The sequence below is a fragment of the Pantoea sp. USHLN298 genome (genome assembly GCF_037149395.1).
Lineage (GTDB): Bacteria > Pseudomonadota > Gammaproteobacteria > Enterobacterales > Enterobacteriaceae > Pantoea > Pantoea astica.
In genome coordinates, this window is sequence record NZ_JBBCRO010000006.1 from 1 (window position 1) to 115,343 (window position 115,343).

100 protein-coding genes and 7 tRNA genes (1 of these 107 running past the window's edge) are annotated in these 115,343 nt (G+C 56.4%); 24 read left to right on the forward strand and 83 right to left on the reverse strand.

Going from position 1 to position 115,343, the window contains the following annotated elements; all coding sequences use genetic code 11:
* Positions 1-29: 29 nt before the first annotated feature.
* From WFK59_RS15725 to tam, 10 genes are all read right to left on the reverse strand, one after another.
* Positions 30-106 (reverse strand) — tRNA-Arg (locus WFK59_RS15725).
* Positions 107-164: 58 nt separating this feature from the next.
* Positions 165-241 (reverse strand) — tRNA-Arg (locus WFK59_RS15730).
* A 219-nt stretch (positions 242-460) separates the two neighbouring features.
* Positions 461-537 (reverse strand) — tRNA-Arg (locus tag WFK59_RS15735).
* Between the two features lie 8 nt (positions 538-545).
* Positions 546-638, reverse strand: a tRNA-Ser gene (locus tag WFK59_RS15740).
* A 284-nt stretch (positions 639-922) separates the two neighbouring features.
* Positions 923-1,108 carry a carbon storage regulator CsrA gene (gene csrA, locus WFK59_RS15745; protein WP_008927091.1) on the reverse strand — a complete coding sequence of 62 codons (186 nt, stop codon included), beginning with the start codon at positions 1,106-1,108 and terminating at the stop codon, positions 923-925.
* A 250-nt stretch (positions 1,109-1,358) separates the two neighbouring features.
* Complete coding sequence (gene alaS / locus WFK59_RS15750; protein WP_336756359.1) at positions 1,359-3,986, reverse strand: alanine--tRNA ligase; 2,628 nt, start codon at positions 3,984-3,986, stop codon at positions 1,359-1,361.
* Between the two features lie 133 nt (positions 3,987-4,119).
* Positions 4,120-4,638, reverse strand: coding sequence for a regulatory protein RecX (locus WFK59_RS15755; protein WP_233987301.1), 519 nt, complete (start codon positions 4,636-4,638; stop codon positions 4,120-4,122).
* A gap of 127 nt (positions 4,639-4,765) precedes the next feature.
* On the reverse strand, positions 4,766-5,836 hold the full coding sequence (gene recA / locus WFK59_RS15760; protein WP_094121087.1) for a recombinase RecA: 1,071 nt from the start codon (positions 5,834-5,836) through the stop codon (positions 4,766-4,768).
* A 96-nt stretch (positions 5,837-5,932) separates the two neighbouring features.
* Entirely contained in the window at positions 5,933-6,427 is a 495-nt protein-coding gene (pncC, locus tag WFK59_RS15765; protein ID WP_233987300.1) for a nicotinamide-nucleotide amidase, read from the reverse strand.
* A 105-nt stretch (positions 6,428-6,532) separates the two neighbouring features.
* Complete coding sequence (gene tam / locus WFK59_RS15770; RefSeq protein ID WP_336756363.1) at positions 6,533-7,309, reverse strand: trans-aconitate 2-methyltransferase; 777 nt, start codon at positions 7,307-7,309, stop codon at positions 6,533-6,535.
* 166 nt (positions 7,310-7,475) lie between these two features.
* Between tam and WFK59_RS15775 the strand changes: the two genes are divergently transcribed.
* The gene (locus tag WFK59_RS15775) at positions 7,476-8,363 is read left to right on the forward strand and encodes a dihydrodipicolinate synthase family protein (protein ID WP_233987298.1); all 888 of its coding nucleotides are present in this window, start codon (positions 7,476-7,478) and stop codon (positions 8,361-8,363) included.
* Positions 8,364-8,397: 34 nt separating this feature from the next.
* On the opposite strand, the gene WFK59_RS15780 is transcribed toward WFK59_RS15775, so the two are convergent.
* The 7 genes from WFK59_RS15780 to WFK59_RS15810 form a co-directional block, all read right to left on the reverse strand.
* Positions 8,398-8,733: a zinc ribbon domain-containing protein YjdM gene (locus tag WFK59_RS15780; protein ID WP_233987297.1), complete on the reverse strand. Its 336-nt coding sequence runs from the start codon at positions 8,731-8,733 to the stop codon at positions 8,398-8,400.
* An 80-nt stretch (positions 8,734-8,813) separates the two neighbouring features.
* Positions 8,814-9,896 carry a lytic murein transglycosylase B gene (gene mltB / locus WFK59_RS15785; RefSeq protein ID WP_336756364.1) on the reverse strand — a complete coding sequence of 361 codons (1,083 nt, stop codon included), beginning with the start codon at positions 9,894-9,896 and terminating at the stop codon, positions 8,814-8,816.
* Positions 9,897-10,043: 147 nt separating this feature from the next.
* Positions 10,044-10,721, reverse strand: a complete 678-nt coding sequence (narI, locus tag WFK59_RS15790) for a respiratory nitrate reductase subunit gamma (RefSeq protein WP_233987295.1) — start codon at positions 10,719-10,721, stop codon at positions 10,044-10,046.
* Complete coding sequence (gene narJ, locus WFK59_RS15795; RefSeq protein WP_336756366.1) at positions 10,718-11,446, reverse strand: nitrate reductase molybdenum cofactor assembly chaperone; 729 nt, start codon at positions 11,444-11,446, stop codon at positions 10,718-10,720. The genes narI and narJ overlap by 4 nt, the downstream gene beginning before the upstream one ends.
* Entirely contained in the window at positions 11,443-12,987 is a 1,545-nt protein-coding gene (gene narH, locus WFK59_RS15800; protein ID WP_336756367.1) for a nitrate reductase subunit beta, read from the reverse strand. The genes narJ and narH overlap by 4 nt, the downstream gene beginning before the upstream one ends.
* On the reverse strand, positions 12,984-16,745 hold the full coding sequence (locus WFK59_RS15805) for a nitrate reductase subunit alpha (protein ID WP_336756369.1): 3,762 nt from the start codon (positions 16,743-16,745) through the stop codon (positions 12,984-12,986). The genes narH and WFK59_RS15805 overlap by 4 nt, the downstream gene beginning before the upstream one ends.
* A gap of 101 nt (positions 16,746-16,846) precedes the next feature.
* Positions 16,847-18,238: a NarK family nitrate/nitrite MFS transporter gene (locus WFK59_RS15810; RefSeq protein ID WP_233987291.1), complete on the reverse strand. Its 1,392-nt coding sequence runs from the start codon at positions 18,236-18,238 to the stop codon at positions 16,847-16,849.
* A 315-nt stretch (positions 18,239-18,553) separates the two neighbouring features.
* Here WFK59_RS15810 and narL point away from each other — a divergent pair, with 315 nt between their 5' ends.
* Both narL and mutS read left to right on the forward strand, forming a co-directional pair.
* Positions 18,554-19,201 (forward strand): two-component system response regulator NarL, encoded by a 648-nt coding sequence (gene narL, locus WFK59_RS15815; protein WP_262287757.1) that lies wholly within the window; start codon positions 18,554-18,556, stop codon positions 19,199-19,201.
* A gap of 291 nt (positions 19,202-19,492) precedes the next feature.
* On the forward strand, positions 19,493-22,054 hold the full coding sequence (gene mutS / locus WFK59_RS15820) for a DNA mismatch repair protein MutS (RefSeq protein ID WP_233987290.1): 2,562 nt from the start codon (positions 19,493-19,495) through the stop codon (positions 22,052-22,054).
* Positions 22,055-22,226: 172 nt separating this feature from the next.
* Here mutS and rpoS read toward each other — a convergent pair whose 3' ends face one another.
* The 13 genes from rpoS to cysG form a co-directional block, all read right to left on the reverse strand.
* Positions 22,227-23,219 carry an RNA polymerase sigma factor RpoS gene (gene rpoS, locus WFK59_RS15825; protein WP_031374757.1) on the reverse strand — a complete coding sequence of 331 codons (993 nt, stop codon included), beginning with the start codon at positions 23,217-23,219 and terminating at the stop codon, positions 22,227-22,229.
* Between the two features lie 57 nt (positions 23,220-23,276).
* Entirely contained in the window at positions 23,277-24,377 is a 1,101-nt protein-coding gene (gene nlpD, locus WFK59_RS15830; protein WP_233987289.1) for a murein hydrolase activator NlpD, read from the reverse strand.
* Positions 24,378-24,539: 162 nt separating this feature from the next.
* Entirely contained in the window at positions 24,540-25,166 is a 627-nt protein-coding gene (locus tag WFK59_RS15835; protein ID WP_031374755.1) for a protein-L-isoaspartate(D-aspartate) O-methyltransferase, read from the reverse strand.
* The gene (gene surE, locus WFK59_RS15840; protein WP_233987288.1) at positions 25,160-25,921 is read right to left on the reverse strand and encodes a 5'/3'-nucleotidase SurE; all 762 of its coding nucleotides are present in this window, start codon (positions 25,919-25,921) and stop codon (positions 25,160-25,162) included. The genes WFK59_RS15835 and surE overlap by 7 nt, the downstream gene beginning before the upstream one ends.
* Before the next feature lie 190 nt (positions 25,922-26,111).
* Positions 26,112-27,152, reverse strand: coding sequence for a tRNA pseudouridine(13) synthase TruD (gene truD / locus WFK59_RS15845; protein ID WP_336756374.1), 1,041 nt, complete (start codon positions 27,150-27,152; stop codon positions 26,112-26,114).
* Entirely contained in the window at positions 27,149-27,631 is a 483-nt protein-coding gene (gene ispF / locus WFK59_RS15850; RefSeq protein WP_094120862.1) for a 2-C-methyl-D-erythritol 2,4-cyclodiphosphate synthase, read from the reverse strand. Before ispF ends, truD begins: the two co-directional genes overlap by 4 nt.
* Positions 27,631-28,347 carry a 2-C-methyl-D-erythritol 4-phosphate cytidylyltransferase gene (ispD, locus tag WFK59_RS15855; protein ID WP_336756377.1) on the reverse strand — a complete coding sequence of 239 codons (717 nt, stop codon included), beginning with the start codon at positions 28,345-28,347 and terminating at the stop codon, positions 27,631-27,633. Before ispD ends, ispF begins: the two co-directional genes overlap by 1 nt.
* 3 nt (positions 28,348-28,350) lie before the next feature.
* Positions 28,351-28,668 (reverse strand): cell division protein FtsB, encoded by a 318-nt coding sequence (ftsB, locus tag WFK59_RS15860; protein WP_013358867.1) that lies wholly within the window; start codon positions 28,666-28,668, stop codon positions 28,351-28,353.
* 178 nt (positions 28,669-28,846) lie between these two features.
* On the reverse strand, positions 28,847-29,167 hold the full coding sequence (locus WFK59_RS15865) for a DUF3561 family protein (protein ID WP_094120860.1): 321 nt from the start codon (positions 29,165-29,167) through the stop codon (positions 28,847-28,849).
* A gap of 54 nt (positions 29,168-29,221) precedes the next feature.
* Positions 29,222-29,827 (reverse strand): adenylyl-sulfate kinase, encoded by a 606-nt coding sequence (gene cysC, locus WFK59_RS15870; protein WP_336756379.1) that lies wholly within the window; start codon positions 29,825-29,827, stop codon positions 29,222-29,224.
* A complete protein-coding gene (gene cysN / locus WFK59_RS15875; RefSeq protein WP_336756381.1) occupies positions 29,827-31,254 on the reverse strand; it encodes a sulfate adenylyltransferase subunit CysN in 1,428 nt (475 codons plus the stop codon). The genes cysC and cysN overlap by 1 nt, the downstream gene beginning before the upstream one ends.
* 11 nt (positions 31,255-31,265) lie before the next feature.
* Entirely contained in the window at positions 31,266-32,174 is a 909-nt protein-coding gene (cysD, locus tag WFK59_RS15880; protein WP_233987283.1) for a sulfate adenylyltransferase subunit CysD, read from the reverse strand.
* Between the two features lie 9 nt (positions 32,175-32,183).
* Positions 32,184-33,599: a siroheme synthase CysG gene (gene cysG / locus WFK59_RS15885; protein ID WP_336756383.1), complete on the reverse strand. Its 1,416-nt coding sequence runs from the start codon at positions 33,597-33,599 to the stop codon at positions 32,184-32,186.
* A 376-nt stretch (positions 33,600-33,975) separates the two neighbouring features.
* On the opposite strand from cysG, the gene WFK59_RS15890 reads away from it, so the two are divergent.
* Both WFK59_RS15890 and WFK59_RS15895 read left to right on the forward strand, forming a co-directional pair.
* Positions 33,976-34,989 (forward strand): aminopeptidase, encoded by a 1,014-nt coding sequence (locus WFK59_RS15890; protein ID WP_233987281.1) that lies wholly within the window; start codon positions 33,976-33,978, stop codon positions 34,987-34,989.
* Between the two features lie 9 nt (positions 34,990-34,998).
* Positions 34,999-35,283 carry a YciI family protein gene (locus WFK59_RS15895; RefSeq protein ID WP_233987280.1) on the forward strand — a complete coding sequence of 95 codons (285 nt, stop codon included), beginning with the start codon at positions 34,999-35,001 and terminating at the stop codon, positions 35,281-35,283.
* A gap of 47 nt (positions 35,284-35,330) precedes the next feature.
* On the opposite strand, the gene WFK59_RS15900 is transcribed toward WFK59_RS15895, so the two are convergent.
* From WFK59_RS15900 to cysJ, 3 genes are read right to left on the reverse strand one after another with little or no spacing between them, the layout of a single operon-like run.
* Positions 35,331-36,065, reverse strand: coding sequence for a phosphoadenylyl-sulfate reductase (locus WFK59_RS15900; RefSeq protein ID WP_233987279.1), 735 nt, complete (start codon positions 36,063-36,065; stop codon positions 35,331-35,333).
* Positions 36,062-37,783: an assimilatory sulfite reductase (NADPH) hemoprotein subunit gene (gene cysI, locus WFK59_RS15905; protein WP_233987278.1), complete on the reverse strand. Its 1,722-nt coding sequence runs from the start codon at positions 37,781-37,783 to the stop codon at positions 36,062-36,064. The genes WFK59_RS15900 and cysI overlap by 4 nt, the downstream gene beginning before the upstream one ends.
* A complete protein-coding gene (gene cysJ / locus WFK59_RS15910; RefSeq protein ID WP_233987277.1) occupies positions 37,783-39,600 on the reverse strand; it encodes an NADPH-dependent assimilatory sulfite reductase flavoprotein subunit in 1,818 nt (605 codons plus the stop codon). The genes cysI and cysJ overlap by 1 nt, the downstream gene beginning before the upstream one ends.
* Before the next feature lie 299 nt (positions 39,601-39,899).
* On the opposite strand from cysJ, the gene queD reads away from it, so the two are divergent.
* Positions 39,900-40,259 (forward strand): 6-carboxytetrahydropterin synthase QueD, encoded by a 360-nt coding sequence (gene queD / locus WFK59_RS15915; protein ID WP_233987276.1) that lies wholly within the window; start codon positions 39,900-39,902, stop codon positions 40,257-40,259.
* A 98-nt stretch (positions 40,260-40,357) separates the two neighbouring features.
* On the opposite strand, the gene queE is transcribed toward queD, so the two are convergent.
* From queE to rlmD, 6 genes are all read right to left on the reverse strand, one after another.
* A complete protein-coding gene (gene queE, locus WFK59_RS15920; protein WP_233987275.1) occupies positions 40,358-41,029 on the reverse strand; it encodes a 7-carboxy-7-deazaguanine synthase QueE in 672 nt (223 codons plus the stop codon).
* 404 nt (positions 41,030-41,433) lie between these two features.
* Positions 41,434-42,729: a phosphopyruvate hydratase gene (gene eno / locus WFK59_RS15925; RefSeq protein ID WP_094120850.1), complete on the reverse strand. Its 1,296-nt coding sequence runs from the start codon at positions 42,727-42,729 to the stop codon at positions 41,434-41,436.
* A gap of 76 nt (positions 42,730-42,805) precedes the next feature.
* Complete coding sequence (gene pyrG / locus WFK59_RS15930) at positions 42,806-44,443, reverse strand: glutamine hydrolyzing CTP synthase (protein ID WP_233987274.1); 1,638 nt, start codon at positions 44,441-44,443, stop codon at positions 42,806-42,808.
* A gap of 229 nt (positions 44,444-44,672) precedes the next feature.
* Positions 44,673-45,461: a nucleoside triphosphate pyrophosphohydrolase gene (mazG, locus tag WFK59_RS15935; protein WP_233987273.1), complete on the reverse strand. Its 789-nt coding sequence runs from the start codon at positions 45,459-45,461 to the stop codon at positions 44,673-44,675.
* A gap of 114 nt (positions 45,462-45,575) precedes the next feature.
* Positions 45,576-47,807, reverse strand: a complete 2,232-nt coding sequence (gene relA / locus WFK59_RS15940) for a GTP diphosphokinase (RefSeq protein WP_233987272.1) — start codon at positions 47,805-47,807, stop codon at positions 45,576-45,578.
* A gap of 32 nt (positions 47,808-47,839) precedes the next feature.
* Positions 47,840-49,156 carry a 23S rRNA (uracil(1939)-C(5))-methyltransferase RlmD gene (gene rlmD / locus WFK59_RS15945; protein WP_336756387.1) on the reverse strand — a complete coding sequence of 439 codons (1,317 nt, stop codon included), beginning with the start codon at positions 49,154-49,156 and terminating at the stop codon, positions 47,840-47,842.
* Between the two features lie 92 nt (positions 49,157-49,248).
* On the opposite strand from rlmD, the gene barA reads away from it, so the two are divergent.
* Complete coding sequence (gene barA, locus WFK59_RS15950; RefSeq protein WP_336756389.1) at positions 49,249-51,975, forward strand: two-component sensor histidine kinase BarA; 2,727 nt, start codon at positions 49,249-49,251, stop codon at positions 51,973-51,975.
* Positions 51,976-52,126: 151 nt separating this feature from the next.
* Here the strand turns inward: barA and WFK59_RS15955 are convergent, their stop codons facing one another.
* The 6 genes from WFK59_RS15955 to WFK59_RS15980 form a co-directional block, all read right to left on the reverse strand.
* Positions 52,127-53,266: a glycerate kinase gene (locus WFK59_RS15955; RefSeq protein WP_336756391.1), complete on the reverse strand. Its 1,140-nt coding sequence runs from the start codon at positions 53,264-53,266 to the stop codon at positions 52,127-52,129.
* Between the two features lie 75 nt (positions 53,267-53,341).
* On the reverse strand, positions 53,342-54,226 hold the full coding sequence (garR, locus tag WFK59_RS15960) for a 2-hydroxy-3-oxopropionate reductase (RefSeq protein WP_233987268.1): 885 nt from the start codon (positions 54,224-54,226) through the stop codon (positions 53,342-53,344).
* A 19-nt stretch (positions 54,227-54,245) separates the two neighbouring features.
* Positions 54,246-55,016: a 2-dehydro-3-deoxyglucarate aldolase gene (gene garL, locus WFK59_RS15965; RefSeq protein WP_336756393.1), complete on the reverse strand. Its 771-nt coding sequence runs from the start codon at positions 55,014-55,016 to the stop codon at positions 54,246-54,248.
* A gap of 44 nt (positions 55,017-55,060) precedes the next feature.
* On the reverse strand, positions 55,061-56,392 hold the full coding sequence (gudD, locus tag WFK59_RS15970; RefSeq protein WP_293002288.1) for a glucarate dehydratase: 1,332 nt from the start codon (positions 56,390-56,392) through the stop codon (positions 55,061-55,063).
* Positions 56,393-56,402: 10 nt separating this feature from the next.
* Entirely contained in the window at positions 56,403-57,749 is a 1,347-nt protein-coding gene (locus tag WFK59_RS15975) for an enolase C-terminal domain-like protein (protein ID WP_336756395.1), read from the reverse strand.
* The gene (locus tag WFK59_RS15980; RefSeq protein ID WP_233987264.1) at positions 57,746-59,107 is read right to left on the reverse strand and encodes an MFS transporter; all 1,362 of its coding nucleotides are present in this window, start codon (positions 59,105-59,107) and stop codon (positions 57,746-57,748) included. The genes WFK59_RS15975 and WFK59_RS15980 overlap by 4 nt, the downstream gene beginning before the upstream one ends.
* A gap of 590 nt (positions 59,108-59,697) precedes the next feature.
* On the opposite strand from WFK59_RS15980, the gene garD reads away from it, so the two are divergent.
* Positions 59,698-61,257 (forward strand): galactarate dehydratase, encoded by a 1,560-nt coding sequence (gene garD, locus WFK59_RS15985; protein WP_233987263.1) that lies wholly within the window; start codon positions 59,698-59,700, stop codon positions 61,255-61,257.
* 88 nt (positions 61,258-61,345) lie between these two features.
* Here garD and WFK59_RS15990 read toward each other — a convergent pair whose 3' ends face one another.
* From WFK59_RS15990 to syd, 4 genes are all read right to left on the reverse strand, one after another.
* On the reverse strand, positions 61,346-61,792 hold the full coding sequence (locus tag WFK59_RS15990) for a flavodoxin (protein WP_094120838.1): 447 nt from the start codon (positions 61,790-61,792) through the stop codon (positions 61,346-61,348).
* Between the two features lie 12 nt (positions 61,793-61,804).
* Positions 61,805-62,584 (reverse strand): tRNA pseudouridine(65) synthase TruC, encoded by a 780-nt coding sequence (truC, locus tag WFK59_RS15995; protein WP_233987262.1) that lies wholly within the window; start codon positions 62,582-62,584, stop codon positions 61,805-61,807.
* A complete protein-coding gene (locus WFK59_RS16000) occupies positions 62,584-62,913 on the reverse strand; it encodes a YqcC family protein (protein WP_233987261.1) in 330 nt (109 codons plus the stop codon). The genes truC and WFK59_RS16000 overlap by 1 nt, the downstream gene beginning before the upstream one ends.
* Positions 62,914-63,504: 591 nt before the next feature.
* The gene (syd, locus tag WFK59_RS16005; RefSeq protein ID WP_336756398.1) at positions 63,505-64,053 is read right to left on the reverse strand and encodes a SecY-interacting protein; all 549 of its coding nucleotides are present in this window, start codon (positions 64,051-64,053) and stop codon (positions 63,505-63,507) included.
* 62 nt (positions 64,054-64,115) lie between these two features.
* Between syd and queF the strand changes: the two genes are divergently transcribed.
* The 3 genes from queF (at position 64,116) to xni (ending at position 67,285) form a co-directional block, all read left to right on the forward strand.
* Positions 64,116-64,961, forward strand: coding sequence for an NADPH-dependent 7-cyano-7-deazaguanine reductase QueF (gene queF / locus WFK59_RS16010; RefSeq protein WP_233987259.1), 846 nt, complete (start codon positions 64,116-64,118; stop codon positions 64,959-64,961).
* 169 nt (positions 64,962-65,130) lie between these two features.
* Positions 65,131-66,495, forward strand: a complete 1,365-nt coding sequence (ppnN, locus tag WFK59_RS16015; protein ID WP_233987258.1) for a nucleotide 5'-monophosphate nucleosidase PpnN — start codon at positions 65,131-65,133, stop codon at positions 66,493-66,495.
* A 34-nt stretch (positions 66,496-66,529) separates the two neighbouring features.
* A complete protein-coding gene (xni, locus tag WFK59_RS16020; protein WP_233987257.1) occupies positions 66,530-67,285 on the forward strand; it encodes a flap endonuclease Xni in 756 nt (251 codons plus the stop codon).
* A gap of 38 nt (positions 67,286-67,323) precedes the next feature.
* Here the strand turns inward: xni and rlmM are convergent, their stop codons facing one another.
* From rlmM to WFK59_RS16040, 4 genes are all read right to left on the reverse strand, one after another.
* Positions 67,324-68,424 (reverse strand): 23S rRNA (cytidine(2498)-2'-O)-methyltransferase RlmM, encoded by a 1,101-nt coding sequence (rlmM, locus tag WFK59_RS16025; protein ID WP_336756400.1) that lies wholly within the window; start codon positions 68,422-68,424, stop codon positions 67,324-67,326.
* Positions 68,417-68,812 (reverse strand): DUF423 domain-containing protein, encoded by a 396-nt coding sequence (locus WFK59_RS16030; protein WP_031374718.1) that lies wholly within the window; start codon positions 68,810-68,812, stop codon positions 68,417-68,419. Before WFK59_RS16030 ends, rlmM begins: the two co-directional genes overlap by 8 nt.
* A gap of 50 nt (positions 68,813-68,862) precedes the next feature.
* A complete protein-coding gene (locus tag WFK59_RS16035; RefSeq protein WP_233987255.1) occupies positions 68,863-69,780 on the reverse strand; it encodes a transcriptional regulator GcvA in 918 nt (305 codons plus the stop codon).
* A gap of 335 nt (positions 69,781-70,115) precedes the next feature.
* The gene (locus tag WFK59_RS16040; protein WP_233987254.1) at positions 70,116-70,340 is read right to left on the reverse strand and encodes a YgdI/YgdR family lipoprotein; all 225 of its coding nucleotides are present in this window, start codon (positions 70,338-70,340) and stop codon (positions 70,116-70,118) included.
* Positions 70,341-70,549: 209 nt separating this feature from the next.
* Here WFK59_RS16040 and csdA point away from each other — a divergent pair, with 209 nt between their 5' ends.
* Together csdA and csdE are read left to right on the forward strand one after the other, a co-directional pair.
* Positions 70,550-71,758 carry a cysteine desulfurase CsdA gene (gene csdA, locus WFK59_RS16045; protein WP_336756402.1) on the forward strand — a complete coding sequence of 403 codons (1,209 nt, stop codon included), beginning with the start codon at positions 70,550-70,552 and terminating at the stop codon, positions 71,756-71,758.
* Position 71,759: 1 nt separating this feature from the next.
* The gene (gene csdE, locus WFK59_RS16050; protein WP_336756404.1) at positions 71,760-72,215 is read left to right on the forward strand and encodes a cysteine desulfurase sulfur acceptor subunit CsdE; all 456 of its coding nucleotides are present in this window, start codon (positions 71,760-71,762) and stop codon (positions 72,213-72,215) included.
* On the opposite strand, the gene tcdA is transcribed toward csdE, so the two are convergent.
* Complete coding sequence (gene tcdA, locus WFK59_RS16055) at positions 72,194-73,006, reverse strand: tRNA cyclic N6-threonylcarbamoyladenosine(37) synthase TcdA (RefSeq protein ID WP_336756406.1); 813 nt, start codon at positions 73,004-73,006, stop codon at positions 72,194-72,196. The genes csdE and tcdA overlap by 22 nt on opposite strands.
* Before the next feature lie 48 nt (positions 73,007-73,054).
* Positions 73,055-74,203, reverse strand: a complete 1,149-nt coding sequence (mltA, locus tag WFK59_RS16060; protein WP_094120825.1) for a murein transglycosylase A — start codon at positions 74,201-74,203, stop codon at positions 73,055-73,057.
* A gap of 203 nt (positions 74,204-74,406) precedes the next feature.
* On the opposite strand from mltA, the gene WFK59_RS16065 reads away from it, so the two are divergent.
* From WFK59_RS16065 to WFK59_RS16075, 3 genes are all read left to right on the forward strand, one after another.
* A tRNA-Met gene (locus tag WFK59_RS16065) sits at positions 74,407-74,483 on the forward strand.
* A gap of 67 nt (positions 74,484-74,550) precedes the next feature.
* Positions 74,551-74,627, forward strand: a tRNA-Met gene (locus tag WFK59_RS16070).
* Positions 74,628-74,693: 66 nt separating this feature from the next.
* Positions 74,694-74,770: transfer RNA gene (locus WFK59_RS16075), tRNA-Met, on the forward strand.
* A 118-nt stretch (positions 74,771-74,888) separates the two neighbouring features.
* Here WFK59_RS16075 and amiC read toward each other — a convergent pair.
* Entirely contained in the window at positions 74,889-76,133 is a 1,245-nt protein-coding gene (gene amiC, locus WFK59_RS16080; protein ID WP_233987250.1) for an N-acetylmuramoyl-L-alanine amidase AmiC, read from the reverse strand.
* 232 nt (positions 76,134-76,365) lie between these two features.
* Here amiC and argA point away from each other — a divergent pair, with 232 nt between their 5' ends.
* The gene (gene argA / locus WFK59_RS16085; protein ID WP_336756409.1) at positions 76,366-77,706 is read left to right on the forward strand and encodes an amino-acid N-acetyltransferase; all 1,341 of its coding nucleotides are present in this window, start codon (positions 76,366-76,368) and stop codon (positions 77,704-77,706) included.
* Between the two features lie 50 nt (positions 77,707-77,756).
* On the opposite strand, the gene recD is transcribed toward argA, so the two are convergent.
* From recD to rppH, 12 genes are all read right to left on the reverse strand, one after another.
* Positions 77,757-79,598: an exodeoxyribonuclease V subunit alpha gene (gene recD, locus WFK59_RS16090; protein ID WP_336756411.1), complete on the reverse strand. Its 1,842-nt coding sequence runs from the start codon at positions 79,596-79,598 to the stop codon at positions 77,757-77,759.
* On the reverse strand, positions 79,595-83,134 hold the full coding sequence (gene recB, locus WFK59_RS16095; RefSeq protein ID WP_336756412.1) for an exodeoxyribonuclease V subunit beta: 3,540 nt from the start codon (positions 83,132-83,134) through the stop codon (positions 79,595-79,597). The genes recD and recB overlap by 4 nt, the downstream gene beginning before the upstream one ends.
* Positions 83,131-86,022 (reverse strand): pitrilysin, encoded by a 2,892-nt coding sequence (ptrA, locus tag WFK59_RS16100; RefSeq protein WP_336756413.1) that lies wholly within the window; start codon positions 86,020-86,022, stop codon positions 83,131-83,133. Before ptrA ends, recB begins: the two co-directional genes overlap by 4 nt.
* 108 nt (positions 86,023-86,130) lie before the next feature.
* Positions 86,131-89,508, reverse strand: a complete 3,378-nt coding sequence (recC, locus tag WFK59_RS16105; RefSeq protein WP_336756415.1) for an exodeoxyribonuclease V subunit gamma — start codon at positions 89,506-89,508, stop codon at positions 86,131-86,133.
* A 104-nt stretch (positions 89,509-89,612) separates the two neighbouring features.
* Positions 89,613-89,939: a prepilin-type N-terminal cleavage/methylation domain-containing protein gene (locus WFK59_RS16110; protein ID WP_233987244.1), complete on the reverse strand. Its 327-nt coding sequence runs from the start codon at positions 89,937-89,939 to the stop codon at positions 89,613-89,615.
* A complete protein-coding gene (locus WFK59_RS16115; RefSeq protein ID WP_233987243.1) occupies positions 89,899-90,303 on the reverse strand; it encodes a DUF2509 family protein in 405 nt (134 codons plus the stop codon). Before WFK59_RS16115 ends, WFK59_RS16110 begins: the two co-directional genes overlap by 41 nt.
* Positions 90,300-90,827, reverse strand: a complete 528-nt coding sequence (locus WFK59_RS16120) for a prepilin peptidase-dependent protein (RefSeq protein ID WP_233988129.1) — start codon at positions 90,825-90,827, stop codon at positions 90,300-90,302. The genes WFK59_RS16115 and WFK59_RS16120 overlap by 4 nt, the downstream gene beginning before the upstream one ends.
* A complete protein-coding gene (locus WFK59_RS16125) occupies positions 90,824-91,294 on the reverse strand; it encodes a prepilin-type N-terminal cleavage/methylation domain-containing protein (protein ID WP_233987242.1) in 471 nt (156 codons plus the stop codon). The genes WFK59_RS16120 and WFK59_RS16125 overlap by 4 nt, the downstream gene beginning before the upstream one ends.
* A gap of 192 nt (positions 91,295-91,486) precedes the next feature.
* Positions 91,487-92,281, reverse strand: a complete 795-nt coding sequence (thyA, locus tag WFK59_RS16130) for a thymidylate synthase (RefSeq protein WP_233987241.1) — start codon at positions 92,279-92,281, stop codon at positions 91,487-91,489.
* Positions 92,278-93,159: a prolipoprotein diacylglyceryl transferase gene (gene lgt, locus WFK59_RS16135; protein ID WP_094120945.1), complete on the reverse strand. Its 882-nt coding sequence runs from the start codon at positions 93,157-93,159 to the stop codon at positions 92,278-92,280. Before lgt ends, thyA begins: the two co-directional genes overlap by 4 nt.
* Before the next feature lie 120 nt (positions 93,160-93,279).
* Positions 93,280-95,526, reverse strand: a complete 2,247-nt coding sequence (ptsP, locus tag WFK59_RS16140) for a phosphoenolpyruvate--protein phosphotransferase (protein WP_336756421.1) — start codon at positions 95,524-95,526, stop codon at positions 93,280-93,282.
* Between the two features lie 12 nt (positions 95,527-95,538).
* Entirely contained in the window at positions 95,539-96,066 is a 528-nt protein-coding gene (gene rppH, locus WFK59_RS16145) for an RNA pyrophosphohydrolase (protein ID WP_031376193.1), read from the reverse strand.
* A gap of 684 nt (positions 96,067-96,750) precedes the next feature.
* Between rppH and mutH the strand changes: the two genes are divergently transcribed.
* The 4 genes from mutH to WFK59_RS16165 all read left to right on the forward strand — a co-directional run bounded on the left by mutH (position 96,751) and on the right by WFK59_RS16165 (position 99,756).
* Positions 96,751-97,428, forward strand: a complete 678-nt coding sequence (mutH, locus tag WFK59_RS16150; protein ID WP_336756423.1) for a DNA mismatch repair endonuclease MutH — start codon at positions 96,751-96,753, stop codon at positions 97,426-97,428.
* A gap of 99 nt (positions 97,429-97,527) precedes the next feature.
* Positions 97,528-98,238: a TerC family protein gene (locus WFK59_RS16155; RefSeq protein WP_336756425.1), complete on the forward strand. Its 711-nt coding sequence runs from the start codon at positions 97,528-97,530 to the stop codon at positions 98,236-98,238.
* A 118-nt stretch (positions 98,239-98,356) separates the two neighbouring features.
* Entirely contained in the window at positions 98,357-98,575 is a 219-nt protein-coding gene (locus tag WFK59_RS16160; protein ID WP_336756426.1) for a YgdI/YgdR family lipoprotein, read from the forward strand.
* Between the two features lie 140 nt (positions 98,576-98,715).
* Complete coding sequence (locus tag WFK59_RS16165) at positions 98,716-99,756, forward strand: NADP(H)-dependent aldo-keto reductase (protein WP_336756427.1); 1,041 nt, start codon at positions 98,716-98,718, stop codon at positions 99,754-99,756.
* A 40-nt stretch (positions 99,757-99,796) separates the two neighbouring features.
* Here the strand turns inward: WFK59_RS16165 and WFK59_RS16170 are convergent, their stop codons facing one another.
* The 5 genes from WFK59_RS16170 to WFK59_RS16190 form a co-directional block, all read right to left on the reverse strand.
* Positions 99,797-100,246 carry a GNAT family N-acetyltransferase gene (locus WFK59_RS16170; protein WP_233987235.1) on the reverse strand — a complete coding sequence of 150 codons (450 nt, stop codon included), beginning with the start codon at positions 100,244-100,246 and terminating at the stop codon, positions 99,797-99,799.
* Positions 100,247-100,259: 13 nt separating this feature from the next.
* A complete protein-coding gene (locus tag WFK59_RS16175) occupies positions 100,260-101,033 on the reverse strand; it encodes an FCD domain-containing protein (RefSeq protein ID WP_033733824.1) in 774 nt (257 codons plus the stop codon).
* Positions 101,034-101,129: 96 nt separating this feature from the next.
* Positions 101,130-101,447, reverse strand: coding sequence for a PTS sugar transporter subunit IIB (locus tag WFK59_RS16180; protein WP_233987234.1), 318 nt, complete (start codon positions 101,445-101,447; stop codon positions 101,130-101,132).
* 23 nt (positions 101,448-101,470) lie between these two features.
* On the reverse strand, positions 101,471-102,898 hold the full coding sequence (locus tag WFK59_RS16185) for a glycoside hydrolase family 1 protein (protein WP_336756428.1): 1,428 nt from the start codon (positions 102,896-102,898) through the stop codon (positions 101,471-101,473).
* The gene (locus tag WFK59_RS16190; protein ID WP_336756430.1) at positions 102,895-104,244 is read right to left on the reverse strand and encodes a PTS sugar transporter subunit IIC; all 1,350 of its coding nucleotides are present in this window, start codon (positions 104,242-104,244) and stop codon (positions 102,895-102,897) included. Before WFK59_RS16190 ends, WFK59_RS16185 begins: the two co-directional genes overlap by 4 nt.
* Positions 104,245-104,423: 179 nt before the next feature.
* Here WFK59_RS16190 and WFK59_RS16195 point away from each other — a divergent pair, with 179 nt between their 5' ends.
* Entirely contained in the window at positions 104,424-104,732 is a 309-nt protein-coding gene (locus WFK59_RS16195) for a PTS lactose/cellobiose transporter subunit IIA (RefSeq protein ID WP_233987231.1), read from the forward strand.
* A gap of 32 nt (positions 104,733-104,764) precedes the next feature.
* Here WFK59_RS16195 and lysA read toward each other — a convergent pair whose 3' ends face one another.
* Positions 104,765-106,021, reverse strand: a complete 1,257-nt coding sequence (lysA, locus tag WFK59_RS16200; protein ID WP_336756431.1) for a diaminopimelate decarboxylase — start codon at positions 106,019-106,021, stop codon at positions 104,765-104,767.
* Positions 106,022-106,123: 102 nt separating this feature from the next.
* Here lysA and WFK59_RS16205 point away from each other — a divergent pair, with 102 nt between their 5' ends.
* Positions 106,124-107,044, forward strand: a complete 921-nt coding sequence (locus WFK59_RS16205; RefSeq protein WP_233987229.1) for a LysR family transcriptional regulator — start codon at positions 106,124-106,126, stop codon at positions 107,042-107,044.
* On the opposite strand, the gene WFK59_RS16210 is transcribed toward WFK59_RS16205, so the two are convergent.
* Together WFK59_RS16210 and WFK59_RS16215 are read right to left on the reverse strand one after the other, a co-directional pair.
* Entirely contained in the window at positions 107,041-108,204 is a 1,164-nt protein-coding gene (locus WFK59_RS16210) for an MFS transporter (RefSeq protein WP_336756432.1), read from the reverse strand. The two genes, WFK59_RS16205 and WFK59_RS16210, sit on opposite strands and share 4 nt — an antisense overlap.
* 66 nt (positions 108,205-108,270) lie before the next feature.
* Positions 108,271-108,552, reverse strand: coding sequence for a hypothetical protein (locus WFK59_RS16215; RefSeq protein ID WP_233987227.1), 282 nt, complete (start codon positions 108,550-108,552; stop codon positions 108,271-108,273).
* Positions 108,553-108,571: 19 nt separating this feature from the next.
* Between WFK59_RS16215 and WFK59_RS16220 the strand changes: the two genes are divergently transcribed.
* Positions 108,572-109,198, forward strand: coding sequence for a serine protease (locus WFK59_RS16220; RefSeq protein WP_336756434.1), 627 nt, complete (start codon positions 108,572-108,574; stop codon positions 109,196-109,198).
* A gap of 97 nt (positions 109,199-109,295) precedes the next feature.
* On the opposite strand, the gene WFK59_RS16225 is transcribed toward WFK59_RS16220, so the two are convergent.
* The 7 genes from WFK59_RS16225 to WFK59_RS16255 all read right to left on the reverse strand — a co-directional run.
* The gene (locus WFK59_RS16225; protein ID WP_336756436.1) at positions 109,296-110,237 is read right to left on the reverse strand and encodes a fimbrial protein; all 942 of its coding nucleotides are present in this window, start codon (positions 110,235-110,237) and stop codon (positions 109,296-109,298) included.
* A 117-nt stretch (positions 110,238-110,354) separates the two neighbouring features.
* Positions 110,355-110,915, reverse strand: a complete 561-nt coding sequence (locus tag WFK59_RS16230; RefSeq protein WP_336756438.1) for a fimbrial protein — start codon at positions 110,913-110,915, stop codon at positions 110,355-110,357.
* A complete protein-coding gene (locus WFK59_RS16235; RefSeq protein WP_336756440.1) occupies positions 110,915-111,427 on the reverse strand; it encodes a fimbrial protein in 513 nt (170 codons plus the stop codon). The genes WFK59_RS16230 and WFK59_RS16235 overlap by 1 nt, the downstream gene beginning before the upstream one ends.
* A 12-nt stretch (positions 111,428-111,439) precedes the next feature.
* Positions 111,440-111,919, reverse strand: coding sequence for a fimbrial protein (locus WFK59_RS16240; protein ID WP_233987223.1), 480 nt, complete (start codon positions 111,917-111,919; stop codon positions 111,440-111,442).
* Positions 111,920-111,986: 67 nt separating this feature from the next.
* On the reverse strand, positions 111,987-112,628 hold the full coding sequence (locus WFK59_RS16245; protein WP_336756442.1) for a fimbrial protein: 642 nt from the start codon (positions 112,626-112,628) through the stop codon (positions 111,987-111,989).
* 47 nt (positions 112,629-112,675) lie between these two features.
* On the reverse strand, positions 112,676-113,422 hold the full coding sequence (locus tag WFK59_RS16250; protein ID WP_409520460.1) for a fimbria/pilus periplasmic chaperone: 747 nt from the start codon (positions 113,420-113,422) through the stop codon (positions 112,676-112,678).
* A 40-nt stretch (positions 113,423-113,462) separates the two neighbouring features.
* Positions 113,463-115,343, reverse strand: partial view of an outer membrane usher protein gene (locus tag WFK59_RS16255; protein WP_233987220.1) — the 3' portion only. The gene runs 639 nt beyond the window's last position; 1,881 of the gene's 2,520 nt are visible here — the last part of the coding sequence; the start codon falls outside the window, past its right edge — the gene reads right to left on this strand; it ends in the stop codon at positions 113,463-113,465.

A 115,343-nucleotide genomic window follows, 5' to 3' on the forward strand; every position in this document is an offset into this window, starting at 1 on the left:
AGAAATCAACCTGGGAATGATACTAAGAATGGTGCATCCAGGAGGATTCGAACCTCCGACCGCTCGGTTCGTAGCCGAGTACTCTATCCAGCTGAGCTATGGATGCATTGGGGAATAACTTTTTTATGGACTTACAGAAATCAACCTGGGAATGATACTAAGAATGGTGCATCCAGGAGGATTCGAACCTCCGACCGCTCGGTTCGTAGCCGAGTACTCTATCCAGCTGAGCTATGGATGCATTGGTTTAATTCTTGTACAACGCAGGGTGCTAACTACTCACCATGAAAGGAATTGCTAGTTCACTTTACTTCTTTTATTCCGAATGGTGCATCCAGGAGGATGACTCAGCTTGCGCTTCGCCCTGCGGGCCGTTGCTGAAGCAACGTTATCCTCCTTAGTGCGGCCTGAACGCTAATGCGTCATGTCACACCGAGGCACTTCTCCATATTCGAAAATATGGTGCATCCAGGAGGATTCGAACCTCCGACCGCTCGGTTCGTAGCCGAGTACTCTATCCAGCTGAGCTATGGATGCATCGGAAATGGCGGTGAGGGAGGGATTCGAACCCTCGATACAGCTTTTGACCGTATACTCCCTTAGCAGGGGAGCGCCTTCAGCCTCTCGGCCACCTCACCTTACGCGTTCTTCCGAACTGCGCCGCTGAACTTTGTTTCCGCTCATCGGCACTGCGTGGCGCACATATTACTTTCCCGGACTTTTAAGTCAAACAATTTTTCCGAAACTTTGTTTGATTGAGCAAATCACACACAATTGGGACAAAATGGCGACAAAAAGAGTGAATTATCAACAATGAAAGATGATGGAGTTAACAAAAAAGGGGATAAGCGGGAGAAAAGAAAAAGGCAGGTTTTACGCAAAAAGCGGTAGCGCCTCGCACAAGTGCGAGACGCTGAATCCGTTAAACGCTGGTTTGTTGCGTTTTTTCAGCCTGGATGCGTTGATAGATCTCTTCGCGATGCACAGACACTTCTTTCGGAGCGTTAACCCCGATGCGAACCTGGTTACCTTTAACACCCAGCACCGTTACAGTCACCTCATCACCGATCATGAGGGTTTCACCAACTCGACGAGTTAGAATAAGCATTCTTTGCTCCTTGAAAGATTAAAAGAGTCGGGCTTGTACAGGCTCCCGGCATTATCCATCATTTAACGCTGCACAATGAGTATGAGAAATACACCAATGCACATCGATGCGCTAATACATTCTGCTGATAGTTAGTTTAGCCGAAATACACTACATCAACCTGACTTTGTCATTTGCTGCTTTAACATCCTATTAAAAAGCGCCGGAACAACCGTTCTGACGCTTTATACGATGCCTTGTTTTAATTCACTTACAGACGGCTGCTGACCCAGTCCTCAACCCCTGCTAAAGCGCCTTTGAGAGCACCCGCATCGGTTCCGCCAGCCTGCGCCATATCCGGGCGACCACCGCCTTTTCCACCGACCTGCTGCGCCAGACCCGCAATCAGTTCACCGGCTTTAACCCGATCGGTCAGATCTTTGGTCACACCTGCGATCAACGACACTTTACCTTCCGCCACCGTTGCTAACACGATGATGGCAGAGCCAAGCTGGTTTTTCAGGTCATCGACCATGGTGCGCAACATTTTCGGCTCGACATTACTCAGCTCACTGACCAGCAGCTTCACCCCTTTTACATCGATGGCATTGCTGCTCAATGACGCACTTTCCTGCGCAGCTTGCTGATCGCGCAGCTGCTGTAACTCTTTCTCCAGCGCCCGTACGTGATCAACCAGACCGCGTACTTTCTCATTCAGGTTGCTGCTGTTGGCTTTCACCAGCTGCGCCAGATCCTGTAGCTGGCTGCTCTGGGCGTTAACCTGCGCCAGCGCACCTTCACCAGTAATCGCTTCAATACGACGAATACCGGCTGCAGTCCCTGACTCCGCCTGAATGCGGAACAGGCCGATGTCGCCGGTACGTGCCGCGTGAGTCCCGCCGCACAGCTCAACTGAGAAATCACCCATGGTCAGCACGCGCACGCGCTGATCGTATTTCTCACCAAACAGCGCCATGGCACCTTTGGACTTCGCCGCTTCAAGATCCATCACTTCAGTTTCCACCGGCAAGTTGCGGCGAATCTGCGCGTTGACGATATCTTCGACCTGACGAATCTCCTGAGGTTTCATCGCTTCGAAATGCGAGAAGTCGAAACGCAGGTACTTATCGTTAACCAGTGACCCTTTCTGCGCTACATGATCACCCAGGACCTGACGCAGTGCGGCATGTAATAAGTGAGTAGCGGAGTGGTTCAGACGGATACGCGCCCGGCGTGCCGCATCAACTACAGCCTCAAGGCGATCGCCGATACGTAATTGCCCTGACGTCAGCTTACCGATATGACCGATCGCCTGACCATATTTTTGTGTATCCTGCACGCTAAATTCAGCATTCTTCCCTGTCAGCACGCCGGTATCACCCACCTGGCCGCCTGATTCACCGTAGAATGGCGTTTCATCCAGCACCACAACCGCGTCCTGACCGGCGGTGACTTCATTTACCGCCTCGCCCGCCACGTAGAGAGCTTTCACCGTAGCCGCTAAATCCAGCTGGTCATAACCTTTGAAAGAAGACGCCGCATCGATACGAATAACGTTGCTGTAATCCGCCCCGAAACCACTCGCTTCACGTGCACGCTGGCGCTGTTGTTCCATCGCCTGCTCAAAGCCCGCTTCGTCAATCTTCAGGTTGCGCTCGCGGCAAACATCTGCCGTCAGGTCAGCCGGGAAGCCAAAGGTGTCATACAGACGGAACACCGTTTCGCCATCCAGCGTATCGCCCTGCAGTTTCGCCAGCTCTTCATCCAGCAGCGCTAAGCCACGCTCCAGTGTCTTAGCGAACTGCTCTTCTTCGCTTTTCAGTACCTGCTCAACCTGAGCCTGCTGACGCTGTAACTCTTCACCGGCCGATCCCATCACCTCAACCAGTGGCGCGACCAGCTTATAGAAGAATGCATCTTTCGCACCCAGCATGTTGCCATGACGTACGGCGCGACGAATGATGCGACGCAGCACGTAGCCGCGGTTCTCATTCGACGGGATCACCCCATCGGCAATCAGGAAGGCGCAGGAACGAATGTGGTCAGCAATCACGCGCAGTGATTTGTTGCTGAGATCGGTCGCACCGGTCACCTGCGCAACTGCCTGAATCAGTTTCTGGAACAGGTCAATTTCATAGTTAGAGTTGACGTGCTGCAGCACGGCAGAAATGCGCTCAAGGCCCATACCGGTATCAACCGACGGTTTCGGCAGCGGCAGCATGGTGCCATCCGCCTGACGATTGAACTGCATAAAGACGATGTTCCAGATCTCTATGTAGCGGTCGCCATCCTCTTCCGGGCTGCCCGGCGGTCCACCCCAGATGTGATCGCCGTGATCGTAGAAAATCTCGCTGCAGGGACCACAAGGACCGGTATCGCCCATCTGCCAGAAGTTATCTGACGCGTAAGCACCGCCTTTGTTGTCGCCGATACGAATAATGCGCTCGTGCGGCACGCCAATCTCGTTGGCCCAGATGGCGTAAGCCTCGTCATCGGTCTCATATATCGTGACCCACAGACGCTCTTTTGGCAGGCCGAACCACTGCTCGCTCGTCAACAGTTCCCAGGCAAAAGCAATGGCCTCTTTCTTGAAGTAGTCACCGAAGCTGAAATTGCCCAGCATTTCAAAGAAAGTGTGGTGACGTGCGGTGTAGCCGACATTTTCAAGATCGTTGTGTTTACCGCCGGCACGCACGCAGCGTTGTGAGGTGGTCGCGCGAGAATAATCACGCTTGTCCTGGCCGAGGAACACATCTTTGAACTGGTTCATTCCGGCGTTGGTAAACAGCAACGTCGGATCGTTATTCGGTACGAGGGAGCTGCTGGTTACAACCTGATGTCCCTTGCTATGAAAAAAGTCGAGAAACGCTTGACGGATCTCAGCAGTGCTCTTGCTCATATATATCCTGGAATCACGCTAACGAACGTTCCATCTTCTCCGCGATGCCACATCCTGGCGGCGCCCGATGAGAGGAACAAAAAGTGGGAATAAGATAAATTTTCTTCAGTGGGAAGTAAAATTACATCGGCTTTTAGTCGTCAAAATTTCTGAAAACGGACTGAATATCTTCGGTCATGAAGCCTTTTGACTGAAGATAGCGCAGGACTTTGGCTTTCTCTTTCCATTCTTTCGGTAACGGATGACCAAATTTACGCTCAGCCAGCTGGGCAGCGCAGGCAGACCAGTCAACCTCGGTCTCTTCCATCGCAATATCAATTGCTTCGCGATCGATTCCTTTTTGCGCCAGCTCCATACGCACCCGTTGTGAACCAAAACCTTTGCGGCTGCGGCTCTGAATAAAACGTTCGGTGAAACGCTCGTCGTTTAACCAGCCATTTTCCTGGCACCAGTTCAGCACTTTTTCCAGCAGCTCTTCGGTGACGATTTCCGGCTCTTTCTGCTGCGCCCATGCGGCACGCTGCGCCGACTGTTGCAGCTTGCGTGCTAGTTCTGCACGGCTGTGATCGCGCTGGCCCAGGATGCGCATCGCGCGATCGAGCAGACGAGAAAAGGAGACAACGTTGGATTGGGGCTGAGATTGTTCAGTCATACTGCGCACCTTGTACAAACGGGAGGAGGATTATGGCGACAGAACGGCAGAGAAGGAAGGTAAGAAAGGCAGGATGTCAGGTAAAGTAAAACAGCGGGAGTGGATAGCTCCACCCCCGCGTCAGTGATTAGAAGTCTTCGTTCGCTTCGCTCGCTGCGTTTTCCACTTTGTCAGCAGACTGCTCTGCTGCCAGTTTATCGTCAGCGCCGTTCAGTAGCATCTCACGTAACTTCATATCGATTTCGTTTGCCACAGCCGCATTCTCTTTCAGGAAGTTGCCGGCATTCGATTTACCCTGACCAATCTTATCGCCATTGTAGCTGTACCATGCACCCGCTTTTTCAATCAGCTTGTGCTTCACGCCCAGGTCGACCAGTTCGCCGAAGGTGTTGATACCTTCGCCGTACATGATCTGGAACTCAGCCTGTTTGAATGGCGCGGCGATTTTGTTTTTCACCACTTTAACGCGGGTCTCACTGCCGACTACGTTATCGCCCTCTTTGATGGCACCGATACGGCGGATATCAAGACGGACAGAGGCGTAGAACTTCAGCGCGTTACCCCCGGTGGTGGTTTCCGGGTTACCAAACATCACACCAATTTTCATACGGATCTGGTTGATGAAGATCAGCAGCGTGTTGGACTGTTTCAGGTTACCGGCCAGCTTACGCATCGCCTGGCTCATCATACGTGCCGCAAGGCCCATGTGAGAGTCACCGATTTCACCTTCGATTTCCGCTTTCGGCGTCAGGGCCGCCACGGAGTCAACGATGATGACGTCAACCGCGCCTGAACGTGCCAGCGCATCACAAATCTCCAGCGCCTGCTCACCGGTATCGGGCTGTGAACAGAGCAGGTTGTCGATGTCTACGCCCAGTTTCTTGGCGTAAACCGGGTCCAGCGCATGTTCCGCATCGATAAAGGCACAGGTTTTGCCTTTACGCTGTGCCGACGCAATCACCTGCAGGGTCAGCGTGGTTTTACCTGAAGACTCTGGTCCGTAAATCTCAACGATACGGCCCATTGGCAGACCGCCTGCACCTAATGCAATATCCAGTGACAGCGAACCGGTAGAGATGGTTTCCACATCCATTGAGCGGTCTTCACCCAAGCGCATGATGGAGCCTTTACCAAATTGCTTCTCAATCTGGCCCAGCGCGGCAGCTAAAGCCTTTTGTTTGTTTTCATCAATCGCCATTTCAACTCCTAATCAAGCCGGGTAAACACGCACTCATGGGTGCCTGCACTCTTTCTGTTGCCGACAATTATACTGTATAGTCATACAGTATCAAGTTTAATTTGTCAGAAATTCGCCATACAGCTTCTGCAATGCCCAGCCAACGGACTGACGACGTACCGCCTCACGGTCACCGGCGAAATGCTGCTGAAAAGTCAGGGTTTTATCTTGCGGACCGGCAAAACCAAACCAGACGGTGCCGACTGGCTTCTCCTCACTGCCGCCATCCGGCCCGGCAATACCGCTTACCGAAATAGCATAGTCCGCCTGGGCCGCGTGTCGGGCGCCCAGCGCCATTTCACGCACCACGGCTTCACTCACCGCCCCGTACTGTTCCAGCGAGGTGGCCTGCACACCTACCAGCTGCTGCTTGGCATCATTGCTGTAGGTCACGAAGCCACGTTCAAACCAGGCGGAGCTGCCGCTGATGTCAGTAAATACCTTAGCAATCCACCCGCCGGTGCAGGATTCGGCACAGGTCACGGTGGCGTTCTGCTGTTTAAGCTTCTCACCTATCTGCGCGCTAAGCGCCTGCAACTGCTGATCATCCATCGCGTTTCTCCCTCAGGTCGTGGGTTGAACGTGGAGCAATATCATCACGTTTTCAAGCCCTCTATCCAGTATTGCGCGCTTTTTGCGACCTGCTTTCCCTGAACATCAGGTTTTTTTCACCGCCACAATAAACAGACGCGGGAAAGCGAGCAGAACCTGACCATCGCGCTGCGCCGGATAGGCGCTGAGCAGACGCTGATGATAGGCCGCCAGAAAATCGGCCTGGCTGGCGTCATCCAGCGGGGCCAGAAATGGACGCAGACCGGTCGCCTGGAGCCAGCTGATAATCGCCTGAGCATCGGCCATCACGTGATAATAGGTGGTGCGCCAGATATCCACTTCGCAACCCGCCTGAGTCAGCAGATCGTAATATTCCCCGCCGGAGAGCAGCTGTTTACGGTCTGCCGTCTCCGCACCGATACGCGTGCGCCAGGGCTCGGCCGCCGCCACTTCGCGCATTAATTGATGCGAGGGTTCATTGAGATTATCGGGCATCTGTACCGCCAACACGCCGCCGGGCGCCAGCTGTTTTACCAGATGGGGAAACAGCACGGCATGGTTATCCAGCCATTGCAAAGAGGCGTTGGCATAAATCACCTGCTGAGGCGCTTCCGCCTGCCAGCTGCGGATATCCGCCTGTACAAAATGGCAGTGCGGTAACCGTTCGCGCGCCTGGGCTAGCATCGCGGCAGAACTGTCGAGACCGCAGACTGTTGCCAGCGGCCAGGCCTCCGTCAGCAGTTCAGTGCTGTTGCCCGGACCGCAGCCCAAATCGGTGACCTGTTCAACCTCTTCAGAGCTGATGCGCGCCAGCAGCTCACGCGCCGGACGGGTACGTTCCGCCTCAAATTTGCGATACAGCACAGGATCCCACTCTTTCATGCTCACCTCCGGTTGCGTTATCTGACGTGACCGCTTGTTAAGACGCTTTAAAAGCGGAAAAGTGCGACCCATTGCTCAATTCTGAATCGAATACTGGTAGTGGTCAGGGTGAATAATTAAGTTAAAACATTGTTTCATTTTTCCGAAACGTCTTCAGGAGTGAGTCATGACTGCAGAATCTGCCTTTGCCGGTGTCTGGTGCCCCTCAGTTACCCCATTTAATGCGCAGGGTGCCCTCGATATCGATGCGCTCGGACGCCATTTTTCCCGCCTTAACGCTTCAGGCATTGATACCTTACTGATCATGGGCAGCATTGGCGAGTTCGCCTCACTGACGCAGCAGGAACGCTTACAGCTGATCAAAGAAGCCCGGCCATTGTCGCCGTTAAAAATGGTGGCTAACGTCTCTGCCACCTGTATTCCCGATATGCTGACGCTGGCGGATGCGGCATGGAAAAGTGGTTACGACGCGGTTATGGTGCTGCCGCCCTACTATTACGGCCAGACGCAGGCGCAGCTGATGCACTACTTTGAAGCACTCGATCAACAGCTAGGCGGAAAGTGGTTTGCCTATAACTTTCCGGCACGTACCGGCTGCGATCTGACCCCGACGCTGGTCGCTGCGTTAGCCGCAAAATTACCCAATTTCGTCGGCATCAAGGATACGGTGGACTGCCTGTCACACAACCGGGCAATGATTGAAGAGACCAGGAAGGTGCGCAGTGATTTTGCGGTGCTGTCGGGCTATGACGAATATCTGCTGCCTAACTTGCTGGCGGGCGGTGCCGGCGTCATTTCAGGGCTGAATAATATTGTGCCGGAGGTTTTTGCGCAGATGATGCAGGCGTGGCGTGACGGCAATCTGGCTGAGCTGACCCGTCTCCAGCAGCAGATCGGTCGGTTGATGGCAATTTACAGTATCGGCGATGATTTTGTGACCACCATTAAAACCGCGGTGTCGCGTCGCTATGACTCAATGGGGAGCGCGTCGCGTAATTATGGCGGCAGCTTAGATGCGCAGCAGTGCGCGGCGCTGGATCGGTTGTTCAGTTAGCTTCTGTCACGGGCGCGTCCCTGCGCCCGTCAGCTCAGTTCTTTTTCACGAACTCAGATTTTAATTTCATTGGACCAAAACCGTCGATCTTACAATCGATGTTGTGATCCCCTTCCACCAGACGAATGCTTTTCACTTTGGTGCCAATCTTCAGGGAAGAAGAGCTGCCCTTCACTTTAAGATCTTTAATCACCGTGACGCTGTCGCCATCTGCCAGCAGATTACCGTTAGCATCGCGCACTTCCAGCGTTTGATTGCTGCTTTCGCTTTCCGCCTCGGTCCAGATATGACCACAGGAAGGACAGTTAAGGTTATCGCCGTCTTGCCAGGTATAATCGGCGTGACAGGCTGGGCAGGCAGGTAAAGACATAACGACTCCAGAGATAACAGTGGCGGATAGGCCTGAAAAAGGGCGTTATCATATAACCTTACTGTTAATAAGGACAGCCTTTATAGCAGCCCGCCCTGACGCGCCTTACTCACCGCCTCACCTAACTGCCACACCGCCATCGCGTAATGGGTGCTGTGGTTATAACGGGTAATGACATAAAAATTGGGTAAGCCGTACCAGTACTGATAGCTGGTACCGAGATCAAGCCGTAACAGGCTCACTTCATCATTACCGTTGAGCGATCCCTGCGGTGACAGGCCGGAAGCGGCCAGCATGCTGACGCTGTAGCGGGTTTTGAAGCCATCGTCGAGCAGCGGCGCCTGACCACTGGCCGGAACCGCGATGTTCTCGCCGCTGCGCCAGCCGTGCTGCTGGAAGTAGTGAGCCACGCTGCCGATGGCATCCACCGGATCCCACAGGTTGGCATGGCCGTCGCCGTTGAAGTCAACCGCATACTCTTTGTAGGACGACGGCATGAACTGACCATAGCCCATCGCCCCGGCAAAGGAGCCTTTAAGCGCCAGCGGATCGTCCTGTTCGTTACGCGCCATCAACAGAAAAGTTTCCAGCTCGCTGCTGAAGTAAGCGGCGCGGCGCGGATAGTTAAAGGATAAGGTAGCGAGCGCATCGAGAATACGCGTTTTGCCCATCACGCGGCCCCAGCGCGTTTCGACGCCAATAATCCCGACGATGATTTCAGGCGGAACGCCGTAAACCTGCTGTGCGCGCTGCAGCGCATCCTGATATTGATCCCAGAATGCCACACCATTCTGGACGTTATCTGGCGTAATAAACTTATTGCGGTAGCGAATCCAGGCACCGTTCGGCCCCGGCGCTGGCGTATAGCTTGGTGCCTGGCGATCCATCAGGCGCAGCACGTAATCCAGCCGTTTGGCCTGACCCAGAATGTTATGCAACTGCTGACGATCGAAGCCGTGCTTCTCCACCATCTGATCGATAAATTGTTCCGCGGCCGGATTACCGGCGAAGTCACCCGACATTGCCGATCCACTGTGCGACGGCTGGAGTAAAAATCCACCTTGCGGCGCAGCCAGCATCTTTTGCTGTTGGGAAACCTCAGGTTTGCTGCTGCAGGAGGCCAGTAACGGGATGAACGCAAGGAGAGCTAGCTTGAGACGCATCGGTTATCCATAAACGAGGGGTAAATTCAGATGCGCTAATAGTAGTCGTTCAGCGCAACGACATACAGGTCAAATTCTTAAAAAAACGTCAAGGCTGTCGCCTGAAAAACGGCCACCGGATGCGCAGTTCCGGTGGCCGTTAGTGGCTTAGCGGCGGTTTCTGACCAGCTGATAGCGGCGGGTCAGATACTCCACCGGCGCACTCCAGATATGGACCAGCCGGCAGAACGGAAACAGCAGGAACAGCGTCATTCCCAGCACCATGTGGATGCGGTAAATCAGCGCTACGCCGTCAAGATGCTGTGATGCGCCACCGTGGAAGGTCACCACTGCCTGCGCCCAGCCCACCAGCTTCATCATCTCACTGCCATCCATATGCTGTGCCGAGAAAGGAATGGTCAGCAAGCCCAGCGTCGCCTGCGCCACCAGTAAGCTCAGGATAAGAATATCGCCGACGCTGCTGGTGGCCCGCACCCGCGGATTCATCAGACGGCGTTTCAGCAGCAATGCCCCGCCCGCCAGGGTCATCGCGCCAAACAGCCCACCGGCAATCATCGCCAGCTTCTGTTTAACGTCGATCGGCAGAAAGGATTCATACATCCAGTGCGGCGTCAGCATCCCGACGATGTGACCGAAAAAAATGCCGATGATGCCAATGTGGAACAGGTTGGACGCGAGACGCATTCCTTTTTTGTCCAGCATCTGACTGGAGCCGGCCCGCCAGCTGTACTGTCCGTAGTCATAGCGCAGCCAGCTGCCGACCAGAAACACCGTTCCGGCAAGATAGGGGTAAATATCAAAGAAGAAAGTGTTGATAAAATTCATGCTGATTCTCCTGTGGCGCGCGTTGTCGCCTGAGCAACATCCAGATACTGCGGCGCAACCGCGTCGGCAAAACGGCGCTGATGCGCCGCCTGCTGTGCCGAAGCACAGCCCTGTTCACCGAGAAATTTAATCTGCTCCTCTTCCCAGACGGCATCCAGCGCCGCTGGGGTATCGTCGCGCGCTTCCTGCGCCACCTGCGGGCGTAACGCGTCAGGCTGGATCGCGGTGCCTGAAAGCGCTAACAGTGCGCTGAACAGATCGGCATAAGGACTCTGACGTTCCACCAGCCGCGCCGCCAGCAGCGCCAGAATCGGTGCGATATCCTCCAGCCCCTGACGCGCCTCGTCAGCCGTTTTACAGGCGAGGTATTCGAGGTAGAGCGGCAGATAATCAGGCAGCTCTTTGCTGTCCAGCTCCAGCCCATCGGCCCGATACTGCGCCAGCAAATCGACCATCGCCTGGCCGCGATCGCGTGACTCGCCATGCACATGTTCAAACAACAGCAGCGAGGTGGCGCGGCCGCGATCAAACAGCTCGCAGTAATCAGCCTGCACGTCGAGCAGTGGCCGGGCGCAGAGCTGATTAATAAAGCGCACCAGCTTTGCGCTCTGCTGCAGGTTCAGTTCACAGGCGCTTTCCAGCGCCTCGATCAGCGCCTGATGATGGTTAAACAGCGCCTCATCCGGATAATCGAGCAGGCGCGACAGCACACGTAGCGCAATCATGATGCATCCTCCGGACGTACGGTTTTTTTACTGATGTCGATGGCATCAATACGGCGGCTGTTAAACAGGTTGAATTTGCTGTCGCTGCCGTGGCAGCCATCGCCGAAGCTAAAGCCGCAGCCTTTACTTTCCGGGAAGGCTTCACGCGCCAGTTCACGATGGTTGGACGGCACCACAAAGCGATCTTCGTAATTGGCAATCGCCAGATAACGGTACATCTCCTGCGCCTGCGCCTCGCTCAGGCCAACCTGCTCCAGCGCCCGCACATCCCGTTCACCTTCGACGCTTTCCGCTCGCTTGTAGTGACGCATCGCCAGCATCCGTTTCAGCGCCAGCAGCACCGGCGCGGTATCACCGGCGGTCAGCAGGTTCGCCAGGTACTCAACCGGAATGCGAAGGCTTTCAACATCCGGCAGCACGCCGGTGTGTGCCAGCGCGCCACCGTCAACGGCTGACTGGATTGGCGACAATGGCGGCACATACCACACCATCGGCAAAGTGCGATATTCAGGGTGCAGCGGCAGCGCCAGCTTCCACTCCATCGCCATTTTGTACACCGGTGAACGTTGCGCCGCGTCGATCACACTCTGCGCGACGCCATCTTTCAGCGCCTGGGCGATCACCGCCGGATCGTTGGGATCAAGGAAGATATCCAGCTGGCTCTGATAGAGATCTTTTTCATTCTCCGCCGAAGCAGCCTGCTCAATGCGGTCAGCGTCATACAGCAGCACGCCGAGATAGCGGATACGACCGACGCAGGTTTCCGAGCAGACGGTGGGCTGACCGGCTTCAATCCGCGGATAACAGAAAATACATTTCTCTGATTTGCCGCTCTTCCAGTTGAAGTAGATCTTTTTGTACGGACAGCCGGTGAGGCACATCCGCCAGCCACGGCATTTATCCTGATCAATCAGTACGATGCCATCTTCACCACGTTTGTAGATGGCACCACTCGGACAGGTCGCTACGCAGGCCGGGTTGAGGCAATGCTCACACAGGCGCGGCAGGTACATCATGAAGGTGTGTTCGAACTGGCCGTAAATATCCTTCTGGATATTATCGAAGTTCTTATCCTGCGAGCGTTTGGCAAACTCACCGCCGAGGATCTCTTCCCAGTTCGGACCATTTTCAATTTTCTTCATTCGCTGACCGGTGATCAGCGAACGCGGACGCGCGATCGGCTGATGCTTACCGGCCGGTGCGTTGTGCAGATGCTGATAGTCGAAATCGAACGGCTCGTAGTAATCATCCAGCGCCGGCACATCCGGATTGGCGAAGATTTTTGACAGCACACCGACACGGTTACCCATGCGCGGCTCCAGCTTACCGTTGATTTTCCGAATCCAGCCGCCCTTCCACTTCTGCTGATCTTCCCAGGCGTGGGGATAGCCAACGCCTGGTTTACTTTCGACGTTATTGAACCAGGCGTACTCCATCCCTTCGCGGCTGGTCCAGACGTTTTTGCAGGTCACCGAGCAGGTGTGGCAACCGATACATTTGTCGAGGTTCAGCACCATGCCGACCTGTGAACGAATTTTCATGGTTTTACCTCCTGCTGGCTGCCCTGACAGGCGTCGTTACCTTCACCGTCTAACCAGTTAACGTTGTTCATTTTTCTCACCACCACGAACTCATCACGGTTTGAGCCGACGGTGCCGTAGTAGTTAAAGCCCCAGGAGAGCTGCGCGTAGCCGCCGATCATGTGGGTCGGTTTCGGACAGGTACGGGTGACCGAGTTGTGGATACCGCCGCGCTGGCTGGTGATCTCAGAACCCGGGATATTCACGATGCGCTCCTGAGCGTGATACATCATGGTCATGCCAGCCGGAATACGCTGGCTCACCACCGCACGCGCGGTCAGCGCACCGTTAGCGTTGAACGCCTCGATCCAGTCGTTATCGACGATCCCCAGCTCGCGCGCATCCTCTTCGCTCATCCAGACAATCGGGCCGCCGCGTGACAGCGTCAGCATCAGCAGGTTATCGCTGTAGGTGGAGTGGATGCCCCATTTCTGGTGTGGCGTCAGGAAGTTCAGCGCCTTCTCCGGATTCCCGTTGGGTTTGCTGTTCAGCAACGGCTTCGCCGCGCGGGTATCGATTGGCGGACGGTAGACCAGCAGGCTTTCGCCAAAGGCGCGCATCCACTCATGATCCTGATAGAGCTGCTGACGACCACTCAGGGTGCGCCACGGGATCAGCTCATGCACGTTGGTGTAGCAGGCGTTATACGAAACATGTTCATCTTCCAGACCGGACCAGGTCGGGCTGGAGATAATTTTGCGCGGCTGTGCCTGGATATCGCGGAAGCGGATCTTCTCATCTTCTTTATTGAGCGCCAGGTGGGTGTGGTCACGCCCGGTAATTACGCCCAGCGCCTGCCAGGCTTTCACCGCCACCTGACCGTTGGTTTCCGGCGCCAGCGCCAGAATCACCTCGGCTGCGTCGATGGCCGTATCAATATTCGGCCGTCCCGCCGCCGGGCCATCCGCTTTGACATAGTTAAGCTGCTTGAGGAAATCGACCTCTTTCTGGGTATTCCAGCCGATGCCCTTGCCGCCGTTACCCAGGGTATCGAGCAGCGGACCCAGCGAAGTAAAGCGCGCCCAGGTGGCCGGATAGTCACGCTCCACCACCATAATGTGTGGCGCGGTTTTACCCGGAATCAGCTCACATTCGCCTTTTTTCCAGTCTTTCGCCTCAAAAGGCTGCGCCAGTTCGGCTGGCGAATCGTGCAGTACCGGCAGCGTGACTACATCGGTTTCTACCCCTAAATGGCCAGGGCAGAGATCGGAAAAGGCTTTCGCGATGCCCTTATAAATCTCCCAGTCGCTTTTTGAATCCCAGGCGGGATCAACGGCAGCCGAGAGCGGATGAATAAACGGATGCATATCCGAGGTATTCATATCGTCTTTTTCATACCAGGTGGCAGTTGGCAGCACCACATCGGAATAAAGACAGGTGCTGGACATGCGGAAATCGAGCGTAACGACCAGATCGAGCTTGCCTTCTGCTCCCTGATCCTGCCACTCCACCTCTTCCGGCTTGACGCGGCCCTGCTGGCCTAAATCTTTGCCCTGAATACCGTTTTCCGTACCCAGCAGGTACTTCAGCATGTACTCATGCCCTTTACCGGATGAGCCGAGCAGGTTGGAGCGCCAGACAAACAGGTTGCGCGGGAAGTTCTGCGGATCGTCTGGCTGTTCAGCGGCGAAACGCATCGTTCCGTTTTTCAGGCTCTCCACGGTGTAATCCAGCGGCGACTGACCGGCGGCTTTCGCCTGGGCGGCGATGCGTAACGGGTTGACGTTAAGCTGAGGCGCAGATGGCAGCCAGCCCATGCGTTCGGAACGCACGTTGAGATCGATCAGGCTGCCGCTGTAGCGACTTTTATCGGCCAGCGGCGACAGCAGCTCGCTGGTGGCCAGCGTTTCATAACGCCACTGGCTGGAGTGGTTATAGAAAAAGGAGGTGCTGTTCATCTGACGTGGCGGACGTTGCCAGTCGAGACCAAACGCCAGCGGTGCCCAGCCGGTCTGCGGACGCAACTTCTCCTGGCCAACGTAGTGCGCCCAGCCACCCCCGCTCTGCCCGACGCAGCCGCAGAAGATCAGCATGTTCATCAGGCCACGGTAGTTCATATCCATGTGATACCAGTGGTTCATACCGGCACCGACGATAATCATTGAACGGCCACGGGTCTTCTCGGCGTTTTCGGCAAACTCACGGGCGATGCGGATGATGTTCTGACGTGATACGCCGGTAATCTGTTCCGCCCAGGCCGGGCTGTACGCTTTGATCTCGTCGTAAGTTTGCGCGCAGTTGGCATCGTCCAGCCCGCGCTCCAGCCCATAGTTAGCCAGCGTCAGATCGTAGACGCTGGTGACCAGCGCTTCGCTGCCATCGGCCAGTTGCAGACGTTTTACCGGCAGCTTATGCAGCAGGATCTCATCCAGCGCCACGCTGTTGAAATGTTCGCTGGTGATGCCGCCAAAGTAAGGGAAACCCACCTCAACCACCTCGTCATGGCTGCCCAGCAGGCTAAGCTGCAGTTCAACTTCCTGCTGTGACGCGCCGTCACGCTGCTCAAGGTTCCATTTGCCCTTTTCACCCCAGCGGAAGCCGATTGAACCCTGCGGTGCCACCAGCTGGCCGGTCGCTTCGTTGATCGCCACCGTTTTCCATTCAGGATTATTCTGCTGGCCCAGCCCGTCGACCAGATCGCTGGCGCGCAGCTGGCGTCCGGCGGCGTAATAACCGCCTTCACGCGGCTCCAGCAGCACCAGCATCGGCATGTCGGTATAACGACGCACGTAGTCGCTGAAATAGCTGACTTCGCGATCGAGGTGAAACTCTTTCAGCATCACATGGCCCATCGCCAGCGCCATCGCGCTGTCGGTGCCCTGTTTCGGATTCAGCCACTGGTCGCACAGCTTGGCGACTTCCGCATAGTCCGGCGTGACCGCCACGGTTTTGGTGCCTTTGTAACGCACCTCGGTAAAGAAGTGCGCATCCGGGGTACGCGTCTGCGGCACGTTTGAGCCCCAGGCGATGATGTAAGAGGAGTTATACCAGTCGGCTGATTCCGGTACGTCGGTCTGCTCACCCCAGGTCATCGGCGATGCCGGTGGCAGATCGCAATACCAGTCGTAAAAACTCAGGCAGGTGCCGCCAATCAGCGACAGATAACGCGCGCCCGCCGCATAAGAAACCATCGACATCGCCGGGATGGGCGAGAACCCCATCACCCGGTCCGGGCCGTAGGTTTTTGCGGTGCAGATGTTGGCGGCGGCGATCATCTCGTTGACCTCCTGCCAGCTGGAACGCACAAATCCACCGCGGCCGCGTGCCTGCTTGTAGCTTTTGGCTTTTTCCGGATTGCTGATAATCGAAGCCCAGGCATCGACCGGATCGCTGTGCTGCGTTTTCGCCTCGCGCCAGAGCTGAATCAGCTTCTTACGCATCAGCGGATATTTCAGCCGGTTCGCGCTGTAGAGATACCAGGAGTAGCTGGCGCCGCGCGGGCAGCCGCGGGGTTCATGATTTGGCAGATCGGGACGGGTTCGCGGATAGTCGGTCTGCTGCGTCTCCCAGGTCACCAGGCCATTTTTCACGTAGATCTTCCAGCTGCATGAGCCGGTGCAGTTCACGCCGTGAGTCGAGCGAACAATTTTATCGTGCTGCCAGCGACTGCGGTAACCATCTTCCCAGTCGCGATTACTGTTCAGGGTCTGGCCATGCTGGCCGGAAAACGGTTCTGCCAGCTGTTTGAAATAGCGAAACCGATCAAGAAACTTGCTCATCCGGAATACTCCTGAAGGCTTAGTGTGACATTGCTAACCCTGCGTCAGTGAGGACGCAGAAAGTGAATAATTGCCGGCGCGCCACGCCGGCATTGTTGTTATCAGGCGCGGGACTTGCGTGCGTAAACCAGCCAGGTAATGGCGATACAGCAGAGGTAAAACACCAGGAAAATCTTCATCGCACCGGCTGGCGAACCGGTCATTGAGAGCGACAGGCCAAAGGTCTGCGGAATGAAGAAGCCGCCCAGCGCGCCTATCGCAGAGATAAAGCCCAGCGCAGCGGACGTTTCGGTACCCGCTTCACGCAGGGCCAGCGCATCGTCGCCGCCTTCTGCTTTAATGCGATCCAGCGTGAGCTTGCGGAAAATCACCGCAATCATCTGATAAGTGGAGCCGCTACCCAGGCCGGCGGTCAGGAACAGGCCCATAAACACGGCGAAGAAGGCAACGAACGAGCCATCATGTCCGGCACCCGGCAGGGTGAGGAACAGCAGCGCCGCAAACAGCGCCATCAGCACATAGTTGATCAGCGTGACGCGGATACCGCCGAAACGGTCAGAAATGATGCCGCCTGCTGAACGGGCCAGTGCGCCAATAAACGGTCCGAAAAAGGCGTAATGCATGATCACAACATCAGGAAACTGCGTCTTCGTCAGCATGGCAAAACCGGCAGAGAAACCGATAAATGAGCCAAAGGTCGCCAGATAGAGCAGCGCCATGATCCACAGGTGCGGGCGTTTCAGCACCGGCAACTGCTCACGCAGCGAGGATTTGGCCGCTGCGAGGTCGTTCATGCCGAACCAGGCCGCCAGCATGCCGATCGCCAGTAACGGCACCCAGATCCAGGATGCATTTTCCAGCCAGATGCTGTCGCCGGTGACGGTGGTATGACCTACGTCGGCAAAACCAAAAATGGCACAGGAGATCGCCAGCGGGGCGACAAACTGCATCACGCTGACGCCAAGGTTACCCAGACCGCCGTTGATGCCCAGCGCGCCGCCCTGATGGGCTTTGGGGAAGAAGAAGCTGATATTGCCCATGCTGGAAGCAAAGTTAGCGCCACCGAAACCGCATAGCAGGGAAATCACCATAAAAGTCGTGAATGAGGTCTGGCTGTCCTGTACGGCAAAGCCGAGCCACAGGCAGGGAATGATCAGGATGCCGGTGCTGAAAGCGGTCCAGCGACGTCCTCCAAAGATGGGAATAACAAAAGAGTAAGGGACGCGCAGCAACGCGCCAGAAACCGACGGCAGCGCGGTCAGTAAAAAGAGCTGCTCGGTGCTAAAGTTAAAGCCAACTTTATTCAGGTTAACCGCGACAGTGCTGAACAGCATCCAGACGCAGAAGGCGAGCAGCAGACAGAAGACGGAGATCCACAGGTTACGGCTGGCGATACGTTTACCTTGCGCCTGCCAGAAAGCCTCATTTTCCGGCTGCCAGTCCTGAATTAACGCGCGTCGCGTTTCGGTTTGCAGTGGGGCGGATTGGGTCATAACTCTCTCATTAACAGGATAATAATTGTGCATATCCTGCGCATCTGACCTGGCGGGCAGCTTGATACAAATCAACCGCAAAGCAGGTTGTTAAGCACCGCAGGCCGGCGTTTATCCCGGTTAAGTAGATGAAGAAACAGCAAATAACCCTTAATTATCAGGGGTTTTTAAAGCAGGCGATGAAAACCGGTGAATGGCGGGTCGACCTGAGGAAATAAAGGAGTAGTCCATAAGGGGTATATAGCGACCCGGCTTCCCCGGTAAGATAGCGCTTTATCTCACTTCGCCCTGCGCGCGAACCCACGGAGTAGTGACGTGACGCCAGAAAAATTTACGCTGTTACTTATCGACGACCATCCCATGCTGCGTAACGGCCTGAAACAGCTGATTGCGCTGGATGAAAGGTTGCAGGTGGTCGCTGAAGCGGGTAACGGATTTGATGGCGTGGCGCTGGCACAGCAGCACGATCCTGACCTGATCCTGCTCGATCTCAATATGCCGGGCCTGAACGGTCTGGATACCCTGAGCCGGCTGCGCGAGATTTCGCTCTCTGGCCGGGTGGTGGTTTTCACTGTTTCCGACCATGAAGAGGATGTGGTCAGCGCCCTGAAACGCGGCGCCGACGGTTATCTGCTGAAAGACATGGAGCCGGAAGCGCTGCTGAAAGCACTGCATCAGGCGGCGGCTGGACAGACCGTTCTTAGCGAAGCCTTAACCCCGATTCTGGTCGCCCGGTTACGTGAAGACCGTCCTGCACCGGCACGGGATATCAATCAGCTCACGCGCCGCGAGCGCGATATTCTGCAACTGATCAGCGCCGGCATGACCAATAAAGCGATTGCCCGCAAACTGGCGATCAGTGAAAGTACGGTCAAAGTGCACGTCAAATACTTGCTGAAAAAGATGAACCTGAAATCACGGCTGGAAGCGGCGGTCTGGGCGCTGCAAAACGGACACGTTTAGCGCCAGCGTGAGACGCGCGCCGTCAGGCTGGTGCAACAGGATTCGCGATCAGTCTCGCAGCCGCAACACAACAGCGGAAAAACCGGCTTTTTTCTGTCGCCAGTTGCCTCCCCGGTTTGATAGGGTGCCGCTCAGGCGACAACGGCTGACGATACGGCGATGCATCAGGCTGGTATATCCACCACCCTATTCGTTATCATCAGCTTATCCTGCGCGCTGACGCTGAGCCGCTTCGGCTCATCAGGCGTCAGCAGCCAGAATCTTACCGCATTGAATATGAGTTAAAACCCTATGCAAGAGCCAACCGAAAAGGATTTTCCTTCCCATACGCCGATGATGCAGCAATACCTGCGACTCAAGGCGGAGCATCCTGACATTCTGCTGTTTTACCGTATGGGCGATTTCTACGAGCTGTTTTATGACGACGCAAAGCGCGCCTCGCAGTTGCTGGAAATTTCACTCACCAAACGCGGCGCTTCGGCTGGCGAACCGATTCCGATGGCTGGCGTACCTTATCATGCGGTCGAAAGTTATCTGGCGAAGCTGGTGCAGCTGGGTGAATCCGTGGCGATTTGTGAGCAGATCGGCGATCCCGCGCTGAGCAAAGGGCCGGTTGAGCGCAAAGTGGTGCGCATCGTCACGCCCGGCACCATCAGTGATGAGGCGCTGCTGCAGGAGCGGCAAGACAACCTGCTGGCGGCGATTGTTCAGGGTCCGCGCGGCTTTGGCTATGCCACGCTGGATATCAGTTCTGGCCGTTTTCGTCTGACTGAACCCGGCGATGCGGAAACCATGGCGGCAGAATTACAACGCACCAATCCCGCCGAGCTGCTCTATCCGGAAGATTTTCAGGCGATGTCGCTGATCGATCAGCGCCGCGGCCTGCGCCGTCGTCCGCTGTGGGAATTTGAGATTGATACCGCACGTCAGCAGCTGAACCTGCAGTTTGGCACCCGCGATCTCAACGGTTTCGGCGTCGAAAATGCCCACCTTGGTCTCAGTGCCGCCGGTTGCCTGCTGCAGTATGTCAAAGATACCCAGCGCACTACCCTGCCCCACATTCGCTCTCTGAGCATGGAGCGGCAGCAGGACAGCATCATTATGGATGCGGCAACCCGCCGTAACCTGGAAATTACCCAGAACCTGGCAGGTGGAACTGAAAATACCCTGGCGGCGGTGCTGGATAAAACCGTTACGCCGATGGGCAGCCGGATGCTGAAGCGCTGGCTGCATATGCCGCTGCGCGATGCCCGCATTATCAATCAGCGTCAGGAGTCGATTGCCGAGCTGCAAAATCTCAGCGAAACCCTGCAACCGGTGCTGCGCCAGGTTGGTGACCTGGAGCGTATTCTGGCGCGTTTAGCTCTGCGTACTGCACGTCCACGCGATCTGGCCCGGATGCGCCATGCGTTTCAGCAGTTGCCCGAGCTGAACCAGCTGCTGGCTGAGGTGGAGTCGGAACAGCTGAAACAGCTACGGACCCGGATGGGCGAATTTACCGACCTGCGCGAGCTGCTGGAGCGGGCGGTAATTGAATCGCCACCGGTGCTGATCCGTGATGGTGGCGTGATCGCGCCCGGCTACAACGCGGAACTGGATGAGTGGCGCGCCCTTGCTGACGGTGCCACCGACTATCTCGACAAGCTGGAGATCCGCGAGCGTGAAAAGCTGGGGCTGGATACGCTGAAGGTTGGCTTTAATGCGGTACATGGCTACTACATTCAGGTCAGCCGGGGTCAGAGTCATCAGGTGCCGATGCACTATGTCCGCCGCCAGACGCTAAAAAATGCCGAACGCTACATTATTCCGGAACTGAAAGAGTACGAAGATAAGGTGCTCACCTCGAAAGGCAAGGCGCTGGCGCTGGAAAAAAGCCTGTATGAGGCGCTGTTTGATCAGCTGTTACCGCATCTGGAAGCATTACAGCTGAGTGCCGCGGCGCTGGCTGAGCTGGATGTGCTTAGCAACCTGGCAGAACGCGCCTGGTCACTTAACTACTGCCGTCCGGTACTGCAGGACAAGCCAGGCATTAAAATCAGTGGTGGACGCCATCCGGTAGTGGAACAGGTACTGAAAGAGCCGTTCATTGCTAACCCGCTTTCGCTGGCACCGCAGCGCCGGATGCTGATCATTACCGGACCCAATATGGGCGGTAAAAGTACCTATATGCGACAGACTGCGCTGATTGCGCTGATGGCGTGGATTGGCAGCTTCGTACCGGCGGATGAAACGCTGATCGGTCCGCTGGATCGTATCTTCACCCGCGTTGGTGCGGCTGACGATCTGGCCTCCGGCCGTTCGACCTTTATGGTGGAGATGACCGAAACCGCTAACATCCTGCACAACGCCACCGAAAACAGCCTGGTGCTGATGGATGAGATTGGCCGTGGCACCTCAACCTACGATGGGTTATCGCTGGCCTGGGCCTGCGCCGAAAATCTGGCAAACCGCATCAAGGCGATGACGCTGTTCGCTACCCACTACTTTGAGCTGACCACCCTGCCGGAAAAAATGGAAGGCGTGGTCAATGTGCATCTGGATGCAGTGGAGCATGGCGACACCATCGCCTTTATGCACAGCGTACAGGATGGCGCAGCCAGCAAGAGTTATGGTCTTGCCGTCGCTGCACTGGCGGGCGTGCCAAAGGAAGTGATCAAGCGGGCGCGTAACAAGCTGAAGGAGCTGGAGACGGTTTCCAGCCACACCGCCTCTTCAACAGTAGATGGATCGCAACTGCCGCTGCTGGTTGAAGAGACCTCACCGGCGGTTGAAGCGCTTGAGGCACTGGACCCGGATACCCTGACGCCACGTCAGGCGCTGGAATGGATCTATCGTCTTAAATCGCTGGTGTAAACAGCGCGTGCATCCGGTCAGGCCTGATGCATGCGATGCTTTACTGGTGCCGTTATCAGCCGCCGCGCTGCGCGGATTCTCTCTGCTGCGCTTTTCCCTGAACAGCAGACATAAAAAAAGCGGTGGTTTTCACCACCGCTTTTCGCACTTAAATCAGTTATTCACGAAGCTGTTATTCCCGAAACAGAGCTTCAATGTTGAGGCCCTGCGCCTGCAGGATTTCGCGCAGACGGCGCAAACCTTCAACCTGAATCTGACGGACACGCTCACGGGTTAAACCAATTTCACGGCCTACATCTTCAAGCGTTGCCGCTTCATAGCCTAACAGGCCGAAACGACGTGCCAGCACTTCACGCTGCTTAGCGTTCAGTTCAAACAACCACTTAACGATGCTCTGTTTCATATCATCGTCTTGCGTGGTGTCTTCCGGTCCGTTGTCTTTTTCATCGGCCAGAATATCCAGCAACGCTTTTTCAGAATCTCCGCCTAATGGCGTATCAACTGAAGTGATGCGTTCGTTGAGACGCAACATACGGCTTACGTCATCAACCGGTTTATCCAGCTGCTCGGCGATCTCTTCCGCGCTTGGCTCATGGTCAAGCTTGTGGGAGAGTTCACGCGCAGTACGCAGATAAACGTTCAGTTCTTTAACAATATGAATCGGCAGACGAATGGTACGGGTTTGATTCATGATCGCCCGTTCAATAGTCTGACGAATCCACCAGGTGGCGTAAGTTGAGAAACGGAACCCGCGCTCCGGGTCAAACTTCTCAACGGCACGGATCAGGCCGAGGTTACCTTCTTCAATCAGGTCCAGCAGTGCTAAACCACGATTGCTGTAACGACGGGCGATCTTGACCACCAGGCGTAAGTTACTTTCGATCATGCGGCGACGGGAAGGGATGTCACCTCGCAATGCACGGCGAGCGAAGAGCACTTCTTCCTCTGCCGTTAACAACGGAGAATAGCCAATCTCCCCGAGATAGAGCTGCGTCGCATCTAACACACGTTGCGTCGCACCCTGTGATAACAACTCTTCTTCCGCTACGTCGTTATCACCAGGTTCGTTTTCGACGAGAGCCTTCTCATCAAAAACCTCTGCTCCATTCTCCTCGAATTCCGCGTTCTCATGTAACTCGTTTACTTTCAGCGTATTCTGGCTCATAAGCGGCTCCTACCCGTGATTCCAGGGCAGAACATCAAAAAAGTGCGTTCTGCCGGATTATCGCTGCGGTAAATAACGCAACGGGTTTACGGATTTCCCCTTGTAACGAATTTCAAAGTGTAATCTTACTGAACTGGTTCCGGTGCTACCCATGGTTGCGATCTTCTGCCCCGCCTTAACTTCCTGTTGTTCCCGGACCAGCATTGTATCGTTATGGGCGTAGGCACTCAGGTAATCATCATTGTGTTTGATGATGATCAGATTACCGTAACCCCGGAGCGCGTTACCTGCGTACACCACCCTTCCTGAAGCGGTAGCGACGACAGACTGTCCACGCGTGCCGGCGATATCGATACCTTTATTGCCGCCTTCGGCAGCAGAGAAGTTATCGATGATCTTCCCATCGGTCGGCCAACGCCAGCTTCCTACCGGCGTCGAGCTATTGGTTGTGCTGCTAACCGTTGGGGGTGCGGTAACCACTGGAGCTGTTGTCGTTGCAACATTTGCTCCTTTCGAAGGCAACAGTTTACTGCCGCTCGAACTACCCGAATCATCAGAATACGTAATAACAGGTTGCTGTGCAACAGCGGCAGATTTAATTTGTGGCGTGGTCGGAACACCGCCCTGCGTTGCATCAGCAACGGTAATGGCATTACCGCCAGTAATCGGCTGACCGGAACCGTTGCCAATCTGCAAAGTTTGCCCGACATTCAGGCTATACGGCGCCGGAACGTTGTTACGCTGGGCTAAATCGCGGAAATCGTTGCCGGTGATCCAGGCGATGTAAAACAATGTGTCGCCACGTTTTACGGTATATGTTTCGCCGGAGTAGCTACCTTTAGGAATATTCTGATAACTGCGGTTGTACACGATTCGGCCATTTTGCGTCTCCACATTATTATTGGCACTAACCATTCCGCCATTGCCAGAGGCAGATGCTGCACTTCCGCTTAACATTCCGCCCTGTGAAGGCATCGCGGGAACACCACCAGAGGCGCTTGCTGCGCCACTCTGGCTGCTGCTCATGCCGCCGCCATCACCAACGCGGCTAATGGGTGCTTGTGTGTTGTCGCTGGAGCTACAGCCTGCCAGCCAAAAACCTACCAGTGAAAGCGCCGCCAGACGGCGTAACTGAAAAATTGTGCTTCCCGTGCTCATTGATCCCCCGTGATGGCAACCCTGATGTACCTGTTTCACTGTACTTGCCAGCAGAATGCTCTGCGCGGCGCGATAAAATCTGCGTTTTTGTTGATTAAATTGGATAGTAACAATATCAAGTACGTGGTGCTATGAAACAGTTGTGAAGAAATACGAAGCCGGTCAGGCAAGATCGCCCTGAACCAGCGGCACAAACCGTACCGGCTCAATCGTTTCTTCAATAATTTCTTCGCCCTGACGGCGCAGACGTTTCAGCACCTGCTGATCTTCGCCGACCGGCAGCACCATAATGCCGCCTTCTGCCAGTTGCGCTATCAGCGCAATCGGAATTTCTGGCGGGGCTGCGGTAACGATGATGGCGTCGAACGGCCCGCGCGACGGCCAGCCCTGCCAGCCATCGCCATGTCGGGTCGAGACATTATGCAGATCGAGCTGTTTCAGGCGGCGCTTGGCCTGCCACTGCAGCCCTTTAATACGTTCAACTGAATAGACGTGATCCACCAGATGGGCGAGGATGGCGGTCTGATAGCCGGAACCGGTGCCGATTTCCAGCACCCGTGAATGCGGATTCAGCGCCAGCAGCGCCGTCATTCGCGCCACCATATAAGGCTGGGAGATGGTCTGGCCGGAGCCGATCGGCAGGGCCACATTATCCCAGGCTTTATGTTCAAAAGCCTCATCGATAAAGCGTTCACGCGGCACATCGCTGATGGCTTTCAGCAGGTTCTCGTCATCAATTCCCTGCTGACGCAGTTGTGACAGCAATGTCTCAATACGCCGATTCACCATGCCAGGTTCACCTCAGCTTTAGCCAGCCACTCATGCAGCACATCCTGGGCGCTGTGCGCGGTCAGATCGACATGCAGCGCAGTCACCGAGACATAGCCCTGATCCACCGCGGCAAAGTCGGTATCCGGACCGGCATCCAGCTTTTCCCCCGGCGGCCCAATCCAGTAAAGGGTGTTGCCGCGCGGGTCCTGCTGGGCGATAACCTGATCGGCAGGATGCCGGCTGCCACAGCGCGTCACGCGGATGCCTTTCAGCTCGGCCAGCGGCAGGTCCGGTACGTTGATGTTAAGAATGCGGCCGGTGCGTAGCGGTTGCTGCGTCAGCGCCTTGAGAATAGCGCAGGTCACCGCCGCCGCTGTCGCATAATGCTGATGACCATTGAGCGATACCGCTACCGCAGGCAGCCCCAGGTGACGCCCTTCCATCGCCGCCGCCACCGTGCCGGAATAGATCACATCATCCCCCAGATTGGGCCCAGCGTTGATTCCCGACACCACAATGTCGGGACGGGGCTGCATCAGCGCATTGACGCCAAGATAAACACAGTCTGTCGGCGTGCCCATCTGCACCGCGATATCCCCATTCTCATGAGTAAAGGTGCGCAGCGGCGTTTCCAGCGTTAATGAGTTCGACGCGCCGCTTCGGTTACGATCGGGCGCAACCACCTGCACTTCAGCAAAGTGCCGCAGGGCTTTCGCCAGCGTTTGAATACCTGGCGCGTGAATGCCGTCATCGTTGCTGAGCAATATCCGCATTTATTCTGACCTTTTTCTATTCGACTGGTCGCCGTGACAGGACCCGTTTGAACAGCATGGCAACAGGTGAAGACCGGACAGCGATTTTTGCATTCTAGCGAGGCATGCAAGGAAGTGGTAGGCGTAAATCATACTACTGCGGGGGTTTGCCGCAACAATACCCACATTCAGGGTAATGTTGCAGCAGGGATTACTCGTCAATATTATCAAGCGCGTCAGTCTGGGTCAGCAGCTCTCTGACCACGCTGGTGGCAAAGCTGCCAGCGGGGAGCCAGAAGCTCATCTCCAGCGTCACCTCATCCCACCAGTTCCAGCACAGATCGCGAGGCACCACCAGCATCGCGCGGCGGGCTGCATCGACGCGTTCACGCGTGATCAGGCTAAGCAAGAGCGTCGCTTCAGCCAGCGCCTGCTGTTCAAACGCCAGCGCATCCGCCTGCGGACCGGCCTCGCCACAGCCCGGCAACGGCGCCGTGATGCGCAATTGGTGTTGATCAACGCGGGCCTGCAGTGCGTGGAGCTCCTCAGGCTGAGCGACAAACCAGCTGCCCCGTCCGGTGAGCTGCAGTGCATCGCCGCTCATCACCTGGCTGAGTCCGCCCTGCTGTTGCAGACGCGCGCTGGTGACCTGATTAAACAGCGCGCTGCGCGCCGCTGACAGCAGCAGGCTGCGCTTGTTACGATCGCGCATCACAATCTCATTGCGCGCCCACTTTTCCGCCATAATCAGGTTGTTGCCGTTACGGCCAAAACGCTGCTCGCCAAAATAGTTAGGCACGCCAGCATCGCGTATCTGCGTCAGACGGGTTTCCACTGCATCGCGATCGCTGATCTGACGGATCACCAGACGGAACGCATTGCCCGCCAGCGCGCCGATACGCAACTTACGCTTGTGGCGCGCCACTTCAAGGATCTCTACCCCTTCCAGCGCAAAGCCGCGCAGATCCGGCATCGCATTGCCCGGCAGACGAAAACAGAGCGTCTGCTCGGTCACCGCATGACGATCTTTCATGCCGGCGTAGCTCATATCACGCTGATGGATGCCGAGATACTTCGCCAGCGCCTCTGCGACAAAGCGGGTATTGGCACCCACTTTGCGGATGCGCACCAGCAGATGCTCGCCTTCCCCGTCCGCGCCATAGCCGAGATCTTCCACCACCACGAAATCTTCCGGGTTAGCTTTGATCACGCCGGTGGCGGCAGGCACGCCGTGCAGATAGTGCAGCATCACTGGCTATCGGCTTTGAGCAGCAGGGCCACCGCCTCACAGGCGATCCCTTCGCCACGACCGGTGAAGCCGAGCTTCTCGGTGGTGGTCGCTTTCACGTTGACCGCATCCATATGGCAGCCGAGATCTTCAGCAATATTGATGCGCATTTGCGGTACGTGCGGCAGCATTTTGGGTGCCTGGGCAATCAGGGTCACATCGACGTTGCCGATGCGGTAGCCTTTAGCTTCAATACGACGCCAGGCTTCACGCAGCAAACCGCGGCTGTCGGCCCCTTTAAAAGCAGGATCGGTATCCGGGAACAGCTTACCAATGTCGCCCATTGCCACCGCACCTAACAGCGCGTCAGTCAGCGCATGCAGCGCGACATCGCCATCAGAGTGGGCGATAAATCCCTGTTCAAACGGGATTCGCACGCCGCCAATCACCAGCGGACCCTCTCCACCGAAGGCGTGAACGTCAAAACCGTGACCGATACGCATTATGCGCTCTCCTTTAATTGAATCTGACTGAGATAAAAAGCCGCCAGCGCCAGATCTTCTGGCCGGGTAACTTTGATGTTATCGCTGCGTCCGCTCACCAGCACCGGATGATAGCCGCAATACTCCAGCGCCGACGCCTCATCCGTGATGGTGGCACCTTCAGACAGCGCGCGCGTCAGGCAGGCAGTGAGTAACGCGTGCGGGAAAAATTGCGGCGTTAAAGCGTGCCACAGATCTTCACGCTCAACGGTATGGGCGATAGCCGCTTTACTCGGCTCGCCCCGCTTCATGGTGTCACGCACCGGCGCCGCGAGTATGCCACCAACGTGGCTCTGTTGACGCACGCTCAGCAGATGCTGAAGGTCGTCCGGATGCAGACAGGGACGCGCCGCATCATGCACTAATACCCATGAGGCGCCTTTGGCAGCCTGCAAGCCGGCCAGCACCGACTCGGCACGCGTTTCACCGCCGGTCACCTGCAGCACGCGCGGATCGCGTGCCAGCGGCAGCGCGGCAAAATGCGGGTCATTGGGGCTCAGGGCGACAATCACCTGTTTGATAGCGGGATGGGAAAACAGGCGTGCAATGCTGTGTTCCAGAAGGGTGTGCTGACCAATCGTCAGATACTGCTTAGGACAGCTTGCCTGCATGCGGCTGCCGATTCCGGCAGCGGGCACCACAGCAATCACATCCGCAAGGGTGGACAGATTGTTCATGTTTTATCGTTGTTGGTTTTGCGCTGCTTGTTGCGCGTTGCGTTTGTTCTGGTCAGGCACAAGGCGATAGAAGGTTTCACCGGGTTTGATCATGCCCAATTCATTGCGTGCGCGTTCCTCGATCGCTTCAGAGCCGCCATTGAGATCGTCAATTTCGGCAAACAGCTGATCGTTACGCGATTTCAGTTTGGCGTTATTCGCCTGTTGCACCGCGACGTCATCGTTGACGCGCGTATAGTCATGGATGCCATTTTTTCCCAGCCACAATGAATATTGCAGCCAGCCAAGCAGCACCAATAGCAGTAACGTCAGTTTTCCCATCCCGCCCCCTAAAAACGGCCCAATCATCCCATAACTTTGCACAGGACTCCACACCAGTGGCGAAAATGGCGCGCTTTGCTGCGCGTCTGCGCAAAATATGAATCAGAGGGATCACCAGACGGGAAAAGTTTTGTAACCTGCCGATGCGTTTGCACATCAGCGCGCTGGCACGAGAGGGTTACCAGCCGGAGAGAAAAGAGAACATTAACCAGAACAGGCAAATGACCAGAATGACTGTGGCGAGCGTGGTCCACAACAACTGGCCGCGCAGCAGCGTGTTGAGCGCAATGCCCATCAGCACCGAGACCGGCAGCAGTGCCAGGAAGAAAGGCCAGGTGTAGAGAAAGAAAAACAAGGTGTTAGAGCCGTACAACAGGAAGGGAATGGCCAGCGCGCACCAGTAGGCAAAAAAGCCGATGATGCCGCCCGGCAGCGACGAACGCGGCTCATCCGGGGTGCTTTCATCTTTACGAGCCAGCATGGGAGTAATGTTCTGCATAGAGGTCCTGTTGACGCGAAGGCGGCAAATCAACGTGGATTTGCCGCTGTCTGTTCAGGATCTGATGATATCGCGGTCACGCAGCAGGTCTAACAATTGGGCGGCAAGTTTTGTAACCAATTGTTCGCCATCCAGCTGGATTTCCGGGCTTTCCGGCGCTTCGTATACGCTATCGATCCCGGTGAAATTACGCAGCTCACCGGCGCGTGCTTTGCGATAGAGTCCTTTAGGATCGCGCGCTTCGCACACCGCCAGCGGCGTATCCACAAACACCTCAATAAACTGGCCCGATTCCAGCAGATCGCGGACCATCTGACGTTCGGCGCGATGCGGCGAAATAAAGGCGGTCAGCACCACCAGCCCGGCGTCCACCATCAGCTTCGCCACTTCGCCGACCCGACGAATGTTCTCTTTGCGGTCGTCATCGCTGAAACCGAGATCGCGGCACAGGCCATGACGCACATTGTCGCCATCCAGCAGATAGGTGCTGACGCCAATGCGGTGCAGCGCCTGCTCCAGCGCGCCCGCCACGGTCGATTTCCCCGAGCCTGACAGCCCGGTGAACCACAGCACCACGCCCTGATGGCCGTGCTGCTGTTCGCGGGCGGTGCGGGTCACCGGATGGTCATGCCACACCACGTTGTCATCGTGCCGGGCCATTATTGACCGCCCAGCAGATCGCGCGCGTTCCAGTGTGGGAAGTGACGGCGCACCAGCGCATTCAGTTCCAGTTCAAAGGCGCTGAACTCGCCGGTATTAACCGGGGCATCATGGTTTGGCTGATGGATCATGCCGGCACCCACGGTAACGTTGCTCAGGCGATCGATAAAGATCATGCCGCCGGTCACCGGGTTCTGCTGATAGCTGTCGAGCACCATCGGTTCGTCAAAGGTGATCTCAATGCGACCAATACCGTTCAGCGGCAGCGTATCGACCTGACGCGTCTCCAGCGAGTTGATCTCGACCTGATGCAGCAACTTCTCTACCCGGCCACGGGTTTTCTTACCGGCGATTTTCAGGTCGTAACTCTGACCGGCCTGCAGCGGCTGTTCTGCCATCCAGACCACGTCAACGCTGGCAGACTGAACCGCTGCCAGATCTTCACTGGCATCCACCAGCAGATCGCCACGGCTGATATCAATCTCATCCTGCAGCACAAGGGTAATCGCTTCGCCTGCACCCGCTTCCTGCAGATCGCCATCAAAGGTCACAATGCGGGCGATGCTGGATTCGACACCGGATGGCAGCACCTTCACACGCTGGCCGACCTGTACGCTGCCTGAAGCCAGCGTTCCGGCGTAGCCGCGGAAATCGAGGTTTGGACGGTTGACATACTGTACCGGGAAACGCATCGGCTGATGATCGACCACGCGTTTCAGTTCAACCGTTTCCAGCACGTCGAGCAGCGTCGGACCGCTGTACCACGACATGGTCTGGCTGGCTGATGCTACGTTATCCCCTTCCAGCGCCGACATCGGCACGAAACGGATATCGAGGTCGTCCGGCAACTGCGCAGCGAAATCGAGATAATCCTGTTTGATCTGCTCGTAACGATCCTGATCGTACTCCACCAGATCCATCTTATTGATCGCCACCACCAGGTGTTTGATCCCCAGCAGCGTCGAGATAAAGCTGTGCCGACGGGTCTGATCCAGCACGCCTTTACGGGCATCGATCAGCAGGATCGCCAGATCGCAGGTTGAGGCACCGGTCGCCATATTACGGGTGTACTGCTCATGTCCCGGCGTATCAGCGATAATAAATTTACGCTTTTCAGTCGAGAAGTAGCGATAGGCCACATCAATGGTGATGCCCTGCTCGCGCTCGGCCTGCAGACCATCCACCAGCAGCGCCAGATCGAGCTTCTCGCCCTGGGTACCGTGACGCTTGCTGTCGTTGTGCAGCGAAGAGAGCTGATCTTCATAGATCTGCCGGGTATCGTGCAGCAGGCGACCAATCAGGGTGCTTTTGCCATCATCGACGCTGCCGCAGGTCAGAAAACGCAGCAGGCTCTTGTGTTGTTGTGCGGTCAGCCAGGCTTCAACGCCGCCCTGGTCGGCAATCTGTTGTGCAATTACGGTATTCATCTGGCGTCTCCTTAGAAATAACCCTGACGTTTTTTCAGTTCCATCGACCCGGACTGATCGCGATCGATCACGCGGCCCTGACGCTCACTGGTGGTAGAGACCAGCATCTCTTCGATGATCTCCGGCAGCGTTTGCGCCTCCGATTCCACCGCGCCGGTCAGCGGCCAGCAGCCGAGGGTACGGAAACGCACCATGCGCTGTTTAATCACTTCACCGGGCTGCAGATTGATCCGATCGTCATCGATCATCATCAGCATGCCATCACGCTCCAGCACCGGACGCGGCGCTGCGAGGTAGAGCGGCACGATCTCGATGTTTTCCAGGAAGATGTACTGCCAGATATCCAGTTCGGTCCAGTTCGACAGCGGGAAAACGCGGATGCTTTCGCCCTTGTTGATCTGACCGTTGTAGTTGTGCCACAGCTCCGGGCGCTGGTTTTTCGGGTCCCAGCGATGGAAACGATCGCGGAACGAGTAGATACGCTCTTTGGCGCGCGACTTCTCTTCGTCACGGCGTGCGCCACCAAAAGCCGCATCGAAACCATATTTATTCAGCGCCTGCTTCAGCCCTTCGGTTTTCATGATGTCGGTGTGTTTGGCACTGCCGTGGACGAACGGGTTAATGCCCATCGCCACGCCTTCCGGGTTGCGGTGAACCAGCAGCTCGGCGCCCATCGCTTTTACGGTGCGATCGCGAAACTCGTACATTTCACGAAATTTCCAGCCGGTATCCACATGCAGCAGCGGGAACGGCAGCGTGCCTGGGAAGAAGGCCTTACGCGCCAGATGCAGCATCACGGAGGAGTCTTTACCGATGGAGTACATCATCACCGGGTTGCTGAACTCTGCCGCCACTTCGCGAATGATGTGGATACTCTCCGCCTCCAGCTGACGCAGATGAGTGAGTCGTTTTTGGTCCATGATTTTCCCTCAAGCCAGATTGACAACGGCGGACTCGCGAGCCCCCTGCTGTGCCGAATGTTGAAACCAGGCGAGTTGCCCGTGCAAATTGACCACTTCTCCGATCACCAGCAGTGCCGGAGTGGGTGCAGAGGCGGCCAGCGCCTCGAGTTGTTCTAAGGTGCCGGTCAGCACCTGTTGATCCTGACGCGTACCGCGACTGATCACCGCCACCGGCGTTGACGCTGCGCGGCCATGCTGAATCAGCGCCTCGCTAATCAGCGCAGCCTTAACCGTCCCCATATAGATCGCCAGCGTCTGACGTGCCCGCGCCAGCGATGGCCAGTCAATGTCGTCACCATCCGGACGACAGTGACCGGTAATAAACATCACGCTCTGAGCATAATCGCGGTGGGTCAGCGGAATACCGGCGTAAGCCGTCGCACCGGCAGCGGCAGTAACGCCCGGCACCACCTGAAACGGAATACCCGCCTGCTGTGCTGCCTGCAGCTCTTCGCCGCCGCGGCCAAAGATAAAGGGATCGCCGCCCTTGAGGCGCACGACCCGCTTGCCCTGCAATGCCAGCTTCACCAGCATCTGATTAGTCTCTTCCTGCGGCACCGAATGCGCGCCGGCCCGTTTGCCGACACAGATACGATCGGCGTCGCGACGCACCAGCTCCAGCACTTCGTCACTGACCAGATGGTCATACAGCACCACATCGGCCAGCTGCATCACCTGCAGACCGCGCAGCGTCAGCAGACCGCTGTCGCCCGGGCCCGCGCCCACCAGAATGATTTCACCCTGACGGGTCGGTTCATCAAGCAGTTCACGATCCAGCGTGCGTTTCGCCTCATCCACATTGCCAGCCGACATCTGACTGGCGAACAGGCCGTTGAACGCCCGCTCCCAGAAACGGCGACGGTCAGACATCCGCTGAAAACGCTGTTTAACCTTGTCACGCCACTGTCCGGCCACCTCAGCCATCTGGCCCAGGTTAGCGGGCAGCAGCGCCTCCAGCTTTTCACGCAGCATCCGCGCCAGCACCGGCGCGGTGCCGCTGGAGGAGATCGCCACCACCAGCGGTGAACGGTCAACAATCGACGGGAAGATAAAGCTGCATTTCGGCTGATCGTCCACCACGTTCACCAGCTTCTGGCGCGCGTTGGCCGCCTCGAATACGGCAGCATTGAGGGCGTTGTCATCGGTTGCGGCAATCACCAGAAAAACGCCGTCCAGCTGGGCAGGATCAAACGCGGTCGCCAGCCACTCCAGCTGCTGCGTCTCCATCAGCGCCTGCAGTTCAGGGCAGAGTTCACGCGCGGCAATCTGCACACGCGCACGCGCACGGCGCAGCAGTTCAATTTTTCGCGCTGCGATATCTCCACCGCCGACAACCAGAACCGGGCGGCCAGAGAGATCGGCAAAAAGGGGCAAATAGTCCACGTTAACCCTGATGTTTTAACTTTGTATTAACGCGACTATACGTCTCTGAGTTTATCCAGATGAAATTACGAATTGGAATGAGTAGTTACTGAATGGAATAACGACCCCGCAAAGCACAGAACAATTTGATCTTAACGACGGAGAATTAAGGGGTTATCCGTGACCGTGCTCACAGATTATTCTCCGGACTCGCGGGGAAAAATCGGCACATCCGGCAGCAAATACAGATTACCGCCAGAGCAGCCAGCGAGCGCTGCGCGTACCGTGCCTGATTCTGTTCATCGTACGCCGGAGCAAAAAGGCTATAATGTCGCCCGGCATGACCGGCCGGTGCGTCATGCCGGACCGGTATCTGAAAAATGAAAAAGGACGCACTATGTTTTTTTCCCTCCGATTGAGGGCAGCCGCGACGTTAATTGGCGCGCTACTTTCCCCGCTGGCACTTGCCAGCCAGCCTGGCCATTTTGCCGAGCAGCAGGTTCGTCACATCGCCACCTATTTTCCTGGCCGGATGAGCGGCAGTCCGGCCGAACTGATGGCGGCCGACTATCTGCAGCAGCAATTTTCCGCGCTGGGTTTTAAGACCAATACCCGGCAGTTCAACACCGGCTATAACTGGCAGGAAAATGACGGAAAATTACGCTGGCATAAGCTGACGGCGACCTCCGTGATTGCTGCCCGCGCCGGCAGTGAACCGCAGGAGATTCTGATCGTCGCGCATCTGGATACCTGGACGCCGCACAGCAACAGTCAGACTAACCAGAACCTCGGTGGTTTACGCCTGCAGGGCGTCGATGATAACGCCTCGGGCCTTGGCGTGATGCTGGAGCTGGCACAACAGCTGAGTCAGCAACCGCTGCATTACGGCGTGCGCTTCGTGGCGCTCAGCGCCGGTGAGGCGGAGATGCACGGCATGGACGATTATGTCGAGCGCATGAGCGCCAGAGAGAAGAAAAATACCCTGCTGGTGATCGATCTCAACAGCCTGATCGCCGGCGATCATCTCTATTTCAACAGCGGGATGAATACCCCGCGCGCGGTGCGTAAACAGACCAGCGAGCGCGCCTTGCTGCTGGCGCGCCAGCATGGCATTTCTGCCGCCAGCCATCAGTTAACCCGCCAGGATTTTCCCGGCCTGAACGCCTTTGATAAAGCGGGCTTTCCACTGCTGGATGTCACGGCCAGCAACTGGACGCTGGGTAACAAAGATGGCGCTCAGCAGCGTCATCGCAGCCGTCATTTTCCCGACGGCACCATTCGCCATCAGACCGATCGCGATAACCTGAACTATCTGGATCGCTGGATGCCTGGCCGGATTACCGCCCGTACCCGCGACAGCGTCAGCGTTCTGCTGCCGCTGCTAAGCGAACTCACTAATCCCAAAGTCTGAGGATCTGTTATGTACGTTGTTTCTCTCGATTATTTTCGTCCGATGGAAGAGGTAGAAGCGCTGCTGGCCGCACACATTACGTGGCTGGATCGCTATTTTGAGGCAGGCGTAATGATTGCGGCAGGACGAAAAGATCCGCGTACCGGTGGAATGCTGCTGGTGAAAGAGATGGAACCTGAACGGCTGGAGGCGATACTGGCAGAAGATCCCTTTGTTGCGGTGGCGCACTACGCGGTGACCCGAGTGAACGTCACGCGCGCGGCTGAAGAATTTGCTGGCTTAAAAGGTCAGTAAATCACCGGCTTCTCTGTGAAATCGCAGAGAAGCCGGAAACCGCACCCTTACCCTTCGTGCAGACCGCACTCGCGCTTCAGGCCGAAAAAGCGGGTCTCTTCTTCTGCCATGCCTGGCTCCCACTTACGGGTGGTATGGGTATCGCCCACTGAGAGATAGCCTTCATCCCACAGCGGATGGTATTTCAGATTATGCTGCTGCAGATACTGATGAATCTGGCGGTTATCCCAGTCGATGATCGGCAGCACTTTAAACACGCCGCGCTGCACCCCGAGCACCGGCAGATTAGCCCGGCTACCGGACTGATCGCGGCGCAGGCCAGCAAACCAGGTCTGCGCACCGAGCGTTTCCAGCGCGCGATTCATCGGTTCCACTTTATTGATGTCGTTGTATTTCTCAATCCCCTCAACGCCCTGCTCCCACAGCTTGCCATAGCGCGCTTCCTGCCAGGCCGGTGAGGTCTCCGCGCGGAACACCTTGAGGTTGAGATTGAGCTGATCCGCCAGCTCATCAATGAAGCGATAGGTTTCCGGGAACAGATAGCCGGTATCGGTGAGGATCACCGGAATATCGGGCTGCTGACGCGTCACCAGATGCAGCGACACCGCCGCCTGAATGCCGAAGCTGGAAGAGAGCACATAGGCGCCCGGCAGATTTTCCAGCGCCCAGCTCACCCGCGCTTCCGCTGACGATTTCTCCAGCTGCGCATTGGTGGCCGCCAGCGCCATTGCGCGCTGGACTTTGGACATCTCATTCAGTGCTGCGAGGTCAATCTGACTCATTTTGCCTCCTCCCAGAAATCACGCGCCGGGTCCAGCACAGGCGCAACGATGCCCGCGCGGATCACGAAGTCACCAAAGCCTTCAGCGGCATGGCGCTCTTTGGCCCAGCGTCCCACCAGTTCATCAATGGTGGCGAGGATTTCGTTTTCATTAATGTTTTCACGGTACATCCGCGGGATGCGTGTGCCGATGCGGTTGCCGCCGAGATGCAGGTTGTAACGGCCTGGCGCTTTGCCGACCAGACCCAGTTCAGCCAGCATGGCACGGCCACAGCCGTTGGGACAACCGGTAACGCGTAACACTATGTGCTCATCACCGACGCCGTGGCTGTGCATGATCGCTTCAACTTTGGTCACGAACGCCGGCAGGAAGCGTTCCGCCTCCGCCATCGCCAGTGGACAGGTCGGGAACGCCACGCAGGCCATCGAGTTCTCGCGCTGCGCCGAGACGTTTTCCATCAGCCCATGCTCACGGGCGATCGCCTCAATCTTCGCCTTTTCGCTTTCCGGCACGCCCGCCACAATCAGGTTCTGGTTGGCGGTCAGACGGAAATCGCCCTGGTGGATTTTAGCAATCTCAGCCACGCCGCTCTTCAGCGGACGGCCAGGATAGTCCAGCAGGCGACCATTCTCGATAAACAGCGTCAGGTGCCATTTATTGTCAATGCCTTTGATCCAGCCAATTCGATCGCCGCGGGTGGTAAATTCGTACGGACGGATCGGTTCAAAAGTGACGCCCGCCCGCTTCTCGACTTCCGCTTTAAACGTCTCAACGCCGACGCGTTCCAGGGTGTATTTGGTTTTGGCATTCTTACGATCGGTGCGGTTACCCCAGTCGCGCTGGGTAGTCACCACCGCTTCAGCCACGTCGAGGATCTTCTCCAGCGGGAAGTAGCCGAACTCGCTGGCGGTACGGGCGTAGGTCGCTTTGTTACCGTGCTCAATCGACAGTCCACCACCGACCAGCAGGTTAAAGCCCACCAGCTTGCCCTGCTCGGCCACGGCGATGAAGTTAAGATCGTTGGCGTGCAGATCCACATCGTTGTGCGGCGGGATCACCACGGTAGTTTTAAACTTACGCGGCAGATAGGTCTCACCGAGGATCGGCTCTTCGTCGGTGGTCGCAACTTTCTCCTGATCCCACCAGATTTCGGCGTAGGCACGGGTGCGCGGCAGCAGGTGCTCAGAGAGTTTCTTCGCCCACTCATACGCTTCCTGATGCAGCTCCGACTCCACCGGATTCGAGGTACAGAGCACGTTGCGGTTAACATCGTTGGCGGTGGCCAGCGCATCCAGTCCGACTTCATGCAGCATCTGGTGCGTCGGCTTGACATTCTTCTTCAGAATGCCGTGAAACTGGAAGGTCTGACGGTTAGTCAGACGGATGCTGCCATAGATGGTTTTATCGGTGGCAAATTTGTCGATGGCCAGCCACTGGGTCGGCGTAATGATGCCGCCCGGCAAGCGGCAACGCAGCATCATGGCGTGGCGCGGCTCCAGCTTCTGCTCAGCACGCTCGGCACGAATATCGCGGTCATCCTGCTGGTACATACCGTGGAAACGGATCAGCAGGAAGTTGTCACCGGTAAAGCCGCCGGTCAGACCCTCTTCCAGATCTTCTTTAATGGTGCCGCGCAGATAGTTGCTCTGCTTCTTCAGACGCTCAGCGTCGGCTAATTTGCCTTCTACAACCAGCGGTCCAGGGTGTTTTTCGCTCATTAGTAAACGTCTCGCTGATAACGGCGCTCAATGCGCAGCTCACTTAAAAATTCGTCGGCCGCTTCACGATCCATTCCGCCGTGTTCGACCACCACATCCAGTAATGCCTGCTCAACGTCCTTCGCCATGCGATTCGCATCGCCACAGACGTAAAGGTGCGCGCCTTCCTGCAGCCAGCGCCACACTTCCGCACCGTTGGCGCGGATCTTATCCTGTACGTATACCTTCTCTGCCTGATCGCGTGACCAGGCCAGATCGATTCGGGTCAGCAGCCCCTCTTTCACATATTTCTGCCACTCCACCTGATAGAGGAAATCATCGGTAAAGTGCGGATTGCCGAAGAACAGCCAGTTTTTGCCGCTGGCACCGTCGTTTTCGCGCTGCTGCATAAAGGCGCGGAACGGCGCGATGCCGGTACCCGGTCCAATCATGATCACCGGTGCGTCCGGATTAGCCGGCAGGCGGAAGTTATCGTTGTGCTCGATAAACACCCGAACTTCGCCCTCTTCTTCAACCCGATCGGCCAGCCAGGTCGATGCACCGCCGCCACGCTGACGACCTTCAATATCAAAGCGTACTGCACTCACGGTGATATGCACTTCGGTATCGGTCTCCGCCTGCGACGATGCGATTGAGTAGAGCCGTGGCGTCAGCGGACGCAGCAACGTCGTCAGTTGCTCTGCGCTGAGCTCCGCCGGGGCCAGACGAATCATGTCGACAATCGGATAACGCTGCGCATACTGTTGCAGCCGGGCTTTATCATCCACCAGCGCCAGCAGCTCGGCATCACGCGACAGCTGGGCATACTGCGCGACGATCTGCGCCGTATTAACCGTCAGCTCAAAATGTTTTTGCAGCGCTTCAGCCAGCGGCAGCGTTGCGCCCTGGACCTGCACCGGCTCATCACCTTTCAGCCAGACCAGCTCCAGCAGCTCGCTGACCAGCGCGCTATCATTTTCATACCAGATACCCAGCGCGTCGCCGGGCTGGTAGCGCAGGCCTGACTCGCCGAGATCAATTTCAATGTGGCGAACATCTTTGTCAGAGTCGCGGCCGGTAATTTTCTGATTCACCGCCAGCGTGGCGCTGAGTGGCGCCTCTTTAGTATAGGGGCTGGTGGTGACTTCATTGACGCTGCCTGCGGCGGCTGCGGCAGCCTGAGCCGGGGATTCGGTCGGCACGCGCTGCTTTAAAATCTCTGTCAGCGCGCTGCGCCAGGCCGCCGCCTGATCGGCATACTCGACGTCGGCATCAACCCGATCCAGCAGTCGCTCCGCGCCCAGCTCCGCCAGCCGGCTATCAAAATCCTTGCCCGCTTTGCTGAAAAATTCATAAGAGCTGTCGCCGAGGCCAAACACCGCAAACGCGGTACCGGTCATTTTCGGCGCCTTTTTTGACAGCAGGAATTTATGCAGCGCCACCGCTTCTTCCGGTGGATCGCCTTCGCCCTGGGTGGATGTCACCACCACCAGCAGCTTTTCCTGCCCAATTTGCTTGAACTTGTAATCGCCAGCATTCACCAGGTTTACATTCAGTCTGGCTGCCTGCAGGTCATCGCGCAACTGCTCGGCCAGGCGACGGGCATTGCCGGTCTGCGAAGCCGACAGCAGCGTGATTGCCGGTGCTTCTGGCGCGGTGGCGGTGACGGGGGCCGGCGCGCTGGCCACTGCGCTACCCGGTGTCTGTTCAACCCTGCCCCAGAAATAACCTGACAGCCATGCCAGCTGGGTGGGGGAATAATCGGTCGTCGCCGCCTGTAAGCGGGCGAGTTGTTCCGGGGAGAGCGGAAGCAGTGAACCTGGTGCCTGAGTCGTCATCGCGTTAAAAATTCCAGTATCAGAAGTCCGGACCGTAAAATGGCGGAAGAGTGCGTAGGTTACCGGCCCGTATATTAACGATTAAATACACCTTCGACATATCAAATAACCAAAATGACTAAATGGTTTTCCTGGTAGGATTAATCGGCAAAAGTGGTAAGTAAAGCGGCGATATATCAGTTAATTAGCTGGTACAACATCGGCAGGCGGGAGGTTTCGTGGCGGCGTTATGTGATCCAGGTGCGAAAATAGCGGTTTTCAGGTAGAATTTAGCGGTTTTTTCCTGTCTGAGAACCACTATGTCTACCACTTTATTTAAAGAGTTCCAGTTCGAAGCCGCGCACCATTTACCCAACGTGCCGGCCGGACACAAATGCGGTCGTCTGCACGGTCATTCATTTCTGGTGCGTCTGGAAATTACCGGCGAAGTGGATGCGCACACTGGCTGGGTGATGGATTTCGCTGAACTGAAAGCGGCGTTTAAGCCGATCTACGATCGCCTTGACCACTATTATCTCAATGAGATCCCTGGGCTGGAAAACCCGACCAGCGAAGTGCTGGCAAAATGGATCTGGGATCAGATGAAGCCTCGCCTGCCGCTGCTCAGTGCGGTGATGATCAAAGAAACCTGCACTGCGGGCTGCGTCTACCGCGGTTAATGCTGTCGGATCGAACCCTTCGATCCGGCACAGCGTTTTTTACCCGCCGATCCGGCTAGCCCGGTTTCGGACTTTCACCCGGCCCACATCGCATCGCCTCAGGCGATATTGAGATATTTGTGAGTCTGCATCGACAGACGCCAGTTACGCGCAATGCAGGTCTCGATACAGAGTCGGGTTGCCTCATCTTTGCGGCTGATCGGCTGTAAAGCGATGATGCGGGCTTTATCGTCATCAAGAGCGGCCAGCAGTTCATCCAGCGCCTCGACATCACGCATACGCGCCACCGGGTGCTTGATCTCATCCGCGCGGACCAGCGCCTGCGGCAGCACATCATAGCCGCCACGCATATTCACTTTAGGCGAAACCGTCACCCAGGTCCGATCGGAACAGCGAATCTCATGGGTGCCGCTGGTCTCAATCTGGCACTGAAAACCGTGCTGCTCCAGCGTCGTGGTTAACGGACGCAGATCGTAGATCGCCGGTTCGCCGCCGGTGATCACCACATGGCGCGCGGTCCAGCCCTGCTGCTGGATGGCGTTAAGTAAGGTTGCCGCATCGGCATCGCCCCATGCGTCACTCTCTACCGTTTTAATTAAAATATCGCCCAGCGACGTTTCCCGATCCGCCCGCTTCTCCCAGGTATGTTTGGTATCACACCAGCTACAGCCCACCGGACATCCCTGTAAGCGGATGAAAATGGCGGGTACGCCGGTATAAAAACCTTCGCCCTGCAGTGTCTGGAACATTTCGTTAATCGGGTATTGCATTACGGACTCGCTTGAAAAAAACAGGGCGCTGATTATGGCAGATTTGCCGCACAGCTCAACCACGCGTTGTGCCTTTTCTCCGCGCCGGACAAAAGCCAAAACGTCACAAAAGAGAGGCTTCAGACGGCTAGCAGGTTCAAAATATGGATGGCCAGGACAGAACCCGCGCTTAGGACAAAACGCCTGGAGCGTTTTTGAACAACGCAAAACGTTGGCCCGGTAACGGGCGCACCTCAGGGATGAGGTGCGTAATCGCACGGGCGAGCAGAAAGAGATGCCGCTTTTGCCTCTTTGCGATCGGGATTTGCCATCCGCGTCTGCACACCGCCGCCAACAAAAAGCCCCGCACAAGGCGGGGCTTTCAGATGATGCGATGCCGCTTTACGCGACATCTGCACAGGTCATTACTGACCTTTAACTTCTTTCAGGCCGTTGAATGGCGCTTTTGAACCCAGCGCTTCTTCGATACGAATCAGCTGGTTGTACTTCGCCACACGGTCAGAACGGCTCATTGAACCGGTTTTGATCTGGCCCGCTGCAGTCCCTACCGCCAGGTCAGCGATGGTTGCATCTTCGGTTTCGCCTGAACGGTGAGAGATCACGGCAGTGTAGCCCGCGTCTTTCGCCATTTTGATCGCTGCCAGGGTTTCGGTCAGAGAACCGATCTGGTTGAATTTGATCAGAATGGAGTTAGCGATACCTTTGTCGATACCTTCTTTCAGGATTTTGGTGTTGGTCACGAACAGGTCGTCACCCACCAGCTGGATTTTGTCGCCCAGGACTTTGGTCTGGTAAGCGAAGCCATCCCAGTCAGATTCGTCCAGGCCATCTTCGATAGAAACGATCGGATACTGTTTGGTCAGATCTTCCAGGAAGTGGGTGAACTCTTCTGAAGTGAACGCTTTACCGCCTTCACCGGCCAGCACGTATTTGCCATCTTTGTAGAACTCAGAGGCCGCACAGTCCATCGCCAGCGTAATGTCTTTGCCCAGCTCGTAGCCCGCTGCTTTTACTGCTTCAGCGATAACGGCCAGCGCTTCGGCGTTAGAACCCAGGTTTGGCGCATAGCCACCTTCGTCACCGACTGCAGTGCTCATGCCTTTGCTTTTCAGCACTTTTGCCAGGTTGTGGAACACTTCTGAACCCATACGGATCGCTTCTTTCACGCTTGAAGCGCCAACCGGCTGAATCATGAATTCCTGGATATCAACGTTGTTATCGGCATGCTCGCCACCGTTGATGATGTTCATCATTGGCAGTGGCATAGAGTATTTGCCTGGGGTGCCGTTCAGTTCAGCGATGTGCTCATACAGCGGCTGACCTTTAGAGGCCGCAGCGGCTTTCGCCGCCGCCAGTGAGACGGCCAGAATGGCGTTCGCACCGAAGTTGGATTTGTTCTCAGTACCGTCCAGGTCGATCATGATTTTATCGATGTTCGCCTGATCTTTCGCGTCTTTGCCTTTTACCGCTTCAGCAATCGGGCCGTTTACCGCAGCAACGGCTTTGGTCACGCCTTTGCCCAGGAAACGAGATTTGTCACCGTCACGCAGTTCCAGTGCTTCGCGAGAACCGGTAGAAGCCCCTGATGGCGCTGCTGCCAGACCAACGAAACCGCCTTCCAGATGCACTTCTGCTTCAACAGTCGGGTTACCACGTGAGTCGATAATTTCGCGACCGATGACTTTTACGATTTTGGACATTACGTTTTTCCTCAGTACAAGTTAGTCAATCCTAAGACAAACAACGCGCGAAAAGTTCGCGCGCTGCTCGTGAATCTTACTTCGCTAAACGCTTCTGATGCTCATGTGCCGCTTTCACAAAGCCGGCAAACAACGGATGGCCATCACGAGGGGTCGAGGTAAACTCCGGGTGGAACTGGCAGGCCACAAACCACGGATGGTTCGGGATTTCAATAATCTCAACCAGTTGATCATCACCAGAACGACCCGCTACGCGCAGACCGGCTGCTTCAATCGGCTTCAGCAGCATGTTGTTGACTTCATAACGGTGGCGATGGCGCTCAACGATGGTGTCAGAACCGTACAGCTGGCGAACCTGGCTGCCCGGCGTTAACTGACACTGCTGGCTGCCCAGACGCATGGTGCCGCCCAGATCGCTCTGCTCGCTGCGAACTTCGACGTTGCCGTCTTCGTCACGCCATTCGGTAATCAATGCCACTACCGGATATTTACAGTCTGGCACAAATTCGGTGGAGTTGGCGCCTTCCATCCCGGCGACGTTACGGGCGAACTCCATCAGTGCCACCTGCATACCAAGACAGATGCCGAGATACGGCACGTTGTTTTCACGTGCGTACTGCGCGGTCATCAGCTTGCCTTCGACGCCACGGTAACCGAAGCCACCCGGAATCAGAATCGCATCCAAATCTTTCAGTAATTCGACACCGCGTGATTCGACATCCTGCGAGTCGATCAGTTTGATGTTCACGGTGACGCGATTTTTCAGGCCGCCGTGCTTCAGCGCTTCAATCACTGATTTATAGGCATCCGGCAATTCAACGTATTTGCCGACCATCCCGATGGTGACTTCCCCACCCGGATTGGCTTCTTCGTAAATCACCTGTTCCCACTCGGCCAGATTGGCTTCCGGCGCATTCAGGTTGAAGCGTTTGCAGATATAGTCATCCAGGCCCTGCGACTTCAGCATGCCAGGAATCTTGTAAATGGAATCCACGTCTTTCAGTGAAATAACCGCTTTCTCTGGCACGTTACAGAACAGCGCGATTTTAGCGCGTTCGTTGGCTGGCACAGCGCGATCGGAACGGCAGATCAGCACGTCTGGCTGAATACCGATGGAGAGCAGCTCTTTAACCGAGTGCTGGGTCGGTTTAGTTTTCACTTCACCGGCAGCGGCCATATAGGGCACCAGCGTCAGGTGCATATACATGGTGTGTTCGCGGCCCACATCCACCGCCATCTGGCGAATCGCTTCCAGGAACGGCAGGGATTCGATATCGCCGACCGTGCCGCCGATTTCGACCAGCACCACATCGTGGCCTTCGCCGCCTTCAATAATGCGCTCTTTGATGGCGTTGGTGATGTGCGGAATCACCTGAATGGTGGCACCCAGATAGTCGCCACGGCGCTCTTTGCGCAGCACTTCTGAGTAGATACGGCCAGTGGTGAAGTTGTTACGACGCGACATTTTAGTGCGGATGAAGCGCTCGTAGTGACCCAAATCGAGATCGGTTTCAGCCCCGTCATCAGTGACGAAAACTTCACCGTGCTGAGTCGGGCTCATGGTACCTGGATCCACGTTGATATACGGGTCCAGCTTCATGATGGTCACGTTAAGACCACGGGCTTCGAGAATGGCTGCGAGGGAGGCTGCGGCAATGCCTTTACCCAGAGAGGATACGACCCCGCCGGTCACAAAAATATAATTCGTTGTCATGCTGAACCTGAGAGTTTAGGTTTAAAGACGGTGGAATAACCAGGACGGGAAAACAGTATACTGGAAACCGCTATCAGCCACAATTGATGAATCACTGCCATCCTCCAACGCATTGCTGCGGCTAACATAGCGGATAGCCGTTAATGAAATGTTGATGTACGTCACAAAGTTGTCGCCACGCTGAATCGTGTAAGCTCAGATGGCGAATTTATGCACAGCGCTGGAATAATCAGCACTTCTCGCCGGTTTTCACCTGCTGCCAGGCCGCTTCCATTTGTTCCAGCGTGGCACCAGGCATACTTAATCCCTGTGCGGCGATGATCGCCTCCACCTGGCGGAAGCGGCGTTCAAACTTGTCGTTGGCCTTTTGCAGCGCGGTTTCAGCTTTACTGCCCAGATGGCGCGACAGGTTCACCGTCGCAAACAGCAGGTCACCGATCTCCTCTTCCAGCTTCTGGCTATCCACCACGCTTTGCTGTGCCTCGTGCATCACTTCATCGATCTCTTCATGCACTTTTGCCACCACCGGCCCCAGCGTGGTCCAGTCAAAACCGACGTTGTGGCAGCGCTTCTGGATTTTGTGGGCGCGCATCAGCGCCGGCAGCGCTCTGGGGATGTCGTCCAGCGCCGAATGCTGGGCCTTCTCCGCCCGTTCAGCGGTCTTGATCGCTTCCCAGTTTTTCAGCACTTCGCGGCTGGTTTCCGCGCTGGCGTCAGCAAAAATGTGCGGATGACGGCGCTCCAGCTTGTCGCTGATGGCGTGGCAGATATCCTCAAAGGTAAAGCGATCCTGCTCGCTGGCCATCTGGGCATAAAACACCACCTGAAACAGCAGATCGCCCAGCTCGCCGCGCAGATCGTCAAAATCTTCCCGCTGGATGGCGTCCAGCACTTCATAGGTCTCTTCCAGCGTATACGGGGCGATGGTGGCGAAGGTCTGCTCACGATCCCACGGGCAGCCGTGTTGCGGATCGCGCAGGGTTTTCATAATGCCAAGCAGGCGATCAATGGCGTTCATTCTGGAAATCCTTTGCGGTTGGTCGTGAGGTGGCGCATCAATAGCGCCGGTGGTGCGGCGCGTCTGCCCGGCGATTCACATCAGCGGCGAATAGCGGGCAGACGGCCAGAAGCATCAGTGTAAACGGCGGGCGTCGATGATATCAGAGACCTGGTTCAGCCGCGCCAGCACCCGTCCCAGCACCTGATGGTTATAAATCTCGATATCCATGTCGATGGTTGCCAGCTGCTTTTTGGTATCGCTGCGGCTCGACACGCCCAGCACATTGACCTTTTCATTGGCGAGGATGGTGGTGATATCCCGCAGCAATCCGCTGCGATCGTTGGCCGTCACCCGTACCACCAGCGAGTAACCGCTGGAGTAACTTTCGCCCCATACCGCGTCAACAATGCGTTCCGGCGCATGGGAGATCAGCTCCGCCAGCTGGTCACAGTCGGCACGGTGAATCGAAATACCGCGCCCCTGGGTGATGAAGCCGACGATATCATCACCCGGAATCGGCTGGCAGCAACGCGCAATGTGGTGCATCAGGTTGCCCACGCCTTCCACCACCACGCGCCCGCTCTCTTTGCGTGACGGTGGAGTGTAAGATTTCTGGGTTAACTGGCGCAGCGCTTCGCGATCTTCCTCTTCGGCGCTCGGCTTGTTGAGCTTCGCCTGCAGGAAGTTCACCATCTGATTAAGGCGAATATCGCCACCGCCAATCGCCGCCAGTAACTCCTCCAGAGAGGTGACGTTATAGCGCGGCAGCAGCAACTTCTCTGCTTCACGCAGGCTGATATCGAGCTGGTTCAGCTCGTTATCCAGAATCTGTCGTCCGGCGATGATGTTCTTATCGCGATCCTGCTTACGGAACCAGTTGTGAATCTTCGAGCGGCCACGGCTGGTGGTGATGTAACCGAGGTTGGGATTGAGCCAGTCACGGCTCGGGTTCGGCTGTTTCTGGGTGATCACTTCAACCTGATCGCCCATCTGAAGCTGATAGGTAAACGGCACGATGCGGCCGCCGATTTTGGCACCGATGCAGCGGTGACCGATATCACTGTGGATGTGGTAAGCGAAGTCGAGCGGCGTTGAGCCGGCGGGCAGATCCACCACATCCCCTTTCGGCGTAAAGACGTAAACCCGATCGTCAAATACCTGGCTGCGCACCTCTTCCAGCAGTTCACCGGAATCCGCCATCTCTTCCTGCCAGCTGATCAGCTTACGCAGCCAGGCGATACGCTCTTCGTGACCCGCCGCGCCGCGTGCGCTGCTGGAGGTCGGGCCTTCTTTGTATTTCCAGTGCGCTGCCACGCCCAGTTCGGCATCTTCATGCATCTGGCGGGTACGGATCTGAATCTCCACCGTTTTGCCCTGCGGGCCTAACACCACGGTGTGAATCGACTGGTAACCATTGGGCTTAGGGTTCGCCACGTAGTCATCAAACTCGCTCGGCAGATGACGATAAAGCGTGTGTACCGTGCCCAGCGCGCCGTAACAATCCTGTAAGCGTTCGGCCACGATACGCACTGCCCGCACGTCGAACAGCTCATCAAACGCCAGCGACTTCTTCTGCATCTTGCGCCAGATGCTGTAGATATGTTTCGGCCGGCCATAGACTTCGGCGCGTACGCCCTCTTTGGCCATCTCTTTGCGCAGGTTGCTGACGAAGTTGTCGATGTACTGCTCACGGTCAATGCGCCGCTCATGCAGCAGTTTGGCGATGCGTTTGTATTCATCGGGATGCAGATAGCGGAAGCAGTAATCTTCCAGCTCCCACTTCAGTTGACCAATGCCGAGCCGGTTGGCCAGCGGCGCATAGATGTTGGTGCTCTCTTTGGCGGCCAGTACCCGCTCATCTTCCGGCGCGTCTTTCATTTCGCGCAGGTTCATGATGCGCTCGGCCAGTTTGAGCACCACGCAGCGGAAATCTTCTACCATCGCCAGCAGCATCCGGCGAACGTTATCCACCTGCTCGGAGGCCATCGAATCATTGTGAATCGCTTTCAGCTGACGGATCGCATCCATATCGCGCACGCCATGCACCAGCGAGACAATGCCTTTGCCCACCGTTTTTTCCAGATCTTCTTCGCTCACCACTTCATCGTTAGCCAGCGGGAAGATCAGCGCCGCACACAGGCTTTCAATATCCATACTGAGCATCGAGAGGATTTCGACCATCTCGATGCCGCGCCACAGCAGCAGCGATTGATCGGGATGGCCCTGGGTTTGCGCTTCACAGTAGCGCCAGGTTTCGGCGACGCGTTGACATGATTGCGGGTTAGCAATACCGAGACTGGCGATCCACTGGTCGAGGGCAAATTCCCCCTCAGTATTTAAATGCGCACTTCTGACCGCAACCATATCCTCTCCTGCACAGCGACTTAGCCCATCGCTTATGTTTTCTTGAACAGCACCATGGATTCGAGATGACGGGTATGTGGGAACATATCCAGCATCGCGACCCTTTCCAATTGGTAGCCCGCCGACAGCAATGTCTGGCTGTCGCGCGCGAGTGTGGTGGGATTACACGAAACATAGACCACGCGTTCTGGTGCAAGTTTAACCACATGCGCCATCACACCTGCAGCCCCGGCACGGGCCGGATCGAGTAATACCTTATTAAATCCCTGTGCCGCCCACGGCTGGCGCGACACCTCTTCCTCCAGGTTATGCTGGAAAAAGCGGACATTTTTAAGATTATTCAATTCAGCATTATACGCTGCCTGCCGCACTAATGCTGCAATGCCCTCCACACCAACCACATTTTGTACGAAGATTCCGATAGGAAGAGTGAAGTTCCCCATCCCGCAAAACAGGTCCAGTACCTGGTCTTCCGGCTGCAGATCGAGCCAGCTTATCGCCTGCGCCACCATCTGCTGATTCACCCTATCGTTAACCTGAATAAAATCCTGTGGACTGAAGGTTAGCTTAAGTTGATGAGAGTGATAGAACGGCGTCGCTGCGGTTAACGGCGTTAATTTCTCATCACCCGCATCCAGAAACAGCATCAGCTGATGCTTATGCGAAAACTGTTCCAGTTTTTCACGATCGTCAGCCTGCAACGCATCAAGATGTCGCAGGATCATCAGCGGACCGTTGTCCGCCTGCACCAGTTCAACGTGGCCGAGACGCCTGACGGCACGTAAGCCGCTCAGACAGTGGCGTAGCGGGAGAATTAACGCCTCAAGTTCGGGCATCAAAATGGGGCACTGCTGGATATCGACCAGATCGTTGCTCGCTTCCTGACGAAAACCCATCTGCAGGCGCTGCTGCTTGTTCTGCCACTGCAGGCCCAGCCGGGCACGACGGCGATAGCCCCAGGCTTCACCGGCTATCACTTCATCGACCGCCACCGGCTGCTGTGCCGCCTGACTCAGCATCCGGCTCAGCGCCTGGGCTTTGCTTTGCTGTTGCAGAGCCACCTCCACATGCTGCTGCTGGCAGCCGCCGCAACGCTCAAAATGGGGACAGCGCGGCGTGACGCGTGCCGGACTGCTGTTTAACAGCCGCGTCACTTTCGCTCGGGCAAATTGCCGTTTATCCTCTGTCAGCATAATTTCGGCCTGTTCACCAGGCAGCGCACCGCTGACAAAAATGGTTTTGCCTTTATGACGCGCCACGCCCTGACCGAACGGGTCCAGCTCGTCGATGGTGACGGTTATGCGTTGTTGCGGGGTGCTGCGCTGTTTTGCCGCGTAAAATTGCGCCATAGTATTGTTAATTCTCTTTCTCTGAAACGATGTGCACAGGTTTGTCGACGGATGCACAGGGACGTTAATGCCGGAGTAGCCAGGCGACTATTATGACCAAATACAGCCTGCGGGCGCGAATGATGATTTTAATTCTGGCACCCACCCTGATGGTTGGCCTGCTGCTCAGCTCATTTTTTGTGGTGCATCGCTACAACGAACTGCAGCGGCAGGTGATGGATGCCGGCGCCAACATTATCGAACCGCTGGCGATCTCCAGCGAATACAGCATGACCTGGCATAACCGCGATGCGATGCGCGAACTGGTCAGCCTGCTGCATCGCCGTCACTCCGGTATCGTCCGGGCAATTTCGGTGTTCGACAACCATAACCAGCTCTACGTCACCTCCAATAACAAACAGAACCTGAGCCTGCTGCAACAGGATGATATCCGCGCCCTGCCCGATGATGTCTCGATGGAACGTCACGGCAGCGTGCTGATTCTGCGCACCCCGATTACCACTGAACGTTATGACGTCGATGAACTGCCGGACGAAGATGCCAAACCGGCCGGTAATCCACTCGGCTATGTCGCCATCGAACTCGATCTGCAATCGGTACGGCTGCAGCAGTACAAAGAGGTGTTTGTCGCCACGCTGATGCTGCTGTTTTGCCTCTGTATTGCGATGCTGTTCGCCTATCGCCTGATGCGCGACGTCACCGGTCCGATCCGCAACATGGTCACCACCGTGGACCGGATTCGTCGCGGTCAGCTCGACAGCCGGGTTGAGGGTTACATGCTGGGCGAACTGAGCATTCTGAAAAACGGCATTAATGCGATGGCGATGTCGCTCACCGCCTATCACGAAGAGATGCAGCACAATATCGATCAGGCCACTTATGACCTGCGTGAGACGCTGGAGCAGCTGGAGATTCAGAACGTCGAGCTGGACCTGGCGAAAAAACGGGCCCAGGAAGCGGCCCGCATCAAGTCAGAGTTCTTAGCCAATATGTCGCATGAACTGCGTACCCCGCTGAATGGCGTGCTGGGCTTTACCCGTCAGATGCTCAAGACCCAGCTGCGCGCCACCCAGCGTGATTACATGCAGACCATCGAACGCTCGGCCAACAATCTGCTCAGCATTATCAACGACGTGCTCGACTTCTCGAAGCTGGAAGCGGGCAAGCTGATGTTGGAAGCGATCCCCTTCCCGCTGCGCGCCACGCTGGATGAAACCCTGGTGCTGCTGGCACCTTCGGCCCATGACAAAGGTCTGGAGCTGACGGTGGTGTGCGACAGCAGCGTGCCGGATAACGTGATTGGCGATGCGCTGCGGCTGCAGCAGATCCTGATCAACCTGATTGGCAACGCCATTAAATTTACCGAAAAGGGTACCATTGGCCTGCGCGTCGGACAGCGGGTGATCACCCATACCCGGGTCGAGCTGGAGATTCAGGTCGAGGATACCGGCATCGGCATTTCTGAGCAGCAGCAGACCCAACTGTTCCAGGCGTTTCGTCAGGCGGACGCCAGCATTTCACGCCGTCACGGCGGTACCGGACTGGGGCTGGTGATCACCCAGAAGCTGGTACGGGAGATGGGCGGCGAAATCACCTTTAGCAGCGAGCCGGATCACGGCTCGATCTTTGTGATTCGGGTACAGCTGGATCTCAATCCGAATGCGCCCGGTATGCCGCGGGTGCTGGAGGCGCTGTCCCATGCGCGTATCGCCTATGTGGAAGCCAATCCCGCTGTCGCCCGGGCGGCGCTGGAGATGTTAAGCGCGACGCCGCTGCAGATCGATTACAGCGAAACGCTGGAAGGATTAAGCGAGACGCACTATCCGCTGCTGCTGATGGCAATGCCGGTTACGGTCAGCCAGCATCAGCTGCTGGCTGAAAGCCAGATTAATGCGCTGCTGGATCGGGCCGATCATGTCCTGATGGCGCTGCCCAGCCCGATGATGCTGCTGGCCGATGAGCTGAAAATCCGTGGCATTGATGGCTGTATCGCCAAACCGGTTTCCCTGACCCGTCTGCTGCCGATGCTGGTTGATTTGCATACCCGCCAGATCAGCGAACTGCCGCTGTCGCCACGCTTGCCGTTGACCGTCATGGCGGTGGATGACAATCCGGCCAATCTCAAGCTGATCGGCGCCTTGCTGGAGGAGCAGGTGCAGCGCATCGTGCTGTGTAACAGCGCTGAACACGCGATTCGCGAAGCCCGCCAGCAGGCGCTGGACGTGATTCTGATGGATATTCAGATGCCGGACATTGATGGTATTCGCGCCAGTGAAATCATCCGCAGCCTGCCGCACCATGCCAGCACGCCGATTGTCGCCGTTACCGCCCATGCGATTGATGGCGAGCGGGAGCAGTTGATTAAGGCGGGGATGAATGACTATCTGGCGAAGCCGATTGATGAAAGCAAATTAAGCCAGCTGCTGGCACGCTACACGCCGCCGCCGGTGGTCGTGCCGGAACTGCCCAACATACTGCCGACGCTCGACTGGCAGCTGGCGCTGCGACAGGCGGCAAACAAGCCGGATCTGGCGCGCGATCTGCTGCGGATGCTGCTGGAGTTTTTACCGGAAGTCCATGCAAAGATGGCGCAGTTTATGACCAGTAATGAGGTCAGTGCGCTGCGTGAGATCATTCATAAACTGCACGGCAGTGCCAGCTACAGCGGCGTGCCACGCATGAAGCAGCTCTGTCATCAGCTGGAGCGTGAACTGCACCATGCCAGCGATATTGCTGCGCTGGAACCTGAACTGCTGGAATTGCAGGATGAGATGGAGAACGTTGCCAGAGAAGCCCGGCGGGTGCTGGGCGTCGAATAGCGGCCGTTGATGCGGCGGCGGCTCAGGCCGGCGTCGTGGCCTGCAAGGCGGCATCATGGCCTGCCGGACGGCAATATGGCGCGCAGGACGACGGCCGCGTGCTGCGCCATCACTCTCAGCGACGCAGATCACGCCCGCCCTCGCACGCAGGCTAGCGGAAACCGGCCAGCTTCAGCGTAGCCGCAACGTTACGTGCGGTCAGCTGAACGTTATTTCCGGCGCTGGCCAGCGCATCTTCCAGTGAGCAGATGCTGTAGAGCACGCTGAACACCGCATCCAGACCGTGCTGGTGCACTACGCCGACATCCGCCGTCAGGCTGCCGGCAATGCCAATCACCGGTTTATTAAAGCGCTTTGCCACGCTGGCCACACCAATCGGCACCTTGCCATTAATACTCTGACTGTCGATGCGTCCTTCACCGGTAATCACCAGATCGGCATCCTTCACCTGCTCTGCCAGCCCCAGCGCTTCGGTGACAATCTCAATCCCGCGGCGTAAATCTGCCTGACAAAATGCGTGCAGCGCCGCGCCCATACCGCCCGCTGCACCGCCGCCGGGAATATGCAGCACATCCATATCGAGATCGCGCTGAATAATCGCTGCGTAGTGGGTCAGCGCCTGATCGAGCTGCTGCACCAGCGCGGGCGTCGCGCCTTTTTGCGGACCAAAAATCGCCGATGCCCCCTCTTTACCGGTCAGCGGATTGGTCACGTCACAGGCCACCTCGATGCGACACTCGGCAATGCGGCTATCCAGCTGGCTGATATCAATGCTGGCGAGATCGGGCAGCGCGCCGCCACCATAACCGATTTCACCGCCCTGCGCGTCCAGCAGTCGCGCCCCCAGCGCCTGCATCATGCCCGCGCCGCCGTCGTTGGTGGCGCTGCCGCCGATGCCGATAATGATATGATCAACGCCCTTGTCCAGCGCGCTCTTGATCAGTTCACCGGTGCCGAAGGAGGTGGTCACCAGCGGATCGCGCTGCGCAGCAGGCACCCGTTCAAGGCCGCTGGCCGCCGCCATTTCGATATAGGCGGTGCGTTCATCACCGGACAAACCATAAAACGCGTCAACCTGCGCGCCAAGCGGCCCGGTAACCTTCAACCTGACGATTTTTCCTTTCGTCGCCGCCACCATCGCTTCTACCGTGCCTTCGCCACCGTCGGCGACCGGTATTTTCAGGTAGTGCGCATCGGGAAAGATTTCACGGAAACCCGCTTCAATCGCCGATGCCACCTCCAGGGCGGATAAACTCTCTTTATATGAATCCGGTGCGATTACGATTTTCATAGGCAATCCGAGCGCTGTTAAGTGATTGAAATGCTCTGAAACCAGTCCGGCATCCCCAGACACCGGCACCGGGTTTTAGCGGGCGATTTCAACCTTCGCTAACTTCTCATAATAGCAGGCAAGCGCACTGTGGTCGGCGGAACCCTGACCATCATTACGCAGCGCCTGCATCATCTCCATCACCGCCGCCGTCAGCGGCAGATGCGCGCCAATGCCGTGTGAGGTATCCAGCGCATTCGCCAGATCCTTGATATGCAGATCGATACGGAAGCCGGGTTTGAAGTTGCGATCCATTACCATCGGTGCTTTGGCATCCAGCACGGTACTGCCCGCCAGGCCGCCACGGATCGCCTGATAAACCAGATCCGGGTTCACGCCCGCTTTGGTTGCCAGCGATAACGCCTCAGACATCGCGGCAATGTTCAGCGCCACAATCACCTGGTTCGCCAGTTTGGTGACGTTGCCCGCGCCGATGTCGCCGGTATGAACGACCGAGCCCGCCATCGCTTTCATAATGTCGTAGCAGGTATCGAATACCGCTTTATCGCCGCCGACCATCACAGAGAGCGTGCCTTCAATCGCTTTGGGCTCGCCACCGCTGACCGGCGCATCCAGCATTTTGATCCCTTTTTCTGCCAGCGCATCATGGACTTCACGGCTCGCCAGCGGCGCAATGGAGCTCATATCGATGACCACCAGGCCTGGCTTCGCCCCTTCGATAATGCCATTTTTACCCAGACAGACTTCGATGACCTGCGGCGAGTTGGGCACCATGGTAATCACCACATCGCACTGCTCAGCCACCTCTTTTGGCGATTTCGCCACGGTCGCGCCCAGTTCAGTCAGTTCCGCTTCGTTTTCAGCGTTATGATCGCGCACTACCAGCGAATAACCGGCTTTCACCAGGTTTTTACTCATGGGTTTGCCCATAATACCCAGGCCGATAAATCCAATTTTCATTGCGTTTCCCCTTGATTGATTAACGCTTAAATTTGTCGCATAACGCCTGCGTGGCGTTGCGGAACACACCGAGATCGCTGCCGACCGCTACGAAGGTCGCGTCCCATTCCAGATAGCGCCGTGCATCCGCTTCTACCGGTGCCAGAATGCCGCTCGGCTTACCGGCGGCTTTGGCGCGTTCAAAGATATGTTTAATCACCTTCAGCACTTCCGGGTGCGCCGGCTGGCCGAGATAGCCGAGCGCGGCAGAGAGATCGCCGGGACCCACGAAGATGCCATCAACGCCTTCAACCGCAGCAATGGCGTCAATGTTGTCCACCGCCTGCTGGGTTTCGATCTGCACCAGCACCGTGATGTTGTCGTTGATGCTGCTGTTGTAATCCGGCAGGGTGCCGTACATGTTGCTGCGATGAGAGACCGACACGCCGCGAATGCCGGCAGGCGGATAGCGGGTCGAGGCCACTGCGCGCAGCGCTTCCTCTTCAGTTTCAACAAACGGCACCAGGAAATTACTGAAGCCGATATCAAGCAGACGCTTGATGATCACTGGCTCATTGCAGGGCGGACGTACCACCGGCGCGCTGTGGCTGCCCTTGAGCGCCATCAGCTGCGGCACAAAGGTGGTGATGTCGTTGGGCGCATGTTCGCCATCCAGAACCAGCCAGTCAAAACCGGCCAGTCCTAAAATCTCTGTTGAGATCGGGCTGGCCAGCGCACACCAGCTACCAATCAGGGTTTCACCCGCTAATAAACGACGACGAAATCCATTCGGCCAGGCTGCATTACTCATGGTTAACTCCTGTGGCGGTGGCTCCGCAAGGGGAGCCGAAAAGGTTAACGTACCAGGCAGGGACGTTTATTGTCGTAGGTCCATCCTGGCACCAGAAATTGCATCGCCTGCGCATCATCACGCGCACCAAGGCCATGTTTCTGATACAGCGCATTGGCCTGCATCACCTGATCCATATCCAGCTCAACGCCGAGACCCGGTTTCTGCGGCACCTGCACCATGCCGCCTTTAATCTGGAACGGCTCTTTGGTCAGGCGCTGATTGCCTTCCTGCCAGATCCAGTGGGTATCAATCGCGGTGATGGCGCCCGGCGCGGCGGCGGCAACGTGGGTAAACATCGCCAGTGAAATGTCGAAGTGATTATTGGAGTGCGAGCCCCAGGTCAGGCCGAAGTCGTGGCACATCTGCGCCACGCGCACCGAGCCCTGCATGGTCCAGAAATGCGGGTCAGCCAGCGGAATATCGACCGACTGCAGCGACAGCGTATGCCCCATCTGCCGCCAGTCGGTGGCGATCATGTTGGTGGCGGTCGGCATGCCGGTCGCCCGGCGGAACTCCGCCATCACTTCGCGGCCCGAATAGCCCTGCTCCGCGCCACAGGGATCTTCAGCGTAAGCCAGCACATCTTTCAGCTGTTTACCCAGCATGATCGCTTCGTTGAGAGACCAGGCACCGTTAGGATCGAGCGTAATGCGCGCCTCAGGAAAACGCTTCGCCAGCGCGGTAACCGCTTCGGCTTCTTCGCCACCGCGCAGTACGCCGCCCTTGAGTTTGAAATCGTTGAAGCCATATTTTTCATACGCTGCTTCTGCCAGCCGCACCACCGTGTCCGGGGTTAACGCCTCTTCGTGACGCAGGCGATACCAGTCGCAGGGATCGCTCTCCTGGCTCTGATAGGGCAGAGAGGTCTTGCGGCGGTCGCCGACATAGAACAGATAGCCGAGCATCTCAACGCGGTCGCGCTGTTGCCCGTCGCCCAGCAGGGTCGCCACGTTAACGCCCAGATGCTGCCCCAGCAGATCCAGCATCGCCGCTTCAATGCCGGTCACGACGTGGATGGTGGTGCGCAGATCGAAGGTCTGCATGCCGCGCCCGCTGGCATCGCGATCCGCAAAGGTAGTGCGCACCAGGCTGAGAATATTTTTGTATTCGCCCACGGTTTTACCGATCACCAGAGAAGCCGCATCTTCCAGCGTCTGACGGATTTTTTCGCCGCCCGGAATCTCGCCGACGCCGGTATGACCGGCGTTATCTTTGATAATCACAATATTGCGGGTAAAAAACGGCGAATGCGCGCCGCTGAGGTTCAGCAACATGCTGTCGTGACCGGCAACCGGAATCACCTGCATGGCGGTCACTTTAGGTGTTGAACTCATCTCCTGCTCCTTATGCTGTTGCACGGCCAAAAGCCGGGCGCTTACGGTCGAATGTCCAACCGGGAATCAGATATTGCATCGCCGTGGCGTCGTTGCGGGCGCCAGCGGGCAGTGACTGGTAAAGCTGGTGGGCCTGATGCACGCGGTCCCAGTCAAGCTCAACGCCGAGGCCCGGCGCGTCCGGCACGGCAATTTTGCCGTTGCGGATTTGCAGCGGATTTTTGGTCAGGCGCTGATCGCCCTCCTGCCAGATCCAGTGAGTATCAATCGCGGTAGGATTGCCTGGCGCGGCGGCACCCACATGGGTGAACATCGCCAGCGAAATATCGAAGTGGTTATTGGAGTGGCAGCCCCAGGTCAGGCCCCAGTCGTCGCACAGCTGCGCCACCCGCACGGCACCGCTCATGGTCCAGAAATGGGGATCGGCTAACGGGATATCGACCGCATTGAGCATCACCGCATGATTCATCTCGCGCCAGTTGGTGGCGATCATGTTTGTGGCGACCGGCAGACCGGTGGCGCGGCGAAACTCCGCCATCACCTCGCGTCCCGAATAGCCCTGCTCGGCACCACAGGGATCTTCAGCGTAAGTCAGCACATCCTGCATCCCTTTACAGAGCGCGATGGCTTCGTCCAGTAACCAGGCACCGTTGGGATCGACGGTAATGCGGGCGTCGGGAAAGCGCTGCTTCAGCGCCGCCGCGGTGGCAATCTCCTGCTCGCCCGGCAGCACGCCGCCTTTGAGTTTGAAATCTTTAAATCCGTATTTATCCGCAGCCGCCTCCGCCAGCCGTACCACCGCTTCGCTGGTCAGCGCTTCCTGATGACGCAGGTGATACCACTCATGGCTGGCCTGATCACCGCTCAGATAGGGCAGATCGGTTTTGCGCCGATCGCCGAGGTAAAACAGATAGCCCAGCACCGTGACTTCATCACGCTGCTTGCCGGGACCGAGCAACTCCGCCACCGGGACGCCCAGCGACTGGCCCAGCAGATCGAGCAGTGCCGCTTCCAGCGCCGCCACCGCATTGACCCGCAGTTCAAACGTCCAGGCACCGTTGCCGAAGGTGGTAAAGTCAGCCGACTGGTTGCCCTTATGCACCTGCTGCACCAGGCGGTTCATCCGGGCAATCTGCTGGCCTTTCACCTGCGGAATCGCCTCGATCAGGGTCTGATAGATGGTGTCGCCGCCGGGCGCTTCGCCGACGCCGGTATGCCCGGCGCTGTCGGTGAGCACCACAATGTTACGGGTGAAGCAGGCGCTGTGCGCACCGCCAATGTTAAGCAGCATGCTGTCATAACCGGCAACCGGGATAACCTGCATCTCTGTGATCACCGGCGAACTTTGCGTATTCATAATGCATCCTTACCGGGCCAGGTTTTCAGTTCGACACGTTTAATATCGCCCGCAATCACCAGGAAGCTGAAGGCAGCGACAAAGGCATGAATACCGACATAAATCAGCGCGCCTTCAAAGGAACCGCTGGTGGCGATGATGTAACCGATAGCGATCGGCGTAACAATGCCAGAAAAGTTACCGAACATATTGAACAGGCCGCCGCTCAGGCCACTGATCTCTTTCGGTGCGGTATCCGCCATCACTGCCCAGCCCAGCGCACCAATCCCTTTACCAAAGAAGGCCAGCGCCATGAAGAACACCACCACCCATTCGGTTTCGGTGTAGTTACACATCACCATCGAAATAGAGAGCAGCATGCCAAGCACGATCGGCGTTTTACGCGCGATATTCAGCGAGCCGGTTTTGCGCATCAGCCAGTCGGAGATCACCCCGCCCAGCACGCCGCCGAGAAAGCCGCACACCGCCGGAATCGAGGCAATAAAGCCCGCTTTAAGAATCGACATGCCGCGCGCCTGCACCAGATAGACCGGGAACCAGGTAATAAAAAAGTAGGTTAAGGCGTTAACGCAGTATTGACCGAGGTAGATACCCAGCATCATGCGTGAGGTCAGCAGCTGTTTGATCTGGAACCACTTCTCGCTCCAGCCCACTTTGCGACCCTCTTTTTTGGCATCCATGTTGATCAGCGCACCGCCCTGCTCCATATACTCCAGCTCGGCTTTATTCACGCCCGGATGATCGGTGGGATCGTGGATGACTTTCAGCCAGATGAAGCTGAGGATGATGCCGAGTCCGCCCATGAACCAGAAGACGTGCGCCCAGCCCACGGAGGAGACCAGCCAGCCCATAATCGGTGCGAAGATCACGGTGGCGAAGTATTGCGCTGAGTTGAAGATCGCCACCGCCGTGCCGCGCTCCTGCGCCGGAAACCAGGCTGCAACAATGCGGCTGTTGCCAGGGAAGGAAGGCGCTTCGGCCAGTCCGACCAGGAAACGCAGGATAAACAGAGACATGATGATACCGAAGCCGCTGAACAGATCGACGAACCCTTGCAGGAAGGTAAACAGCGACCAGGTAAAGATGCTCCAGAAATAGACGCGTTTTGAGCCGAAACGATCGAGCAGCCAGCCGCCCGGAATCTGACCAATAACGTACGCCCATGAGAAGGCAGAGAAGATATAACCCAGTCCGACTGAATCGAGGCCAATATCTTTGGACATCGCCGAACCGGCAATCGAAATGGTTGCGCGGTCGCCGTAGTTGAATGAGGTGACAATAAATAACATCACCACAATCCAGTATCGGGCATTGGTGCGCTTCTGCACCGTTTCCGCGGTCTGGCTGAAACTATTCATGATGCACTCCTGAAATATAGCGTGAGCTACATTCGCTCTGACTGCATACACATCGCGTTGGGTATCAGAGAGAAGTTGGGTTAAACACGGCGATCTTTTTGTTTTGGCAAACTTTTCTTTACCCTTACTGTTTTGCGGCAGCCTGCCGGTAAAGGGTGCTGACCGGGGAACCGCGGCCGGTGCAACCTGCGACAGAATGGGTAAAGCGTCGTGACGGATAACCTGACTTTGGCTAACGGAAATCAGTATAAGAACACCCTGCGGCGATGACATTGGAGCATCGCCCTGGAATAGGATTGATGTTTACTGGATTATTTGGCGTTTGCACAGAATCCTGCGGCATGGCTCACGGAACCTGTAAATAACCGCCTCTCAACAGGCCGGAAAGCCGTTTTCCCCCGCTGTTTGTGAGGTTCTTCACTTGCTTTTGGATAATCGACCCAAAACGCCGCGACAAATCTTTTCAAAGCCGGTCAATTGCACAATGCACAGCCTGCAGCGCCTCCTTATACTGAAACTGGCAAACTGTGACAGCGACTATCACAACAACGCACCGCAAAAGTACGGTGCGACAGACCGGAAGGTGAGCGATGACCCCTACTACAACCGAACAACCGCTCTATATCAAAGTCCATGAGCTCGACAATGTCGCGATTGTGGTCAACAGCCTGGGCTTGCCCGCCGGCACCCGTTTCGCTGATGGCCTGACGCTGACGGAGCATGTGCCTCAGGGTCATAAAGTGGCGCTGAGCGCGATTGCGCAGGGCGCACCCATTCTGCGCTACGGTGAAGTGATCGGTTATGCGCTACGCGACATCGCCGAAGGGAGCTGGATAGATGAGTCGCTGGTGGCTCTGCCGGAAGCCCCGCCGCTTGAGAGCCTGCCGCTGGCGACCCAGGTGCCTGCCGAACTGCCGGCGCTGGAAGGCTACACCTTTGAAGGCTATCGCAACGCCGATGGCAGCGTCGGCACCCGTAACCTGCTCGGCATCACCACCAGCGTACACTGCGTGGCAGGCGTGGTTGACCATGTGGTACAGCTGATTGAACGCGATTTACTGCCGCGCTATCCCAATGTCGATGGCGTGGTGGCACTGAACCATCTTTATGGCTGCGGCGTGGCGATCAATGCGCCGGCGGCAGTGGTGCCGATTCGCACCATCCACAACCTGGCGCTGAACGCCAACTTCGGCGGCGAAGTGATGATTGTCAGTCTCGGCTGTGAAAAATTACAGCCGGAACGGTTGCTGACCGGCACGCCAGACGTGCAGCCGATCTCGCTGGAGGAGCATGACATTGTGCGGCTGCAGGATGAGAAGTTGGTTGGGTTCGGCGCGATGGTTGACGAAATTTTGCAGGTCGCCGAGCGCCACCTGAAGCGACTGAATCAGCGCCAGCGCGAAACCTGTCCGGCTTCTGAGCTGGTTGTCGGCATGCAGTGCGGCGGCAGCGATGCCTTTTCGGGCGTGACGGCCAATCCTGCGGTTGGTTTCGCCTCCGATCTGCTGGTGCGCTGTGGCGCTACGGTGATGTTCTCGGAGGTCACTGAGGTGCGTGATGCGATTCATCTGCTGACGCCGCGCGTCATTAATGAAGAGGTTGGTAAGCGCTTACTGGAAGAGATGGCCTGGTATGATGACTACCTGAATCAGGGTCAGACCGATCGCAGCGCCAACCCGTCGCCTGGTAATAAAAAAGGCGGACTGGCAAACGTGGTGGAAAAAGCGCTCGGCTCGATCGCTAAATCGGGTCGCAGTGCGATTGTCGAAGTGCTGTCGCCAGGTCAGCGCCCTACCCGACGCGGCTTAATCTATGCCGCGACTCCAGCCAGCGATTTTGTCTGTGGCACCCAGCAGATGGCTTCCGGCATTACTCTGCAGGTGTTCACTACCGGACGCGGTACGCCGTACGGACTGGCGGCCATTCCGGTGATTAAGATGGCAACGCGTAATGCGCTGGCCGAGCGCTGGCACGATCTGATGGATATCAATGCCGGTACGATCGCCACCGGCGAAGAGAGCATTGAGCAGGTAGGCTGGCGACTGTTTGAGTTGATTCTGGATATCGCCAGCGGTCGCAAACAGACCTGGTCAGATCGCTGGGGAATCCGCAATCAGCTGGCGGTGTTCAATCCGGCACCGGTGACCTGATCGGAGCCGGACCCGGATGCCCGTGACGGCGGACCGGGCCAGCCGCATCAGCTAAAGAGGCTGGGATAAGAGAGCAGGCCTGGCGGAATTACAGCAGCGCGCCCCAGGCCTCAACCCAGGGAGAGGTCACCGCTTCCGGTTCCGGATTCTCACTGGCATCGACCAGCAGAACGTCGCCAACGCGCTGGGCGCTGTGTTCCTGCAACAATGCATCAAAGGTTTTACCCGCGCCACAAAAGTGGTCGTAGCTGCTGTCACCCAGCGCAATCACGCCATAACGTAGCGTTGGCTGATGACCCAGCTGATCTTTTACCGCGTGAAACAGCCCGGAAATGGTATCCGGAAAGTCGCCGTGTCCGGTTGTGGAGGTCACGATCAACGCAACGTCGCTGGCGTAAGCCTGCCAGTCTGCCAGCGTCGGATCTTCAAATACCGTCACGCTGTGGCCCTGCTGTTGCAGAATCGGCTCTGCCTCTTCCGCCACTAACAGCGCATTGCCATATACCGTGCCTACAAAAATGCCAATCTTTGCCATCTGCCTTCTCCGTTATTCTGAAACCTTATCCTCTCCTGGCGCCGCAGCAAACTCAACCCGCGGTACCTCAGGAATGCAATCCTGCCAGCCAAACTGCGTCATCAGGTTCTGCCAGACGCTATCCAGACCGGCTCGAATCAGCAGCGGCTCGCCGGTCACCGGATGGGTCAGCGCCAGACTGCTGGCGTGCAACATCAGGCGGTTAGCCCCGAAGTGCTCTGCCGCGCCGCGATTCTGGCGCAGGTCGCCGTGGGCGGAGTCGCCGATAATCGGATGACGCAGGTGCGACATGTGACGCCGCAACTGATGCTTGCGACCAGTTTTCGGTGACAGTTCCACCAGGCTATAGCGCGACGCAGGATAACGGCCAATGCCCACCGGCATCTCCACCGTAGCCAGCGACTGATAATCCGTGACCGCTGGCTGCGCGGTGCGCGCTTCAGTGGCGTGCTTATCGGCAATTTTGTCCAGCTCTTCCACCAGCGGGTAGTCCAGCGTACCGCCGGTTTCCAGCCAGCCGCGTAGCACCGCATGGTAGGTTTTCTGCATCTGGTGCTGCTCAAACTGCTGCGACAGCAGGCGTCCGACTTCACTGGATAATCCCATCAGCAATACGCCTGAAGTGGGACGATCCAGCCGGTGCGCGGTAAAGACATGCTGACCGATCTGATCGCGCACCGTCTGCATCACAAACACCGTTTCATGCCGGTCCAGCCAGCTGCGATGCACCAGCCAGCCACTGGGTTTGTTGACCGCCACCAGCCACTCGTCCTGATAAATGATTTCCAGCATCAGACAGCCGCATCCTTGAGTAACGCATCAAGCTGACGCAGCGTCAGCAACAGCGGCGCAACGCCGGGCTGGTCAGGCACCAGTGCCACTTCATAATAGGGGGCAACCGCAAAGTTTTTCGGCAGCGGATGCCGGGCTGCAATCAGGGCGTGCATACGGGGAATCAACACCCATTGCAGCCATTGCAGCGGTTCAAGGGTATCCAGGCAAAACGGTTCGCGGCTGTCGAAGGCGCTGGCTTCAGGGGGCGTGCTTTGCCAGAGATCGTGCTCACGCAACACCGCTTCAACCTGCTCCAGCCGTTGCATAATCAATTGTTCAGGGGTCATGCGCCACCTCCAGCGGGCAGTAAAAAAACGGGCGGCAAGCATATCACTTGTTGGCGCAGGCACAAAAAAAGGGAGCACTGTATAAACAGTGCTCCCGGTTCGTTTGCAGCCATCCCGCTACGTTAATGCTCCCTGCTCTTCCCTGACAACTTTTCCAGTGCGAACTCCAGTCGCGCATCATCCTGATGAATCCTTAGCATCCTGGCCCACCACCTCTTCTGAGGGGCTCTCATTCTCCATCCTGGAGGTGTCCCTTACTCAATCCTGAGCGATCCTGTTTCGTCCTGAAACCTTCCCTGTGACGTAAACTCCGTTACGTTCCTGCCTCATGGCTTATCCCCAATCCTGAGAATATCTGTTGTCCCCAGCATCCTGCCAGTGCGAAACATTCTGACAGAACGTTTTGTGCATACAAGTGACTAAAAGCGTAAGTTCAGTGTCTTAGTGACACAATTTCAGATTAACGCCATTAAGTCGATGATTCACAATCTTTTTACATCCGGGCCATCCGGATGTCTCAAGTGATATCTGACGATCTCTCACACAGCTTGTAAGAGATATCTCACAACAACTCAGGGTGATCACTGCATATCACGCGCTAACCGGCTGTAATGATTTAAGAAATATCTCAATACTTTCCGCTAAAACCTCGCGCTTCTTACCACCAGGCTGCTCAAGTATCACTTCCCCACTGAGATTTGATAACGAGATAATCGCCTGCTCTGACTCGGTGGTGGCGATAAACAGGGTGGGTGACTGACGTAACCGGCGCTGCATCAGTAAATGACCAATCAGATTCTCCTGTAACCGCAGAAAATCCTCTTCACTCCAGACCTGCAACAGCGTCAGGTTTTGCTGGCCGAAGCGGGCTTGCATGTCTCCGGCAAACTGGGTGGTATAAAACGCGGTAATCTGCGGCTGCAACTGCAGGTCGATCGCTCGCCCCACTGCATCCAGGCTGGGCGGTAGCGTAAAAGGTTGTGGCTGCCACAGAACCTGCTGGTCGCGGTCTTCCAGCGCACAGGGCGACGGTACGCCATAAAGATCGCTGCTGGCGGGCGCGTGGCCAGCGTGCTGTTGCCAGTGCTGACAATAGCGGGTAGTAAAGTCGCGCAATGCGGCGGCAGTGTGCTGCGTCATTCATATTCTCACTTCTGATAGGTTACACTTAGCCACTTTGATTAATTTTGGTGGTAACCGCAATGACTACTCACGAACAGGATCAGGCCCTCAGCAACCTGACGCTGGGCAAACCCACAGCCTATCACGATCGCTACGACAACAGTTTGTTGCAGGCGGTACCGCGTAGCCTGAACCGTGAACCGCTCGGCCTGTTTCCGGAAAGCCTGCCGTTCAGCGGCAGCGATATCTGGACATTATATGAACTGTCGTGGCTGAACAGCAAAGGGCTGCCACAGGTGGCCGTCGGTGAAGTGGTGCTGGATGCGCACAGCCGCAACCTGATCGAATCGAAAAGTTTTAAGCTCTACCTGAACAGTTTTAATCAGACCCGCTTCGCCGACTGGGGCGAGGTGCGCCAGACGCTGGAGCGCGATCTCAGCGCCTGTGCTGACGGTGAAGTGCGGGTCGCGCTGTTCCGGCTCAATGAAATTGAAGGACAGCCGATCGGCCACTTCGACGGTTACTGCATTGATGAGCAGGATATCGCCATCGAGGATTACCGCTTCAATGCTGACTATCTGGCTGATGCGGCTGGCAGCGAAATCGTTGAAGAGACGCTGGTCAGCCATCTGCTCAAATCGAACTGCCTGATTACCCATCAGCCCGACTGGGGTTCGGTGATGATTCGTTATAAAGGCCCGCGTATCGACCGCGAAGCGCTGCTGCGCTATCTGGTGTCGTTCCGCCAGCACAACGAATTTCATGAGCAGTGTGTTGAGCGCATCTTTAATGACCTGCTGCGTTTCTGTCATCCTGAGACGCTGACGGTCTATGCGCGCTATACGCGGCGTGGCGGGCTCGACATCAATCCGTGGCGCAGTAATGTGCCCTTCTCTCCCGGTTATTCGCGTCTGGTGCGTCAGTAGTTTGCGAGATCTCTCGCAGGCTGTGCGCGACAGACGTGGTTCCACTTGAGCTACGCGGGCCGACAAGGCTACTCTGGAGATGGCGGCATTCTGCGGATTGCCGACCAGGGATTTTCGTCACTGCGTTTGCAGTGTCAACAGTCACCCAGGCGGGTGTAAAGGAGTTCATTTGATTACCCATATCAGCCCTCTTGGCTCAATGGATCTGCTCTCGCAGCTGGAAGTCGATATGCTGAAACGCACGGCCAGCAGCGACCTGTACCAACTGTTTCGCAACTGCTCGCTGGCGGTGCTGAACTCCGGCAGTCAGACCGACAGCAGCCAGGAATTACTCTCCCGCTTTGAGAATTTTGATATCAACGTGCTGCGCCGTGAGCGCGGCGTCAAACTGGAACTGATCAACCCACCGGAAGAGGCGTTCGTTGATGGACGCATCATTCGTTCATTGCAGGCCAACCTGTTTGCCGTACTGCGCGACATTCTGTTTGTCAGCGGTCAGCTTAATGCGCCGGGCCGTTTAAGCGCCGCAGAAGAGAACGATTCTGCCGCCATCACCAACACCGTGTTTTCCATTCTGCGTAATGCCCGTGCGCTGCACATCGGCGAGTATCCCAACACCGTGGTGTGCTGGGGCGGCCATTCCATTAATGCGGTGGAATATCAGTATTGCCGTAATGTCGGTACCCAGCTGGGGCTGCGTGAACTGAACATCTGTACTGGCTGCGGGCCAGGGGTGATGGAAGCGCCAATGAAAGGGGCCGCGGTGGGCCATGCTCAGCAGCGCTACCGGGACAGCCGCTTTATTGGTCTGACAGAACCCTCAATCATTGCAGCCGAGCCGCCTAATCCGCTGGTGAATGAGCTGATCATCATGCCGGATATTGAGAAGCGCCTTGAGGCCTTTGTCCGCATCGCCCACGGCATCATTATCTTCCCTGGCGGGGTCGGCACCGCAGAAGAGTTGCTCTATCTGCTCGGCATCATGATGAATCCGCACAACAGCGATCAGGTGTTACCGCTGATCCTGACCGGGCCTGAAGAGAGCGCAGATTACTTCCGGGTGCTGGATGACTTCATCGTCAGCACGCTGGGCGAGCAGGCGCGTAAGCACTATCAGATTATTATCAACGATGCCGCTGAAGTGGCGCGTCTGATGAAGAAAGCGATGCCGCAGGTGAAAGAGTATCGTCGTGAAACGGGCGATGCCTACAGCTTTAACTGGTCGATTCGCATCGCGCCGGATCTGCAGGTGCCTTTCCTGCCGACCCATGAAAATATGGCCAACCTCAACCTTTACACCAACCAGCCGCCGGAAAAACTGGCCGCCGATTTACGTCGCGCCTTTTCAGGCATCGTCGCCGGTAACGTGAAAGAGATGGGAATCCGCGAAATCCGCGAAAAAGGTCGCTATAAACTGCATGGCGACGCCGACATCATGCATCGCATGGACGAACTGCTACAGGGATTTGTTGCGCAGCAACGTATGAAGCTGCCGGGCACCGCCTACATCCCCTGCTACGAAATCATCAAATAAACCAGGAGGCAGCCGTCAGGCTGCCAGGATGCTCATGGCTCTACATCTTCTTATCGTGGATGCGTTAAACCTGATACGCCGGCTACATGCGGTGCAGGGATCGCCCTGCGTCGATGGCTGCGTGGCGGCACTGCGCCAGCTATTAGGGCATACCCGTCCCACCCACGTCGTGGCGGTATTTGATGGCGAAGCCCGCCATCATGGCTGGCGTCATCAGCGCCTGCCGGATTACAAAAGCGGCCGTCCGCCGATGCCCGACGATCTGCAGGCGGAAATGCCGGCGTTGCAGCAGGCGTTTCGTGACGCTGGCGTCAGCTGCTGGATTGCCGAACAGGATGAGGCAGATGATTTAGCCGCGACGCTGGCAGTAAAAATGGCGCAGGCCGGACATCAGGCCACCATCGTCTCTACAGACAAAGGTTACTGTCAGCTACTGGCACCGGAAATCCGCATTCGTGACTACTTTCAGAAGCGCTGGCTTGATCTGCCCTTTATCGAAGCTGAGTTTGGTGTGGCACCGCAGCTGCTACCCGATTTCTGGGGATTGTGTGGCATCAGCAGCAGCAAGATCCCTGGCATTACCGGCATCGGGCCAAAAAGTGCTAAACAGCTGTTGTCAGACTTTCATTCGCTCGACGGGATCTATCAGCACCTGGATCAGGTGCCGCCAAAATGGCGCGACAAATTAGCCAACGGTCAGCAGATGGCGGAGTTGAGTCGCGAGGTGGCGACGCTGAAGCGGGATCTGGTTCTGCAGGGCAATCTGAATACGTTACGATACAGCGGCTGAGTGCCGAAACCCTCAGCCGCGAACACTCAGCCGGTTAATCAGCGCTCGTCGCGACGGCCACCCACTGCGGCCCAGATTCGGCGAATGTGTACCGTGACTTCTTCGCGATCGTGATAGAGCTGGCGCGCGCGGATCTGCGCATTGATGCCGTTCTCATCAAACCGCTCCTGAATCATCGCCAGATTCTGCGTCACCTCTTCGTAGCGCTTTTTCATCGGCAACTTGAGGTTGAAGATCGCCTCACGGCACCAGCCGTTTACCAGCCAGTCGGTCATCAGATTCGCTACCCGCACCGGTTTCTCAACCATGTCGCACACCAGCCAGCTGATGTTGGTGCGCGGCGGACGGAATTTAAATCCATCGGCGCGTTCGTGCATCACCTGCCCGGTATCCATCAGGCTCGGTGCCATTGGACCGTTGTCGACCGCATAGACCATCATGCTGCGCTGCACCAGTTGATAGGTCCAGCCGCCAGGACAGGCACCGAGATCGACGGCATACATGCCGCTGGCGAGACGTTCATCCCATTCATCAGCCGGAATAAAGACGTGAAACGCCTCTTCCAGTTTCAGGGTTGAACGACTCGGCGCATCAGACGGGAATTTAAGCCGCGGAATACCCATGTAGAAAGCAGAACTGTTTTCCGGCAGCGAATAGCCGACATAACAGGTACCCGGCGCAATGAAAAACACATGCACGACCGGACGTTTCGGGCTTTCATAGTTGAGCAAAATTTTGCTTTCGCGCAGCGCGGAACGGAGCGGTACGGTGAACTTGCGGCAGAATTTAGTCAGCTCTTTCGCTTCGTTGGTGTCCGGCACCTCAACGCGCAGTTCGCCGCCCTTTTCCACCACGCCGGTCAGCATACCGACAATCGGTGTAATCCGGTCTTCCTGCGGCAGATCGCGCAGCAGTTCGCCCACCACCAGCATCTGTCGTGCAAAAATCAGATCGTCAAAGGGTAATTCACGTACCAGTCGTTCGGCGTCCTCAAACTGATAACACTCAAACAGCACATAGCCGGAATCCTCTTTAACCCGCGGGAAGCCGTAGACTTCGCGTTCAGCAGCTTTAGCGCTGATTTCTGCCGCACACTCTTTTTCAAAACCGGGACGGCAATAGAGTAAAACTTTATTCATGGCGTTCTGCCCTTCGTTTAAGACGCAGCGCGCCAATCAACATCAATACCCAACCGGCGAGGAAGCATAATCCTCCCACTGGGGTGATAAAAACCCAAAACTTCAGATGCGACAGCGCCAGACAGTAGAGGCTGCCGCTGAAGAGTACGGTGCCGAGCGCCATCAGCGCACTGCTCCAGTAAAACCAGATATTGGCGCGGCGCAGCATCGCAGCACCCAGCCCCATCACCGCTAAGGTGTGATAAGCCTGATATTCCAGCCCGGTATGAATCCAGGCCATCTCAGCCGGTCCGAGCGATTTACTCAATACGTGGGCACCAAAAGCACCAAACGCCACCAGCAAAAATCCGCTAATGGCAGCAAAGATAAACATGGCACGACTGGACATGAAACGATCCTCAGAGTGCGTTTGCATCGCAATGCAATAAAATCAAGACGTTATTGTTGGTATCGAAAGCGGAATTTTTCTTGTTCAGTTGCAGCTTTTTCCAGGATCCACTGTCGAAAGGCGGCTATTTTACCCAGTTCTGCCTGACTGTCATGACAAACCAGATAAAAAGCATTTTTACTGACTAATACGTCGTTAAACGGACAGATTAAACGCCCGGCCTCGATTTCGCTTTGCGCCATCACGTTATTGGCCAGCGCGACGCCCTGACCGTGAATCGCAGCCTGTAATACCATCGCGCTGTGGCTGAAGATGGGACCCTGCTGAACGTTGATATGCTGCAAGCCGAGCTGGCGGATATAGGATTGCCAGTCACGCCGTGAGGCATCATGCAGTAGCGTGAAGCGCGCCAGATCCATCGGTGTTTTAAGCGGATTGTCGCCGGTCATCAGCGAAGGCGAGCAGACGGGCAATAAATATTCAGCGTAGAGCTTCTCAACCCGCAGGCCTGGCCAGTTGCCGCGACCATAAAAAATCGCCACGTCGACATCATCGGCCAGTTTCTCTTCGTCACGGTCAACCGCCTGAATCCGTACGTCGATCCCCGGATAAGCCATATTAAAGCTGGAGAGGCGTGGAACCAGCCACTGAATCGCAAAGCTCGGCAGTAAACTGACGGTCAGCGCACCCTTGGCGCTGCGTGCCTGCAATTTACGCGTGGCTTCGTTGAGCGCCGAGAAGATCTCTTTGATATCCAGATAGTAGCTTTGACCTTCTTCAGTCAGCAAAAGCGAACGATTCCTCCGGCGAAACAGCTTCAGACCGAGAAAATCTTCCAGAGATTTAATCTGATGGCTTACAGCTGCCTGGGTGACGAAAAGCTCTTCAGCGGCTTTGGTAAAGCTTAAATGGCGCGCGGCGGCATCAAATACCCGCAGGGCGTTAAGAGGAGGAAGGCGTTTCGACATGGTTTTCCGTATCCGGATCGGCAAAAAACACGCGGGCTAATACTCACCCTTTACGTATTAGAATTTTTAATCCGAGACATTATAATTTGTCCGTTGAGGAACCTCCAGCAAATACCTATAGTTGCCGCACTTCCTGAGCCGGAACGAAAAGTTTTTAGAATTGTGAGTGAGTTCGCAGATTTTCTGAAAGCTTTTGGCTTGTGGTCGTGATGTTGTGTTTGCAATTTTTGATCCGACGATTGCGGATCAAGCTCTTAATTCCTGTAGATTTACCCTGTCTGTCCATAGTGATTTTTAAATAGCACCGCAAAATGCGGTGCTTTTTTTTTGCTCAATTACTGGCCCATCTCAACCATTTCTTTGACATCTGAACGGTTGATCTGCTGCTCGTTGCCATTGGCATCTTTATAGCTGATCATACCGGTTTCATCGTCTACCTTTGGTTTACCGTCGGCAACAATGGTACGGCCATCATTAGTGTGCATCACATAGTTGCTGGAACAGGCAGTCAGGGTAAAGGCCAGGGTACACACGGCCAGCACTGCGGTGAGTTTTTTCATCTTCTATCTCCTTGCAGATTGATTGCATCAAACCACCCGCGTTACGCTAACCAGAGGCAGCAGATAAGTGTGATCGACCAAATATTGTTCGATCGTTGTGCGGGTTTGGTTTAAACCTTGCAATAATCAGCATAACGCGCTTTTCCAGCTTTGCCAGACAGAGACCATTCTTTCAGTCTGGTCCTATTTATTCTCATCATGGGCCGAGCATGACCGTATTTAACCCAACGGCGTTTCGCCAGCAGTTTCCCGCACTCGCCGATGCCGGTGTCTACCTTGACAGCGCCGCGACCACCCTGAAACCGCAGGCGGTGATCGACAGCATTCAGCAGTTCTACAGCCTGAGCGCTGGCACCGTACACCGCAGCCAGTTTGCCGCCGCACGCGCTTTAACCGAGCGATATGAGCAGGCGCGAAGCCAGGTCGCCCATTGGCTTAACGCCGCTGATGGTCATCAGATTGTCTGGACGCGTGGCACCACGGAAGCCATTAATCTGGTGGCTAACAGCTGGCTGCGTCCACGCTTGCAGCCGGGCGATGAGATTGTGGTGAGCGAAGCCGAGCACCACGCCAATCTGGTGCCGTGGCTGATGGCAGCACAGGCGTGCGGCGCGCGGGTCGTCAAATGGCCGCTGGGTGTCGATCGGTTGCCGGATATCGCTCAACTACCCGCCCTGCTCAACAGCCGAACCCGCCTGCTGGCGGTGAGCCAGATGTCCAATGTGACCGGCGGCTGTCCCGATATCGCCCAGGCAATCCAGCTGGCACATGCGGTCGGCGCCAGGGTGATGGTGGACGGTGCGCAGGGCGTAGTGCACTGCCCACCCGATGTGCAGACACTGGATATCGATTTTTACGCCTTTTCCGGCCATAAAATTTATGGCCCGATGGGCATTGGCGTGTTGTATGGCAAAGCGGAGCTGCTGGAAGAGATGGCGCCGTGGCAGGGTGGCGGAAAAATGCTGACGGCGGTCGATTTCAACGGTTTTACCGCGCAACCGGTGCCGTGGCGCTTCGAAGCGGGTACGCCAAACGTCGCCGGCGTGGTCGGATTAAGTGCGGCACTTAGCTGGCTGGGTCAGCACGATCAGGCCAAAGCCGAAATGTGGAGCCAGCAGCTCGCCAGTCTGGCGGAAGAGCAGCTGGCGGAACTGCCAGGCTTTCGTAGTTTTCGCTGCGGCCATGCCAGCCTGTTAGCGTTTGAATTTAGTGGCCTGCACCACAGCGATATTGTCACTCTGCTGGCGGAACAGGGCATTGCGTTGCGTGCCGGTCAGCACTGCGCCCAGCCCCTACTGGCAGCGCTGGGGGTCAGCGGGACGCTCCGCGCCTCATTTGCGCCCTATAATAATTTGCAGGATGTTGATGCCCTGGTGCGCGCCATGCGCAGCGCCATTTCGCTGTTATCGGAGTGTTGAGATGAGTTCACCGCTGTTAGCGCCACATCCATTTGGCGAGTTGATTACGGTTGAAAGCCTGAAGGAGACCTTTAGCCGCTTTCACCAGTGGGAAGATCGCTATCGCCAGCTGATTCAGCTGAGTCGTCAGCTGCCCGCGTTACCGGAGACGCTTAAAAAAGCCGGGATTGAGTTAAGCGGCTGTGAAAACCGGGTCTGGCTGAGCAGCCAGTTGCGTCCGGACGGCACGCTGCACTTCTATGGTGACAGTGAAGGCCGCATCGTTCGCGGTCTGCTGGCGGTACTGCTTACCGCGGTGGAAGGTCAGACGCCGCAAACGCTGCTGGAAAACGATCCGCTGGCGCTGTTCGATGAGCTGGGTCTGCGCGCCCAGCTCAGCGCCTCACGCAGCAGCGGATTACAGGCGCTCTCAACCGCGGTCCAGCAGTCGGCGCGTCAGGCGCTGGGTCCGGCCTGACGGGCAGCGCGTGCCAGATATTTCTTCAGCGCGTGTGAGACGGCGACAAAACCAAAAGTTGCGGTCACCATCGTGGCTGAGCCAAAACCGGCGGCGCAGTCCATTCTTTTCGGCCCTTCAGCGGTGCTGCGTGAAGCACACACGCTGCCGTCAGGCTGTGGATAGACCAGCGCCTCGGTAGAAAAGACGCAGTCGATGCCGAGTTTCCCCTTACTGTTTTTCACCACGCCAAAAGTTTTCAGCCGTTCGCGCAACTTAGCCGCCAGCGGGTCCTGAATGGTTTTCGCCAGATCGGCTACCTGGATCTGCGTCGGATCGATCTGACCGCCTGCGCCGCCGGTGGTGATCAGGGGGATCCTGTTGCGGCGACACCAGGCGATCAGCGCCGCTTTAGGCCGCACGCTGTCGATCGCATCGATCACATAATCGAAACCCGCCGCCATCAGTTCGGCGGTGTTGTCCGGCGTAATAAAGTCGTCGATGCAGATCACTTCACAGTCGGGATTTATTGCGCGCAGCCGCTCCGCCATCACCTCTGTTTTGGCTTTGCCGACGTTGCCGTTGAGCGCATGAATCTGCCGGTTGGTATTGGTGATACAGACATCATCCATGTCAATCAGGGTGATTTTGCCGATACCGGTGCGCGCCAGCGCTTCAGCCGCCCAGGAGCCGACGCCGCCAATTCCGATGACGCAGAAATGCGCATCAGCAAAACGCTGCAACGCATCCTGACCATACAGACGCGCCGTGCCACCAAACCGCTGGTGCCAGGCATCATTTAACACTTTCATATTTGAACCTGTAACGTCGTGCGGGCCCGCAGGCCCGCAGAGAAGAAATTAGTTGGAACCGAGTAGCAGTGAGCCATTATTACCGTTTTGCGGGCTGGAGAACAGCGGTTGTCCGGCACCCGGCGCGGCTTTCAGTACCCAGACGCGGCCATAATGGTTATAGAAGCCCGCCAGATGGGCGGCGTCCGGCCCGATCCCCTGATAGATGTCGAAGTGCTGGCCTTTAATCGCGCCACCCACATCCAGCGCCACCATCAGGCGCATCTCATATTTGCCGTTGAATTTGCCTTTTTCATTTAGCTGCGGCACTTCCGCCAGCAGTGCCGTTCCGGCCGGAATGATTGAACGGTCAGACGCTACCGAGGCTTTGGCAACCAGCGGCACCGCGCTGGCGCCCCGCACCGGCGTAAACGGCTCCGGCTTAAAGAAGACAAAAGATGGGTTGGTTTCCAGCAGCGAGCGGACTTCCTGCGGCGAGTGTTCCTGCGCCCACTGACGAATCGCCTGCATCGACATATCTTCACGCTTCACTTCACCACGATCGATCAGCTCTTTACCGATACTGTGATAACCCCAGCCATTTTTACCGGCGTAACCAAAGAAGGTCATCGGACGACCATCGCCAAAATCAACGTAGCCACTGCCCTGCACATCCATCATGAAGTTATCAATCAGCGAGTTGCTGTAGGCGATGACGTAGCGGTCATCGAGGCCGCCACTATAGATAGAGGCGCGGCTTGGCAGTTTCTCGCCGCGCTTACGCGGTGGCATCCGGTAGATCGGATACTGAAATTCACCCTGACGGGTATAGCGCGCTTCAACCACCGGCGTGTAGTAACCGGTGAACTGCACGTTACCGTAGTTATCCGTACCTTCCATCTGCCAGGCATTCAGGCCAAACTGCTGCAGCTGGCGGGTATCTGCACCGGCCATCAGCCAGCTTTCAATCGCGCTGTAGGTCCCATTCTGGCGGCTGTACAGCCCGGATGATGCGGTCTGAATCTGGCGCACCTGCTCGCCAAAGTCGCGGCCATTGACCGGGCTGCCTTTGGCATTCGGCTGATTCACCAGCGCCAGCGGCTGTTCCAGTTTGCCATCTTTATATTGCTGACCGCGATCGGTCGGTTTAGAACTACAGCTCGCCAGCAGGGCGATCAACGCGCCGGTCACAGCAATCCTGGCCCAGTGTGCTTTCATTATGGTCTCTTTTTATAAATGTTCGTCCCGCGACGATAGCAAAGCCCCCGGCAGAATGAAATCCATCCGCTTTCTGCCTCCGGCTATCAGTTCAATAATTCATCAGATGGTTGAATCCTTCAGCAACTGACTGTAAATTTGGCCTTTGTGTGCAAAAAGGGGTTGCATCAAATAACGCGCGGAGTATAGTGCGCATCCACGGACGCGGGGTGGAGCAGCCTGGTAGCTCGTCGGGCTCATAACCCGAAGGTCGTCGGTTCAAATCCGGCCCCCGCAACCAATACTTCTGCAGCAGTTTACAGAAGTTACAATGTGAAAGTCGCTAAGCGCAAAAAGTACGATACGGACGCGGGGTGGAGCAGCCTGGTAGCTCGTCGGGCTCATAACCCGAAGGTCGTCGGTTCAAATCCGGCCCCCGCAACCAATACTTCTGTGCAGTTTACAGAAGTGATAATCTGAAAGTCGCTAAGCGCAAAAAGTACGACACGGACGCGGGGTGGAGCAGCCTGGTAGCTCGTCGGGCTCATAACCCGAAGGTCGTCGGTTCAAATCCGGCCCCCGCAACCAATCATTTAAACACCTGAAAGGGTGTTTTTTTGTTTCTGCCGTCTGAACCTCCTCTTCTTCATTGAACATCCTCTTCGTCATCGGAGCTCAACGGATAGCGCAGGCTACCCGCTGCCATTTACCGATGCGCCAGTGCCGCCCCACTCTCCACATACGCTTTGATGCCGTGCAGAATCGCCTCCGCTACCTGCTGCTGATAGCGCGTGGTGCGCAACTTACGTTCCTCTTCGACATTACTGATAAAAGCCGTCTCCACCAGGATTGACGGGATATCAGGCGCTTTCAACACCGCAAATCCGGCCTGATCCACCGTTCGTTTGTGCAGATGGTTGATGCGCCCCATGCGGTGCAGCACCTCTTTGCCAAACTTCAGGCTGTCGTGGATGGTTTGCCGCTGCACCATATCGAACATGGTGTGGTCGAGATAGCGATCGCCGCTCTTGCTGACGCCGCCAATCAGGTCAGATTCATTCTGGGTCTGGGCAAGGAAGCGGGCTGCGGCCGAGGTGGCGCCGCTGGTTGAGAGAGCAAACACCGAAGAGCCGCGCGCCGCCCGGCTGGTAAACGCATCAGCATGAATCGAAACGAACAGATCGGCGCGCTGCTTGCGGGCTTTGGCGACTCTGACGCGCAGCGGAATAAACACATCCTCGTTGCGCGTCATGTAGGCTTTCATATTGGCTTCTTTATCGATCAACGCTTTCAGCCGCCGGCCAATCTTCAGCACAATATCTTTCTCGCGGGTTTTATGTTTGCCGTGTGCACCGGGATCTTCACCGCCATGGCCGGGATCGATCATGATAATGATTGGACGATCGCGTCCGGCTTTGCCCGGCAACGGTGCCTGCACCGTTTCATTTTTTTCCAGATCGCCCTGATTATAATCCTTCAGCAGCGCCAGCAGGGGATCGTCCTCCACCTGATTCTGGCTGGGATAGAGATCCACCACCAGCCGGTGATTAATGCCTGCCACCGGCGACAGATTAAAAATTTTGGGTGCGACACTGCGCTTTAGCTCCAGCACCACCCGCACCGTGTTGCTGTCGAACTGGCCGACGCGCGCATTTTTGATAAAGGGATCATCCACCCTCACCTGCTTGTCGACCCCTTTCAGTACCGGATTGAGATGCAGCCCTTCAATATCAATCACCAGCCGTTCCGGATTGCTCAGCGCAAACTGCCTGTACTTCAGCGCCACATTCGACTCCAGCGTCATACGCGAGTAGGTCGATGACGGCCAGATACGCACCGCGACGATATGGCTTTTCGCCGCCAAACCGACCCGGCTAACGCTTAACAGCAGTAAGGCACCGCTTCCTTGTAAAAATCGTCTGCGTGAAAAGGGGGAATTAAAATCCGACATGCCGCTCCAGCTGCTGTGTAATGTCTAAAAAAGCGCCAGTTAATAAAATGGCGGCGAAAACTTTATCCAATCCGCAAGGTGATGTCACCCCGGAAATCCTAAATAATGCAGGCTGTTAGCGGCTTTGGCACCCGAAAAAACGTAAATTTTCGTCAGGATTAACGCTTGCAAAATCGCGGCTAAAAGCATAAAAATACAAAAAATTCGAATAATCATTCACTGAGGACTGGCCGTGAAGGAACGTAGTACTGAACTGGTTCAGGGTTTTCGCCATACCGTTCCCTATATCAATGCCCACCGGGACAAGACCTTTGTCATCATGCTGGGCGGCGAAGCGATTGAGCATGAGAACTTCTCAGGCATCGTCAACGATATTGGTCTGCTGCACAGCCTCGGCATCCGCCTGGTGGTGGTCTATGGCGCCCGTCCGCAAATTGATGCCAGCCTGGCGGAACATCAGCTTGAGCCGGTTTATCACAAGTTTACCCGCGTTACCGATGCGCAATCGCTGGAACTCGTGAAGCAGGCGGCCGGTCGTCTGCAGTTAGATATTACTGCCCGTCTCTCCATGAGCCTCAACAATACGCCGCTGCAGGGCGCGCATATCAATGTAGTCAGCGGCAACTTCATCATTGCGCAGCCGCTGGGTGTGGATGATGGCGTCGATTATTGTCACAGCGGGCGTATTCGTCGTATCGATGAAGAGGCTATTCATCGTCAGCTGGATAACGACGCGATTGTGCTGCTCGGTCCGGTGGCGGTGTCAGTGACCGGTGAGAGTTTTAACCTGACCTCGGAAGAGGTGGCGACCCAACTGGCGATTAAACTTAAAGCGGAAAAAATGATCGGCTTCTGCTCAGAACAGGGCGCACTGGATAGCGAAGGCAACATTATCTCCGAGCTGTTCCCGAATGATGCCCAGGCGCGTATTGACGAGATGGAAAGCGATGGCGATTACCTCTCCGGCACCGTTCGTTTCCTGCGCGGCGCGGTCAAAGCCTGCCGCAGTGGCGTACGGCGCAGCCATTTAATCAGCTATCAGGAAGATGGCGCGCTGTTGCAGGAGCTCTTCTCTCGTGACGGTATCGGCACGCAGATCGTGATGGAGTCTGCCGAGCAGATCCGGCGCGCCAATATCAATGATATCGGCGGCATTCTCGAACTGATCCGGCCGCTGGAGCAACAGGGGATTCTGGTGCGTCGCTCACGCGAACAACTGGAGATGGAGATTGATAAATTCACTATCATCCAGCGCGACAACCTGACGATAGCCTGTGCCGCGCTCTATCCCTTTATGGATGAGAAGATCGGTGAAATGGCCTGCGTGGCGGTTCATCCTGACTATCGCAGCTCATCGCGCGGCGAAATGTTGCTGCAGCGTGTGGCGTTACAGGCGCGTCAGATGGGGCTGCAGAAGCTGTTTGTGTTAACCACCCGCAGCATCCACTGGTTCCAGGAGCGCGGCTTTACGCCGGTCGATATTGAGTCGCTGCCTGAGAGTAAAAAAGAGATGTATAACTATCAGCGCCGCTCCAAGGTCCTGATGGCCGATCTGACCCGCCATACGCTGTAAGGGCTGAACGGGCCGGGCGACTGATGCCGCCGGCCCGCGCTGACGGGGGATTATCCTGCCTCGCCCAGTCGCTCTACCAGACCACTACGCCGCTGGGTTTGCAGCTGCACGGCCCGCTGGAATACGCCCGGATCGCTGTAGAGCGTCAGCTGTTTACGGGCGCGCGTTATCGCGGTGTAGACCAGCTCACGGGTCAGTACCGGCAGGAACTGCGTTGGCATTACCAGCGCGGTATGATCAAACTCCGATCCCTGTGATTTATGTACCGTCATCACCCAGGCGGTTTCATGCGATGGCAGGCGGCTCGGCTGAATCGCTTTGATGCTGCCATCCGGCAACGGGAAAAAGACCTTCAGGTTGCCCTCTTCGTCGCGCAGCGTAATGCCGATATCGCCGTTGAACAGCCCCAGCGCACTGTCGTTACGGGTAATCATAACCGGCCGGCCCAGGTACCAGCGCCCGCCGATAGCGGGACGACGAATACGCTGCAGCTGCATCAGCCGCTGTTCAATACGCTGGTTTAGCCCCTGCACGCCAAAGGGCCCGTCACGTAACGCACACAGCAGCTGATAGCGACCAAAGGCCGTCAGCACTTCGGCAGGTGACGCCTGCTGCCTGATCAGCTGCAGATAAGGCTGATAGCCCTGTGCCACCTCATCCAGCATCGCCTGATAAGCCTCGCCACTGGTTAACGGCTGATAGCAGAGATCCTGAAAGCCTGCGGCGAAAACCGCTTTCACCTGCTGCGCATCCCCCAGGTTAATGGCCTGAGCCAGCTGACCAATGCCTGATTTGGCGTCAAAACGGTAACTTTTTTGCAGCAGACAGATACTGTCACGTACCGCGGGTGCCAGCCGATCGTCACTGCCCTGCAGCGCACATCCGGTCAGCAACGCGAGCTGTTCCGCACGCGCCAGGCTATAGCCGCTCTCGGTACAGCGACAGATATCGCCCAGCACGGCACCCGCCTCAACCGACGCCAGCTGGTCACGATCGCCAAGAAAAACCACCCGCGCATGGGCCGGCAGTGCGGCGATCAGCTTCGCCATCATCGACAGATCGACCATTGAGGCTTCATCAACCACCAGCACATCGAGATGCAGGGGATTACCGGCGTGATAGCGCAGACGCTGGGTATCTGGCTGCGCGCCCAGCAGCCGATGCAGTGTGGTCGCTTCCGTCGGGAAGCGTCGGCGCTCTTCCTCGCTAACGGCTAAATTCTGCAGCGCGTTACCCAGCGACTCGGTAAGGCGCGCCGCGGCTTTGCCGGTCGGAGCGGCTAACTGAATCCGTAAGTTGCCAGGGTTCAGCCGGATCAGCGCGGCGAGTAATTTCGCCACCGTGGTGGTTTTACCGGTTCCGGGTCCGCCGGAAATCACCGCGGTCTTGCGGGTCAGCGCCACCGCGGCGGCAATTTTCTGCCAGTCATCCGGACGCGTGCCGAACAGCGTATTCAGCACTTCACTTGCCGCCTGGGCGTCAAATGCCGACTTCACCTCCTGCAGGGCAAAGAAGCTCGCGACCCGGCCCTCGCTGTGCCACAGGCGATGCAGATAGAGACGGCGATTACTGAGCACCAGCGGGGTAATCAGGCTGCCGTCACTGACGGCTGCCCAGTCGGCCAGCAGTGATAACCAGTCATCCGGCGCACCGGCAGCCTGCCACAGTGCCTGCGCCAGCGCGGGCTGACGGCCCGCAAACAGACCCGCTTCGCTGAGGTTATCCAGCGGCAGGCAGACGTGACCTTCCCCCGCTTCCGCACTAACGCAGGCCGCCGCGAGCAGCAGTGCCGGTTGTGATTCTTCCGCCAGCAGGCGGGCAAACTGAATATCTAACGGCCGCAGGAGACGCTTCTCAACCGCCTGAAGCAGCAGGCTCAGCATTTCACTCATGACAACTCCGTGGTATGACCAAACAACGCATCAATCTCTTCAATAAAGGCTTCGCCGGGACGGGTGGCAAAAATACCGTTATCCGGCGAACTGCCATCCATCCCGCGTAAAAACAGATAAAACACCCCGCCGAAGTGGCGCTGATAATCATAATCCTGCAGGCGGTGCTGAAGATAGCGATGCAGCGCCAGGGTATATAACTGATACTGCAGGTCGTAGCGGTGGTCGATCATCGCCTGCGCCATCGCCTCGGGCGTATATGCCGCGTGGCTCTCCCCCAGCCAGTTCGACTTATAGTCGAGCAGATAATATTTTCCCTGCCAGCGGAACACCAGATCGATAAAACCTTTCAGCATGCCCCGCACCTGGCGGAAATCGAGCGCTGCCGCCTGTCGTGACAGCGGATCGTGACGGCGCAACAGATCGTCGAGATCGGCCGCGGTCAGCAGATGATTAATCGGCAGATAAAACTCCATCTCGATCAGCCGGTCACTGCTTTTTATTGCCGACAGCGTCAGGCCGTCAGCGTTAAGCGGCGTATGCAGGACCCGTTCGATCCACTGCTGGATGACCGGTAACCAGCTCAGCGGATAGCCGTGGTGCTGTAACTGATCTTCCAGCCAGATTTCATCCGGCGGTTCGGCAAAATCGATCGATTCAAACAAACCGTGTAAAAAGGTGCCGGGTGCGGCACCGCGCGGGAAATGGTGGGGCGTGAGCGCCGCGTCTTCACTGCCCTCCTCTTCACCTGCCGCATCGATATCAAAATTGGGCAGCGCATCCAGCAGCGCCGAGCTGTGGTGCTGTTGCAGTCCTGAATAACTGGTGACCCGCCAGGCATCTGCCAGCGCACGCGTGACTTCACGGCTGCTTAATGCCTGATCGCCGGCTGGCCGATCCTGCCATGTTTCGCCTGGCCGCAAATCATCTGCGATAACCTCAATCCCGTTACCGCTTAACGCCGCCAGACGCTGGCTGAGCTGCTCCGCATCTGCCGCTTCGCCCCGCTGCACCAGATAACCCAGCGCACTTTTATGCAGATCGCTTTCGCCCTCTTTTTTACGCGTTCCCTTTATCAACGGGGCAATACCGACGCTGCAGTGATAAACCGAACGGGTCAGGGCCACATAGAGCAGACGTAAATCTTCGGCCAGGCGCTCCTCTTCGGCCAGCGCCATGCTCCGAGCATCGCCCTGCACATCCAGTAAGGCAGCAAAACTTTCACGATCGTGATAAAGCGCACTGGCCGCCTCACGGTAGCCAGCGGCAAACGGCAGCCAGACCAGCGGGTATTGCAGCCCTTTCGATTTATGGATGGTGACGATTTGCACCAGGTGACGATCGCTTTCCAGCCGCAGCTGCTGGCTGGCCGACTGACTATTGGGCCGGGCAATCTGCTGAGCCAGAAAACGCACCAGCGCATGCGGACTGTCGAGCTGCACTGAGGCTTCCTGCAACAGTTCGCCCAGATGCATCAGGTCGGTCAGACGGCGCTCACCGTTTTCGGAGGCGAGCATATTTTCAGCCAGCTGACGCTTGATCATCACGTCACGCAGCATCGGTAACACGCCACGCTGGTGCCAGAGCTGCTGCCAGAGGGCAAACTGCTCGACCAGCGCATCCCACTCGCGCTCATTCTGGGTCAGCGCATCCAGCGTGGCGGCATCAATAGCGAAGATCGAGGTCGCCAGCGCGCTGCGCACCAGGCGTTCCTGTTCTGGTGCCTGAATCGCCTGCAGCAGCCACAGCAACTCTCGCGCTTCAGGCGTGGTGTAGACGCTGTCGCGACTGGAGAGATAGACGGAAGGAATCGACAATGCATTGAGCGCATCGCGGATCAATCCCGCTTCGTTGCGGCTGCGGACCAGCACCGTGATGTCAGACGCACGCACCGGTTGCAGTGCCTCGCCTTTTCCCAGCAATGCCCGACCCTGCTGCCCGGCCACCAGCCAGCGGCTGATATCCGCCGCACACTGACGCGCCATAAACTGCTGATAATCACTGCTGCCGACGCCTGCACCCGGCTGTAACCAGAAGCGCAGCGCCGGTTGTGGCCGATCGTCATAGATCAGTTTCAGCGCCTGATTCGGCGCGGCCGGTTTCACCTGCAGGAACGGAATGGCGGAGAACAGAAACGGCGATTCCAGCTGTGAAAACAGGCGATTTACGCTATCGACCATTTCCGGCGATGAGCGCCAGTTAGTATCGAGCGTGTAGTGAGCACTAACTTCGTTTCGCGCCCGCAGATAGGTAAAAATGTCCGCGCCGCGAAACGCATAAATTGCCTGCTTAGGGTCACCGATTAACAGCAGCGCCTGTTCCGGCTGGTTGATATAGAGCGTGCGGAAAATGCGATATTGCTGCGGATCGGTATCCTGAAATTCATCGATCAGGGCGACCGGAAAGCGCGCCCGAATGGTCTCAGCCAGCAGGATACCGCCGGGCTGCTGCAACGCCTCATCGAGCTTACTCAGCAGGTCATCAAAGCCTAACAGCGCCCGCAGCCGTTTCTCACGCTGAACAGTGGCGCGCACGTCGGTCAGCGCCTGGGCAATGATCACATCCCGCAGCGATAAAGGCTCCGCCAGAAACTGATCGATCGCCTCAAACACCGGATGGCGTGGCGCTTCGCCTTTTTTGGTTTTCTCCTCCAGCTGCTGCTGACCAAATCGCTCCAGCTCTTTCGGCAACTGGTAATCCAGCGTTTCGCTGTTGGCCCACTGTGTCACTTTCGCAACCCAGATCGGCAGATTCTTGCTGCTGTAGCTGCGCTTATCGACGCCGGAAGCGCCGATGATGCCTTCAACATCAGCACTGAGCGACTGCCACTGCTGCTTGATTGAGGTGATGCGTGCCAGATTACGGGCGTGACGTGACGCCAGCGTTTCATCGGCGGCTGGCGGACGTTTCAGGCTGGGCGATTCGCCCTGGAGCCAGGGGCGCAGCGTGGTCAGCAGACTGTCCGGTCCGCTCCATTCCGCGGCAATCACTCGCGCCACGTCAAGCGACAGCGGATAGCACTGACGACGCCAGAAATCAGCGGTGGATTGCTTCAGCAACGCCTGTTCATCCTCAATCAGCTCCTGCTCAAACAGCATGCCGGATTCAAACGCATTGAGGTTGAGCATCCGCTGGCAGAAGCCGTGGATGGTAAAGATGGCGGCTTCATCCATCTGTCGCTCTGCCGCCAGCAGCTGCGCGGCGGCGTGCGTTAAGTCGGGTATCTGATCAAGCAGCAACTGGTGCATCGAATCGCTGCTTTTACCGCGGATGCAGGCCAGCCGCAGCTGATGGATATTCTCCCGGATACGCCCGCGCAGTTCAGCGGTGGCGGCCTCGGTAAAGGTTACGACTAAAATTTCTTCAACCGACAGAGGCCGGCTGTAGGCGTTCTCACCGCCAAGGCCCAGCAGCAGGCGCAGATAGAGTAAGCCAATGGTAAAGGTTTTTCCGGTGCCCGCTGAGGCCTCAATCAGCCGCTCGCCTCTGAGCGGCAGTGTTAAAGGGTTCAGCGATTCAGGCGGTAACTGCGTCATTGGGTCTCACTCTTTACCGGCAGCGACTGCTGCAACTGTGCCACTTCGCTCCAGGTTTTCCAGCCTGGCAACGCGGCAAAGGCTACTTTTTCATCACTGTTGCCCGCAATCTGCGAGGTCATCACCATACCCGTGTGATCTATCACCGCCTGCTGGAAGAAATCGGCCAGGCTGGCGGGCGTCAGTTGTTTAATCTGTGCGATCACTTTCTGGCGCGTATTAAATGCGTCGTTCTGACGGTCAAAGTCGCGACTGTAGCGATCCGCTTCCTCGTCGAGGGTCTGAGGCCGCTGTTGCAGATCGTTGATCATCGCCTGCTGGTATTGAGCAAAGTCGGCCTGGCTCATGTTGCGTAAGCGTTTTTCCGCCTGCGGATAGAAGGCCTGATAACGCTGCAGCAGCAAGGCGGGTTGTTTGCTGTTGCTCTGCAGCAGGAAGCCAATTCCCCACTGGCGTCCCACCGGCATCTGGAAGGCAAATACCGCATAGCCGAGTTGCTCTTCAGTACGTAACTGGTTGTAGAACCACGGCTGCACAATCTGGCTCAGCATCGAGCTGTTCGCCATGCTCTGATATTCGCCATAGCCCAGCGGAATATAGAGCGCCGCCAGGGCAGAATCGGTACTGCTGCCCTTCTGCTGCAGGTTCGCTTTCAGCGGTTTTTCGAAGGTCACATATTTGCTGCGCCAGGCGTCGATCCCGTTACTCTGCATCTGCTGTTTCAGTTCGCGACCCAGCTGAATCACGCTATCGGCGCTGAGGTTGCCTACCACCATCATTTCCGGCGTTGCCGCGCGGAACAGTTGATCGCGATAAGCCGTGACGTCGTTAAGTGTGATCGTGCTCACCAGCTTGCGACGCGTCTCGCGCTGGGTATAGGGCAATTGTGACAGCAGCTGCATCGGCTGAATCGCCTGTTCAAAGGCTTTTCCTTTCTCTGCCGCGTCAAGCCGTTCCAGATACCAGGATTTGGCCTGCTCCAGTTGCTGTGGCGTGGGCTGGAAAGTGGCATACCCTTCCACCAGCTTCTTCAGCAGAGTGGGCAGGCGCTGGGTAAAGCCGCTGGCGCTGAATACCAGTCCCTCATTCTCGCCGGTGGAGAAACTGATGCCGCCCACCGACGCCTGCGAATTAAGCTCATCCAGCGCCAGACTGGAGAGATAGTCATTCAGGCCAAACAGGACCTGCTGGCGCGCGTCGCTGATGGCATGTTTGTTGCGCAGCGCCAGCGTGATCGCAGCCTTTGGCTCACTGGCGTAAAACTGACTGGGCATCCAGTAAATGCGCATCCCGGCATCATTTTCCAGCCTGACCGGATGCGGATACTGTTTCCCGTCCGCTGGCAGCAGGGTGAAGTCATCCGGAATATAGGGGTTCAGCGTCGGCATCGACAGCGCAATCTGGCTGGCGCGTTGTTGCCAGTCAGCAAACATCTGTGGCGCTATTTTTTCAACCTGATACGGCGCATCCACAAAGTAAGCCTGTTTATTGTGAGGTTCCTGCGGACTGATATACCAGATACGCGCCTGCTGCGGCGTCATCTCATCGAGCCGTGCTTTGATCGCCGCAGCATCGTACTGATCCGCCAGATAGGGCGCATCCAGCGTGTGTTCAACCGGTACCCGCAGCATGGTGTCGGCCAGCCATTCGATGTAGTCCATATCCCGGGTGATGGAGGGATAGCGGAAATCGAGCGCCAGGACGCGCGAGACCTCATCGAAATAGCGCTTATCATCCGCCTGCTCACGCAACAGATTGATATAGCTAAAAATAGCTGCAACCACTTCGTCACGTTGCGCCAGACCTTTGTCGGTCAGCGAGGCGGTAATGGCAAAAACGCCGCCGTTACGATCGGTCATCGGGTCTGCACCGGCATTGACGCCATCGGCCAGTCCCTGCTTTTGCAGCCAGTCGGTCAGGGTATTTTTACTGCGATTGCTGATCAGGTAGCTGATCAGGGTGTCCGTTTTGCTGCGAAAACGATCGCTGTTATTGCCAATACGAAACTCAATTTTAAGCTGTTTGCGCGGCTGAGCCGGAACATAGTGGATCAGGATGCCCTGCTGTTCCGCGGTCACCACCGGCACGGTAATCGCCGGCACAGTGGCGTTGTGGTTAGCGACCCGACCAAAGGTTTTCGCGGCAATCGATGCCATCTCGGGCAGCGTTTTATTGCTGTAAATGACCGCCTTCATCAGATTGGCGGAGTAGTGCGAGTGGTAAAAGTCCTGCAGCGCCTGATGCAGTTTACTGTCGGGCTTATCTTTCAGCGTGTCGAGGTTACCGCCGGAAAAGCGCGAAGCAGGATGAGCCGGGTTAAGGGTTTCCGCCCCAACCTGCGCCATACGTAAACCGTCGCGCGAGCGCGCCATCGTCAGTTCAGCATTGACCGCATGGCGTTCCCGATCAGCGTTCACCGGGTCCAGCAGCGGCGCGGCAACTGCATCGGCCAGGCGATCCACTGCTGGCTCCAGCGAAGCATTTTCCACTTCCAGATAGAAGGCGGTGCGGTAAGAGGCGGTGCTGGCATTGTGGCTGCCACCGTGCTTTTTCAGGAACTCAGCCAGATTGTCCGGCTGCGGGTAATGGGCAGAGCCCATCAGCACCATATGCTCCAGATAGTGCGCCAGACCAAGCTGCTGATCGGGATCGTCCAGAGAGCCAATCGGTAAGGTCAGCGCCGCCAGCGACTTAGGTGCCACCGGATCGGAAACCAGTAATACCGTCATTCCGTTGTCGAGCCGGATGGCCTGATACTGACGAGGATCGTGTTCACTCTTGCGAATGACTTCATTAATCGGCTGCCAGCCCGTTTCTGTCTGCGCCAGTGCTGTGAAAGCCACCAGACTCATCAGCAGCGTTGCCAGCCAGCGTGCGTATATCCGCATGTAAACCCCTTACCTTACCCAATAAACCGTCAGTGTCTGACACCGCGGCTCAACGCAGAGCAAACTTTCTGTGTAATTAGCCAGTAAACTTATCTGCTGCCTGGCCTGCTATTCATCATCCTGATGTGCAGCCAGCACCGGTAAATACCAGCGCTGTGCCGCCTCAGTTATCTGGTGTAGCTGTGTCTCTTCCAGCACGCGACACAGGCGTTGCAGGTAGGGATCGCTGCCTTCACCCTCTACCTGATAACTGCCTGACCACGCCGTCAGCAGGCGATTACGCGCTTTAAGCTGGGTCGCCTCATCGGTCAGAAGTTGCTGGCTTTTTTTGTCATAGCTGGCCGTTAACCAGGCGCCGCCGCTTTTGTTAAGCAGCATCAGCGGCTGGCGCATACCGGCCAGGTAGCCCGCGACATAATCATTCAGCGCCGTGAGGGCCTCCTGCTGACTTACCGCCAGAAAGCACCAGCGACTGTGTTGCCGACCATACATCCGGCTGCTGCCGGTTCCGCCCAGTGCGCAGTAGACCAGATGCTCCAGCCAGAGCAGCAGGCCGTCGTTCATGTTCAGTACACCTGGCCGCCAGCGCAATAGTCCGTCACTCTGCACCTGCGTCAGCCAGCCGGTCAGGCTGACCTGTTCCAGCTGCAGATTGACTTCCCAGCTCTCGCCTTCGCTGCGCTGGGTAACCACTTCTGCCGCCACTTCCTGCATCTCGTCACGCTGCGCCTGCCAGAACAGTTCACCAAACGCACCGTAAGGCAGATTACCCGCCGCACGGTGGTGCGCATAGAGCCGCTGGGTATCCTCCCCTTCCACCAGCGCATTCAGCAGCTGCGCGTTAATCTGATAACGCTCCAGATTATCAAGAGCAAAGGGTTCGCTGTCGGGCAGTTCGTTCTCTTCCAGCCAGAAATTGACCCCGAGCCGTTGATGAAACCATGCCCGCACTGGATGGCGCCAGAAGCGCAGAAACGCCTCCAGCGTCAGCGTCTCAATCGTCGGTGCCGCCAGCGGCTGGACAAAATCGGGTTGCGGCTCTCCCGTTCCCTGCGCGGCCGGTAGCCATTCGCGGGCAAAGCTTTGCAGTCTGGCGGCTGGCTGGAAGTTATCGGCAGCAAACGGCATCCGGCTGTGCAGATGCTGCAGATGATCCCGCACCCGCGCCGCACTCTCATCCAGATCACGCTCTTCATCACCCTCCAGATAAAAACTCTGGCCGATATAGTCCAGCAGTTCTGTGACCAGCACCGACGGGTAGCGTTCCGTATTATCCTGAATAGCCCGCCCGATATAGCTGATGTAGAGCTGCTGCTGTGCAGAGATCAGCGCTTCCAGAAACAGATAACGGTCATCGTCACGGCGGCTGCGATCGCCTTTGCGTGACTTTTGTTGCATCAAATCAAAACCTAACGGCGCTAAGGTGCGCGGATAAACGCCATCATTCATCCCCAGCAGACAAACCACCTGGAACGGAATCGAACGCATCGGCATCAGGGTACAGAAGTTGATCTGTCCGGCAAGAAAACGCTGGCTGATACGCTGCTGATCCAGCCGGCTGCGGAGATCGTCACGCAGCAGGGTGACCGGTATCGCCTCTTCAAAGCGGGCGTCCATGCCATATTCAATCAGCGCCTGCCACTGCTCTTCAACCAGCAGCAACGCCGCTTCGGTCTCCGCATCCGGGCTGAAAAAGGCGTTCAGCAACTCGCGGCATAGCGGCAGCCAGGCCTGCAGCGGTCGTGGTTCGGCCAGCCGCTGCCGCCAGTGGTTAAGCCGCGACAACAGCTCCGCCAGATGCCCGGCCAGTTCGCCCACCAGGCCACTCGATTCGTCATACGGCAGAATGCCTTGCCAGTCACCGTTGTGGCTTTCCATCGCATAGCCCAGCAGCATACGCTGCAGACCAAAGCGCCAGGTGTGCTGGCCGGTAATCGGTAATGACAGGGCTTCCACGCTGGCGTCATCCAGCCCCCAGCGCACCCCCGACTCACTGACCCAACGTCGCAGCAGGCGCAGACCGCTTTCATCGATGGCGAAATGGCTGGCCAGCGCCGGCACATCCAGCAGCGCCAGTACATCTTCTGAGACAAAGCGGCTATCCGGCAGCGCCAGCAGGTGCAGGAACGCGACAATCGCCGGATGTGCCTGGCTGGCGCGGCGATCTGAAATGGCAAAAGGTAAATAACGGTCCGCAGGCGCGTTGGCGAAAACGGCCTGAATAAAGGGCGCATAAGCGTCGATATCGGCCACCATGACAATAATGTCACGCGCTTTCAGCGCCGGGTTGGCCTCCATCAACGCTAACAGGTGATCCTGCAGCACTTCAACTTCACGCTGGGCACTGTGGCACACCTGTACCGCCACTGAGCGATCGGCGGGATCGAGCCGGCGTTTCTGATCGCTGTGCGCCAGTTCGGCGGCGTTCAGCCCGATGACCGCGTTGTCCTGCAGGTTGAGCAGATCGGACTGCAGGCAGTGCAGCAGATTGTCTTCTTCCACCTCAACAAAGGCGTCGATGTCGTCATTATCTTCCATCTGGCTGAGCAGAAAAAGATTGTCACGCCCCAGCTTGCCCCATGAGGCAAGCAGAGGGTTCGTCAGCTGTTGTTCACCCGCCTCATTGAAGAGCGCAGGCGCCTGTTCCACGTCACGGAACAGTCCGCGCTGTTCATCCGCGCCATGACGCCGACGCTGACGGCTTTGCAGCTTCGCCAGAAAGGCATAATCCTGAATATCGCCCCAGTAATCGCGGCAGGGATTGGTAAACAGCAGATGGATATCGATATGGCGTCCCAGCGCCTGCAACGCCTGAAGATAGACCGGTGGCAAGGCGGAGATGCCACAGATAAAGACCCGCTTCGGCAGATTTTCTGGCGTGTGCTGCGCCTGCTCCAGCGTCTGAATAAAACGCGCATAGAGGTTGGCACGATGCCATTTAGGCTGGCGCAGGGTTTCGGTATAGCTGACCAGATCGCGCCACAGCGCCGCCTGCCAGCGCTGCGCCTCGCCCAGTCCCTCAATGGTTTCACCGCGCTCCCAGCTGTTGAGCCAGTCGGCGCGATAGACCAGATACTGGTCAAACAGATCCGCCACCCGCGAGCTCAGCTGGAACAGTTTACGTTTGTCGCCATCGTCATGCAGGTAGTGGCGCAGCGAGATAAATTCCTCGTGCTCCAGCATTTCCGGCAGACGATGCATCAGCTTCCAGCTCATGCTGGCTTTGCTGAACGCGCTCTCTACCGGAATGTCGGGCAGCACCCGAACGAACATCTCCCAGATAAAGCTGGCCGGCAGTGGAAATTCGATGTTGGCGGCGATACCAAAGGTCTGGGCCAGCTCCATTTGCAGCCACTGCGCCATCCCCGGGCTTTGCACCAGCACCATCTCTGAGGCGAAAGGGTCATCCAGTGGATCATGTTTAATCACCGCAGCCGCCAGAATCTTCAGCACATCAAGCTGATTTGAGTGATAAACGTGAAACATGAAAACTCCTGTGGTAACTCAGAACATAACTGCGGTATTGCGGCCCGGTAACTCTACCGCGGATCGCGGTTGAAGCCCATCAAAAGGGCGTTTGCGACTGCGGTTTAACAGCGTAATCGCGTCAGGGTAGCCGTACGCTGCTGCGGCCCCTGGACATCGGCCCGTTCCTGCACACAGCCTGTCGGGCTGCTCTGGCGTTGCAGGGTGGAATGCCAGCCTGCGACCGCCTGCCCGACCAGACGTTGTTCCGCTACCCGCCACGCCTCGCGCTGCTCCCACTGCTGGCTGAACCCGCGAACCAGCGCGCGATGATACTGTAAAAGCGCACTGCTGCTTAATGCCATTAACAGCAGAGCAAATAACGCTTCCGGCAGGCTGAATCCGCCGTTCTCAGAGACAGTCGCCTGGCCTGGTGAGCGGACAGTAGTCAATCCAGCCGTGCGGCAGCGCCTGAATCTGGCCCTGCTGGCGTGTGACCCACTGCCACACCGCGGTGCCACTGCCGCTGGCCTCACCTTTGAGCAGCCCTTTTCCATCTTCACCTCGCTGTAGACAACTGCGCCAGCCCTCGCCTTCGTTAAGCTGGCAACCGGCCGTTTCGCCCGCCGGCCAGCGTTGGGTTAAGCCCCATTGCAGTGCCGACTGCGCCCGCCAGAAATCCTGTATGAACTGCTGCTCGTCAGCCAGTAACAGCATCCCCTGCTCCAGCATTTTCCGGCTGGCATGCAGCGTCAGGCTGCCGATCACTAACAGCATTAACACCATGCCCAGCGTGCTGCTGCCCCGCTGCTTCACAGGTTTTCACCCTCTACCCAGCTTTCCACCGTTTCCAGCCAGCGTCCGGCTCGCCCCTGCAACCGCAACCGGATTAGCTTCTGCTGGCGGGTCACACTGAACTGCTCCAGCGTCAGGAAAGCCGGATCGGAGAGCCGTTCCCAGCCGCCAGAACCGCAGTCACCAACCCCACGCTGCATCTCCAGCTGTTGCAACCGCAGGCGATAGCCGTAGTGATCGCTGTCCGCCTGGTTAACGCCTTCCCACTGACCGTTGCTGTTCTCATCCCAGCGCAGCAGCAGACAGTTTTCACTGATTGTCAGCGCGCCGCTGCCACACTCGCCGTGGCAATAGCCGGCACGCCGCACCGCCTTTTCCAGCGTGGCCATGATCTGCTGAAGCTCCTGACGCAGCTGCGCCCGCTGCAACAATTCGACGTTTTCGCCCAGCAGCAGCGGCAAGAAACGTCCGGCGCTGACCATCAGCACCGCGCCAATCGCCATTGCGATCAGCATCTCCAGCAGGCTGAATCCGGCCGCTTTCAACGGCACGCCTCGTCTTCGGTAAAGCAAAAACGGATGCGCGCCCGGGCCGAAATAATCAGCCGCAGCCGGCCTGCGTCATTACCCAGCTCAAGGCTGCCTGCTCTGGCTACGTTGCGACGACCGTAAAAACCCGGCTCACCGCGTAATTCGTACAAGGTTACGTCAGAGTACGGTGCGACGAAATGCAGCCGCTTTCCTGCCTGACATGGCCCTGATGGCGGACTGCCGCTGCCAAGACACCAGGGTTGGCCCGCACGTGACCAGAGGATCAGGTCACGATTTTGCCGGAACGCCTGAGCACGCAGCCGCAACAGAAATCCCTGCAGCTGCTGGGCGGTATCGCGCAGCTGCTGCCGTTGCTGCCAGCGCTGCCAGCCGTGAAGTGCACCGAGGCTCAGGATGCCGGCGATCACCATCACCACCAGCAGTTCCGGCAGGGTAAAACCGCGTAACGGGTATCTTTTCATGGCGCTAGCGTGCCGGGTGATGAAAGCGGGAACAAGCGGGCTGTTGAGAGGCTGGAAACGACATCGCAGAGAAAACGATCATCAGACATTCAGTGGCATGACGCTGCGAGCCGTGCCGCATATTTTTACCGCTCAGGCATAAAAAAAGCCCCGGTGTGCAGAGCATCACCGGGGCTTTTTCATTTGCATGGGTTAAATCGCGACCGGCGCCTTAATGGCCGGATGCGGATCGTAACCTTCAATGTCGAAATCATCGAACTGATAGTCAAACAACGAAGCGGGTTTACGCTTAATGACCAGCTTCGGCAGCGGACGCGGCTCGCGGGTCAGCTGCAGGCGCGCCTGCTCCAGATGGTTACTGTAGAGGTGGGTATCTCCGCCGGTCCAGACGAAGTCACCGACCTGCAGGTCGCACTGCTGCGCCACCATATGCACCAGCAGCGCATAACTGGCAATGTTGAACGGCAGACCCAGGAAGATGTCGCAGGAGCGCTGATAAAGCTGGCATGAGAGCTTGCCGTCAGCCACATAGAACTGGAAGAAGGCGTGGCACGGTGCCAGCGCCATCTGATCCAGTTCACCCACGTTCCAGGCTGAGACGATGATCCGGCGTGAGTCAGGGTCGCGTTTCAGTTGCTCGATCACTTTGCTGATCTGGTCAATCTCTTCGCCGCTGGCGGTGCCCCAGCTACGCCACTGCTTGCCATAAACCGGGCCAAGATCGCCCTGTTCATCCGCCCACTCATCCCAGATTGAGACATTATTCTCCTTCAGGTAACCGATGTTGGTGTCACCTTTCAGGAACCACAGCAGCTCATGAATGATGGAGCGGATATGGCATTTTTTCGTGGTGACCAGCGGAAACCCATCCTGCAGATTGAAACGCATCTGGTGACCAAAAATTGAAAGCGTGCCGGTTCCGGTACGGTCAGCTTTTGGCGTGCCTTCATTCAGCACATGTTGCATCAGGTCCAGATACTGTTTCATTTTTCCTCACGAAATTGTGGCTGTGGACGACGACGATAGGCCCAGATCATCATGGCGATACCGGCAATAATCATGGGGACGGAGAGAATCTGCCCCATACTGATTCCGCCTTCAAACAGGCCAAGCTGGGCATCCGGCTGGCGGAAGAACTCGACGATAATACGGAATGCGCCGTAACCGATCAGGAACAGGCCAGAGACGCTGCCCATCGGGCGCGGCTTACGAATAAACAGGTTAAGAATGATGAACAGCACCACCCCTTCAAGAATCAATTCATAAAGCTGCGAAGGATGACGTGGCAGCACGCCGTAGGTATTGAGCAGCGCCTGATATTGTGGGTTGGTGGCGGCCAGCGCGACATCTTCGCTGCGTGAGCCTGGGAACAGCATAGCAAACGGGAACCCCGGATCGACACGGCCCCACAACTCGCCGTTAATGAAGTTGCCAAGACGGCCTGCACCGAGACCAAACGGGATCAGTGGGGCGATGAAATCAGCCACCTGGAAGAAATGGCGTTTAGTGCGGCGAGCGAAGACCAGCATCACCACAATCACCCCAATCAGGCCACCGTGGAATGACATGCCGCCATCCCAGACTTTGAACAGATAGAGCGGGTTTTCCAGGAACAGCGGTAAATTGTAGAACAGCACGTAACCGATACGGCCGCCAAGGAACACGCCGAGGAAACCGGCATACAGCAGGTTTTCCACTTCCTCTTTTTTCCAGCCGCTGCCGGGCTTGTTGGCGCGACGCACCGCCAGCCACATGGCGAAAACAAAGCCGACCAGATACATCAGACCGTACCAGTGCAGCGAAACCGGTCCGATCGAGAAGATCACCGGATCGAACTGCGGAAATGCAATATAGCCGTTATTCATCATTCACCGTCTATTCTTCGGCCCTGAAAAAAGGGCGTTAACAGGCACATAAATTAAGGCTGCGCATCATAGCACAGCCGGTTTTGTCAGTTGACGCCGAAATGTAAATGCGGATAACGCTTAGCGGCCTCCGCGGATCAGACCGCCCAGTCCACGCCGCTCCATAAAGGTAGAGACCAGATGGCGAACCTCGGTAGCGGTATGCGCATTCATTCCCTGTTCACTGAGCTTCTGCGCTTCTTCCTGATCCAGATGGCGCAGCAGGTATTTCACGCGCGGCACATTTTTACCGTTCATGCTGAGATGGTGATACCCCATCCCCACCAGCAGCGCGACACACATCGGATCGCCTGCCATTTCACCACACAGGCAGAGTTCAAGATTGGCCTGACGGGCTTCGCGGGCGATAGCGTGCAGGGCGCGCAGCATCGCCGGGTGCAGCGAGTCGTAGAGATTGGCCACGCGGGTGTTGTTGCGGTCCACCGCCAGCAGATACTGGGTCAGATCGTTGGTGCCGACCGAGACAAAGTCGACGCGCGACGCCAGATGCGGGATCATAAACAGCATCGACGGCACTTCAATCATGATACCGATGCGCGGCGTGGGGATGGTGTAGCCCAGCATCTCTTCCACTTCGCGACCGGCGCGATCGATCAGCCGTTTCGCCTCGTCGATTTCGTCGATATGACTGATCATCGGCAACAGAATACTGAGGTTGCCGGAGGCCGCATTCGCCCGCAGCATGGCACGCACCTGGACCAGGAAAATTTCCGGCTGGTCGAGCGTCAGGCGGATACCGCGCCAGCCCAGGCAGGGATTCTCTTCACTGATCGGCATGTAGGGCAGCTGTTTATCCGCGCCAACATCAAGGGTGCGCAGCGTGACCGGCTTGTTGTGAAACAGCTGCAACATGCCCTGATACTGTGCCACCTGTTCCTCTTCTGACGGGAAGCCGTTCTGCAGCATAAAGGGGATTTCGGTGCGATAGAGGCCGATGCCGTCAACCCAGCTGCCGAGCGCCTGTTCATGCTCCGGACTTAATCCGGCGTTCAGCATCACCTGCACTCGCTCGCCGCTTTTCAGCTCACCGGGTTGATCGACGACCCCTTCGGCCGTTTTGCTCAGCGCGTTCTCTTCGCTGATCAGCCGCTGATACTCCTGCACCAGCACCGGTTCGGGATCGATTAACAGCTCGCCACGGTAACCATCGACGATCAGCAGCCGTTTATTCAGCTGATGCGGCAGGATATCGGCACCCATGACCGTCGGGATACCCATGGCACGCGTCAGGATCGCCGCATGGGAGTTAGCGGCACCGTCGCGCACCACCACGCCAGCCAGCCGCTCGTGCGGCAGCTCCGCCAGCGAGGTGGCAGTCAGTTCATCCGCCACCAGCACAAACCGCTCCGGCCAGGCGTTGGTGCCGACCAGCGAATCATCGAGATGGAATAACAGACGCTGACCCAGCACGCGCAGATCACCCGCGCGTTCCCGCAGATAGCTGTCGGTCAGGCTGGCGAACTGTTCGGCAAACTTCTCGATCACCTGTTTAACCGCCCACTCCGCCACCGATCCGCGTTCGATCTCATCGAACAGATCTTTCTTCAGGCGGGCATCGGTTAACAGGTGGGAATAGAGGTCAAAGATCGCCGCGCTCTCTTTTTGCACGCTGGCACTGAAACGCTTGCTGAAACGGCGAAATTCGCTGGCGGCTTCGCTCATGGCGAGCGACAGGCGTTCACGCTCACGCTGAACATCCAGCGTTGAGGCCGCGGAGACCTGATCGAGCAGCGGCTGCGTCTCATCGACCCAGCCCGGTGCTACCGCCACGCCTGGCGCGGCGGCGATGGCGCGTATCCGGGTCTGACGGAACTGACCAAACAGCTGCCCCATCTGGGATTGCGACAGCAGCGCCGCCATCTGCGTGGCCAGCGTGACCAGAAACGACTCTTCGCTCTCATCAAACTGACGATGTTCACGCTGCTGTACCACCAGCACGCCCAGTAGCTGGCGACGGCTGATGATTGGCACGCCGAGGAAGGAGCGATAGCGCTCCTCTTTCACCGCGGGGATATATTTAAAACTGGGATGACTTTGCGCGTCGGCGAGGTTGATCGGCTCGGCCAGACGACCGACTAAACCGACGATGCCTTCGTCGAACGCCAGCGTCACGGTGCGGCCACGCGGCTTTTTCAGGCCGCGCGTCGCCATCAGGTAATAGCAGCGACGATCGTGATCGGCGAGGTAAACGGAACAGACTTCCGTTTCCATCGCCAGACAGATCTCATTGACCAGAATGTCGAGTGCTTCATTCAGACGCGGCGCACTCGCCACTTTTTCTACAATTTCGCGCAACTGAGTGAGCATAAAGGGCGTGGCCTATCCTCTCTTACGTCGATGGGCAGGATTGTTTCGCTGCCCCGCACTCTCCTGCATAGACATCACCACGCCAGCGAATTCCTTCATCACCCGACGGTAGACGTCGCGTTTGAAGGAGACAACCTGACGCACCGGATACCAGAAGCTCACCCAGCGCCAGCCGTCAAACTCAGGCGTGCTGCTGTGCTGCACATTGATATCCGCGTCATTAGACATTAACTGCAGAAGAAACCACTTTTGTTTCTGGCCGATACATACCGGCTTTGTGTCCCAACGCACCAAACGTTTTGGCAACTTGTAGCGCAACCAGTTACGGGTAGATGCAAGTATTCGAACATCTTTACGGTGTAACCCCACTTCTTCGAACAGTTCGCGATACATCGCCTGTTCAGCGGTTTCACCGGGATTGATGCCTCCCTGAGGAAATTGCCAGGAGTGCTGTCCAAAGCGCCTGGCCCATAACACTTGTCCCTGCCTGTTACAAATTACGATACCAACATTCGGGCGGTAGCCATCATCATCGATCACCGGACTACCTCAAAGCTAAATTTGAATAGGCTGATTGTTTCACACTCCTTACAGGCGGTAAACCACTGGATTCACGGGGTGTTAAGCGTAAAACTCCGGGATAACTCACAGAGAAGCCGCTAGTTATGAACAATCCCCGTCAGAAAAATCGATCTTATTCACCTTTTCTGTGGATAGCTTTGTGCAGAACGCGGGAGTTAACTGAATAACCTTGCTGAACGTTTCAGGCAGATGAAAAATCCATTATTCCATATAAGTTTGATTATAATAGATAAAATTGAAGAATAAACAAATTATCACGGCGATTAACCCCCGACAAAACTGTCCACTCTTTACAGTTGGATGAATTTTAAGCGCTTAGCAGGTTATCCACAACAGATCGCTCAGCCTTAGGTCAGAGCGGTGAAATTAGCGTCAAAAACGGCAAAGTCAAGGCTGTAAATGGAACCAGTACCGCACAGGCTGGCGGGTTATCCCACTTTTCTGTGGATAACCGGGTATGAGATCCTGTTCATTGTTGCGAGTAAGTTGGGATAACCTGCAAGCACCCCTTTCATTGCCCGCGAGATCCGCTGAAAAAAGCACGATCTATCATGTTATTATCCTCACTCAGCGCAGTGAATTGTTCAGTTAACCCCACTGCGCAACATCCTGTACAAATTTTAAGCAACATGAGTAATCACCATGAGCCACCTGCCAGCACCGCCTGAAGATGAAGCTATCCTGCTGGCCCGGGCGCAGGCGTTAGCCGGATTAACGCTGGAAACGCTGGCCGATCGGGCCGGTCTGACGATGCCTCCCGACCTGAAACGCGATAAAGGCTGGGTCGGTATGCTGCTGGAACTGCTGCTCGGGGCGAGTGCCGGCAGCAAAGCCGAGCAGGACTTCGCCCATCTCGGTATTGAGCTAAAAACCATTCCGATTGATGCCACAGGGAAACCGCTGGAAACCACCTTTGTCTGCGTTGCCCCGCTTACCGGTAACAGTGGCGTTACCTGGCTGACCAGCCACGTACGTCACAAACTGGCGCGGGTGTTGTGGATCCCGGTCGAAGGCCAGCGTGATATTCCGCTGCGGCAGCGTCGGGTCGGGGCACCGCTGTTATGGAGCCCGAGCGCAGAAGAAGATGAGATGCTGCGTCAGGACTGGGAAGAGTTGATGGATATGATTGTGCTGGGTCAGGTAGATCAGATCACCGCCCGCCACGGCGCCTGGCTGCAGATCCGTCCCAAAGCCGCCAACAGTAAAGCGCTGACCGAAGGGATTGGCGATCAGGGTCAACCGATCCTAACCTTACCGCGCGGCTTTTACCTGAAGAAGAGTTTTACCGGACCGCTGCTGGCGCGCCACTTTCTGCTGTAGCAATGACATTCTCACCTGAGGTGGCGCAATTTTGTGGGAGAGAAGCAAATTCAGTGCGTATAATCCCCGTTTAATTTTCGTTTAGGATTGAATGTAGGTATGTTTGAGTGGATTGCCGATCCCAACGCCTGGCTGGCACTGGGAACCCTGACCATCCTTGAGGTGGTGCTGGGTATTGATAACATTATTTTCCTGTCGTTAGTGGTCGCTAAACTGCCTAAGCGCCAGCAAGCCAGCGCACGCCGCATCGGTTTACTGGGCGCGATGTTAATGCGTCTGGGACTGCTGGCCTCTATCGCCTGGGTGGCCAGACTGACCAATCCGCTGTTTACGCTGATGGACCACGCCTTCTCTGCCCGCGATCTGATTCTGCTGTTCGGTGGTCTGTTCCTGCTGTGGAAATCGAGCATGGAGATCCACGAAACCATCGAAGGTAACGAAGCGGAACAGAAATCCAACGTCCATTCGTTCCTCGGCGCGATCGTACAGATCATGCTGCTGGATATTATTTTCAGCCTCGACTCGGTGATTACCGCCATCGGCCTCTCCGATCATCTGTTTATCATGATGGCGGCGGTAGTGATCGCAGTGCTGATGATGATGTTCGCTGCCCGCAGCATTGGTGAGTTTGTTGAGCGCCATCCGTCGGTGAAAATGCTGGCGTTAGCTTTCCTGATTCTGGTCGGTTTCACCCTGATTCTGGAGAGTTTCGCGGTTCATGTACCAAAAGGTTACATTTATTTTGCCATGTTCTTCTCAATGGCGGTTGAGTGCCTTAACCTGATGCGCGGTAAGAAGAAAACCGCATAGAAATGTCAAGGGCGAGCGTGCTCGCCCGCAAATTTTCAGATTCCTACGATTAACCCGGCCGGCAAAACAATTTATTACTACACTTTTTGCAGTCGATGATGTGTGGAGATGAGGCGTAATGAAAGGATGGGCAGGTGTAGCAATTGTGGTGCTAACCGCAGCGATGTTAAGCGGATGCAGTTCAGATTATGTGATGGCAACTAAAGATGGCCGGATGATTATGACCGAAGGTAAGCCGACCATTGATAAAGAAACCGGGCTGGTGCAGTACACCGATCAGTCGGGTCACGCAGTACAGATTAACGGCGATGAGGTCTCGACCATCATTGAACGCTAAGTGCGAAATTGACTCGCCTGCCGCATCTTCCCCGCTGGCAGGCGTTTTCCCCGACTTTTCCCCCTTCCTTCCCCGCCATTGCTCGCGCTATAGTCCCTGAGGAGACAACATTCCATTCCATAAAGAAAAGGAAGCTGGCAATGCACTATCATCGTATTCCCCATAGCACGCTGGAAGTGAGTCAGCTGGGGTTGGGCACCATGACGTTTGGCGAACAGAACAGTGAAGCCGACGCCCATGCTCAGCTGGATTTGGCTATTCGTTCCGGCATTAACTTTATTGATACTGCCGAAATGTATCCGGTGCCACCGCGCCCGGAAACCCAGGGTCTGACCGAACAGTACATTGGCAGCTGGCTGAAACAGCGCGGCAGCCGTGACAAAATCATTCTGGCCAGCAAGGTGTCGGGCCCATCGCGCGGTAACGATGCGTCGATTCGCCCTAACATGGCACTGGACCGCAAGAACATCCGCGAAGCGCTGGATGCCAGCCTGAAACGCCTGAATACCGACTATATCGATCTCTATCAGCTGCACTGGCCGCAACGTCAGACCAACTATTTTGGCAAGCTGGGCTATCAGTACAGTGAAACCACCGCCCAGGTGACGCTGCTGGAGACGCTGGAAGCGCTGACCGAACAGGTGCGCGCCGGTAAGATTCGCTATATCGGGGTGTCGAATGAAACCGCATGGGGCGTGATGCGCTATCTGCAACTGGCGGAAAAGCATGAACTGCCGCGCATCATCAGCATTCAGAATCCCTACAGCCTGCTGAACCGCAGCTTTGAAGTGGGTCTGGCCGAGATCAGTCAGCATGAAGGGGTTGAGCTGCTGGCTTACTCCAGCCTGGCGTTTGGCACCCTGAGCGGTAAGTACCTGAATGGCGCGCAGCCTGCCGGTGCCCGCAACACGCTGTTCAGTCGCTTTACCCGCTACAGCGGCGAGCAGTCGCAACAGGCGATTGCCGAGTATGTGGCGTTAGCCCGCCAGCACCAGATTGATCCGTCACAGATGGCACTGGCTTACGTGCGTCAGCAGCCGTTTGTCGCCAGCACCCTGCTCGGCGCGACCACGCTGGAGCAGTTGCAGACCAACATCGACAGCTTCAATCTGACATTAAATGCTGAGATCCTGGAAGGCATAGAGGCGATCCACCGTCGTTATACCTATCCGGCTCCCTGAATCAGCCCGTGCCGGTCGCCAATAGCGCGGCTGGCACCCTTTACAGAGGGCGGGAATAGAGCATCACAGGCTTGTCGGGATATTCCAGCGCCTCGCCCTGAGGCTGCCAGCCAAAACGTTCGTAATAGCCGCTGAAGGTTGACCACAACCACAACCGCGAATATCCCTGCGCCTGAGCGTGCTGAATCACCCGCTGCTGCAGCGCTTCACTCACGCCTTTGCCGCGCGCGGACCTATCCACATAGAGCGCCGCCAGCCACGGGAAGAGATCCTGACGGCTGATCAGATCACAGCGCCAGAAGCCCACCGTACCTATCGCATTGCCCGCCTCCACGGCGACAAACGTCACCGGAAAATCGCTTCCGCTCAGGCTGCTGGCGACAATGCTGGCGAAGAAGTCACGGCTGTCAGGATCGCCGAAAGCCCGCCACTGCCATTCGGTAATCTGATCGGCAAACTGAGGCACGGCGCTAAGCGGCACTATCTTCATTAATGACTCTCCACTACATCAGCTTTCCCTGAAAGATCGGTACTGAATCAAACAGATAACCGTCGAAGTCAGGCGCATCCGCATCGGAGAGCTCCAGCAGCGTATTTTTAACATTCTCAAGGTGCTGCCAGGTGGCCTGCCATGCGCCCATCACATCGCGACGGCGCAGAGCGGCCAGAATGGTCTGGTGATCGCCCAGCCACTTCAGGCGGTAGGCGCGGGTTTCAAACTGGGGACGCAGCTGCTGCCACAGCGGGCTGCTGTCGTGATGTCGCCAGATGCTGGTCACGGTGTCGAGCAGCATCTGATTCTGACTGGCTCCCGCCAGCAACAGATGAAATAACTTGTCGTTATCCTGACTGCTGTCATTGGCGGCGATGGCACGCTGCTCCTGCTCCAGCGTGCGGCGCAGGTTTTCGATGTCCGCCTTGGTCGCCATTTTAGCGGCAAAGGCGGCGATATTGCTCTCCAGCAGCTGACGCGCCTGCAGCATTTCAAACGGGCCGACATCGCTGCGGAAAAAAGCCTCTTCTTCATCGTCGCTGGCGGACGGAATACGCATCACGTAGACGCCGGAACTCTGGCGAATATCCACCGTGCCTTCCAGCTCCAGCATCAATAACGCCTCGCGCACGATGGTCCGGCTGACGCCCCAGGTTTCAGCCAGCTGACGTTCAGGCGGCAGGCGCGATCCCACCGGATAATGTCCATCGCTGATTTGCTGGCGCAGATGCTGACCAATTTCCTGATACTGCTTTTTTTCTTGCGGCGCTTCGGCTTTGTCCACGCTTTCACCCTTTGCAATCAATGCGCTAACGGCATTGCCGCCGTTCCCTGCGCGACAATGCCCGCGAGCCGGAGAAGATGGCTCGCAAACTGTGCCTCAGTGTATCAAAGCCAGCGCCTGATCGAGTACCTTTGCGCCATTCAGGGTGCCGTAAGCGACGGTATCAATCACCGCAATCGGCAGCTGATAGCTGTCGGTCAGTTTTTTATTCTCTTCCAGTTTAAAGCGCACCTGCGGCCCCAGCAGCACCGCCACCACTTCGCTGCCGTAATTTTGCAGCTCCTCACGCAGATTCTGTTCGGGGATGGCGTAGATCTGAAAAGATAATCCGCGCGCGGCGGCCTCTTTTTCCATTCTTGTCACCACCATTGATGTCGACATGCCTGCGGCACAGGCCAGAACAATACGTTTCATTCTCGCTTCCTCGGGTTATTTGGTTACTTAGGCTCATCATCAAGCCACAGGGTAAATTGCTGGTTATCGCGCAGTGCCCGGAACCAGTGGGCGGACTTTTTCATCCGGCGCTGACGCTGGTTCTCCAGGTCGATTTCAATCAGGCCATAGCGGTTTTTGAAGGCGTTCATCGGCGAGACATTGTCGGTGAAGGCCCACAGCATATAGCCCTGACAGTTGATGCCCGCCTGTTGCGCGCGGATCGCCTGATGCAGATGCTCGCTGATAAAGTGGATGCGGTAGTCGTCCTGAATTTCCCCCTCTGCGTTTTTGAACTGCGCTTCGTTTTCGACGCCCATGCCGCTCTCGGCGACAAACCACGGAATGTTGCCGTACTCATCGCGCATTCGCTGCGCCATATCCCAGATGATTTCCGGCTGAATTTCCCAGCCGCGCGAAGAGTTCATCCGCCGGCCCGGCAACTCAAAGTGCTCGTAATACCAGGCGGGATGGAACGGCGTTTCCGGATGCCAGGCTCGGGACGGGGCTTTTACGCGGTGCGGATAGTAAAGATTAAGCCCGACTTCATCGACGGTATTGCCAGCGATGATCGCCAGCTCTTCCGGCGTTGCTTCCCACTCAATCTGATGTTTATCCAGCAGTGCCAGCAGCTCGGCCGGATAGGTGCCTTTAATAGCCGGATCGAGAAATACCCGGTTATAGAACAGGTCATAAATATGCGCCGCCTTCCGGTCATGCGGGGCTGACGAGCGCGGATAGGTGACTTCCGGGTTGAGGATGGTACCGATGCGACCGGCATAGCCCGCCTGGCGGAACAGCTGCACCACCCGGGCGGTGGCCAGATTTTTATGGTGGTTCCACTGCATCCACTTATGGGTGTTCTGCTCATAGGGCCAGCGCAGCGCATCGAGATAGACGCGGGTCTGCACCACAATCGGCTCGTTAAACACAAACCAGCGCGTCACCCGTCCGGCATAGCGTTTAAACACCTGTTCGACGTAACGGATAAACAGCTCAACCACATGCTTTGACTGCCAGCCGCCATACTGCTCCAGCAGCGTGGCGGGCAGTTCGTAATGCTCCAGGCAGAGCATTAGTTCAATCCCCTGGCGCTGCATCTCGTCAATCAGCCGGTCATAGTAAGCGGCGTACTCTTCGTCCACCGTGGCCGTTTCATAGTCGGTGAGAAAACGCGACCAGTTGATCGAGGTACGATAGTGTGTCAGCCCGCTGGCTTTCATCAGCGCCACATCTTCTTCAAAACGGTTAATAAAATCGGTGGCGACGGCCGGGCCATAGCCGTTATGCCAGACGTGCCGATCCTGCTGATACCAGGCGTCTGGCCAGGAGTCCTGCCCCACTTTTTTCCCGCTCCAGCCCTCGGTTTGCCAGGCTGAAGCAGCAGCACCGAGAATAAAATTTTGCGGGATCTGAATCAGCTGGCGACTCATAACACCTCCGGTCGGTTCGGGGTCAGTTCAGGTTGTGAATTTTGCGCTTCGGCAGCATCGGCGCGGCGGGCAGCCACTTTGACAAACGGCAGGTAGATCAGCACCGATACCAGAATGCAGATGATCTGGGTCACGACCGCGCCCATCGATCCCGCCGTCGAGAGCCAGGCGTTAATGATCGGTGGCGTGGTCCACGGCACCATCACCACCGCTTTGCCGGCGAATCCCATCACCGTGGCGAAATAGCCGATGGAACCGGTCACCAGCGGCGTAATGATGAACGGGATCGCCAGGATCGGGTTGAGCATAATCGGCATACCAAAGATCACCGGTTCATTGATATTGAAGATGCCGGGGCCGAAGGAGAGTTTGGCGATTTCACGCATCTCCTTGCGCCGCGTTGCCAGCATCACCGCCGTCAACAGGCCGATGGTGAGGCCGGAACCGCCGATGCTCATGTAAACATCCCAGAACGGCATGGTGATGATATTTGGCGCCTCTTTGCCCTGCTCAAAGGCGGTCATATTGACCATAATCGCCCCCAGCAGCAGCGGTTCACGAATCGGTTTCACCATCTGATTGCCGTGAATGCCAATGACCCAGAACAGCTGGGCAACGAACATCAGAATCAGAATCCCCCACAGGCTCTGCACCACCGACTCCAGCGGTTGCTGCACCACCTGATAGACCGCGTCATACAGATACATGCCGCTAACGCGATGGAAAACAAAGCCAAAGGTGGCCACCAGCGTCACGGTGATAATCGACGGGATCAGCGCCGAAAAAGAGGCGGCAACGTTGGGCGGCACAGTATCAGGCATCTTAATTTTCAGCCGCTCAACCTGTTCGAGACGGCAATAAATCTCGACCGACAGAATGGCGATAAACATGCCGAGAAACAGGCTTTTGGTATCTGAGAACTGCTTCGCCAGCACATCGGTGACCAGATGCATCTGACCGTCGACCATCATCTGTAAGGTGGTAGGTGTCACGGAGACAAAACAGATGACCGCCAGCAGGCCAGGGAACAAGGTTTTGATGCCGTTGATACGGCCCAGCTCAATCCCAATCAGGAACACCGCGCCAATGTTGAGGAAGCTCAGCGTGGCATAGTTAATACTGCTGGTGATCGGTTTCAGATCGGCTAAAAAACTCAGCGCGGCGAAGCTGGCGAGGCCATTTTTACTGTCCAGCACCATGTTTGAAATCAGCACCGAGAAGGCGCCGACGATGATCACCGGCATCAGTGTAATGAACGAGGCTTTGATCGCCATGATGTAGCGGTAGCTATTGAAGCGGGTGGCAAAGCTGCCCAGCGAATCGATAAGGCGGTCCTGTAGAGACATGGGTCAACCCTCAGAGATGTAAGATTGGCATTCCAGTAGTCGTGGCTATCTTCCCTGTTAGTGGCATACCAAAATGACGATTATCCCCGTTTCTTTCTGTGACAAAGCTCCCGGAAACGTTTTTTGGCATTCCAGTAAGATTAAAAAAGCCAATTTGGCATACCAATAACGGAGGTCGTATGGATTTCGAACAAACCATGATGGAATTGCTGATCAATGCCGGGGAAGCCCGATCGTCAGCGATGATGGCGATCCAGTGCGCTCGCCAGCGTGACTGGTCAGGTGCCGACGCGGCGCTGGCCGCCTCCGATGCCGCAGCAAAAGAAGCGCATAAGGTTCAGACGCAGTTGATTGGCGCGGATGAAGGCAGCGGCAAGTTACCGGTGACGCTGATCCTGGTACATGCACAGGATCATTTAATGAATGCGATGTTGTGTCGCGATCTGGCGGAGGAGATGGTGATGCTGCGTAAAGAGCTGTTTAACTGACAGGCGGCCTTTGCTGCCGCCTGTGCGGCCGGTCAGACCTCTTCCAGCGCCAGTAATTCCTGGATGGTCTGCGCGCGGCGGATCTCGCGCGGTTGCCCCTGTTCGAACAGCACTTCCGGGATCAGGGGACGGCTGTTGTAATTGGATGACATCGACGCGCCATACGCGCCGGTGTCATGAAACACCAGATAATCGCCGACCTGCGCCGCCGGAATAGCACGGGTATCGACTTTGCCGCCTTCCAGCTGGGTAAAGACATCGCCCGATTCGCACAGTGGACCGGCGACCACCGTGTCGATAGTCTGCAGCTCATCAATCGCCCGCTCATCGCCCGCCATCAGCGAGATATGGTGATAGCTGCCGTACATCGACGGGCGCATTAAATCACTGAAACCGGCGTCGACCAGCACAAAGTGACGGCTGCCCATCTCTTTCACCGCCCTCACCTGCGACACCAGCACGCCCGACTCGGCCACCAGGAAACGACCCGGCTCAATTTCCAGTTTGACGTCATGACCCAGGTGCTGCGCAATACGCTGGCGCGCGGCATCCCACAAACCAAAATAGTGATCGGTATCGATCGCCTCTTCACCGTAGCGATAGGGAATCGACAATCCGCCGCCCGCTGAGATCGCGGTCAGATCCTGACCGAACTCCACCACCAGACTGACCATCGCATCACATACCTGTTGCAGATGGGCGTAATCAACGCCGGAACCGATATGCATATGAATGCCCACCAGTCGCAGGCCATATTGCTGGATTGCCGCCAGCGCTAAGGCCAGATCCCCGTGCCAGATACCGTGCTTGCTGTTTTCACCGCCGGTATTGGTTTTCTGACTGTGGCCGTGGCCGAAACCGGGGTTAACCCGCAGCCATACCGCATGGCCCGGCGAGACAGCCCCCAGCTGATGCAGCATATCGACGGAACCGGCATTAACCGGCACCTTCAGCGCCGCAACCCGCGCCAGCGTGGGCTGATCAAACAGGTCAGCAGTAAACACGATCTCGTCACCGCCCGGCTGGTATCCCGCCACCAGCGCACGTTCTATTTCGCCCAGCGAGACCGAATCAACCTTAACGCCCGCCGCCCGCATCAGGCGCAGGATATGGATATTTGAGCAGGATTTCTGGGCAAAGCGCACCACATCAAACGCCTGCAACTGGGCGATGCGCGCCTGAATGATTTCGGCATCGTAGGCCCAGAACGGCCCCGCATAGCGGCGTGCCAGCGGCAGCAGGTTAGTGGCGTTGAGCGCGGTTTCAGTGGTCTGTAAGGAACGGGGCATAAGGATTCTCCTGTGGCGATAACCCCATTAAGCCAGAATCGTGCTATAGCGAAAAATATCTGTTTTAATAGCATCTATGCACAATTGATATGGGATGGCGATGTGGCGAACATCAACTGGCGACACATTGAAATTTTTCACGCGGTGATGACCAGCGGTAACCTGACGCAGGCCGCGACGCTGCTGCACACCTCGCAGCCGACGGTGAGCCGGGAGCTGGCGCGGCTGGAGCAGCAGCTCGGACTGCAGCTGTTTGGCCGGGTGCGCGGACGTCTGCAACCAACGGTGCAGGGGCTGCGGCTGTTTGAGGAAGTGCAGCGTTCCTGGTATGGGCTGGATCGCATCATGGAGGCGGCGGATAACCTGCGGCAGTTTCGTCAGGGCGAGCTTTCGGTTGCCTGTTTACCGGTGTTTTCGCAGTCGCTGCTGCCACCGCTGTGTCAGCCTTTTTTGCAGCGCTATCCGGATGTCAGTCTGAATGTGATCCCGCAGGAGTCGCCGCTGCTGGAGGAGTGGCTGTCGGCGCAGCGCTATGACCTCGGTTTAACCGAAACCCAGCATGCACCGGCCGGTACCGATCGTTATGCGCTGTTAACCTGCGATGAGGTCTGTGTGTTGCCGCAGCAGCATCCTCTGAGTCAGCGTGCCGTACTGACGCCGCAGGATTTTGCCGGTGAGAATTATGTCAGTCTGTCGCGCACCGACAGTTATCGCCAGCTGCTTGATGCGCTGTTTCATGAACAGGAAGTGGATCGACGTCTGGTGCTGGAAACCCACAGCGCCGCGTCGGTGTGCGCTATGGTCAGAGCGGGAGTCGGCATTTCAATCGTCAATCCGCTGACGGCGCTCGATTATGCCGACAGCGGTGTGGTGATGCGGCGGTTCAGCGTGTCGGTGCCCTTTACCGTTAGCCTGGTCCGGCCGCATCACCGCCCCGCCTCGGCGCTGGTCGATGCGTTCGTCAGCCATCTGCAACAACAGGTGGCTGACTTTCCGGCGCGCATCGCCGCACGCCTGGTTTAAGCGCGCACCGCAGAAGCCGCGCCACCCGATTTGCGGAAGGTGATCAGGCAGACCAGCAGACCGATCACCGCCAGCGCCGCGGCGGCAACCGGTACCGCCGTCAGGCCGTAACCCCGGCCAATCACCGCCCCGCCGACCCAGGCACCCAGCGCATTACCGACGTTGAACGCGGAAATATTCAGGGTCGAGACCAGATTCGGGGCCTCTTTACCGTGACGCACCACGTTAATCTGCAGGCCTGGCACGGTGGCAAAGGTTGCCATCGCCCACAGGAACAGGGTGATCTCTGCCAGCCACAGCGCGTGGCTGGTCCAGCTGAACAGCAGCGAGAAAATCGCAATCAGGGAGAAGCTGAGGATCAGGCTGAAGGAGACTTTCCAGTCCGCCATTTTACCGCCCAGAATATTGCCGACCGTCAGGCCCGCGCCAATCAGGAACAGCGTCCAGCTGACGCCGCGATCGCTGATCCCGGTCACTTCTAACAGCAGCGGCGCGATATAGCTGAACAGCGCAAACATCGCCGCGGCAAAAAATACCGTCATCAGCAGCGACAGCCACAGTTTACCGTTAGCCAGCGCGCTCACTTCACTGGCGAGATCGACCGGTTTTTCCTGTTTGTTATTTGGCAGGCTGACAATCAGGGCGATGAAAGCCAGCACGCCGATAACCGCCACGCCCCAGAAGGTCGCGCGCCAGCCGAACAGCTGACCAAACCAGGTGCCCAATGGCACGCCCAGTACGTTAGCCAGCGTCAGCCCGGTAAACATCAGAGCCACGGCAGACGCCTGACGTCCCGGCGCCACCAGACTGGCCGCCACCACAGCACCAATGCCAAAGAAGGCGCCGTGGCACAGCGCGGTCACGATACGTGCCAGCATCAGCAGGTTATAGTTGTAGGCCAGCGCACACAGCAGATTGCCTACGATGAAGATCACCATTAACAGCATCAGCGTTTTTTTACGCGGCAGCCGGGCGGTCAGCAGCGCCATAATCGGTGCGCCAATCGCGACGCCTAACGCATAACCGCTGATTAACCAGCCTGCTGACGGAATCGACACCTGAAGATCGCCTGCCACATCCGGCAGCAGGCCCATAATGACAAACTCGGTGGTGCCGATGGCGAACGCACTCAGCGCCAGCGCCAGTAACGCTACAGGCATAACATTTCTCCCAATACGATGAAAATGCAGGTGAACCGCGCGAAGCCGTGGCTCAGTCGACGCTTATTAATATTTGATCTGCGTCACGCGGGCTATTACAGCACAGCCGCTGAACACCACATAGTCCCCTGGCGGCAAAGGATTATTGCTATCGCCGCAATAATATCTGCCGTCGCTGCAGGATGTTGTCATCCGCAGCGCAACCAAAAACGCCCGATTTTGCCACCACAGCCCAGCAAGGGTTGTCATTTGCCTGTCACCGGTTACGCTTTTTAATGTGTCTGCAATAAATAAAATTTCAGCGTTGCCGATAACCCCATTATGAAACGCCAGCTGGTGTGAACTCATTCTGACGCGGGGAGAAAGAATGCAACGGCTTATTGCCCTGATGATATTTGCCTTAACCGGCTGCTCGGTGGGTCACTATGAGTACAGTAAAGAGGCCGAAAAGCGGGTCGATATGACCGTGACCGGTATTCCAACCGTGCTGGGATTAGGCACGCTGGGCACCACCATTCCGCTGACGTCGGAGTACAGCCTGACCGCCGCGCACGTAGCGAAGTTTTCGCTCTATCGGATCAAGTCCTGGCATCCGCAATGCGATCTGGCGGTGGTCTACCACAAAAACAGCGAAGCCAGCCTGCCGCCCAGCTTTCGCAACAGCCATATCGGCGATCAGGTGAATCTCTATGGCTACAGTTTTATTTCGGCGATGCCGGTCAGCTCCAGCGGACAGAACCTGATTAATACCACGCTGGCAAACAGCTGGAACAAAGCGGACTGTGTGGTGGTGGCGGCCAATGCCGGAGTGGTGAAAGGGATGTCGGGCGGCGCGGTCTATAACGCCTCTGACGATACGCTGGCGGGCGTGATCATCGGCTATAGCGATCGCATTAATGACAATACCAGCGGCAAGACGCTGTATAAGAATGTTGCGCTCTACGTGCCCTATGCGCGTTTTCAGCAATGGCTGGATCAGGCGATTAAAACCTGAGGAGTGGGTGAGGTCAGCGCCTCAGCGGGGAGTTATTTTAATCAGGGTCTGATGCCGGGAAACCTGAGCATCAGACCCTTTTTTAGGGCTAGAAACCTTACTGTTCGGTGACAACCAGCGTTGCAGAAGCGGTAAAGTCGCCGGTAGCAATGCTGCTGCTGGGCAGCGAAGGATTTCTCAAGACGCTGAAGACCAGCCCCGCGGTGCCCGACCCGGCCACACTCATGTCGAAAGAAGAGCCGTTATTCAGCACGGTGCTATCTTTCGATACGCTGATACCCAGCGCACTGTTACTGGTAGTGATTTGCGAGTTTGACCACGACACCGGGGTCATATTCAGCTTCAGCGAAAAGTTGTGAACGCTGGTACCACTGCAATTCAGCGTCAGGGTTTTGCTCACATCGTTACTCGCAGGCAGCGTTGTACTGATTTCTGACCGTTCAAGCTGACCAAAAGCGACATCAATGCTGGGTGTTGAGACGCTACAGGTATCAGCCACAACCCGGTTAATCGGCACTGAACACATCACGGTACCCGCGGGATAAGTATAATTTATCCCCCAGATTGACCAGCCATTACTCGGATTGACGGGTGTGATGCTGAAGCAGAGGTTTTTATAGGCCTGAGGATTCCAGACATCACCGCTACCGGCATTGATACCCGCAGTAATGGCACCATTGAGAATATTAGCGGTAAGAAACTTCGTCCCCAGGTTACCCCAGGTTTTTGCTTCCCAGGCGGGGTAATTGATCGCTTTTTCCCAGAATGGACCAACCAGCTTAGTGCAGCTGGTATCGGAACTGCAGTTGGCCAGATAAATTTGTACTGACACCGGTGAAAACGGTATTGCTACCGCGTCATGCGCAGTACTGATTTTGGTTAAGGTAAAATTGACGCCCGGCCCGCACAGTCCATTGTCACCGTAACAGGTCACACTAAAATCATAAGCGCTACAGCTGGCCGACCAGAGCCAGATAACCAACGCGGATAGCACGGTTTTACTCAATATCAGACTGGCTATCTTCGATAATTTCTTCATTATTTTTATCTCGCTAAAATGCTGTGTTACCACGCACTCATACCCTATTCCGCGGTTCAGTTATTCGCATTTCTGATTTATAAATAGCAACAAACTCGTTTCAGTCTCTGGCTGCGCTTATTCATAATTGAGGGTAAAAGTCGCTATCGCGTTAAACTCGCCCCGGCCAATAGAATGATTTTGAATCGCCGTTGGCTTGCCCTGAACATAACCATTAAATACCAGTTCGGTGGTGCCCGACGTCAATGCATACATGGGTGTCGCTTTATTAAACGGCAGCGCAACACCGCTGGTACTTTCCAGCCCAATCGCGATACCGCTGGCCGAACCGGTTATCGCCAGCATATCGGTTAATTCGCTGTCCGCAGTTCCGCTGAAGGTTAAACTCACAGTATTTCCCAGCGATAAATCGCACTCCAGCAAACGCACCGTAAAAGGCTGGCTGTGAACGCGCTGATTGATATAGAGATATTTATCAATAATGGTACCGAAATCGAGTTCTATATTTTCTGTTGTCGGATCAAGTACGCAGGGTTCCGCGACAAGATTACCCGAAAACCGAAGATTATCCGTCACTGCATGGGCCTTCACCTGTAATAACAGCAGTAAAAGCATAATAACAATCAGATTAACAACTAAAAAAAAGTTAATGATTTCGATTTTTTTATATTCTGACATTATTCATACTCCGCCAGTAACGTTGCCGTCGCACTAAACGCGCCTTCCGTTAATGCCGCGCCGGAAGAGACCGGAACCGCTTCCAGAGTGGGAGGATTGTTATAGTCAATCACAAAGGATTCATTGATCTTAACCGGCGCCCCATTTTGCAGAATTTCAATACCCAGCCCCGGTATGGTGGTGGTAATTGCGCCGGTGTTATAGTCAGTCTGCGTCCCTTTCAGCGTCATATTCAACGTTGCCGCGGCATCCGGATCTTCGCATTCCAGCGTGTAACTGATTGGCTGCTTATAACGTTCGCCATCAATTTTATTGATCCCGACATTGCCAAATTCAATGGCGATATTCTCGTCATTGCTGATATGGCAGGGCTGGCGTTTTAACGTGCCGTGAATAGTGACATTAACCGTATCACCCGTCTGGTCTGCATATATTTCGAAGCTAAAAAGAAACAGAAGCGGCAAAGCAGCAAGTAGCTTCATGCCGAGCAGAGAATGTTGCCTGGCTTTCATCTTTATTCTTCCTTATTGATAAGCCACTTTAAGCGTTGCTGATGCATTAAATTCCTGCCCACTGCTAAAAGAAGCACCTGATTGTTTAACCAGAACAACATCCAGCGAAGGGGGAGAGTTTGCGTCAATGGTAAACCAGGCATTAGGACTCACCTGGCTATTATTCTGCAATAACTTAATCCCCAGCCCGGAAACATCGGTGGTTGTTAACTGACTGTCAAATGCAGCTGCATTGGCAACCCACTGCATGCTGATGGTTTTACCCGCAGAATCGCCCTGGCAGGTTAAGGTGTAAGGAACGGGCTTTTTATAAAAGTCGCCGCTGATTTGATTAATATAAACATCACCAAATTCAACGGCTACCGTTTCATCGCTGCCGAAATTACAGGCAGCCGTGGCGATAACGGTACCGGTTATTTTAATCGGAATCGGATCTATCGCGTAAAGCGGTCCCACGGACAGACATACACAAAGCGCAATAACACTGTTCAAACAGGTGCGTATGCGACGCCATGGTATTAGCGCTCTCACCCTCTGCGGCACTGGCATAATTTTAACCTCAGTCATAATTCAGGCGAAAGTTAACGGTGGAGGTGAAAGCTCCGGCGACCAGCGGCGCTGACGTACGCTCAGGAACCACATACCAGGTCAACACATCGTGATAAGGCGCGACAAAAACCGGTTCACTTCGATCGCCCAGACGCACATCCTGGTGACGGCTATCCAGCAGACGCAGCCCCACACCCTGAGCCCCCGCGACTTTAACCAGATCGGGCGATTCATTATCGGCTGGCGCGACAAAAGAGACGGAGACCACAGGCTGGCGGCTATCCCAGACGGTACTCTGTGTTCTGGCGTCCCGTTGACGCCCGCCATTCAGCAAACAGTCGCGCAAAGTCAGTTGAAACGGAATCGCCTCGCCACGCTGGCCCACCGTGCTGAAATCCCCGGTAGTGATGGTGCCCAGCTCAATATGCTGGTCAGCACTTTGCATTTCCAGACGGCAGGCCCCCTGGGTCAGCGCACCGGAGATATGCATGACGCCGCTCTCACCGTCTACCTGACTGAAATCCTGCGCCCGGACAGCAGGCGCGGCTGAGAGTAAAGAGGCGACTATCAGGCATGTCAGTCCCTGCAAACCGTGACGAATAATCCTCTGACCTGAACCCGTTCCTGTTAACGAAGTAGCTTCGATATCCATATGCAATTCCTGATTGGTTCTTGCTTGCTATCCTGCACAGCGCAGGATTAGCCTTCTTTATATTCACCTACGTTGCAGGTTGATCCACTGCAGCGGAAATGCAGTTTTGGCCGGCCACCGTAATCATTGATAAAGGTAATATCGGGTGAATTACCCATCTGATCTGCACTCACAGAGAGGGTTTCGCTGCTCTGCGGCGCAATCGTCAACGGCTTAATTTCAGCCAGATCTTTACTGCCATTACCCACCGCGGCGACATTAAAAAAGTAAGGCGTATTATTGTTGATGCGATATTTATTGCCTTCACGCGTCAGGGTAATTTTATCTTTCCAGACATTGATCATCTCCGCAGAAGTCTTAATCAAGGTGGCGGGACGATAAAATAATTTTATTCTGGTCTGCAATGCTATCTGTAATGTATTGGCTTTATTGGTACGCGGTGGAATTTCCCTGAGATTAAAATAATAAAGCGTCTCTTTATCCTGAGCCAGCAGGTTAATCGCGGGTAACGACTGGATTTTGACCTGGCTTTTGGCCGAGGGGTCCAGACGCTGCAGCGGCGGAAGTACGATTAACGGCGAATCTATTTTATTCCCGTTGGCATCCTCTATCCAGCCCTGGGCCAGATAGGGAAGTTCTTTATTTTTATTGCTGATATTCAGGCTGGTCGAATTTTTTCCGCCATCAAAAATGACGCGGGTACGGTCCAGCGCAATGGCCGCATTGGCCTGTGGCATGACAGCACAGCCAAGTAATAAACCTGCCATCAGGGAGGATAAAATTTTAATATTCATCATAACTCTCTCTTAAATTTTTTATCTTTTCAGCGCTGCTTTATTCGCAAGGAAGCAGTAATGCACTGGTTAATGGGGGTAATACCTTAGGCAAAGTGACATGGCACTGCTCTTTACCGTCCCATTTCACCTTCATCACTTCGCCGGCATTAATTCCCGTCAACCAGACGCTGCCATCATCATTAATAATACCCGTCTGATAAGCATCTTTATTTTCAATTGTCGCGCCAAACGGAGGTGAGGAACCATCAGCCAGTTTCACAATCGCCATCGCTTTCTGCCCGGCAACGATGCCTAATTTACGGTAACCAATAGCGCCTTCGGTTAATGAGGACTGCACGACTGAGCGAGGTGCATCGACATTATCGGCCAGTTTATCCAGGTCAACCCGAACGCTGCTGCGGTAATAACTATTAAGATCGCTGATGACTGCTTTACCGAACATATTACTGTGGCTGACACCGCCGTTACCTACCAGCGGAACATTTTTCACCCCACCGGTATCCAGCATCATTCGTGTTCCGCCTAATGTGCCGATGCGGTGTAACGCAACGCCATTACCGGTGGCCGTTACCCCACCCTGCAGAGAGACACCAAAAGAATTATACTGGTTACTGCTATAGCTGGCATTGGCAGTCATACTCGTCAGGTCGCCATCATGGGTATAATAACCACTGACATTGCCGTCACTGTTTGAATCAATGCCCGTACTAAGCTGATAATTACTGTTACTGTCGATACGATTATAAAGACTGACCGTATGCGATGTTTTACTGTTGTAATACTGGCTGTCATAGCTTATTGAACCGGTATTCCCCCAGGGAATACTGAGCGTCAGATAAGCGCCATCATCATTAGCATGATCATAAACTGACCGGTACGCCGTCAGGTTAATACTCAGATTTTTAAGACGCATAAAATCAAAGTACTTTGCCAGAGACATCGTATAGTTGTCGTTGGCAGGCTGATCCCAGTAAGTCTGATGGCTATAGTTTAAATAACCGCTAAGACCCAAATCTTCAAATTGTTTATTGAAGGTGATCGTGTACAGTTCTTTGCCCTGCCCATTGCTGTTTCCAAGGTAACGTAAGTCAAGATACTGAGACATGCTCAGGTAGTTACGTTCGGAAAAACGGTAGCCGGCAAAAGTAACCTGACTGCTAATCTCTTCAAAGCGCTTCGAATAGCTGAGACGATAAGATTCACCCGTCAGGTTGCCCTGATCCGGCAAACGCGCCCGGGACTGAGTCACATCGACCGAGAGTGCGCCAAACGCCAGCAGATCACGTCCCACCCCGGTGGATAGCGCATTATAATCACCGCCAATGATCGCCCCGCCATAAAGCGACCAGCCATTATTGATCCCCCAGGAAAACTCACTGCTGGCGAAATTCGGACCACGACTGTGCCGCAGATAGTCAGAAGGTTTACCTAATGCCATCTTGTAGCGAACGATGCCAGGACGCGTCAGATAAGGGATGTTCGCAGTATTGACCTGAAAGGTTCGAACGCTGCCATCCTGCTCTTTAATCTGCACATCCAGGGTACCGGAAACAGCAGAGCTAAGATCCTGAATACGAAACGGCCCTGCGGGTACCTGGGTTTCATAGATAACCCGTCCCTGTTGTGAGACCGTGACCTTAGCGTCCGTTTTTGCGACACCACTGACCTCCGGCGCATAACCACGAAGGTTCGGCGGCAGCATACTGTCGTCCGATACCAGGCTCGCCCCGGTGAAACGAAAACTATCGAAAATATCCGAATAGAGATAGTTTTCTCCCAGGGTGAGCTTGGCCCGCAGCGCGCCGATAGCCCGATACATATAGTAGCGACTCATGCGTAACGTATGCTGAGACGGTTCTTTTAATCCCGTTGTGTGGTTGTAATAGCCCTGCCAGTCGCCGCGCAGGCGCCAGGGTCC

Coding starts and splice junctions, on each gene's coding strand:
- lgt (WP_094120945.1), bottom strand. CDS start 93,159: ATGAATAACGGCTATATTGCATTTCCGCAGTTCGATCCGGTGATCTTC.
- xni (WP_233987257.1), top strand. CDS start 66,530: ATGGCTCTACATCTTCTTATCGTGGATGCGTTAAACCTGATACGCCGG.
- WFK59_RS16210 (WP_336756432.1), bottom strand. CDS start 108,204: ATGCCTGTAGCGTTACTGGCGCTGGCGCTGAGTGCGTTCGCCATCGGC.
- surE (WP_233987288.1), bottom strand. CDS start 25,921: ATGCGGATATTGCTCAGCAACGATGACGGCATTCACGCGCCAGGTATT.
- WFK59_RS15835 (WP_031374755.1), bottom strand. CDS start 25,166: ATGGTGAATCGGCGTATTGAGACATTGCTGTCACAACTGCGTCAGCAG.
- WFK59_RS15890 (WP_233987281.1), top strand. CDS start 33,976: ATGTTTTTTTCCCTCCGATTGAGGGCAGCCGCGACGTTAATTGGCGCG.
- narH (WP_336756367.1), bottom strand. CDS start 12,987: ATGAAAATTCGTTCACAGGTCGGCATGGTGCTGAACCTCGACAAATGT.
- rlmD (WP_336756387.1), bottom strand. CDS start 49,156: ATGGCGCAATTTTACGCGGCAAAACAGCGCAGCACCCCGCAACAACGC.
- ptrA (WP_336756413.1), bottom strand. CDS start 86,022: ATGCGGATATACGCACGCTGGCTGGCAACGCTGCTGATGAGTCTGGTG.
- rpoS (WP_031374757.1), bottom strand. CDS start 23,219: ATGAGCCAGAATACGCTGAAAGTAAACGAGTTACATGAGAACGCGGAA.
- barA (WP_336756389.1), top strand. CDS start 49,249: ATGACCAAATACAGCCTGCGGGCGCGAATGATGATTTTAATTCTGGCA.
- WFK59_RS16180 (WP_233987234.1), bottom strand. CDS start 101,447: ATGAAACGTATTGTTCTGGCCTGTGCCGCAGGCATGTCGACATCAATG.
- WFK59_RS16185 (WP_336756428.1), bottom strand. CDS start 102,898: ATGAGTCGCCAGCTGATTCAGATCCCGCAAAATTTTATTCTCGGTGCT.
- WFK59_RS16040 (WP_233987254.1), bottom strand. CDS start 70,340: ATGAAAAAACTCACCGCAGTGCTGGCCGTGTGTACCCTGGCCTTTACC.
- ispD (WP_336756377.1), bottom strand. CDS start 28,347: ATGAACAATCTGTCCACCCTTGCGGATGTGATTGCTGTGGTGCCCGCT.
- WFK59_RS16230 (WP_336756438.1), bottom strand. CDS start 110,915: ATGTCAGAATATAAAAAAATCGAAATCATTAACTTTTTTTTAGTTGTT.
- WFK59_RS16035 (WP_233987255.1), bottom strand. CDS start 69,780: ATGTCGAAACGCCTTCCTCCTCTTAACGCCCTGCGGGTATTTGATGCC.
- recB (WP_336756412.1), bottom strand. CDS start 83,134: ATGACGCAGTTACCGCCTGAATCGCTGAACCCTTTAACACTGCCGCTC.
- syd (WP_336756398.1), bottom strand. CDS start 64,053: ATGACGCAGCACACTGCCGCCGCATTGCGCGACTTTACTACCCGCTAT.
- WFK59_RS15865 (WP_094120860.1), bottom strand. CDS start 29,167: ATGCAGAACATTACTCCCATGCTGGCTCGTAAAGATGAAAGCACCCCG.
- WFK59_RS16155 (WP_336756425.1), top strand. CDS start 97,528: ATGTTTGAGTGGATTGCCGATCCCAACGCCTGGCTGGCACTGGGAACC.
- WFK59_RS16190 (WP_336756430.1), bottom strand. CDS start 104,244: ATGTCTCTACAGGACCGCCTTATCGATTCGCTGGGCAGCTTTGCCACC.
- WFK59_RS16165 (WP_336756427.1), top strand. CDS start 98,716: ATGCACTATCATCGTATTCCCCATAGCACGCTGGAAGTGAGTCAGCTG.
- WFK59_RS16250 (WP_409520460.1), bottom strand. CDS start 113,422: ATGAATATTAAAATTTTATCCTCCCTGATGGCAGGTTTATTACTTGGC.
- thyA (WP_233987241.1), bottom strand. CDS start 92,281: ATGAAACAGTATCTGGACCTGATGCAACATGTGCTGAATGAAGGCACG.
- garR (WP_233987268.1), bottom strand. CDS start 54,226: ATGAAAATTGGATTTATCGGCCTGGGTATTATGGGCAAACCCATGAGT.
- narJ (WP_336756366.1), bottom strand. CDS start 11,446: ATGATTGCGCTACGTGTGCTGTCGCGCCTGCTCGATTATCCGGATGAG.
- WFK59_RS16160 (WP_336756426.1), top strand. CDS start 98,357: ATGAAAGGATGGGCAGGTGTAGCAATTGTGGTGCTAACCGCAGCGATG.
- relA (WP_233987272.1), bottom strand. CDS start 47,807: ATGGTTGCGGTCAGAAGTGCGCATTTAAATACTGAGGGGGAATTTGCC.
- mltA (WP_094120825.1), bottom strand. CDS start 74,203: ATGAAAGCACACTGGGCCAGGATTGCTGTGACCGGCGCGTTGATCGCC.
- mutH (WP_336756423.1), top strand. CDS start 96,751: ATGAGCCACCTGCCAGCACCGCCTGAAGATGAAGCTATCCTGCTGGCC.
- cysC (WP_336756379.1), bottom strand. CDS start 29,827: ATGGCCCGGCACGATGACAACGTGGTGTGGCATGACCATCCGGTGACC.
- garD (WP_233987263.1), top strand. CDS start 59,698: ATGACCCCTACTACAACCGAACAACCGCTCTATATCAAAGTCCATGAG.
- cysJ (WP_233987277.1), bottom strand. CDS start 39,600: ATGACGACTCAGGCACCAGGTTCACTGCTTCCGCTCTCCCCGGAACAA.
- queD (WP_233987276.1), top strand. CDS start 39,900: ATGTCTACCACTTTATTTAAAGAGTTCCAGTTCGAAGCCGCGCACCAT.
- WFK59_RS15900 (WP_233987279.1), bottom strand. CDS start 36,065: ATGAGTCAGATTGACCTCGCAGCACTGAATGAGATGTCCAAAGTCCAG.
- truC (WP_233987262.1), bottom strand. CDS start 62,584: ATGCTGGAAATCATTTATCAGGACGAGTGGCTGGTGGCGGTCAACAAA.
- WFK59_RS16125 (WP_233987242.1), bottom strand. CDS start 91,294: ATGAAAAGATACCCGTTACGCGGTTTTACCCTGCCGGAACTGCTGGTG.
- cysN (WP_336756381.1), bottom strand. CDS start 31,254: ATGAATACCGTAATTGCACAACAGATTGCCGACCAGGGCGGCGTTGAA.
- ptsP (WP_336756421.1), bottom strand. CDS start 95,526: ATGCTCACTCAGTTGCGCGAAATTGTAGAAAAAGTGGCGAGTGCGCCG.
- mazG (WP_233987273.1), bottom strand. CDS start 45,461: ATGAACGCCATTGATCGCCTGCTTGGCATTATGAAAACCCTGCGCGAT.
- WFK59_RS15780 (WP_233987297.1), bottom strand. CDS start 8,733: ATGTCTTTACCTGCCTGCCCAGCCTGTCACGCCGATTATACCTGGCAA.
- WFK59_RS15805 (WP_336756369.1), bottom strand. CDS start 16,745: ATGAGCAAGTTTCTTGATCGGTTTCGCTATTTCAAACAGCTGGCAGAA.
- pncC (WP_233987300.1), bottom strand. CDS start 6,427: ATGGATGATCAGCAGTTGCAGGCGCTTAGCGCGCAGATAGGTGAGAAG.
- gudD (WP_293002288.1), bottom strand. CDS start 56,392: ATGAGTTCAACACCTAAAGTGACCGCCATGCAGGTGATTCCGGTTGCC.
- mltB (WP_336756364.1), bottom strand. CDS start 9,896: ATGCGTCTCAAGCTAGCTCTCCTTGCGTTCATCCCGTTACTGGCCTCC.
- tcdA (WP_336756406.1), bottom strand. CDS start 73,006: ATGAAAGTGTTAAATGATGCCTGGCACCAGCGGTTTGGTGGCACGGCG.
- WFK59_RS16170 (WP_233987235.1), bottom strand. CDS start 100,246: ATGAAGATAGTGCCGCTTAGCGCCGTGCCTCAGTTTGCCGATCAGATT.
- ispF (WP_094120862.1), bottom strand. CDS start 27,631: ATGCGTATCGGTCACGGTTTTGACGTTCACGCCTTCGGTGGAGAGGGT.
- queF (WP_233987259.1), top strand. CDS start 64,116: ATGACTACTCACGAACAGGATCAGGCCCTCAGCAACCTGACGCTGGGC.
- ftsB (WP_013358867.1), bottom strand. CDS start 28,668: ATGGGAAAACTGACGTTACTGCTATTGGTGCTGCTTGGCTGGCTGCAA.
- WFK59_RS16195 (WP_233987231.1), top strand. CDS start 104,424: ATGGATTTCGAACAAACCATGATGGAATTGCTGATCAATGCCGGGGAA.
- csdE (WP_336756404.1), top strand. CDS start 71,760: ATGAGTTCACCGCTGTTAGCGCCACATCCATTTGGCGAGTTGATTACG.
- amiC (WP_233987250.1), bottom strand. CDS start 76,133: ATGTCGGATTTTAATTCCCCCTTTTCACGCAGACGATTTTTACAAGGA.
- WFK59_RS16245 (WP_336756442.1), bottom strand. CDS start 112,628: ATGGATATCGAAGCTACTTCGTTAACAGGAACGGGTTCAGGTCAGAGG.
- mutS (WP_233987290.1), top strand. CDS start 19,493: ATGCAAGAGCCAACCGAAAAGGATTTTCCTTCCCATACGCCGATGATG.
- queE (WP_233987275.1), bottom strand. CDS start 41,029: ATGCAATACCCGATTAACGAAATGTTCCAGACACTGCAGGGCGAAGGT.
- WFK59_RS15975 (WP_336756395.1), bottom strand. CDS start 57,749: ATGAATACGCAAAGTTCGCCGGTGATCACAGAGATGCAGGTTATCCCG.
- WFK59_RS15775 (WP_233987298.1), top strand. CDS start 7,476: ATGACTGCAGAATCTGCCTTTGCCGGTGTCTGGTGCCCCTCAGTTACC.
- recD (WP_336756411.1), bottom strand. CDS start 79,598: ATGAGTGAAATGCTGAGCCTGCTGCTTCAGGCGGTTGAGAAGCGTCTC.
- lysA (WP_336756431.1), bottom strand. CDS start 106,021: ATGCCCCGTTCCTTACAGACCACTGAAACCGCGCTCAACGCCACTAAC.
- WFK59_RS15990 (WP_094120838.1), bottom strand. CDS start 61,792: ATGGCAAAGATTGGCATTTTTGTAGGCACGGTATATGGCAATGCGCTG.
- WFK59_RS16215 (WP_233987227.1), bottom strand. CDS start 108,552: ATGAGTTCACACCAGCTGGCGTTTCATAATGGGGTTATCGGCAACGCT.
- WFK59_RS15895 (WP_233987280.1), top strand. CDS start 34,999: ATGTACGTTGTTTCTCTCGATTATTTTCGTCCGATGGAAGAGGTAGAA.
- pyrG (WP_233987274.1), bottom strand. CDS start 44,443: ATGACAACGAATTATATTTTTGTGACCGGCGGGGTCGTATCCTCTCTG.
- WFK59_RS15980 (WP_233987264.1), bottom strand. CDS start 59,107: ATGAATAGTTTCAGCCAGACCGCGGAAACGGTGCAGAAGCGCACCAAT.
- WFK59_RS16030 (WP_031374718.1), bottom strand. CDS start 68,812: ATGTCCAGTCGTGCCATGTTTATCTTTGCTGCCATTAGCGGATTTTTG.
- tam (WP_336756363.1), bottom strand. CDS start 7,309: ATGAAAGAGTGGGATCCTGTGCTGTATCGCAAATTTGAGGCGGAACGT.
- WFK59_RS16220 (WP_336756434.1), top strand. CDS start 108,572: ATGCAACGGCTTATTGCCCTGATGATATTTGCCTTAACCGGCTGCTCG.
- eno (WP_094120850.1), bottom strand. CDS start 42,729: ATGTCCAAAATCGTAAAAGTCATCGGTCGCGAAATTATCGACTCACGT.
- recC (WP_336756415.1), bottom strand. CDS start 89,508: ATGTTTCACGTTTATCACTCAAATCAGCTTGATGTGCTGAAGATTCTG.
- cysI (WP_233987278.1), bottom strand. CDS start 37,783: ATGAGCGAAAAACACCCTGGACCGCTGGTTGTAGAAGGCAAATTAGCC.
- WFK59_RS16000 (WP_233987261.1), bottom strand. CDS start 62,913: ATGACCCCTGAACAATTGATTATGCAACGGCTGGAGCAGGTTGAAGCG.
- WFK59_RS15755 (WP_233987301.1), bottom strand. CDS start 4,638: ATGACTGAACAATCTCAGCCCCAATCCAACGTTGTCTCCTTTTCTCGT.
- narI (WP_233987295.1), bottom strand. CDS start 10,721: ATGAATTTTATCAACACTTTCTTCTTTGATATTTACCCCTATCTTGCC.
- cysD (WP_233987283.1), bottom strand. CDS start 32,174: ATGGACCAAAAACGACTCACTCATCTGCGTCAGCTGGAGGCGGAGAGT.
- WFK59_RS15955 (WP_336756391.1), bottom strand. CDS start 53,266: ATGAAAATCGTAATCGCACCGGATTCATATAAAGAGAGTTTATCCGCC.
- WFK59_RS16235 (WP_336756440.1), bottom strand. CDS start 111,427: ATGAAAGCCAGGCAACATTCTCTGCTCGGCATGAAGCTACTTGCTGCT.
- alaS (WP_336756359.1), bottom strand. CDS start 3,986: ATGAGCAAGAGCACTGCTGAGATCCGTCAAGCGTTTCTCGACTTTTTT.
- nlpD (WP_233987289.1), bottom strand. CDS start 24,377: ATGAGCACGGGAAGCACAATTTTTCAGTTACGCCGTCTGGCGGCGCTT.
- garL (WP_336756393.1), bottom strand. CDS start 55,016: ATGAGTAATGCAGCCTGGCCGAATGGATTTCGTCGTCGTTTATTAGCG.
- WFK59_RS16225 (WP_336756436.1), bottom strand. CDS start 110,237: ATGAAGAAATTATCGAAGATAGCCAGTCTGATATTGAGTAAAACCGTG.
- csdA (WP_336756402.1), top strand. CDS start 70,550: ATGACCGTATTTAACCCAACGGCGTTTCGCCAGCAGTTTCCCGCACTC.
- WFK59_RS15810 (WP_233987291.1), bottom strand. CDS start 18,238: ATGACCCAATCCGCCCCACTGCAAACCGAAACGCGACGCGCGTTAATT.
- csrA (WP_008927091.1), bottom strand. CDS start 1,108: ATGCTTATTCTAACTCGTCGAGTTGGTGAAACCCTCATGATCGGTGAT.
- rlmM (WP_336756400.1), bottom strand. CDS start 68,424: ATGAATAAAGTTTTACTCTATTGCCGTCCCGGTTTTGAAAAAGAGTGT.
- recA (WP_094121087.1), bottom strand. CDS start 5,836: ATGGCGATTGATGAAAACAAACAAAAGGCTTTAGCTGCCGCGCTGGGC.